Genomic DNA, 115,343 nt, shown 5'->3' on the forward strand with positions numbered 1-115,343 from the left:
TTATGGCTTAACTAACTTTAATAGTTTTAGGAGAAGGATTTTACTAAACTGGCATTTCTGTTGTTAATTTAACATATTTAGTCTGGGAGAGCCAAAATAAATTATTCGATATTCGTAGGGTGCGTTTAACTTGGTTAACGCACCATATCTATCTGATTTCACGATGCGTTACGGCGTTTTGGCTAACGCATAGATTGGATATTTTTTTATTGGAAGCCCCTAAAAGGATATTTTAAAAGCTAGGGAATGTAGTAAAAAGCTCACTAAGCCTCAACTGAAATTGTCGAAATCAGTAGCTTGCGTTTCTACACGCTTTGTTAAGTTTGCTCTGGGACTTGCGATCGCTTATGCTAAATTTAGTCTGATTTGCATTATCTTCTGTGGACAAAAACCGCGAACCGTTTATCAGTCTGGCACTTTACCACGCCTTTAAATGGTCGGTCGTCAGCCCCATGCTTCACGCTTACTTTCGGGGCCAGATTTATGGTACGGAAAATGTCCCCCCATCAGGGCCGTTGCTGGTAGTGAGTAATCATGCTAGTTACTTTGACCCACCGATTGTCTCCAACTGTGTACGTCGTCCAGTGGCGTACATGGCTAAGGAAGAATTATTTAATATCCCCATTTTGGCACAAGCGATTAAATTGTATGGTGCTTATCCGGTGAGTCGGGGAAATGCCGATCGCACTGCCATCCGTTCCGCTCTAGAATACCTCGATAACGGTTGGGCTGTCGGTGTTTTCTTGCAAGGTACCCGCACCCCAGATGGTCGAATTACAGACCCCAAAAGAGGCGCATTGCTGCTGGCGGCGAAAGCAAAAGCCCCAATCTTACCAGTAAGTGTCTGGGGTACTGAGGCGATTTTAGAAAAAGGCTCGAAAATACCTCGCGCAGTTCCCATCACTGTGAGAATTGGTAACTTGATTGATGCTCCCAGTTCCACTAATAAAGAGGAATTGGAAGCATTGACCCAAAAGTGTGCCACAGTAATTAACGAGATGCATGATTTAGGACGATAAGTTAGACAAGCTCAGATATATGCTTTCGGGAGGTAGCGATGCCTACGGGGGTAAACTACGCCACTTAACTTTTGTATCTTTAAAGTCAACTTAGTAAATGCTTTTAATCCAAAATCTAAAATCCAAAATCTAAAATTGATATGAGCGGCTTTGAAGCCAAAAATTTTTGGGAGCGATTAAATAATCTGGCGTTAGTCCGCTTTTTGCTTTTGCTTGCTTCTGGCTGGGCAATTGTACAACTTTTAGCTTACTTTGAAGCGGTCATTGTTATTTTTACATTTGCTGCAATTTTGGCCTTTTTACTCAGCTATCCTGTACAATGGCTGCGGCGTTTTTTGCTCCACAGTGTAGCCGTTGGTGTCGTTTTCCTGCTCAGTATTGTGATTATTGGCAGCCTGATAATTACCGTGGGCTTAACGGTTTTATCTCAAGGACAACAATTAATTGACAGTATAACTGGGTTTGTAAATTCTTTAATACCTCTATTAGAGCGACTAGAAGGGTTTTTGCGAAACCGTAATTTGCAGATAGATTTAAGTTTTCTTCAAGAACAATTACGAAACCAAGCTGTATCAACTCTTGTTACTAGTTTAGCTATTTTACAAGGGTTTATGAATAACTTTGTGACATTTATCTTAATTGCAGTTGTGGCGTTTTTCATGCTATTAGATGGAGACAATCTGTGGAATTTTATCATAAAAATAGTCCCAAAACAGCGCCGCAATAGATTTACAAATATAATCAGACGCTCCTTTCTCGGATTTTTTAGAGGTCAGTTATTATTAAGTGCATTTCTCACAACTACGACTTTCCTAGTTTTTTTAATATTAAAAGTGCCTTTTCCTTTGATATTATCAGTGATAGTCGGAATTGTTGATATCATTCCTGGCATAGGAGCAACATTAGGAGTAAGCGCAGTGACTCTATTTGTGTTGTCTCAAGGTGTTTGGTTAGCATTGAAAGTCTTGATAGCTTGTATTGTCCTCCAGCAGATACAAGACAACTTGATTGCGCCCAGAATTATGCAAGATGCGCTGAATCTTAATCCTGTAGTGGTATTTTTTGCTTTGCTAGTAGGCGCTAAAGTCGCAGGATTACTAGGTGTTTTTATATCTATCCCCATTGCTGGAGTAATTGTATCTTTATTTGAAATTGATGAAATGAAATCAGAAGTTTAGTTATTAATTTTTGGTCAGGAAGTACCTTTTAGTTAATAATGTAAAAAGAGCCATCTACAAATAAAGATTGGGGAATGATGTCGGATTTAAGAGCGGAATTAACAGAAATTTTGGATGAGGCAGAGTGGGAGTGGCTAATTCCTCATGTACAACGAGATGCAGTAATTTTGGTGGCACCTGAGTTAAACTTGCTGGATGTTGGAGTAGCGATCGCTAGCGATCGCATTCCATCAGTGCAACAGTGGATTGATGAGCTATTGATTACTAAACCCACGATAGTACAGGTGGGAGAATGGAATCTTGAGCGCAGTAAGCGATTTAATACTCTCATCGTCCAGCCTTACGTTTTGGTGCAGGAAATAGTCGCTGCTTAATTAGTTTCTGTAGTGCTTTCCTGGAAAGTTGGTGTTGGCTATACTTTTGCAGTTTTGACCCATATCTCAACCTGAGGAGCGCAGCAATAGGGAATGGATCGATTTCTACCGCCATATAAATAAGTGTCCAATGGACAGTCTATCACGCGGCGATCGCTAATGTTGGCTTAATTCTTCCTGTGTAGACTCTGCTAGAGAGATGTTGCCTAACTACCAATTCCCGACATTTTCCAAACTGCTAAGGTGTTGAGTTAGGGAAACTATTTTGGTATTAGATTTCAGCTTCTAGCCATTGGAGAGTTAAATGTAGCGACCTGCAATACTAATCGCTTATTTTCTTAAGCAACTATATAAAATCTCTTTCCATCTTGGTATATCAATTTCTCGAACTACAGTTATATTTGGTTCTTTATGAAGGACATCTAATTCATCAATAACTGTCATACCGCGAGTTAGATCACTTGTTATTTCTACATCTACAAAATATTTGTCTTGACGGGTTACAATCGTAGGATCAAGAGCAACTGCCATCGCTACTGGATCTGCTAGTGTTAATCCAATAGCTCCTTGTAGTTTTCTAGAAGCTTCAAAAGAAAATCGATTGCTATTCACTGCTAAAAGCGATTTATCTGTTCCGAAAGCCTCAATCATGTCGATTTCAGTAGAGGTCAATGCGGCAGTATATCGGCTGAGTTCCCAACCAACCATTTCAATTGGCATTCCACTATGAAAAACGACCTTTGCTGCTTCTGGATCTACCCAAATATTGTATTCAGCAGCAGGTGTAACATTACCAACTGTATTAGCAGATCCACCCATTACTACACAGCGAGGAACTAGGGAAGCAATTTCAGGAGCACGGCTTAATGCAATAGCAATATTTGTAAGAGGCCCCAAGGTAACGAGGGTAATTTCATCAGGATAAGTTTTTAGTAAATCTATGATTGCATCAGTTGCATGTGACATTTTGGGTTTGATATGTGAATCGGGATAGTACATATTTCCCATGCCATCTTTGCCATGAAACCATTCAGCATAATTACTTTTTCTTAGAATTGGTTTTTTACACCCAACATACACAGGTGTAGTAGCCTTACAAGTTTCTAACGTGTACAGTGCATTTTTCAAACCCTGTTGAACAGACACATTTCCATTAACAATTGTTATTGCAACAACTTGTACATCTGTCCAAGAATGGGCCATCATAATTGCTACAGCATCATCAGAAGCAGTATCTGTATCAATTAGTAGTTTACGCATAATAAGTGTAACGTCATACTTGATGCTCGATTATCCAATGAATAACTTTTTACTAGAACAACAACAAAAATTAGAGAGAATAGCAATTTTAATAGAGTTTATTCATAGCCATCCAGAGTCGAGGGAACTGAAACGGGCAATGGCAGTAAAAATGGCGCTAGAGGTTGAATCCTACTCTAAGATTAATAAACTTTTGGGGATAAATAAATCTTGTATTACAAATTGGAATAGTTTCTCAGGAAAGATAGCTTGATGTGTCAATTATTACTTGGTTATTGCCACGCACTAGCTGGCTAATTTGACTAAAGCAAAATTTTCTCCTTTAAGATTTATCCATCTAGGAGCTAGAATTGTTACGATAAATTCAGATTAGATGTTGAAACCTTGATCCAATCTGAAACCTTAGAACTATTAGAATGGCATCGCCTCTGCCAGCACCTTGCCACATTTGCGGCAACTAAGCTGGGGGCGACAGCTGCGCGTCATCTGAAAATACCCGATTCTCAGACTGAAAGCGAACAGTTGCTAGAGCAAACCAAAGAAGTCTACCAACTGGAAACTCGCCTCACCACAGGACTCTCATTTGAGGGAATTCAAGATATTGGCGATTCCCTAGAACGGGCAGAACGCGGCGGAATTTTGACAGGGGATGAACTGTTAGCGATCGCCACCACCCTCGCTGGTGTCAGAAATTTGCGCCGTGTGATTGACAATCAGGAAGATTTGCCGATACTTACTGAGTTGGTTGCCGATTTGCGGACTTATCCAGAACTAGAACAAGAAATTCACCGATGTATTGATGAACGGTCCCAGGTAACTGACCGCGCGAGTCAAAAACTGGGAGAAATTCGCACAGACTTGCGGCGATTACGCACTCAAATTACTCAAAAGCTGCAAAATATCTTACAGGCAAAAGCTGGGGCAGTTCAAGAACAGCTGATTACGCAACGGAGCGATCGCTTTGTCATCCCCGTGAAAGCACCCCAAAAAGATGCCATCCCCGGTATTGTCCACGATACCTCTACTAGCGGTGCCACCCTGTACGTAGAACCGAATTCAGTAGTGCCTCTGGGCAACCAACTGCGGCAGATCATCAGAAGAGAGCAAGCCGAAGAAGAAGCGGTTCGCCGCCTTTTGACCGAACTTGTAGCCGCAGTCAAACCAGATTTAGAGAGGTTGTTAGCGATCGCTACCACTTTGGATCTGGCAACCGCTAGATCACGGTATAGTTACTGGCTAGGAGCCAATCCGCCGCGATTTATCCAGCGTCAAGACAATGAAATCATTACCTTGCGGAAGTTACGACATCCTCTATTAGTGTGGCAACAACAGCACGAACAAGGGCAACCAGTAGTTCCTGTAGATTTGCTGATTAGTCCGCAAATTCGGGTAGTGACGATTACTGGGCCAAATACTGGCGGTAAAACTGTAACCTTAAAAACTTTGGGATTAGCAGCATTGATGGCGAAAGTGGGTTTATTTGTCCCCGCCCGCGAACCAGTAGAAATACCTTGGTTTGATCAAGTGCTAGCAGATATTGGCGATGAACAATCCTTACAACAAAGTTTATCCACATTCTCCGGTCATATCCGCCGGATTAGTCGGATTTTAGAAGCATTAGGCAGTGGGGGAGATGAGGGAGATGAGGGAGAGTCCAATGCCTCATACCCCATGCCCCATGCCCCATGCCCTATGCCCAATTCCCTAGTTTTACTCGATGAAGTCGGCGCAGGTACTGATCCAGTTGAAGGTAGCGCCTTAGCGATCGCCTTGTTGCAATATTTAGCCAACCATGCCCAGCTAACGATCGCCACCACTCACTTCGGCGAACTAAAAGCCCTGAAATACGAAGATGAGCGGTTTGAAAATGCCTCTGTAGAATTTGACGAAAGTACTCTCTCACCTACTTACCGTCTGTTGTGGGGCATCCCCGGACGTTCTAACGCCTTAACTATTGCCCTGCGCTTGGGATTAAAACCAGAAGTGGTAGAAGAGGCGAAAACCCAAGTGGGACAGGCCACAGATGAAGTTAACCAGGTGATTGCTGGCTTAGAAGCACAACGTCGTCGCCAGGAAACCAAAGCTGCGGAAGCCCAAAGTTTGTTGCAGCAAGCGGAACGTTTATACAAAGAAGTATCCGCAAAAGCCGCAAGTTTGGAGGAGAGGGAAAGCAGTTTACGGGCTTCACAGGAAGTAGCAGTCCAACAAGCGATCGCTCAGGCAAAAAGTGAAATTGCCCAAGTAATTCGCCGTTTGCAGAAAGGTACGCCCACAGCCCAAGAAGCCCAGCAAGCAACTAATGCTTTGAATCAAATTGGCCAGCAATATCAGCCAGCAACGCCAGTAAAACCAAAAGCTGGGTTTATGCCCAAAGTAGGCGATCGCCTGCGTGTTCCCAAACTCGGACAGATAGCAGAAGTGATTACCGCCCCTGATCAAGATGGGGAGTTAAGCGTTCGCTTTGGGCTAATGAAGATGACTGTGAAGTTACAAGACGTCGAATCTCTAGATGGTCAAAAACCCGAACCAGTCGTCAAACCGAAACCAGCCCCAGTAGCAGTAACGCCACCACCCCAAAGTGTCCCAGAAATTCGGACTTCCCAAAATACCATCGATTTGCGTGGTAAGCGGGTAGCTGATGCCGAATACATTTTAGATAAAGCCATTTCGGAAGCTACAGGCCCAGTCTGGATTATTCACGGATACGGCACTGGTAAACTGCGACAAGGAGTTCACGCCTTTTTGCAACAGCATTCCAGAGTGAACAACTACGAACCAGCAGAACAAGCAGACGGCGGCACCGGTGTCACCATTGCTCATATTAATTGATCGCTTCCCACCCTGGCAGTAAAAATCAAGCTCCTAACTGTATACTCAACTGCAACTAGAACAGTAAGGTATATATGATTTATCAGATCAAACCCAAAATACTGGCATTAATTGTTTTGGGGATTAATTTTCAACTAAATAATGCTCCTCTACCATCTGGGTATATTAAAGACATTGGTCAAGCCGACAATGATCATGTTACCGACGGCAAGCTGACAATTGATGCTCAAGATGGTAGGAATAGCAAGCTCAACTATATTGCGATCGCAGGGAGTAAACGTCCCTCGATCAGAACGATTAATCTTACTGATAGTCAGACAAATGTTTCACCAGATATTTCGATTACAGCAGACTTGAATCTCCCCAACAGTGGGATTGCGGTTAATACCCTTTCAGCCTCAACCATCAAGCTGATCGATAGCAGCACTAATACACAAGTCGATGCCAATTACAACACTTCGGGTGGCGGAGATGTAATTGTAGTCTCCCCAATAAATCATCTCAAGAATAATACCAAATATCTGTTAGAAATCACCGACGGGGTTAGAGACAGCAATGGTGCTAAATTCTTACCCTATAGCATCAGTTTCACAATAGGCACCAAACCCCTATCTCGAAGCAATATTACTTTTGAGCAAATCTCACTAAAGAATGTACCTGCCAAACCTTACACCACATTATCCATTGGGCCTGACAATAAACTTTATGCTGCCACCTTACTAGGTGAGATTTTGCGCTTCCCGATTAATGCTAATGGCATCCTGGGTAAGCCACAAACGATTTCCTCATTGCAGACTGCAAATGGTGGCAACCGAACTATCATTGGTATGCACTTTGATCCCTCATCAACAAATGCTAGCAACCTAATTTTATGGGTAACAAACAACTACTACTGGGATGGAACTGGTAAGGCACCGGAGTGGAGTGGTAAAATTACCCGATTGAGCGGTTCCAAGCTAGAGACAGTACAAGACTACGTGGTTGATTTACCACGTTCGAGCCGGGATCATCTAACCAACAGCATTCAGTTTAAGCCAAATGAGCCAAATGTGCTGTATGTGTCGCAGGGTAGTAATAGTAGTACGGGCGCACCAAACAAGGTCTGGAGTAATCGTCCTGAGCGGTTGTTAACTGCTGCTATATTACGAGTTGACCTGTCCAAGATCACCTCACCTCCTTTAAGCGTTAAGACAGAGGATGGAGGTACTTATAACCCCTTTGAACAGGGAGCAGCTGTAACTATCTTTGCTAGCGGTATACGTAATGCCTACGATCTGGTTTGGCACACCAATGGTCAGTTGTATGCACCAGCGAATGGTTCAGCAGCTGGTGGTAATACGCCAAAGACACCTATCCCCCTACCTGTTGCCTGCCAAAACCGGATCGATAAAGCGACTAATGGGGCTTATACTAGTCCATCTGTGCCTCTCCTTAGCAATATAAATACCCAGCGAGATTATCTGTTTCGCGTTGTTAAAAATGGTTATTATGGTCATCCAAATCCTCAGCGTTGTGAGTGGGTGTTGAACGGCGGAAATCCCACAGCTGGTACAGACCCAGATCAGATAAATGAATATCCCATTGGTACTCTACCTGACCGAAATTGGAAGGGTATTGCCTTCGATTTTGGAGAGCATTTTTCCCCGGATGGGATTATTGAATACCGCAGTAATGTTTTAGGTGGCAAGTTGCAAGGCAAACTGCTAGTGACACGCTTCAGTGCTGGTAGAGACATCATTGTACTAACACCAGGTGGCGCAAACTTGGATATTATAGATTTCCAAACGGGTATTACTGGCTTCACCGGTTTTAACCCAAGTCCATTGGATTTGGTTGAGAATCCCACTAATGGATATCTCTACGTGGCGCAACTCAGTCAAGAGACTAGCATGGGCAAAATTACACTTCTGCGTCCAGTCAAGTAATATCAGTTAATAAGCTGTTCCACATCTAGTTTACACATCTAATTTTAATGAAAGTCTTGTGGGGTGGACGGAAAAGCCATTGGGACGGAAAAGCCATTGGTGTCAATTTAACGTTAAAAGGGCGGTTAAAAACCGCGTCTACACAGGCAAAACCCACCTCCGTGGGTTATAAAAGCTTGATTTTGTCTTAGTCCACGGAGGTGGACTTTGTTTGTGTAGCCGCGAATTCTATTCGCCCTGGCTCTAAGTTGACACGCATGAGCAATGCTGTGCCCCTACCATGTGTTGCATCCAAACGAGAACTGCTATATTTCATCACCCAAAGTTAGGATGAAGCAGAAGTTACAGAATAAAAACAGTATGAAGAGCAAGATTCTACTTTTCATTGCAGCTTTTAGCTTTTTTACTAATAGCCCAGCTTGTGCTGAGTATATAGGTGCAGCAAATATCTCAGAGCAAACTGATAGGGTTTACTACATAATGGTGCAAGGTAAAAATCCAGAAACTCCAGCTAATAAAGGTGGAATACTAACATGGACAGATGTGGCTTTTGGTACTGGAATGGCCGCAGTAAGTTATAAATGTGCTGAAAAAAACGTATCAGCCGATACTTATTTTTATGTACTATACACAATAGGTAAACACAAGGGGTGGTGGCAGGTCAATTGTGATTACGCACATAAGGTAGTAAGTGAATTCGGAAAGGATTCTGATGGAGTGCTGATGTTGCTAAATCAGGAAGGACGTAAAGAGTTCTTACATCCTTTATTAATTGTTACTAAAGAGCAAGCTAAGAACTTCCAAAGACGAAGACAAAATTTTTAGGATGACAGTATCTAGGGGCGTGAGTAATATGAAAGTAGCTGAGTTGTCGTTGTAGAAAATAATAACTCTACTACTTAGACTTCTCTCTTCATCCTCTTTTTTTGGCGAGGGTATTAATTCTAAATAATTACTTAGCGATAACTGGCTGTTACCATTCTTAACATTGTTTATTTATACTATTGTACGGAGCTAGCAACGAAAGTCGGGTAAACCTTAACTGGAATTGAAAATTTTCTACTTTGTCGAAAATAAATTTTCATCTAGAGTAAGACAAAGATACCTGCTGTTTACACATAGAAAAAATCTAGCTGAAGCCTCTGGCTTATAGCTATGGGAAACCAAGCTTGACGCTTGAGAGTCTGGTTTCAAAATGGGTAACAGCAACATCCCCTATCAGCTTGATCACCTATGCTAAAAGTTATGCACTCGGCCACCAACTCAGTCACTCCGAATTCCCAGTGGGAGGATTTAATCAAGCTTCCAGCCCCAAACACAGTTCAATGGGATAATATCAAAACCCAATTAGACTTGGTGCTATTGGCGCTAGAAACCTTAACTGGGATTGGTTCAGAGGCTATGCTTTCGGCGGCAACTGATCTGAATTTAGAGTCAAGAGTGCCGGATCGCGTAGCTTTATGGCGACTGCGCCAATCAAATCCCCTACGCAAAGGTCAAGGAGGGCGAAAAAAGCTAGATGTCGAAGAAGCGCGATCGCTTGTTCTGATCATCTGCTACCTAGCCAAACAGCACCAGGAATTGATTCGCCGCGCTGTCGGTCTGTTGGAACAAATGGCAGAAAATAACCGGGAACCTCACCAGGCTGCTTTACTTGGAGATTATATTGATGCTTTTTGCAACACCTACCAAGAGCGGATGGAAGAGGACGAGCAAATCTCAACGGATTTACTAACGAACCTGGCACTAAAACTGCTTGTAGATTTACTTTTTTATAGTGCTGCTGGTGGGCATCGCCGTCTCTGGCTAGCACTTATAGACCGTTCAACAAAATTTTAAATTTTAGATTTGAAATCCCTCAACCAAAATTCGCTCATTAAAGTTTGCTAGGTAAGGATTCCCTATTGATGATGGTTAGCCCTTGGGCGATGCACTATCAGCACTGCTTCCTCCTTGCACACCAGTTTGGATAACGGAAGGAACCTGACAAAGTTCTGAGTGGAGAAATCCGCCGTTCCAACTTTTCTTTTTTTGCAAAATCCCAAATAGTCTTCCTCGCAGTTCCTGCCATGCCTCTATCAAATTCTGTCATTCGTTGCTACACACCCCCGACTTGCACCCTAGAAGTATTCGCGCAAAGCTCACCTCTGTCCCGTTGGATGGGGAAAACTGTCCTCAAGCACCTGAGCTTTGAGCTACGTTTTGATGATCCCCGACTACCAGAAGAAAACAGAGTTCCAATTCGGGGCGATCGCGATCAACTCGAAGCTTTATGTGATGCAGTCACCAGCTACGTACAGCAATTCCTCCAACAGTCTCCAGAAAGCTTTTGGGTCAGTTTCTCCGGTACCCAGGATTCAAGCACAGCACTGGATGAGCCGGAATTAAAGTCCTCAATAAAAACATTAAATTCCTTTAGTACCCAGATTTCCGGGGCAAATATCCATTTAGAACCAAGCAGTTATTTAACTCACAATTTATTTCTCGGTTCTCTCGCCAACCACTCATCTGGCCCCGTAATTAAACTCAGTCTGCTGCAACTATTTGATTTGGCAAGTGCTTTAGATGAATACTCGACTGATGTCATGGCACTCCCAACTCTCAACAGCACGAGTTCGACTCTGAGGTTCCCGACTTGGGCGCCTGTTGCCGCAGTATTAGTATTAGGTGTAGGTTTGTTACCATTTACTTGGCAATATGCTAACAACATTAGGGAAAAGCAACAGCAGACAGCCAAAACAGCAGATCCAGCAGCAGTAAAGGAGGCTTTACAACCTTCAGCCTCACTAAACTTTCCCACGCCGGAAGCCGGACTCAGCACTCCATCAGATAACTTACTAGGTTCCACTCCTCCACTGCCCACATCCAGTTTGCCTCAAGCACCTCTAACAGCCCCTAGTTCTAGTTTTTCTACACCCTCATCTCTATTTCCAAATAATGCACTGAGTATACCTCAGAAAAGGATTTCAGCCCTTCCCAGCAATCCAGCGATGCCTTCGGCGAGCTTCGCTAACGCGCCATCCAGCAAAATCCCAGGCCAGGAAATAGCCATATTACCAAATGTGGGACAGAACCTTACAGCGTCCAGTCCCCAAACTGATGATCTCCCTGTGCGGCGGAATTTGCCACCCAGACTATCTTCTAGTACGGACAGCTTACCAACTAATATCTCAGCAGTCCCCCCATCTCTTGGCACTATACCCAATAATAATGGTGGCAATACCCTTACCCAACCCTCCTCACTAAACTCACAACAGCAGCTAGAGGAAAAAATCAATTCCCTACAGCCAACTTCTGCTGGAGAGAAACCTGCTTCACAACTTCCCACCTCTAGAACTGCGGATAATAATCCGTTTATCGATCAATTAGGGGATGGAGGCAAAACCCCCACATCCACAGAAGTAGCTACAGGCACATTATTTGACACACCTCAAGTAGCAGAAGCTAGACAATACCTCACAAAGCGTTGGCAACCACCCACTGGACTAGCACAAGCTTTAGAGTACAGTTTGACAGTCAGTGTTGACGGTACAATTGAACGAATTTTTCCCCTTAATAAGGCAGCAAGAGAATTCGTTGATAGCGCTGGGATACCTGAAGTTGGTAAACCTTTTGTTTCCGCCAATACACGCGGACAAAATGTCAGAATTCGAGTTGTTCTCAGTCCTGATGGCAAGGTACAGACTTTTCCAGATAAATAATTGACAATCTCCGTGGCTAAAGCCACGGAGATTCTTGAATCTAAGATATAACTTGCTGAATCAGGCTTTCGCCAAACTGAGTAGCAGGGCTGTTTCATTGCACAACGGCAAGAAGTTTGTCGATATCATCAGAGAGAAATCTTTGAGCAGTTGTGATAGAAGCTTATACTAATTCTGTATGAAGATACGCTAAACCATAAAACTATATTTAAGTACAAGAAAGAAAAACGAACCGCAAAGGAAGCAAAGAACACAAAGAAAGAAAGAAAGAAAGAAAGAAGTTAAAAGGGTTTGGCACAGCCTCACAAATTCCAGTTGCGGCGGAAATGGAAGAAGCCTTCTAAAAACTCTTGCAAAGCAATATTGCTATTTAACTTTTGCTTACTCCACTCTCTTGCAGTTTGTTCTAGAATTTCTGAGAAACTAGGATAGACGGGAGATAGATTTGCTAAATCTTTGACTTTAATTTTTTGTGACATTGTTAAAGCAATCAAATTAATCAACTCTCCACTTTCTGCCCCCAATATCGAAGCTCCCAAAATTTCCCCGTTGCATAGCACAATTAATTTACACATACCAGTGGTTTCGTCCCGAAGTTGGGCTGCTGCCACAGTTTTAAAATACTGTCGCAAAACTAAGACTTGATCTCGACCAAATTGGCGTTTTGCCTGCGCCTCTGTTAAACCCACTTGTGCCAGCATTGGCACAGAAAACATCGCCCAAGGAATGGAGCGATAATCTACTCGTAACCTGGGGAAAAAGAGTGCATTGTTCAGCGCAATTTTTGCCTCATAATTAGCGATATTGGCAAAGTCGTAACCACCAATTACATCACCACAAGCGTAAATGCGGTGATTAGTGGTTTGCAGTTTATCATTCACCACTAAGCTACGCCGATGCCATTTCACACCTACTGTTGCCAAATTTAAAGATTCAAGATTCGGCTGATGTCCAGTCGCCACTAAAATTTCATCAGTTTCAATTGCCTTATCTCCTGCTTGAACCCACTTTTTATCCTCAATTAGCCTCACCTGAGTTACTAATTTTTTGGTGAGTACGCGCACACCTTCGATTTCCAACTGCCCCTGAAGCAGCATGGCTATCTCAGGGTCTAGATATGGGAGAATATAGGGATGCTTGACTACCAGCGTCACACTGCAACCAAACCGCGCTAAAGTTTGAGCGATTTCAATGCTTTGGGGAATTCCGCCGATAATCACCCAATTTTTGGGTAATGTGGCTCCCTTTAAGGATTGCCAAATATTAGATAGGGTTAGGTAGCCAGTGGCTTGCAATCCGTCAATCTCTGGAATTTCTGGACGCGAACCACTGGCCAGCAGATAGGCACGGGCGCGTAGTAGGCGATTATTAACGGCAAAAGTCAGTTGGGGTGAAGATTGAAATTCACCACTGCCAACGATGACATCGACTCCCCGCGCCGCTAGGATGGCTGAAGAATGCTGTTCTTTGAGATTTGAGACGACGCATTCAGCATACAGCATCGCTTCTTGCCATGCCATAGAGATGTGGCATTTTTCTGAGGTATGAGTATGTGTGGCATGAATACCAAAACTAGCAGCATCATTCAACTTTTGCGCCAGTTTACCAATTTCGGTAAGAGCATGGTGATAAGTAAACCCATAGTCTACTTTCGGTTCCACCAGGGCAACTGTAGCACGTAGTTGGGTTGCAGCAAGGGCAGCGTAGTATCCAGCAAGACTGCCGCCAATAATTACAACATCATAATCAATAGTCATTTGTCATTTGTCATTTGTCATTGGGCATTGGGCATTGGGCATGGGACATGGGGCATGGAGCATGAGGCATTTGGCATATTTATTTTCCTTGTCCCCCTGCTCCCCTGCTCCCTGCTCCCTACTCCCTCATCTCCCCTACTCCCCACTCCCCACTCCCTACTCCCCACTCAGCGCTGTTAGTAAGCGTTGGTTATCGGACTCTTCACGTACAGCAACCCGGAAAAAGCGATCGCCTAGTTCTTTAAAGCTAAGGCAATCGCGGATTAAAATCTGGTGATGCTTGAGTAATTGTTGCTGTAACTGGGAAGTAGACTCTTGGGACTCAACTAGTAAAAAGTTAGCGGCACTTGCTTGGGGTTGCAATCCGGGGATTTTAGCCAAACCCTGAAAGAGTTGGTTTCGTGCAGGTGGTAGCCATGCCCAGGTTTGCTGCTGAAACTCCGTATCTTGGAGTGCCGCAATTGCCGCCGCCGCCGCTAGCGTGTTTACGGGCCAAGGATCACGCCATAGCTGCCATTTAGCTAGGCAGTCGGGGTGTGCGATCGCATATCCTAATCGCAGTCCTGGGAGACTGTAAAATTTGGTCAGCGATCGCAATACTACTAAATTCGGATATTCCTGTACCACCGGAATCAGGCTTTGTTCCTCATTGGGCGGCACAAAATCCATAAATGCTTCATCCACCACAACCAAAGCAAATTGCTCCAAGTAGGGCAAAATAGACTCCCGCGAAAATAACTTTCCGGTTGGGTTGTGGGGATTATTCAGCAATAGTCCTTTGTCCTTTGCGAATGACCAATGACCAATGACCAATGACCAATGACCAGTGACCCTGCGGGTTCGCAGTTGCTCATGGGGGAAACCCCCAAGACCGCACTGGCTCACTAATGACAAAGGACACTCCAGCACTTTAGCCTTGTACGCTACCAAAGTTCGGTAGTAGTCGCCAAAGGCTGGAGTTATTAAAATTGTCGCGGCTAATTGAGCTAATTCCCTACCGATTAAAGTGAGTAATTCTGCGGAGCCGTTACCCGGCAGAATCCACTCAGGCGGCAGTTGATGGAAGTGACTGAGAGCTAGTCTCAGTTCACTATAATTTGGGTCTGGATAGTGCTTAAGATTACCAAGTTGGGACTTAATAGCAGCGATCGCGCTATTTGGAGGCCCCAACGGGCTGATGCTAGCAGAAAAATCCAGAATAGCATCAGGGGAACAGCCAGCCAGTGCTGCTGCCCAGGCTAAATTTCCCCCGTGTGCAGGTTGCCGCATTAAAAAAGGGTTCCCGAAGACAGAACCTATGCTTTTGGGGGTGCTACCTTTTCTCTAAACAGTTTTCCTGCCGAGAACGCAGGAACCCTCGTCGCTGGAATTTCCATCTTTTCATTTGTCTTCGGGTTGCGACCCTCGCGGGCTTTACGTTCCCGTGATTCAAATGAGCCAAATCCCACCAACGTTACCTTATCACCAGAGGAAACCGCTTCAATAATCGTTTCCAAAGCGGCAGTTAAGACTTGATCCGCTTGTTTTTTGGTAACACCAGCTTTTTCAGCTACGGCATCAACTAATTCACCCTTGTTCATATCAAACTCCTGAAGGTTTACTTGAGATTATTTACGGATGCGCCTTGACACATCTGTACTGAAATCTCGGTTCGCGGAAATACAAAAATCATCCTTTGGGAGTATTTTTACTCAAAATCGCTGTACATCCCATCGGCTCGACTTTTCAATGAATCATTCTAAGGTGTTGTAGCCTAATGTGGATAGATGAAACCATTAATTTATATAGATTTCAGGATGTTTTGTAATATTAGGGTAGTTGTTTCCCTAAAAACCACCCCAAAACTAGGAAAAAATACCTAGTAAATACCGCAGTTGCACGGGGAACAGAGGAGTGGGCAGGTGGAAGATCGTTAGTATTTGTTGGGATTAATTACTAATGTTGAAGAGTTGTTGCTGAGAATAAAGTAAATATCTCGTCCTGCCACAACGTTATAACACCAGAATTCGGGGACTGCGATCGCAGCATAAAGCCTCAGCTTGTCTATTGCAGACCTGGAATGTTCCACCTCTAAGAGGTTGTTTGAAAAGTCACAAAATATACTATAAACCCCTCTCCAAACCTCTCCCCGAAGCGGAGAGAGGCTTTGAAACCCCCATTCCCTTGTAGGGAAGGGGGGCTAGGGGGGTTAGGTTTGGGAGGCTTTGATGTTACCAAAAATACTTTTCAAACAACCTCTAACACCAAGTCTGAGGGTGGGCGATCGCTATCTCAATATTTTCTTGATCTCGAACTAACGCTTCATTTTGGATGTAGTAGCTACTATCTGGCTCTGCTCTTTGCTCTAAATCATCTCGCGTTCAAGTTAGCGAACCAGCACGTTTAATTTCCCAGCCCAACTCTTCGCACATTTAGTTGTACTCAAAGGTTTCAAATTGTTACAAAATCGATATTGGCTAGCATGGATCAGATCAAGGCGATTAGAAGTTAGCAATTGTCTTAAGAATAACTTCCCGCCTTTTAAGCTTATTTGATGTTATTAGGACTTACGCACGAGTTACGGAATAACGAACCGCTCCAGGCGCAGAGAAGCCAGTGCGTTGCGGGGGTGGAGGAGTTTGTAGCAACTGGCGCGACACCGAGAAATCAGAGTTTGAGAGATATTTTGCGTAAGTCCTAGTTATCTCTGAAAAAATAGATTATAGTCACATCAAATAATCAAGGGTAAAAAACTACATAGTCCGCGTTAACGCTAAAGTGACTTATCCTGCTAAAATCACTATTTTGCTGATATAAAATAAATTTAATTTGAGGTAAAAATGAGGCACGAAAAACTTTCCCCCGGACTACTTTTGGCATTTCAAGACTATCAAAATGAAGGAGATAAAGCTTTAGTTCATCACAAAAAATCCCTTGGGATTATTGCCCACAAAAGTCCAGTTAAACCTACTAAGAGCGTCGTTTTTATCTACTGCGACCCTGATGCAGACTTGAGTTATTTATCACAACATAATATTGAAGTTAATCAAAACTCTGGGAGTGTGCGGACGGCTTTCTTACCCTTGGATAGTTTAGATGTCTTATCTGAAGAAGATGTGATTCAGAGGATTAAGCCATCACGCAAACTTCATTTGAGGATGGACACAGCACTGGAAAAAGTCAAACTGCCGGAGTTCAAGAACCAAACCGGACTGACTGGTAAAGGAGTAATCATTGGCATTATAGACAGTGGCATTGATCCGAAACACCCCGCCTTTGCTGGACGAATTTTACACATTTGGGATCAAACACTGCCAGGCCCAGGAGTGACGGAGGGCGGCTATGGGGCGGAATTTACGGGAGCGCAACTGACAATTTCTCAGGATACTGGCGGTCATGGTACTCACGTTGCTGGAATTGCCGCCGGTGCCGATGCTAACTATGGCGGTGTCGCACCAGAAGCGGAATTAGTTGTCGTCAGGTCAGATTTACAGGATGCCCACATTGCTGATGGCGTTCGTTATATTTTCCGAGTTGCTAGAGAGTTGGGACGCCCAGCAGTGGTAAATCTCAGCTTGGGTGGACACGCTGATGCTCATGATGGTAGCGACTCCTTATCGAAAGTCATTAACGCCGAAACGGGACCTGGAAGAATTGTTTGCTGTGCTGCGGGTAACGAAGGAAACTATAACATTCATGGAGAAGCGACGATACCCAGTGGACGCACTCGTGGTATGCGCTTTAATGTTCCTTTGAATCAAGTGGGCATAGTTTGGTTAAACGGTTGGTATTCCAAAGACAGCGAATTGGAAGTGTCGCTGCAAAGTCCTAATGGTTTTGTCACCCCCTTCCAAAAAATAATTACTCAGGGTAATGCTGCACAAGATTACCAGTTACCAGATGCACGGGTGCAATTAGCGACACCAGGGCCAGATAAAGCCAACAGCGACCATAATTTCTTTGTGCAAATACGTGGTATTGACCCCTCGCCAGTAATGGGAGGTGTTTGGCAGTTGAAAGTACGCAATGCTTCTGCAACTGACACATGTTTAAATGTGTGGACACTAGATGACAGTTCCTCAGTGTTTTTCACAGGCAAAAGTGTGAAAGATGCGATAAAAATCGGTTCGCCAGGAGCCGCCAGCAGTGCAATTACAGTTGCCGCCTATACTACTAAAGCCACGTACACAGATATTGATGACCAAGTGCGAGAAATGGGCTTAGAATTGAATACTATTTCGGAATTTAGTAGTGAAGGGCCTCTACGCAATGATGGACAGAAGCCCGATGTAGCAGCACCAGGAGCAATGATTGTTTCTACGCTTTCCGCCGATGCAAATTTTGACCGCTCATCGATGATTAATTCCAAGTTTGTGGTTCAGGCTGGTACAAGTATGGCGACACCATTAGTCAGTGGGTTAGTGGCACTGATGTTGCAGCGTGATCCTCAACTTGATCCGGCTGCTGTGAAAGATTTGCTACGTAAAAATAGCGCTATTCCCGGAAAACCCGCAGGCACATTTGATCACAAATGGGGTTATGGAGTGATTAACGCCTTAAATCTGTAATTAGACTGAGAAAGATGGATATTATTTCTGTACAAGGGTAGGCAATAACAACCTATAAATTTGATAAGTTGTAGGGTGGGTGAAAATTGCCTGCCCTTTTTACCAAGTTACTGCTCATGAATTATCAAAAACTAGATGCCGCCCTGGCGACAGCGCTCAATGATACTCAAGACCCAGAGGAACCGAGTTTAGCAGTTTTCATCCATACTGAACCAATTTTAGACTCTGCTGCAACTGCTGTTTTAGCAAGTTTAGGCGTCAGTGGTGTTACCAGTGGCAAAGATATTTTCACGGCAACACTGTCAGCAAATGCGATTTACCAGTTGTCAGAGCAACCTTGGGTGAAGTATTTGAAGCGATCGCAGCAATTAGGTTTGGTTAATCAGAGCAAAAGTTTAGGTAGCTTCAGTGTTTGATCAAGAAGAATTCAGGAGTCAGAATTCAGTACGACTGGGGTTGGCTGCGCGATCGCTCCCCAACTTTTCCCGTCAATTAATACAAATGTTCTAATTTCTTGTTTGCTAGCAGTGTCATTCATCACCAGCAGCATTCTAGAAAATTCATCCCTAAGAATCATATAATCACCCTTACCAGCTGCCACATACAGTCCTAAACTGGGAGTGAGAGTTGAAAGGCAGTCGGGAGAAATTTTGTGAAAAAAGTATTATCAATCATTCTTGGCGGTGGCGCGGGTACGCGTCTTTATCCCCTAACCAAACTCCGTGCTAAACCAGCAGTACCAGTAGCGGGGAAGTACCGCTTAATCGATATCCCTGTTAGTAACTGCATAAATTCCGAAATATTCAAAATCTACGTCCTGACACAATACAACTCAGCTTCCCTGAATCGTCACATCGCCCGCACCTACAATTTTAGTGGCTTCAGCGAAGGCTTTGTGGAAGTGCTAGCCGCACAGCAAACGTTAGAAAACCCCAACTGGTTCCAAGGTACAGCCGATGCTGTGCGTCAGTATCTATGGCTGTTAGAAGAATGGAATGTAGACGAATATCTGATTCTCTCAGGGGATCACCTCTACCGCATGGATTACCGTCTGTTTATCCAGCGTCATAGAGAAACGGGTGCTGATATTACTCTCTCAGTCATCCCCATAGACGAGCGCCGCGCCTCAGATTTTGGTTTAATGAAAATTGACGATTCTGGTAGGGTTGTTGACTTTAGCGAAAAACCTAAAGGCGAAGCTTTAACTAAAATGCGCGTCGATACCAGTATCCTGGGATTGACAAAAGAACAGGCCCAATTACAGCCTTACATCGCCTCAATGGGGATTTATGTCTTTAAAAGAGATGTTTTGATCAAGTTGTTGAAAGAATCTTTAGAACGGACGGATTTTGGTAAAGAAATTATTCCTGATGCTTCTAAGGATTACAATGTTCAAGCTTATCTATTTGATGACTATTGGGAAGATATTGGAACAATTGAGGCATTTTATCATGCCAACTTAGCGCTGACTCAGCAACCCCAGCCACCCTTTAGTTTCTACGATGAAGAAGCGCCAATTTATACCCGCGCTCGTTACTTACCTCCGACTAAACTTTTAGATTGCCACATCACCGAATCAATTATCGGCGAAGGTTGTATTTTGAAGAATTGCCGCATTCAACATTCAGTTTTAGGAGTGCGATCGCGGATTGAATCTGGCTGCGTCATCGAAGAGTCTTTGCTCATGGGTGCAGATTTTTATCAAGCTTCTGTAGAACGGCAATCTAACGTAGAAAAAGGTGACATTCCCGTAGGTATTGGTACTGACTCGCTCATTCGCCGTGCGATCATCGATAAAAACGCCAGTATCGGTCACGATGTCAAAATTATCAATAAAGATAATGTGCAAGAAGCTGACCGCGAAAGTCAAGGTTTCTACATCCGCAGTGGCATCGTTGTCGTGCTGAAAAATGCTGTAATTCCTGATGGAACGATCATTTAGTCATTAGTCATTAGTCATTAGTCATTGGTTAATAGTTACAAGTAACAAAGGACAAATGACAAAGCGCAAAGTTCTGAGCGCCGGCTTCCGGCGCTCAGAACTTTGTAAGAGAGGACAAATGACTAAACTCATCTTGTTAATTGGTCTTCCAGGTAGCGGTAAGTCAACTTTGGCAAAACAATTACTGGTAGAATGTCCCCAGATGTCAGTGATTTCTACGGATGCCATCCGGGGACAATTATTCGGTTCCCAAGCCATTCAGGGACCGTGGCTGCTGATTTGGCATGAAATTGAGCGGCAATTTCAGCAAGCTATTTCTACAGGTAATACAGCAATTTTCGATGCCACCAATGCCCAACGCCGCCATCGTCGTGAAGTCATTGCTTTAGCCCGTGACTTGGGCTTTACCCACATTAGGGGAATTTGGGTGGATACGCCAGTTTGGTTGTGTTTGGCACGCAATAAAAGGCGATCGCGCCAGGTTCCTGAAGAAATTATTTTGCGGATGCACCGTCAACTCCGAGATGCCTCCCCAAGCCTGGAAGAAGGGCTAGACAGCCTGATTCGCCGATCAGAAAAATCGGAGTACGGAAATTGCGATCGCTCGGTGAGCAAGAACCACACTTGATTTTCTATATTGTTTGTTAATTTAAAATCAGATTCTTTTGCTTGGCACTATACCTGCCAAACCACAAATCTCTGATCTTAAAAAAACATAACGGGAATTTCTATAGGAGGCTGGTAGATGGCTGCAACCGACTTCAAAGACTATTACGCTATTTTGGGAGTTAGTAAGACTGCCACTCCAGAGGAAATTAAACAAGCCTTTCGGAAACTAGCCCGCAAATATCACCCTGATGTTAATCCAAACAACAAACAGGCAGAGGCACGCTTCAAAGAAGTTAGCGAAGCTTACGAAGTGATCTCAGATGCAGATAAACGCAAAAAATACGACCAATTTGGTCAATATTGGAAACAAGCTGGTGAAGGTTTTCCATCCGGCGGCGTTGGTCCCGACATGGGTAACTTTGACTTCAGCCAATACGGTAATTTTGATGAGTTCATCAATGAGTTGCTAGGACGTTTTGGTGGTGCTAGCCCTCGTGGTGGGCGACAAAGTTACTCTTACAGCACTTCTACAGGTGCGCCAAGTGGTTTTAACGGCTTTAACGATTTTGCGTTTCAAGATGCAGGTGCGGCTAATACCCAAGATAGTGAAGCTGCGATCGCTCTAACTTTTGCTGAAGCATTTAATGGTGTGCAAAAGCGCTTCAGTTTAGGTAACGAAACAATAGATGTCCGCATCCCATCTGGGGCTAGAACTGGTACTCGCCTACGCGTGCGAGGTAAAGGTCAAATTAACCCGATGACTCAACAACGAGGGGATTTATACTTAAAAGTCGAACTTCAGCCCCACTCGTTCTTCCAAATGGAAGGCGATAATCTGGTTTGCGAAGTGGCAATCACACCAGATGAAGCTACTTTGGGAGCGTCTATTGATGTACCCACACCTGATGGTTCAGTTAATGTGAAGCTGCCTGCGGGAGTGCGTTCTGGTCAATCCCTGCGTTTACGTGGCAAAGGTTGGCCTGTAGGCAAAGGTGGACGCGGCGATCAGTTGGTGAAGGTGGCGATCGTTCCACCAAAAGACCTCAGCCAACAAGAGCGGGAATATTATGAAAAAATCCGGGCTATACGTACTTATAATCCCCGTAGTCATTTGCAGCAATTCAGGCTGTAAATATTTTTGATTGTAAAGAGGTGTTAGCGGAGCGGCAGGAAGTGCAGCTTCGCCCAAATTAATTAGGATAAATTTACAAGCTAGTCGGTAAGCGTAAAGCTCAGTCACAAAGCGTGTTGAGATACAAGCGACTCGTGCGGTAATAAAGGCATTGAATCTTTCGTGACCGTTTTTTACGCCAACTATGGCAGTATAAGATAGGAGGTAAGAAAGATGCTTGTTTTTGAGTTTAAAGCTTATGGGAAATCAGCCCAGTTCGCAGCAATAGATGACGCAATTAGGACTGCAAAGTTTGTTCGCAATAGCTGTATTCGGCTATGGATGGACATTAAGGATATAGGTAAAAACGATTTGCAGAAATATTGTGCTGTACTTGCGGCTAACTTTCCATTTGCTAACGAACTCAATTCAATGGCTCGTCAAGCCTCTGCTGAACGAGCATGGTCTTCTATTTCTCGGTTTTATGAAAACTGTAACAAGGGTATTCCTGGTAAGAAAGGTTTTCCCCAGTTCCAGAAAGATTGTCGTTCTGTTGAATACAAAACGTCAGGATGGAAGCTTGCGGATAATCGTAAAACCATAACTTTTAGCGACAAAAAGGGGATTGGAAAACTAAAACTCAAAGGTACTCGTGACCTGCATTTCTACCAAATAAACCAAATAAAACGGGTAAGATTGGTAAAACGTGCGGATGGTGTGTGGCGTATTTGTATTTGTTTATCAACAGCATTACGCCAGAAAATGCCAAAGCTTTATCGAATCCCCAATTAGCTGATATTGCGCGATTTTTTGCAGATGAAACAGCTGCTGCAACAGGTTGGATTCATTTTTTAGTGATGGATTTATTCGTCGGTCGTTGGATTTATTGGGAAGGGCAGAAAACAGGTATTTTGACAGTTCACTCCCTAGCTTTGTGTTTATTTGCTGGGCCTTTAGGATTACTGTCTCATATCTTGACTGACTGGATTGCTAAGGCATTTTTCCCGAAGTTTCAGCAGAATAAAACGGCGACGGTAACAGAACAAGAAGTATCATCAACTGGCACATAGTAGTAGGGGCAGACAGATGTACGCCCCTACTCTTGTTAGGTAAATTGATAATGCATAATCAGTTTACTTCCATTCCCAATTACCTGATTTTAAAATCAACGAAAATCGGCGGGAATCCCATCCCAACAAGAGGGGTGGGAGGAATAGCTGCCCGCCGATTTAGTCATTAGTACCAATGACTAATGACTTCGATTTCCCCTCGGCTTCAAGCCGGGGGATGAGTTAATTAAGCGTTGTCGTGTCTATAGTCGGCATCTAACCAACAGCGTGGTAGAACTTCACCTGAAGGAAAAACAAGATTTTCTTTTTTAAAAGTCTCAGGTTGCTGTTCTTCTTGACCTTCTTGGTCTTTTGCGTGAACAACATTAGTATTCGGGTCAAGTAATTCCTGAATTTCAACAATTTTTACCAATTCGCCACTATCTTTGACTTGTAAAAGCATCTAAATTGCCTCAATAAGTTTGCATGAAAGTTGAAAGTAAGTCTCAAGATAAACTCACTCCCATCTCAACCGATTCATCAGGATGAGATTCCTTAATTGTTAAAGGACATTTTTACCAGATATGCATACATAAATTGTACAAGATTCATCTATGTGTATCTGTGGTTTTTACTTTTATAAAATTGACACTGTAAATTCATCCTCAATTCAGTATCTCAAATTCAAAATTGAATCAGGGAATGCTGAGGAAGAAAATTGTTTAATTCAAATAATCTTGGTTTTGGCGATTAGATTTCGCGTTGATATTTTTCTAAAATATCTACTAAAGTCACCTGACATTGCAGTGGCAGTAAATCGATCAAAGGAAGTTCACTTCTACCGCCGCCAATTTTTATTGGAATTGATCCCAAGACTTCTAAAACTCGGTCTTCATTTACAGCGTTGGAAGTAATTAAGGGATACAGTTGCTCGGCAACAAGGGTATGCAGCTTGGCATTAGATAAATAAAGATGCCATTTGGCAACGTCTATATAGACGTTTTCGCCAATTTCAGCTGCTAGGGCTTCCAGTAGTTCTGTGGTGTTAGTCTTAGCCATAAAAATAACGCTACATTCAGAAAGAGTGCGAAATCTCAGTCTTTTTTACATTATCGCTCAATTAACAGGCTGATTCTACTACCACAGGTTACAATCGCCCCAGCATCAGCAATCCGTCTTCAGGTGGATTTGGGTGGAGTTTCGGTGTAGTTAGCGATCGCACCAATATAAATTAGATGCACCAACACTATTACTATCCAACTTGCAGTGACCCACGGTAGCCACTCCCAGGTAGTGCCTTTTAAGATGTGGAAAAACCACAAGCCAGAATTTATGGTAGCAGCGATCGCTATATGCACGGCAAAATTCATCCGGTCATCGATCTTGCGGTAATCTGGGTCTTTGCGATCGGGTTTGCGAGGCCAACGAGGAGGCATAAATATTTGTTACAGATTTAAATACACCCTATTCATTCTAAGGTTTTTGGGGTAGCGGTTGCTATTAGACTCCTATAACCAGTCATCGGGGAGTGGGGATGAGGGAGATGAGGGAGATGAGGGAGATGAGGAGTCTTTAATTTTGAATTGTTATTGCTCTGGCGACGAATAATCTGCTGATTTCCCGCCACTCTTACTTATTAAACGAATTGACTCAATTTGAATCGACTTTTCTAAGGCTTTTGCCATATCGTATAAAGTCAGGGCAGCCACAGAAACGGCGGTTAAGGCTTCCATCTCTACCCCAGTTTCAGCTTTGGTTTTGACTGTGGCTTGAATTTGATAACCAGGTAGTTGCGGATTGGGTATAATCTCGACTGCGATTTTTTGCAAAGGCGAGGGATGACACAGGGGAATTAAAGTGGCTGTTTGCTTGGCTGCCATAATTCCTGCCAATCTTGCAGTTGCCAACACATCTCCTTTTGGCACATTTCCGGCTTGAATGGCAGCGAAGGTGGCTGGCAGCATCCGCACATTGGCCTCGGCTACTGCTTGGCGGATAGTGGGTGCTTTGTCAGACACATCTACCATCTGTGCCTGTCCTTGGTAATCTAGATGGGTTAAGTTGGCAAAATGAGATGGAAAATTATCTTGCGTCATTTGGTTAGAACGTGTTAATATTGATTGTCGGTGAGGGCGTGTAGCTCAGTGGACTAGAGCACGTGGCTACGGACCACGGTGTCGGGGGTTCGAATCCCTCCTCGCCCGTTTTTGAAAGTTAAGAGTTGAAAGTTAGGAGTGAAGAATTAAAGTTCCTCACTCCTAACTTTTAAATTGTTCAAGGCGTAGACATCTGGAGCTAGACCTAGTGCAAAGCGCAGGGAGTTGGATAGGTCTTTGCTCGACTGGGTGAGGAAGATGACAAGTGCAACAGAAGCGATCGCAGCACCGTAGCCAAACATATTGCGGTAGCCTACAAGTTCTGATATGGTACCCAGAATAGGAGCAGCGATCGCAATCCCCAGGTCAAGTCCAGCTACACATATAGCAAAAATTTGCCCCCGTTCTTGTGGCAGTGAGCGGTCTGTCATCATCGTGATCATCATCGAGATTAGTGTACCACCACCAGCACCTTCAGCGATCGTAGCCAGTAAGAACACGATCGCGCTATCAGCCTGCCATAGCAGTATTAACGCTACAAACGTAGCAGAAAATACCAAAGGTGATAAATAAACCACGACCAAAGCGATCGCTTGCCTTACCAGCAAACACCCTGATACCAATTCTGTATGAAGATGCGCTAAAGCATATTTAAGTACAAGAAAGAAAAACGAATCGCAAAGGACGCAAAGGACGCAAAGGACACAAAGAAAGAAAGAAAGAAAGAAAGAAAGAAAGAAAGAAGTTAAAAGGGTTTGGCGCAGCCTCACAAAGAAATGGTATTAGGAGTTAGGAGTCAAGAGTAAACCAATATTTACTCTTGACTGTTTACTCATGCCCCATGCCCCATGCCCCATGCCCCATGCCCCATGCCCAATGCCCAATGCCCCATGCCCCATGCCCAATGCCCAATGCCCATTGTTACTTTACTTAACCCTTTTTGCTACCACCTCTCGCACGCGATAGATAGGCCGTCCTTGGGATTCATGGTATGTACGCATGAGCAATTCTGCTAAAAGACCGAAGCAAAACAACTGTACTCCAGTGACTAGCAGAAGAACTGCTAAAATCAGCAAAGGGCGATTGCCAATCATTTCACCTAAAGCCAATTTGACGAAAGTTAAGTAAATTCCGATCGCTGTCCCTGAAACCATTGAAATCAAGCCTAACAGCCCAAAAACGTGCATCGGGCGGGTGAGGAATTTTTTCATAAACAGAATGGTTAACAAATCCATCAACACCCGGAATGTCCGCCAAATCCCATATTTACTGCTACCAAAGCGACGGGCGTGATGACGCACGGGCATTTCGGTAATTCTAGCTCCTTCAATGTATGCCAGGGCAGGTAAAAATCGGTGTAATTCTCCGTAGAGATTCATATCTGCCAACAGTTCTGCACGATAGGCTTTCAGCGAACAGCCATAGTCATGAATATTCACGCTAGTGGTATGGCGAATTAGCCAATTGGCAATTTTGGAAGGTAGTAACCGATTTACGGCACCATCTTGGCGTTTTTGCCGCCAACCACTCACCAAATCGTAACCCTCGTCCAGCTTTGCTAATAACATGGGGATATCAGCCGGATCATTCTGGAGGTCAGCATCTAAAGTAACGATCGCTTTACCGACTGCATAATAAAATCCAGCAGCCATCGCCGCAGTTTGTCCGTAGTTGCGACGCAAAATCACCGCCTTTAAATCAGTGCGGATTTGCGCCTGTGCTTTGAGAAATTCCCCAGAACCATCTGTAGAACCATCATCCACACAAATGATTTCATAATTTATCTGACTTGAGGATAAAATAGATGCGATCGCTTCTAGTAAAAGTGGCAAACTTTCCACCTCGTTATGTATCGGCACCACCACCGAAACATCTGGGACAATTACGGAAATCACCCCATTTTCCTCAATTACCCCTTGATAAACCTTCCCACTCCTCATAAGCCTCAGCGTCCTCAGCGTCTCTGTGGTTCGTAACCCTTGATAACTCTACCAGCACCTCGCAGCTGCTGATAGTACGACTGACTAACCGCATCTCCCTGTTCCGAGAGAATATCAATCCCAATCCCATCGCGTCCCTGTTCTTTCCCAGAACTATGGATGTAATAACCATCCGCCAAATAAAGTCCGACATGGGTGGCTTTTTGGTTAGTTCCAAAAAATACTAGATCCCCGGCTACTAATTCTGCAATAGTAATTGGTTGAGTGAATCCTTCCTGTTGATAGGCATCTCTGGGTAGCCAAATACCCACCGAAGCAAACGCCGCCTGCATCAACCCAGAACAGTCATAATTTGGCCCAACTGTACCGCCCCAAAGGTAATAATTTGATTGTTGCATCGCTTTTTGGGTAAAGGCAATAACCTCTGCTAGGAGTTTTTTAATCTCAGATTCAGAAAATGTTGCAGCCTGATAAGGTACAGTAGCAAATTGTAATGAATCAAAATCTGAAAGGGATAGCCATCCCGGATAGTCATCTTCACACAAATACACCTCAACCACTGAATTTTGATGATTTGATGTTACCCATAAATGTCGCCCAGATGCGGCTTGAGTTGCTAAACGTGTACATTCAGGAGAATCATATAAATTCAGGTCAGCTAAACATTGATACTCCCGTGATTGGGGATTTGGGATTTGGGATTTTAGATTAAAGGACATTATTAGAGAATGATTTTTTTTAATAAAGACGAACAACTCGAAAATCTTGGTAATGGCATTTTAGATGCAACTTGGGCAAAATTTCCGACCTTAGCCCGTAATCAAATTGCCCTGACTTGGGTTGTTTACGATCCACCAGTGCGAGTAAATACTGGTGGTGCGCTGACTCCCAAGGCTTTTTGGGATCACCCAGTTCGTGGTTTCACTTATCGCGGTGTGGAGCGGATTTATCCCGCCAGTGTAGTCAAACTATTTTATCTGGTGGCGGTCAACGAATGGCTAGAAAAAGGCATGAGTCAAACTTCCAAGGAGTTGGAGCGAGCCTTGCGAGATATGATTGTAGATTCCAGCAATGATGCTACTAGCTTGATTGTGGATATCCTGAGTGGTACCACATCAGGGGCAGAATTACCAATCGGGCCTTTTGAAACCTGGAAATATCAGCGTAATATTGTTAACCGCTATTACCAAACTTTAGGTTGGGAAGAAATGGAGACGATTAACGTCTGTCAAAAAACTTGGGGTGATGGGCCATACGGACGGGAGCGGGCGTTTGTGGGCGAGTTACTGGAAAATCGCAATATGCTGACAACAAATGCGATCGCTAGGTTACTGCATAGTATTGTAGGTGGAGTGGCGGTTTCAAGTGCGCGATCGCAAGCAATGATGGCTTTGCTCAAACGCAATCTCAACGATTTACCTACTGATACCGAAGAAAATCAGGTAACAGGTTTTTTAGGTGGTGGACTGACTGAAAATGCTCAAATTTGGTCAAAGGCAGGTTGGACAAGTCAAGTTCGCCATGATGCTGCGTATATTGAGATACCAAATCAGCGCCCTTATCTCTTAGTGGTATTTACTGAAGGTAAAGCCCAGGCTAAGAGTCAGGCAATTTTACCCTTTGTTTCTCAGCTAGTTGCTTCGGCGATCGCTAGTCTATGATCTACTGCGATCGCACCGCCAGAATACCTATTTCTTCCTTTGCGGTTCGTTAAACAAGTAAGTTTTACGGAGTTCAACCACTCATTAATGACTCCCGGTTCGCCCATTTTAAATTGAGTTATAGCGGTTCTCGCTTGAGTGAGATACAAGAACCCCACCCCCAACCCCCTCCCCGCTCTTCGAGAGGGGAATATGATGTACCTAATATGATTAGGAAACGCTATAGAAAAAAGATGAACCATTTAATAGGGGTTCCAGCCTGTAATACAAATGTACTCTAGTCTCAATTTGCGCGATCGCATATTTGATTACCATTGTTTGCCTAGCTTGCCGCCGTAGGCATTGCTCTCCTACCCCCGCTTAAACGATTACGAATATGAAGACTATGCAAAGATTTTTTGAAAAGATAGACATCTAAGTAAATATTTGATATTTCCTTATTGCTGGATTATTTTGATGTTTCCTATTTTCCAGATAGAAATTCAAGGGCGATGCCTACGGCGGCAAGCTACGCCGACAACGAATGCATAAAGATTTCCTGTTTTATGCTGTCTCAAGTGTTTCCTATTTTGAAAGTAGCTAGTAAGACTTATGCGTTGACAAACCAACTAAATTTTGTACAGTGCTTAAGACTTAGATAGTCCTCAATACTGGGATAAGTAATGTTTGCAAGCGAATTAAAGAGGAAATCTTTAATGAACAATTTGCGACTCATCTAAAGAGTGAATAAAGTATTCCGAAAACTTCAACTTTTGGCACATTATTTGTGCCATCAAACAGCACTAACTCGATTATTGACAACTACAGTTACTCCAAAAATCGATTCAGGTAGGAAAAACTTATGGCAATTATCATTGGAACCAACGGTAACGATACCCTACAGGGCGCTTCCGATTACTACGATAACTTCGACACCCTAACTGGTGGCGGTGGCAACGATATAATATTTTTTGACGGCGACTCAAACTACATTAATACGATCACCGATTTCGGTGGAGTAGGTAAAGGAACAAACCCAACAGCAGCAGTCATTGCCGAAGTGGATACCCTAAGTTTCCAGAACTATAGTGGCTTCACTGCCCAAAACTTGCTCCTCACCCAGAATGACACAAGTTTGGAAATCAGCTTTCAAGGGTTTGGTGATTACAAATTCATCCTGGAAAACTTTGCCCTGGAAAACCTGGATAACCTCAGCAAATCCACTGGAGCCACCGTAGATTTGGGCAATATTCTGTTTTATGGGCAAACTAGCATCACCGACAGTTTTGATGTCTTCAATGCTAACTCCACCCAAAGCACTGTGTTTAGAAAAAACACAGTTACATTCTTAAACGAACTCGACAACAATGTTAGTGGCTTTGACAATTCAAATGATGTCATCAATGGTCAGGGAGGTAATGACATTATTGAAGGTTTAAGTGGCAATGACATATTGAGGGGTGGTGCGGGCAATAATACCCTCAACGGTGGTGTTGGTAACGATACTTTGTATGCTGACTCCCCCTCAAGCAATAATCTGCTTAATGGTGGCGATGGCAATGATTTTTTCTCCACCTCTGGCGCAGACTACTACAACACCTACATACCAGACTACGACGATCGCTCTTTAGGCAACAATACCCTCAACGGTGGTGCTGGTGATGATACTTTAAATGCTAGCGGTTCATTAGGCGATAACCTCTTAGATGGGGGCGATGGCAATGATTCTGTCTCCATCTCTGGGTATGTATATAGTTGGGAGTACTCATCGTCTAACTCTCGCTCAGATGGCGATAACACCCTCAACGGTGGTGCTGGTGATGATATCTTGAGTGCTAGTGGTTCATCAGGTGATAACCTGCTTTTTGGAGGCGATGGCAATGATTTTCTAGACATCTCTGGCTTTGTTGACCAATATGGTGATTCCTACTTCAGCTCTCGCTCATCTGGCAATAACTTCCTCTCTGGGGGCGATGGCAATGATACTCTAACAGCGTCTGGTGCCACTGGTAATAACACCCTCAATGGTGGTAATGGCGATGATAGCCTCACAGGCGGTGGTGGTAAGGATAGCCTCACAGGCGGCGGTGGTAAGGATAAATTTGTTTACAAAGGCTTAAGCAACGACACGACTAATAGTGGCACAATCACCGACACTATTAATACTGGCACTCATACGATCGCCGATTTTACTGGAGTAGGTACAGGAAGAAATCCCACAGCAGCAGTCATAGCCGAAGTGGATACTCTGATATTCCAGGACAATAGTGGCTTCACAGCCAAGAATTTGCTTCTCACCCAGAATGGCACAAGTTTGGAAATCAGCTTTCAAGGGTATGGTAATACCAGATTCATCCTGGAAAACTTTGCCCTGGAAAACCTGGATAACCTCACCAAATCCACTGGAGCCACCGTAGATTTGGGCAATATTCTGTTTTATGGGCAAACTACCATCACCGACAGCTTTGATGTCTTCGATGCCAACTCCACCCAAAGCACTGTGTTTAGAAAAAACACAGTCACCTTCCTAAACGACCTATCCAACAATGTTAGTGGATTTGATAATTCAAATGATGTCATCAATGGTCAAGGGGGTGATGACATTATTGAAGGCTTAAGTGGTAATGACATTTTGAGGGGTGGGGATGGCAATAATACTCTCAACGGTGGCGATGGCAATGATACTCTCAATGGTGGCACCGGCAATAACACCCTCAATGGTGGGAATGGCGATGATTCGTTAAATTTCTACTCCCTATCTACGTTGGTGACTCAAACAGTAGATGGGGGAACAGGTAACGACACCTTGTCTTTCAGTTATAGCAGTGCTACCACGGGAATTACTTCGACTTTCAATCCTACTAATAACATTGGAGTAATTTCTACGACGGCGGACACAACAGTGTTTAGCTACAAGAATATCGAACAATTAAATATCACAGGTACAGACTACGATGATTATCTTGTGGGAAGCAATGGTAATGATACGCTCCGCTCAGGCAATGGTAACGATACAATAGATGGCGGCGCTGGTGAAGATTTCTTGGATATTAGTCTTTCAACAGGGGATAACCTTCTCAATGGAGGCAATGGCAATGATTCTTTACAGGCCTTGAGTTACATTTACGACGAATTGGGAAATTCTGTTGAGAATAGCGTATCTGGTGATAACACCCTTAACGGTGGTGTTGGTAACGATACATTGAATGTTGACGGTTCAACAGGCAATAATCTATTAGATGGGGGCGATGGTAATGATTCCCTGATAGCCTCTGGTGCCACTGGTAATAATCTATTAGATGGGGGCGATGGTAATGATTTTCTCTCTGCCCTCTCTGCCTATTCCTCCTTAGGTAATAACACCCTCAACGGTGGTGTTGGTGACGATACATTGAATGTTTACGGTTCAATTGCCAGCATAAACATATTAGATGGGGGCGATGGTAATGATTCCCTGATAGCCGATAATGACAGTGGTAATAATCTATTAGATGGGGGTGATGGTAATGATTTTCTCTTTGCCCTTTATACCTCAGGTCATAACACCCTCAACGGTGGTGTTGGTGACGATACATTGGATGTTAACAAGGGTTCAAGGGCCAACATATTAGATGGGGGTGATGGTAATGATTCCCTGATAGCCTCTGATGCCAATGGTAATAACACCCTCAAAGGTGGCAATGGTAATGATACCCTCAAAGGTGGCAACGGTAATGATTGGCTCTATGGAGAAGGTGGTACTGATACCTTTGTTTTCAATAGTTTCAATGAAGGTCTCGATCTGATAGGTGACTTCGGTGCCATTAATGAACTAATTCAGGTGTCAGCTGCTGGTTTTGGTGGCGGTTTATCAGCAGGTGTACTTAAGACAAGTCAGTTTACACTTGGAGAATCTGCAACCACTAGCACCCAGCGATTTATTTATAATTCCACTACAGGTGCATTGTTCTTTGACCAGGATGGTAGTGCAAGCGCATTTACTCAGGTACAATTTGCAGGATTATCTGCTGGGTTGTCATTAAGCAACAACAATTTTGTGGTTGTTTAAGGGTAATTCCCTGGCTGTCTAATTGGTATAGAAAGCAGTTGACACTCTCAGGTCTAAAGACACGCTCGATTCTTTAATCAACGAGCTAACTTGGCTTTTGCAGGATTACTCCAACCGAAGTAGAGGCTAATTTTCCTAAAGCTTAAAATTTTAACTGATTGACAAAAGGCACTTTATATTAATCTCTCACCGATGGTTCCAAAGCTGTGGTAACTCTAGTCGTATACGCTTGATAATGAAGGTAGGCGTTATCTTCACATAAGTTTATGTTCTTAACTTGGTTAGACAGCAATAGTTGGTTACTGGAAATCGGCGGGAAACGAATATTAATTGACCCTTGGCTAGTTGGTTCGTTAATTTTCAGCAATTTGGATTGGTTGTTTAAAGGTTCGCGATCGCAAAATCGCCCAATACCAGATAATATTGATTTGCTCCTGCTGTCTCAGGGTTTAGAAGACCATACTCACCCACCAACGCTCAAGCTGCTGGATCACAGCATCAAAGTTGTAGCTTCTCCCAATGCTGCCAAGGTAGTACAGCAGTTAGGTTACACCCAGGTAACAGTATTGGCTCATGGTGAAACTTTCACTTTAAATAATCAAGTTGAAATTAAAGCTTTCCCCGGCTCTCCAATTGGCCCCACTTTAGTGGAAAATAGTTATCTCCTCAAAGAATTGGAGAGTGGTTTAACCGTATACTACGAGCCTCACGGGTATCATTCCCCAAAAGTTAAGCAAGCTGGACCAGTTGATGTGGTGATTACACCGTTTGTTGACTTAACCCTGCCTTTGGTTGGGCCTTTTATCAAAGGAGGAAATAGCGCTTTGGAAGTGGTAAGGTGGTTAAAACCTCAAGTAATACTACCTACAGCTGCCGGAGGAGATGTGGTGTTTGAAGGATTGATCACCAAATTCCTTGAGAGTAAAGGAAGTGCTGAAGAATTTCGTTCGTTACTTGAGAAAAACAATCTTTCAACGCAGGTACTTGAGCCGAAACCAGGCGATCGCTTTGAACTACGATTAGAAAAACGAGCATTAGCAATCTAAGTTAGCTCACATCTTGCACATAGCCCTGGCGATTAGAAATCGCACGCCAGTTGCTCATGGGGGAAACCCCCAAGACCGCACTGGCTTGGCTATACAAACGAAGTCCACCTCCGTGGACTAAGAGAAAAATCAAGGGTTTTGTCTGTATAGCCGCGACTTCCAGTCGCCGGGGCTTTATCAATTATCTTGCATATACACTTCTCTAATCGGAAAAGGAATTTGAATTCCTGCTTGCTGATAGCGTTTGTGTAATTTTTTGACAAATAGATGTTTACCAATACGCTGATCAAAGTATTCACTGACGCGCATATAAAGCGTAAAATCTATACTAAAATCATTAAAAGTATGAAATCTGATATATGGTTCACTTTCTTTTAATTCCGGTGCAATTTCTTGCATGACCTCTTTGGCTACTTCTACAGTCACTTTTTCAACTTCTTCCAAATCGCTATCATAACTTACACCCACATCGATTGTTAAAGTAATTTCCTTTGCTGGTAAATGATAGTTTGTGAAAATTGCAGAAGACAACTTAGAATTGGGAACAACGACTACATTATTTGAAATTTCTTTAATTGTCGTATTGCGCCAAGTAATATCTATGACATATCCCTCATGCCCAGCATCTAATTTCAGATAGTCTCCGGTTCTAACTTGCTTAGAAATAATTAAGTAAAAACCCGAAAACAAATTTGCAAGTGTGTCTTGGAGTGCCAAACCAACTGCTAAACCACCAATACCTAAAGTTGTGATTATCGGCGTAATTTCAACACCTACCGTTTGCAATATGATTAATGTTCCCAAAACTAAAACAGTAATCTTAGCAAGGTTAGAAATTAGTGATGTGGGAACTCCTTCGGCTCTGCGAATAAATAAATTAACAAAACCGGCAGTCAATTTGGCTAAGACTAACGTCACTGAATACAGCAATGCCATCATCAGAATTTTTTGCAGTACGATCGCAATATCTGGTTTGAGGGGAGAACTCAGAATTGCCCAAAAAAAACCGCCAATGACAAACCAAATAAATGTCATGCGATGCAGGGAATAAAATATAATATCACCCCCGGCAATTCGTTTATTATTAACGAATGTTTCCAGTTTTTTGAAGATAACTTTTTCACCAATTATTCCAGCCAGGAAGCCAGCTAGAATAAACGCAATCGGCGGAATCCATTCCATCATATCAATTTTAAATTTGGAATTTTAGATTTAGGAGAGCAGCATTTTTGCTGTGATTATGGCTAAATTTTAGCTTGTTAATTATCAGATTGCTTGAGATTTTCTTTCCTTATGGACTTGCCAATTATTTACCACCCAGATTACATTGCTCCCCTACCTGAAGGGCATCGCTTCCCGATGTCTAAGTTCCGACAACTCTACGAATTGCTGTTAGCTGATGGTGTGGCTAATCAAGAACAATTTCACACCCCGGAACGTCCACCGCCAGAATTGATAGAGTTAGTCCACACTCCAAGCTATGTTCAAGCTTATTGTGAAGGAACCCTAGATGCCAAAGCACAGCGACGCATTGGTTTGCCTTGGAGTCCAGCATTAGCGAATCGTACTTGTGTAGCGGTAGGTGGTACAATACTTACTGCTAAACTGGCACTAAGTCAGGGTTTAGCCTGTAATACAGCTGGTGGAACTCATCATGCCTTTCCTAGTTATGGGTCTGGTTTTTGTATTTTCAACGATTTAGCGATCGCCTGTCGCGTTTTACAAAAACTTGGACTTGTCCAAAAAATCCTAATTGTGGATTTGGATGTTCATCAAGGAGACGGCACCGCTTTTATCTTCCAGGATGACGACAGTGTTTTTACTTTCTCCATGCATTGCGAAGTCAATTTCCCCGGTACTAAACAAAACAGCGATTTGGATGTTGCTTTGCCAGTGGGAATGGAGGATGACGCTTATTTACAAACTTTAGCGAATTACCTAGCAGATTTATTATCTAAAGTCAAGCCAGATTTAGTATTTTATGATGCTGGTGTTGACCCTCATATAGGCGATCGCTTGGGAAAATTAGCTTTAACTGATGCTGGCATTTTTCGCCGGGAAATGCAGGTTTTGAGTACTTGTATGAGTAGCGGTTATCCTGTCGCTTGCGTCATTGGCGGCGGTTATGCTGATGATATGAAATCTTTAGTTTGGCGGCATTCTCTGCTGCATCGCGCCGCTAGTGACGTTTATCAGCAGTACAAACTTTGATGCAATATGACTTCTTGCAAAAATCCTGATTTGGAACCACAGATGAATTATCTGTTTCATCTGTAATTTGATTTTCCGAAATAGCAAAACTTTGTCGGCAAAGGCAACATTGGATGAACAACGGCAAACTCAGAATCTACGAACTAGCAAAAGAATTGAATTTGGATAGCAAGAAGCTATTAGTAATTTGCGAAAAACTGAAAATTGCAGTTAAAAGTCATACCAGTACAATCTCAGAATCCGATGCAGAACGCATTCGTGTAGCGGTAAATAAACTAACAGCAAAATCCTCTAAAATTAAGACAAGCTCTGAAGATTGGGGCTATATGTTTATCTCTTCAGCAATTGATAGTTTTATCCGTCATCTTGAAGGCAAAACTGCCCTAGAAGCATATCCCGAATTTCGGGAGCGCCGCGATCGCGCCAATGAGTTAATGTTGGAATGTGTCGGGAAAAAGCCTTCTCTATTTTATGTGCGTCGCAAAGGTGCGGGGAAAGAAGCAAGAGAAGAAATTTGGGATTTAACAATCGCAACAGACAGCGATGATTTTCAGTTACCCGCAAGACTTGATAAGCTCAGAAAAACATTAGGATTTAGAGCGGCTGTACAAAAAGATGGACGCGGTGGTTTAAAAATACTGTCGGCTCAGTTGTTACAACCCTCACGGGGACACGCTGATAGTTATGCTGTTCCTTGTCGCTTACGTTTGCTACCTAATCATCAGCATCATCTCGATATTCCGCCAACGACATTGAAACGCATCGCCGCCGCGCCAGTTTGTGGCGACCATGTGCCTACAGAAGATCAGCTTAAAGCTTGGAAAGCGTTTTTGCAAATTGAAGAAAAAATCGCTAAAGCGCGTCAATTTTGCGTGCGTTATGTAAGTCATAACTATAACTTCAAAAGACGGATTAGTTTTGAAATTGATGTAGCCTCAGCCACCCTTGACGGCTTTTATCAAAATTCCCTCGACGTAGAAAACTTTTGGGAACGAGCAAGACGCACAAAAAACGAAGATTTGAAGCTTTTTGAAACTGCTCCCGTCGGCAAAAATTGGATTACCGGTCGTCAATTAGGGACTGTTGAAGATGTTGACCCCAACCGTTGTATTATCAGCCTGAGATTAGAACGCGACTTAGCTGAATATATGGCAGCAGAGCGTTATCAATTACCAGCTACCGGATTCTTATGTTTCGAGGCAGTTGGTGATATTCAGCAGATTCAGCGCAAGAAAAAAGCTTTAGATGATTTGAATAATGGTTACACCCAAAACCCCTACTTGGGTAATTTTTTATTCGATGCTTCTCAGGCTAGACAAATCAAAACAACTATCGAACTTCAATCAGAAGATTTATTATTATCTTCTGCTAATCCTGGTCAGAAAGCAGCAGTAGAAAAAGTACTTGCCGCCAAGGATCTTGTTCTGATCCAAGGGCCACCGGGTACTGGTAAAACTACCGTAATTGCGGAGATTTGCTATCAAATTGCGCTTCGCGGTGGCCGCACTCTAATTGCATCTCAAGCCAATTTAGCAGTAGATAACGCCCTAAGTCGATTAGTCCACAACCCAGTGATTCGGGCTGTACGCAAGGGGAGAGCCGAGAAAGTTGGAGAGGAGGGACAGCCATTTTTAGAAGATCAAGTGATTGGCAGATGGCTAGAAAATACAGCAAATGACTGCGGAAACAATATTACGAAACGGCTCGAAAATATCCAAATTTTCAGTCAATTACTCGCATCATCATCAAGATTTACAGCCTACTTTCAAGCCGAAGAAGAATTCAATCACCAACAAAGTAAATTCCATAAAAGTAAGGTAAAACTAGAGGGAAACTTTAAAGCGCAAGAAAAATATTACGACGAAACTGTAGGAAAACAGAATGAAGTTGAATCTTTAATTGCAGGTCTAGAAAACATTCTAAATCCTGCACAAAATCTCAACTGGGAAGCTCCAGAAGTTACAGATTTTTTGCCACTTCTTAAGCCCTACACAGAAGGTAACAGTTTAATAGAAAAATTTTTAGTAAACGTTCGTCAAGCCATCAAATATACTGATGAACTTGGATTTGTCCGTCCGGCGATTGGTGCTTTTGGTTTAGCGGTTTGGTTACGTGAAACTATAGCAACAGAAATTTCTGAATTTAAAACCGCTTTTACTTATGCTCAAAATGCAAGTGAAGCAATCTTAGAAGTTGCAGCATCAGTGGAAGTTGTTAAACAAAATTTCGCCTCGTTAAATCAGCTACAACCAGATTATCAGCAATATCTTACCAAACTGCAAAACCTACAGCAAACAATCCAGATATGGGAAAACCGCAAACGAGAAATAGATTATATTATCTCAGCAGTTAAGGAATGGAAATCTACAGCACCTTCTCATCTGTATCAAACTTTGAAAGATTGTCAGCAATCCGGTTTACCACTAACAGATAATTTAGTAGATTTACCACTAGGTTTGTTGATGTTTGCCAATACATTAAAATTAACAATTGTACCAAAGATATATAAAATTAACCTACCAGAATGGGAAGTATTAGCAAAGGCGATCGCTTATGAAATAGACGGAGGTTTTACTGATAGGCGGGGGAAACAGCATAATTTTAGCTATTTTTTACAACAAAATTTTAGTCAGATTCCAATGGTGCTATCAAAGAGCGATCGCACGCAATGGCAAGAAACCTATCAACAGTTTAACAATTATCAGCTACTCAACCCCAAACAGCGAAAATTACTAGTTGAGAATACCCAGGTTTTTTTAATTAGAATGCAACGAACTTATGGTGCATCATGGGAATGGAATAACATCGACTCTACTCTCACCCAGATTACACAAGAATTACTAGATACTATCCTTGCAAATGCACGTCAATGCGTTTTAAAGGTTAAAACGGAAACTGAACAACAGCTTCAGCATCTGCAACGACTATTAAATGATCTTCAGAAAAATGAAATCAGCCAACAGCAAATATCTATTACTCAAGCTGAGGTAGAAAAAGCAGAACAAGACGCTAATTTGCAACTGGGACGAGTTATTAATATCTTACAAGAACTTAACCAACAGCCAAATATACCTGCTCAATTACGCATTATAAGTGAAAAATATCTCGCAACACAATCGAATATTTGGGAGCAGCCCCAAGAATTCTTAAAGCAAGTGAATCATTGGGAAACTTGCATCACTCAACTTGAAACCTTAATTTCATCATTAGAACCTTTTGCTGTGTTGGGGATAATTAAAAATTCTCTACAGGAGCATTTATTAAAACTAAAACAAGAAACTGAAATTTCCTTACAGGAGCTTCAGAAATTACAAATTAATCTCCGCGAAATAGAACAGAAATCACAACCACAGCCATCACAAAACTTAATAGTAGAAAGAACTTGGTGGTTGACGGAATGGCAAACAATACCGGATAAATTTAAACCAGAAAATTTTGCTGCTGACTTATTTAATATAGAGTTATTGCGCGGTCTTCATATTCAGTTTGAATTTTGGCAAAAGCAACTCGAAAAAGAAGAAAATTATCTCAATAAATATCAGAATTTCGTTCAAGATTGGATAGGAAAATTAAGAAATCCAACTGAAGGCGACCGCGATGATTTAAGACACATTTATTTAGATAATGCCAACGTCGTCGGTATCACCTGTGTTCAAGCTGCAAATAGAGGTTTTTCGGAAGAATTCAAATCTTTTGATGTCGTCATCATTGATGAAGTTAGTAAGTGTACTCCACCAGAGTTACTAATCCCAGCATTGAAAGGCAAAAAGTTAGTGATGGTAGGCGATCATCGGCAATTACCACCTATGCTTGATACTAGCACTTTAGAAGAAGTTGCTCAAACAATTGGTAATACAAGAGAAGAACTACAATTCTTAGAAGAATCACTATTTAAAAGTCAGTTTGAATCTGCTGATGAAAGCATCAAACAAATGCTAACTACACAATATCGAATGCACCCATTTATTATGGGTGCAATCAATCAGTTTTATGATGGTAAACTAGAATCTGGTATTTTGGAGCCAGATATAAAACGCGCACATCATCTAGCAGGCGAAATTATCCAAGAATCTCAGCATCTTATCTGGGTAAAAACGCCTATCGAAAATCAGTTTTTAGAGCAAAGAAATGGAACTTCTTACTTTAATACTCCAGAAATTGATGCGATAGAACGTCTGTGTCAGCAGTTCGATAATATTTGGGCTTCTAAAGTTGCTAATGGTGAACCAAAAAAAGAAATTGCCGTAATTACATTTTATGGCGCTCAATTAAGGAAAATTGATGAGCGCCTGCAATCTGAACTTTTCCCTTCGCTAGAAATTCGTACTGGTACAGTAGACCGATTTCAAGGTATGGAAAGACCTGTTGTAATCGTTAGTATGGTTCGCAACAATAGTAAAGGAGATGTGGGATTTGCTAAGAAACCAGAACGGGTAAATGTTGCATTTTCTCGCGCTCAAGAACTACTGATAATTGTGGGTTGTCATAATTTATTTACTCATCAATCAGGTAAGGTCGGAAGTATGTATTCGGAAGTTTCAAATATTGTCAGTCTTCATGGAGGTTTCGTTGATGTTTCTCGAATCATTTGAAAAGTGGTTTTGTTGTTAATTAAAGGCTTAGGTGAGAAACAGCAAATATAAAAAGATGAGAAAAAAATAATTTTTAAGCTCCTATAAAGAAGTTACAATTAACAAACTGCCCTCCAAAACTGATTATTTCTCATTTAGAAACAGACTGGAGACTTTTATGACCCCAGCAGCGATCGCTACACCCACAAAAGAATCACCCCTTTTGTTTGAAGGACTGACTTGGAGAGAATTCAAAGCAGTTGAGCAGTTATTAGACCGTCCAGGATATCGCCTGTCTTTTCTGGATGGTGTTTTGGAGATCCGAAGAATGCCTGGAGAACCCCACGAAACTGTTAAAAAGAGAATTGCCGCATTGTTAGAACTTTACCTGCTCATGGCAGGGTTTGACTTTACTCCAAAATCCGGGCTGTGCGAAAGGGAAACGCCGAAAGAGTTGGGGTACAAGGACAGCCATTTCTAGAAGATCGAGTGATTGGCACATGGTTAGAAAATACTGCTACTGACTGCGAAAAAAATCTTGCCCAACGCCTCGATAATGTAAGAGTTTTACAGCAATTGTTGGCAGCATCACAACGATTCACAACATACCTGAAAGTAGAAGAGGTATTTAAGGGAGAGCAGAATTTATTACAGACACGTAAAGCAAATTTAGAGTCAGCTTGTACGACCCAAAAAAATGAATACAATCAAGCTACATCTCAACTGGGTGAGGTCGAATCTCTGAAAACTGCTTTGGAGGAGTTGCTGAATCAAGCACCTTCAATAGATTGGCAAGATCCAGCACTTCTTAATTTGTGGGCTGGTCTGAACAAATACACATCTACAGACGCTTCCTTGCGAAACTTTGCTGCAAATCTTCAGTTAGCAATTAATTTGGCTTCTGAACTTGGTATGGTTAAACCAAATCACGGCTTATTTGGTTTAGCTGGTTGGTTGCAGAACACTGTAGCTTCTTGGATTACTGAAGTTCGCACAGCATTAGCCTACGCTAGTAATATAGCTATAGCAATGACCGAAGCGGAGTTAGCTGCACAAAGTTACACACAAAATTCAGAATTTCTTGCTCGCCTAAAATCAAATCACCAACAATTGCTTGCAAACCAGCAAAGTTTGCACCAAAGAATTAGGAATTTACATAACCGTGAATCTGAGGTCAGTTTAGCAATCAATGACCTTGATATATGGCTATCTACAGCTAATTTAGATATTGTAAATGTATTGATACAGTGCTTACAAAATCGTCAAGACTTTACAGTTGACTTAATCTCATTACCTTCAAGATTACGAAGCATGACGATCGCAGATCAATATCTACCCTGGCAACAAAGTCTTGATCGGTGTCGGGTAAAAGTTAATAAGTTAATTCAGAAATACCATGAACGGGATAGCGTATGGAGTCGGATTATTGAGATAAACAATTTACTCGTGCGGGGGCGAAATCTACTAGGTAATCACTCAATCAATAAAGCTGCTATTTCCCAAGTCAGCTTTAGTAAAGCGCTAGATCCTATGGAATCCCTTATAAACCTGAAGCAACTAGCACAACATAGCATTGATAACATTGAGAAACCACTAGGGGTCTGGGGTCGGATTATTGAATGGGTGCTTGCGGTTGCTCTCAAGCAGAAAAGTTTGGATTTTATAGCTCAAAAGTTACGTCCATATAGCCGCCGTTATGGTGCGGCGGTAACTCTTAAGGCTATTAAAAGACAAGCCCAGATTATACGTCAAAGAGTTCAACCTGTTGAGAGTGAATCGGCTATCTCTCAAATTACCGCAGAACTGGTCAACGGCATAGTTACGAGTGCGCGTAGATGGCTAAAGCAACTACAGACTGAAACAGAAAATGAGCAAAACAAGCTTGAGGTTCAATTAAATGAAGAGATGAGGTTGGCGGTTAATGAGCAGCAAAAAATATCTGCTAATCAAGAGCAGCTAGAAACTTCTTGTAGTGGGGCTGACTTAAAACTTAAAAGAGCGATCGCACTCTTACAAGAACTTTTCCCCTTCCCATACTTACCCAGTGAATTAAGGCTTTTAGTGCAACAATACCTCGATAATCCTTCAAATATTCTGACTGAGACACCACGATTTACAGCAAAAATACGCCACTGGGTAAATTGTACAAAACAACTTGATACTTTGATTTCTTGAATCGATCCTTTTGCTACACTTTCTACTAGCAAAGACTTGCTCATAGTTCGCATTACTAGCTTGCAGAAAACAACAGAAACCTACAAAAGCCAATTTATAGAAACTCAAAGTCAAATAGAGAAAATTGTTGAGCATTTACGGCAGCAATTAGAATATATATCAACTGAGCGAACTTGGTGGCAGTCAATTTGGGAAGCAATTCCTGGTAAATTCAAGCCTGAAGTTGATTCGACAGACTTGTTTAATTTGGACTTTTTACGCACTATCAAGGCAAAGTTTGAATATTGGCAACAGCAACTCCAAACTGAAGAATTTTATCTTAATCGATATCAGCACTTTGTTCAAGATTGGATAGGAAAATTAAGACAGCCAACGGAAAGCGGTCGCAACGATTTAAGGCGGATTTATCTAAATAATGCCAACGTCGTTGGTATCACCTGTGTTCAAGCTGCAAATAGAAGTTTTTCTGAAGAATTCAAATACTTTGATGTTGTCATTATTGATGAAGTTAGTAAATGTACTCCTCCAGAGTTATTAATCCCTGCCTTAAAAGGTAAAAAGTTAATCATGGTTGGCGACCATCGACAATTACCACCCATGCTTGACACGAAGACTTTAGAGGAAGTTTCTCAAGAGATTGGCAGCACAAATACAGAATTACAATTATTGCAAGAATCACTCTTTAAAATTCAGTTTGAAAGTGCTAAGGATAGCATCAAACAAATGTTAAATATTCAATATCGAATGCACCCCATAATTATGGGAGCAATCAATCAGTTTTATGATGGTAAACTAGAATGTGGTATTTTGGAGCCGGATATAAAACGCGCACATAATTTAGCAGGCGAAATCATCAAAGAATCTCACCATCTTATTTGGGTAAAAACGCCTGGAGGTAATGAGTTTCAAGAAGAAACGACAGGAACTTCATTTTTTAATATTCCAGAAATTAATGCGATTGAATATCTATGTAAGCAATTTGAGAGTACTTGGGCTTCTAGAGTTGCTAATGGTGAACCAAAAAAAGAAATAGCCGTGATTACTTTTTATGGCGCTCAACTCAGAAAAATTGATGAACGCCTGCAATCTAAAGATTTCCCCTCGCTGCAAATCACCACTGGTACTGTAGACCAATTTCAAGGTATGGAACGACCTGTTGTAATTGTGAGTATGGTTCGCAATAATAGTAGAGGAGATGTGGGATTTGCCAAGAAACCAGAACGAGTTAACGTTGCTTTTTCCCGCGCTCAAGAACTACTAGTAATTGTGGGTTGTCATTCGCTATTTACTCAGCAGCGTGGACAAGTCGGGAGTATGTACTCCAATGTTTCAAACATCGTGCGTCTACATGGAGGTTTCGTTGATGTTTCTCGCCTCTTCTCTTAAACCGATTGATGACAATCTCAAAAAACTGGTAGACGAAATAGAAGCACAAAGTCCTAGCTTATCAGTTTTAGCAGCGCGTCAATTCCGCTATAGTTTGCGTCAAACTCCTGTAGAAATAAATATCAAGGAACCGCGCCAGTTTAACGTACTCGAAGAATTTATCATCCGCGCTGCTATTGAATTTCAACCTCCGCCAACAGAAGATGAATTAGCGTCTGTACTTGGGCTTGATTCTATATTTATTAAAACTACTACTACAACTCTTCGTTCCTTACAAACTCTATCACCAACATCGCCACTAACAGTTACTCCTGAAGGTCGCTCATTTTATGAGAAAGGGTCTGTACCACAGCCGCCATATCCTATACAGCTTAATGCTATTACAGACCCTTTAAGCGACAAAATCACCTTTCAATCTGAACCCTTAAATGAGACTGTGATAAATTTGCCAGATTTGGAAGATTTTATAACTATTGATAATACAATTGCTGATATTGCTTCCTTACCGCTTGAGGAAATACAAAAAAGTATTCAAGCTTCAGGTTTAGCGCTTCATCTGCCAGAAGAGGGAAAAATTATCACTTCCTATAAGGTAATAGCTTCGACTGAAAAAATTTGGAAAAAGATATCGCTTTTCATTATCTTCGATGCACTTGAAGATAAATTGAATATTCAAATAAGAAATGGAAAGCAAATTTTAGAGTCAGCATCAAATTGGTTAGAAGTGCTACACGCTGAAAGGAAAATATCTTTGCAAGCATTATGTAAATTGTCAACCGAAACCATCAATTTTGAACGTGAAGCCATTCTCAAGCAAAAAAATACTGAAATAGAAGCTAGACTCGAAAATCTTCGCAAAAAGGCGCTAGAAAATGCTACAAAAGCTGATAAAAAACTAGATAATTCTACGGTGGTAGGTGAAGCTATACAGTTACGCGATGGACAAATTAGCCAAGCTTTTTCAGAAGTTTTAAATTCGGCTAAACGTCAGATTCTAATCTATTCTCCTTGGGTGAATCAGGCAGTTGTAAATGAAAAATTTATAACTCTGTTACAGAAATTAGCTAATCGCGGAGTTTGGATTTTAATTGGACATGGAATTTCGCGGCGAGAAGAAGATGAAGATAAACCAATTCCACCAGAAGTAGAGAAAAAACTTCGAGCGATAAAAACCCCTGATGGTTTACCATCTGTACAGGTTTTTTGGTTGGGAGATTCCCATGTTAAAGAAGTAATAGTTGATCAGGAAATCCATCTTTGTGGATCTCATAACTGGTTATCCTATCGCGGCGACTATCTACCACGAGGCGAGTCAGTTTATAAAGTTACAATTTTGCATCAAGTTCAGGAAGCTTATGAATTTCTCGCTAATCGCTTCCAAAATCACGCTCAAAAATTATGGCGAAATGCTCTAGAAAATCACGATTATAAACTAGCTGTAGAGTCTTTATGTGTGTGGGGTGCGCTAGGTATGGAGGATATTGCACTCAAAGAGATACAGCAAAACAATTGGCTGGAACTTCTGCCTGTGTGGTTGAATGTAGCACTTCAGGGGTTAAAGTCCAAGAATATACAAGCTGATTCAGCAAGTTTTAAAACGGCACTTTTGTTGCTGAGTCAAGTTTCTATTGAAGAGGCTTTTGTTGAGTCATTACAGCAGGGATGGCGTAAAGTTATCCGCGCGATCGCAATTAACAATCCTCAAACTGCTTTAAACTTACTTAGTGATGATGTATGGGTGCAGTTTTTACGTCTCAATATTGCCCAAGAGAGTGATTCACCCAATGATTTTATTCTGTCCCGTGAATAACACATATTAGGATATTTTTCATACTTCAATAGTAATGATTTTTCGGAAGACAGCCCAGAAATCTGTTGTCCTGATTTCGCGTGAGTTGGCAATTAAATGATTCTTAACCTTTGATTGACTTAAAGATAGATACAGAAATTCGTCTTATTCGATACAATTTATAGGCAGAGAGAGCCGAGGAGAACAAGGTGGTTTTATTAAAAGGCTTTGAGATAGAGATATACACTGGCACGCCTCAAGGTGAAATCGTCGGTCTCTCCGACAAAATTGTTGCAGATTTGGATGGGTTTATGCGGGAGCCAGATAGCCGCAACGTCGAATACATAACCCAACCATCCCCTAATTACGATAATTTATTGTGTGCCTTGCTGCGTCCCCGGCGAGAGTTGCGAAACTACCTCGATCGCTTGGGCAATTATACCCTGATACCGGGGAGTACTCTTTCTTTGGGTGGTGGCGATCGCTTTCTGCGTTCCGATCCAGCAAACTCTTATCATGACTACATTGAGAACACCTACGGGACGAAAGTAGTCACCGCCAGCGTACATATCAATGTCGGCATCAGCGACCCAGAAGTATTAATGCGGGCGTGTCGGGTGATTCGTATGGAAGCACCTCTATTTCTCGCCCTCAGCGCCTCATCTCCCTTCCTGGATGGCAAAGCTACTGGCTATCACTCCACCCGTTGGGGACTCTTTCCGCAAACGCCTAGTCATGTACCGTTATTTGCCAGCCACGCCGATCATATTCAGTGGGTGGAAGATCAACTGGCTGCTGGAACAATGCAAAATATACGACATTTATGGGCATCAGTGCGACCAAATGGCGATCGCCGCCCCTACGACTTGAATCGCCTAGAATTGCGAATATGCGATTTAGTCACAGATCCCATTGCCTTGCTAGCGATTAGTGCCTTATTAGAAGCGCGTTTGTTGCAAATAATCGAAAATCCCAGCATTGATCCGTTAACCCAAAGTACCTTCTCTGCTGAAGAACTTGTCACTCTGACTGCTGACAACGAAGCTGCTGCTGCTGTTAGTAGTCTTGATGCTAAATTGAGGCATTGGCAAGATGGCAGAAGTATCCTAGCGAGAGATTGGATTTCCCAAATGTACCAAGATGTTTGGGCGATCGCTAAACAACAAGGCTTTAGCTGTTTCCTTTCCCCTTTGCAAAAAATCCTCCGCGAAGGCAATGAAGCTCAACAGTGGTTGCAATTACACGCAGTCGGTTTTGACAGCCAGCGCGTCATCACTCAGGCTATTGTCGCCACCCAAGAGCGCGAAATCGAACTCGAAGACAAATTGTGTTCGTCTCTACTGGCTTAACTGAAGACGCAGGCGCATTGGACATTGGGCATTGGGCATTGGGCATTGGGCATTGGGCATGGGTATTGGGCATGGGTTATTCCCCTTATCTCCCTCATCCTCCTCATCCTCCACTCCCCACTCCCCACTCCCCACTCCCCACTCTTTCTACATAAAACTTAATATTTCGTGATTTTAACCAAATATCCTCTCAGGTATTCCTCTGGGAGGATTTGTGCTTCGTTTTAAAAATCTAATGGATAGAGGACGCTTGATTATTATTAATAAAAGCTATGAATCGCCTCTACCTTTTGGTAGATTTAACATTGACAATAATTTGTTTTATACAATACGTAAATTATACGGACAATGCCTCAGGTAGTTTTAGTTAACCCACAAATCCCCCCTAATACAGGTAATATTGCCCGTACTTGTGCAGCTACGGGTACAGAGTTACATTTGGTGGGGCCTTTGGGATTTGAAATTAGCGATCGCTACCTCAAAAGAGCCGGCTTGGATTACTGGCCTTATGTCAAACTACACTATCACGAATCGCTAGAAGCTTTTAAAACCGTACATCAGGAGCGTGGAGGCAGATGGTTGGGTTATACGGTTGGTGGAAATTGTAATTATGTCAGCTTTCAGTTTCAACCTGATGATTGGCTGCTGTTTGGTAGTGAAACCACGGGCTTACCACCAGCAATTTTGTCAGATTGCGATGCTACCCTGTATATTCCCATGAGCCAACCGGGGGTTCGCAGCTTGAATCTGTCAGTGAGTGTGGCAATTGGCTTATTTGAAACCCGTCGTCAGTTAGGCTATTTACAATAGTTGTTTACCTCCAAAATCATAAGTAAATATACTTATAATATCTTCAAAAATCTACTATACAAGTTATTTGTGGAGAGAAAAAATTTATTTTTACTGGAATAAATTGTCAAAAAAAATACATATAATTAGATTTATCACCAAATTGTAGTGGAAGATACTTACAAGCATAGGAAGGTTGTTATAAGAAATCTGTATATAAAACTTGGGATATTCCCAAATTTGAATGATAGATTTTGATGAAATTGAAACATCCTAAATGGGGGAACAAAAGCACTAAAATCCTTTCATGTTATACATTTGAGCTATTCTGGCTCAATGAACGCCAGAAAGCAGCCCAAAAGTAGCCAATGCTTCATACGGTTGTTTTTTAGGGAATAATCAACTTAAAGTCTCCTGTTGAGAAGACGGATTGGGTAGAAATATCTTGAAGATATCTACAGCAGGGGATATAACTTTTCCAGAAGTCGCAGCAATTTAATTCTTAACAGCGACTATGGACTTGGCAAACTATTTGCCCAGTCGCCGCGATTGACGCAAGACAAGCGCGGACAATGGTAAAGAGTAAAACGTCCTAAGTGGTGTTAGGAGTGGTTCGGACAAGTAAACACAGCAAACTTTAAATTTTGCTAAAACAGGTGAACTTGTCTAAATCAGAGAAGCAGGTTAATCTTGCGTAAGCATCTCTGGTGAATGTGATCTTGATCTATCGTTCGTTGTGATCTAAATCATTGACTAGTATCCAACTGAAAAATCGAGATCAGTTAAGCGCTAGTGATCATAGGAGGTCGTCTTTGAAACGAGCATTGAAAAAGAGAGTAAAAGCTGTGTTGAACAATAACCCTAGCGATGATGGTGCCCCGGTAAAACTGGTAAATATGATGAATCCAAAAGTTAACCGCCGGGTGCGAACAAAAGCCGCGATGATTGGCTTGGCAATCTCTATGGGAGCAACCAGCCTTTTGGTGACTCGACAAAGCGATCAAGCCCAAGCAGCAGTGCCTGTAGGCAGCCAAAAGGCAACCTCAACGATTCCTGCTGTTCCTGACACTGAGGTGAAATTCGCCTCCACAAAGCTGGAGTCCCAAGCAGTCTCATCAGCGAGCGTGCCGGAAAATCCTGTGATCGTGGAACCAACCGCAGTCTCACAAGTGCCTGGGCTTGAAGCTAAATGGCAAGTTGCGGCAAATGGAATGTCTTTGCAAGTTCCGGCATCAAACACATTTTCTCAAGCAACACCAGGTTATAAAAATTCTACCTACCTGAAGCCCAAAGTGGCACAGGGATTGAACAATACCTTAGCCGAAACCAGTTTCCCAACAGTCAATAATCTGTCTGACTATAGTGCTGATGGTGTTGGTAGTATAAATGCATCACTAACTGCCCAGCCACAAACAGTGGCAACATCTGGCGCAGCCAACAGTGAAATAAATGCACAACTTAAGGCGCAACAAGAGTTCGCACTGAATCGCTTACAAGAAAAATCGAATCGTTTAAGAAAGAGTCTGGCGCAGTTGCGGTCTGGGGAGACTAAAAATTTATCACAAGCTGATATGGGGTTGGTGCAGCCGACGACTGTGGTTGAGAAGACTCTATTAGCCCAGTCGAACACTTCTGAGGATGCCAGCAAAGCGAACCTGATATCGAGGTTAAAACAGAAGACACAGACGACTGCACTTGTACCAGCCAAACCAACAGTTATTGCGTCCTCGACTCATACAGCCTACCAAGTTAAGCCTGGAGATACACTAGCAGCGATCGCCAGCAGATACAAAACTTCAGTATCACAACTAGTTAAGGCAAATAACCTCAATAATCCAAATGAACTGAAAATTAGTCAAAAACTGATTATTCCTACTGCTCAAGTTGAGGCAACTGTAGCAAGTAACCCCACTTTTGTAGAGTCCAGCAATACTCCTCATGTTGCCACCTCCCATAATGTCAACATTGGTAGTGCCAACTCATATCTACCTACTTCACAATCACCAACTATTGCTGACAACAGTAGCGTTGCCGCCCCTACACCGGTAATTCTTCAGATTCAGGCAAATAGTGCGACCTACGACCAAACAGCCCCCACTGCTGTTACTTCTCATGGTGTCGGTGGTGACATTCCAGTGCCACAAGCTTTTGTAGAAATGCAACAGCCTAAAACACCAACAAATAGGATAGCAAGGGTAAACAATAACAATAATGACCGTTTGCGGGGCTTACAAGCGGAAATCCAAAGATTACAGCAGAAATATCGCGCTCAACAGTCTGGGAACTTAATTGTGCCAGCAGCAGCTAGCGAAACTAATAATGCTGCGATGCTCACTCCTACTTCTAGCCCCAATAATTTCACTGTACCCAAGTCTGTAGTTCGACCGAATAGTGTAGCGATACAAATTCCAGTTCCTACACCGATTAGAAACTATAGCTTTCAACCAATTAAGTCTCAATACCATGCTACTATGCCGGCTAACGAGCCAGTAAACCCAGATTTCTTACCCAATCTAGGCTCTGCTAGTCAGTGGACTCCCTCGGACAATCCATCTGGCAATCCATCTGGCACAAGGGTTAAAACGCCTGCTGGAAGAGTAAATGCCTCTGACTCCTTAGGAAAGATGCGGGGAAGTACAGTTTCTCCACAGATGCGGATACCACCTTTGGCAGCAGTGGATCAATATCTGCCCAGACAAATTGACGAAACTATACCCCCTCCATCTAGCTCATCTATAGCTTACACATGGCCGGCGAAGGGTACTCTCACCTCTGGTTATGGTTGGCGCTGGGGTAGATTGCACAAGGGAATTGACGTTGCTAACTCCACAGGCACGCCAGTTGTTGCCTCAGCAGAGGGTACGATAGAAAAAGCTGGCTGGAACAATGGCGGTTACGGCAACCTTGTCGATATTCGTCATCCCGATGGCAGCATGACTCGCTATGGTCATAACAGCAAGATTCTGGTGCGACCTGGTCAGCTAGTGCATCAAGGAGAAACAATTGCTTTAATGGGTAGCACCGGTCACAGCACTGGGCCACACAGCCACTTTGAAATTCATCCATCAGGCAAGGGTGCTGTTAACCCAATAGCCTTCCTACCAAATCGCTTGTAATTATTGACTGTCTGTAACTAAATCATTGGCTTGTTAGTTGAGGGAGTTCACCTCCCTCTTTTGCTTTCTATGACCTCAACAGGGATGGAAGTTTTAACAAAATTGCAAAAGGGGCTAGTCTTAAGCAAGTTTGTATGCTATATTAGTTAATGATTTGGAAAAACATGGCTCAGTAGCTCAGTTGGTTAGAGCACGGGACTCATAAGCCTGGGGTCGTTGGTTCAACTCCGACCTGAGCCACTTTAAAAGTTATAAGTAATGAGCGATGAGTGGAGTTAAGATAGAGTAACTTTGACTGCTCTGTAAGAGACAATTTTGGCCTCTAATACTCAGGACTGAGCGCTAAATGTTTGATGAGTTTGTAGCCAGTTGAGTAAATCAGCGATGTCTACGACGGGCTACGCCAACGCACTAAAATCTAACAAAGCCTCACCCAGTGTTTCCAATTGTTCTAGAGAAAGACCCTGAATCTGTTCTCGAACCTGTTGTGGTAAATCTCCTACCCGTTTTTGTAGCAGTCGTAGTACAAGTGTTTGTGCTTGTTCCTGTTGTCCTTCCTCTTTCCCTCGCTCGTAGCCAATGCGCTCGCCTGTGGTAATGTAACTCATGGTACGCTCCTGCTCGAATTCTTTAAACTCCTGCCAAAATTCTGCTTCTAATCCTTTTGGTAAAATCATAACCCAATCGATAAAACGATAGAGGCTACGAATATCCCTTTCTTGCAGTCCTTGTTCATACAATCGCCGAATTAAACTAAATTTCCACGTTTTCCTTTCTCCCAGATGTTTAGTAGTTTCCTGGGTTTTCAAATGTGCCATTACCACCGTCGCAAAGGGATTATCGCTCTTTTCTAACTCTGTCCATCGATTTTGATAATCGAGCAGTTTGACGGTTCCAAATCTAAAATGCAGACCACAATCGGGATAATTATAACTGTATTGATTTGGTCTCCAAGTCGAGTCAGCATCGCACAAAATTGCTAGGCTAATGGCTGGTTTAGCAAATTTGTCAAAAATTCGCAGGTTGTAGGAAAACATCCTTTGAGCAAAATTATCTTCCGATTTTGCCTGAATTTCGACATGAATCAACAGCCAAATTTCCTCTCCTTGAATTTGCCAGACTTTGACCAATTTATCTGCATATCTTCTACCAAGTTCTGCTTCGCGGACTATTTGTTGAAATTCCTTATCAAGAAACTCGTGGGGACGTTCCCAATTAATTAGTGCTGCTGTTTGCGGAAAGAAAAATTGCATTGCTTGGGGGAAGTAAGCTTCTAGGATTTCTTTCCACGGGGAATCATTATCGGCTCTTTCTCGTTTCTCGCTCATGAGTTGATTGGTAGATTCATGTTCAGGGTAATAAGATGTGAGCAGCCGATATTTTTCAGCAGGTTAGAAGTTCCTCGGTCAAGAAAATTATATACAAAAGTCAGCAAACATAGATTTTGGGATCAAAACCACCTTTTGGGGATAATTAACCGCCATTTTTAGATAGACTCAGCACTATTTAATGTGGCGGATGACTTCGGCAACTGACCAAGCTTGAGCGATCGCACCTCTGGGTGTATGAGGTGAATCGCCATCAAAAATCTCAGAAATAGAACCAAGACAAGCGTCAAATAGGAAGTGATCTCGCAGAGGTTGCCAATCAAAAGGCAGCGATCGCTGTGGATAAAAACGTTGCCAAGCCCGAATATATGGGCCAATTAGCCAAGCCCAAACAGTGCCTTGGTGATAAGCGCGATCGCGTTGCTCTTGGTTGCCCTGGTATTTCCCTTTATATTCGGGATCTCCGGGATCGAGACTGCGAAGACCATAGGGGGTCAGCAAGCTGGCAGTTGCCAAATCTAATATCTGACACCCTTGTTGTTCAGAAAACCCACAATGGTGCAGCGATAGCGCCAAAACAGCATTGGGACGAATTTGAAAATTCCGGCGATCGTCCGGCTCAATAGTATCGTACAGATAACCCAGCTGAGGATTCCAGAACTTTTGCAGCGAGGTTTTTACGTGTTGTGCTTGTTGAGCATAACGCTGTGCTTGCTTAGTGAGACGCACTGGCTCACCATACTCAAGCTGGCTCAATCGTTCTGCCCACTGACTCAGCCAACATAAAGCAGAATACCACAGCGCATTGATTTCCACTGGCTTACCGTAACGGGGAGTCACGGGGTGTGACCCAATTACCACATCCATCCAGGTGAGGGCTACACCACGAGCATCCCAACTAACTAGCCCATCAGTAGCATCGACCTGGATGTTGAAATGTGTACCACCGACAAATGCTTTGTAGATTTGCTGTATTACAGGGAATTGCTCTGCCAAAAAATTCCAGTCTTGGGTAGCTTCTAAATAAAGTCCTAAAGTTTCAATCCACCACAACGCCGCATCAATACTGTTATAAATTGGTTCGCCATTGACATCAGGGAATGCATTAGGAATCAAACCATAGCGACAATAATGCCCAAAAGTTCGCAATACTCCTTTTGCCAGATCAAAGCGCTGTGGAACTAGTGCCAACCCCGGTAAGGCGATTAATGTGTCACGTCCCCAGTCATTAAACCAGTGATAACCAGCAATGACTGTGGGGCCTGCAATTGAGGCTCGATAGACAATAAACTGATCGCTTGCTTTGAGTAGTTGTTGGCTGAGTGGGGAGTGGGCAGGAGGCAGAAGTTCTTTAATTTTGAATTTTGAATTTTGAATTTTGAATTGATTTCTGCCCCTCTCTCCCCATCCAAAAATCTGTGAGAGCCGGTCTTGCTCTGCCTCCACAGCTTCTGCAAAGGTTTTGTCCGTGAGAACACTTAGCGTTAAGTCGGGAAAACCTACTTGTGCTTCTAGAGTCACTGCATCTCCTGGTTGGAGTGTAACTATCAAGTAACCAGGACTGTAGAGGTCTTCCTTGTCGCCTAATCCCCGTTTCGTCTCCTCAGGCAATCCATAATGCCAATACCAAACTGCATCTGGTTGATAATTTCCTTGTGTCCAGCGCAAGTGCCAAGGTATACCGAAGCGCCCAGAATTGATTGCTTGCAGACAGACTTGCTGTTGTCCTAGCATTTGCGAGAACTGTAATTTTGGGCCAGCAGTCTGCTGATGGTGAAAGTCACGTTCTGCGATCAACAGTCGCAGCCGTAAAATCGCGGTATGACTTCCCTCGTAACGATAGTGGATTAAAATCCGATGGCAAAATTGGCCAGGGGCATTGGGCATGGGGCATGGGGCATGGGGCATGGGGCATGGGGCATTGCTTATCTCCCCTTGTTCCCCTTGTCCCCATTCGCTACTCTCTTCCCAACCATAGGGCATCACTAATTGTCTAGTTAACTGCCAGTTATCTTGACCCCAAGTCCATTTTGGAACTGGGCTAATATCAAAAGAACGTAGCAGTTCGTAGCCTGTCGGCTCAATCTGACCGTTACCCCAAAAGTTTGTGCCCAGTGCCACAACGCTCCCTAATACTTCCAAGCTAGCTTCTAGGTGCGAAAACAGCAGAGTCCGACCAGAAGGCGGGTTTGTCGCTGTAAACAGCCAACCATGATAAGTGCGCGTGCGGACATCAGAAACTGTACCACTGGCAAAACTTCCTAAGCCATTGGTAAGTACCCATTCTCTTGTATCTAAATCAAGCATTTGCTACTCAAAATCGTTATGAGTATGATATAGTCGTAACAGATTGTAATTAAACTGTGAGAGCGTGGATGGGTGAGTTTTACTTGACCCGAATTCCAACGCTACTAAACCGATAAAGGAGAATTAGGTTAATGTCCCTTACTTACGGAACCGAAGCAAGCCTCCGCGTTGGTCAACAAGCTCCCGATTTCACAGCAACGGCTGTGGTAGATCAAGAATTTAAGACAATCAAACTTTCCGATTATCGCGGTAAGTATGTCATCCTGTTTTTCTACCCACTAGACTTTACCTTTGTTTGTCCCACTGAAATCACAGCATTTAGCGATCGCCACGAAGAATTCAATAAAATTAATACGGAAATCCTTGGGGCTTCCGTTGATAGTGAATTCTCCCACCTCGCTTGGATTCAAACAGATCGTAAATCTGGTGGCGTTGGCGACCTGAATTATCCTCTAGTCTCCGACATCAAGAAAGAGATTAGCGCCGCTTACAACGTTCTTGACCCAGCAGCAGGCATTGCCTTGCGTGGTCTGTTCATCATTGATAAAGATGGTATCATACAGCACGCCACTATCAACAACCTAGCTTTTGGTCGCAGCGTTGATGAAACCCTGCGGACATTACAAGCAATTCAGTATGTTCAGTCTCACCCCGACGAAGTTTGCCCAGCTGGTTGGCAACCTGGGGACAAGACAATGAATCCTGACCCAGTGAAGTCTAAAGTCTACTTCTCTGCCGTCTAAATTTCGCTAGCTAGCAAACTCTAATCCATCCTGTTGGAGTTGAGAGCAAAATCAATGAAAACCACAGATAAACAGAGATACACATTAAACAGTGTTAACCTCCGTATCTATCTGTGGTTTTCTTATAAAATAGTATTTAAATAATCCAGTTTGAACAATTATTCCGACAGATTAAGCGCCCAAAAGCTTATCCAATAACTCTTTGACAATCCAAAATCCGAAATCCAAAATCCAAAATTGTATTATGCTGACTTCAACGGATTTTAGTGGCTTATTAAATGAGCGATTCTTCCGCAATTTTTTACCAGTTCCGGCTAGCAACAAACTCAGGTTGGGAGTGGCAACACCAGACTTTCAACTGCCAGATATTACCAACGGAACTTTAGTAAAATTGTCTGATTATAAAGGTAAGCAACCAGTGTTACTCGCCTTGACTCGGATCTTTACCGAAAAGCAATATTGTCCATTTTGTTTTCCTCACATCAAAGCTTTGAATGAAAACTACGAACAATTTAAAAATCGCGGTGTAGAAGTTTTAATGATTACTAGTACTGATGAACGGCAGAGTCAAATAGTTGTGAAGGATTTAGGTTTAAAAATGCCGTTGCTTAGTGATCCAAGTTGTCGCATATTTCGTACCTATCAAGTAGGACAAGCACTGGGAGCGCCTTTACCAGCACAGTTCGTATTAGATAAAGAAGGAAAACTTCGCTACTGGCATTTATTTTCTTTTCTGGATCACAATGCCAGTGTTGAGACATTGTTAGGACAATTCAATTGAGTATAAGAGGATATTTGAGAAGTCTAATTTATTACTAGCCCTGGCGAATATAATTCGCGGCTATACAGACAAAACCTAACTCCGTGGGTTGAAAACCCTTGATTTGGTGTTATTCCACGGAGGTGGACTTAGTTTGTGTAGTAGCGAATTATATTCTTCCAATACTTTTCAAACATCCTCTAAGCTCGACTTTATCCAAAATTAAGAACTGGTTTTCTTTATCTGGCAAAAACCCTGGCTTTTTGGCAAATACTTTTTCCACGTCACAGATTATCGATGAAGTGAAAAAAGTAAAACTACTGTCCCACAAAGGTTACAGCGATAGCTTGAGCGTTGCGAAAAAAATGGATAAAGTCGAGCTAAGGTGTAAGATTGGCAATGTCCGCCCTACTTATAAAGCTACAAGTTGTGATTCGATTTCTGAAGACTTCAAATCACGACCAATGAAAACTAAGCGAGTTTGTCTGGCCTCTTCTGGTTTCCAGGGGCGATCGTAAAATTTATCAAATCGGGTTCCCACGCCTTGCATCACTAGGCGCATGGATTTATTTGGCACTGCCACAAAGCCTTTAATGCGGTAAATTTCTTGTTCTTGTGCCAATGTTTCCAACTGCTGTTGCAGCTTTTCTGGGTCAAAGGCACGATCCAAAATTAAATTAGCTGAGGTAATTTCTTCGTCGTGATTGTGATCTTCTTCGGTATCGTGATGACTAGGACGAGAATCTAAGTTATCTTCGACTGCGGCTTGGAATCCTAATAATATAGATGCGTCTAGTTGGTCAGGTAGGCGTAGCCCCCCGGAGGCATTGCTCTCGACAATCTTCACCACTCTGGGCAACTCTTGCTTAATTAATTCCTGAACTCTGGCTTTTGTCTCGGCGTCTACCAAGTCAATTTTATTCAACACCACCAAGTCTGCACAAGCAAGTTGATCTTCAAACAGTTCTTGTAAGGGTGTTTCATGTTCTAGACTATCATCTGCTTGCCGTTGGGCTGCGATCGCCTCTGGATCACTAGCAAATGTCCCCGCCGCTACCGCAGCACAATCTACCACAGTAATTACAGCATCCACAGTGGCGGCGTTGCGAATTTCCTGCCAGCGAAAAGCCTTAATCAGTGGTTTAGGTAAAGCTAAACCAGAGGTTTCAATCAAAATGCAGTCGATGCTATCCCGCCGCTTGATTAACTCTTGCATCATCGGGTAAAATTCTTCCTGCACGGTGCAGCATAAGCAGCCGTTAGTTAATTCAAAGATATTAGTGTCGCCCTCACCATCTTCCGGGCAAACTTGACAGGATTTTAACAATTCGCCATCAATACCGAGTTCGCCAAATTCGTTGACTATAACGGCAATGCGGCGTCCTTGGTTGTTTTGTAGCAGGTGGCGAATTAGGCTGGTTTTTCCACTACCTAAGAAGCCTGTAATCACTGTGACAGGAATTTTTGTAGCCATATTTTTGCCGGATTTACTCAGTATGGTAAGTTTTATCGGTTACAAACTTAAATACTGAGATTAAGCTTGGTTTGAAGATTGACTTAGTTATTTTACAGCTATTTTCAGGTAAATAGACTCGCGGCGTAGGGGCACAGCAATAGCCTATTTGTTACAGCAATTTAATACGGTACTATAAGGGTTTGAAGCCCTTAAATTTCAGGGACTTCAATTGATATAGTTTAAAACCTGCCGATCGCTTGGGTTGAAAGCGGCTTAATAAGTCCTTAGCGTGACTTTCAGAATCACTGTTCATCTCGCCCCATGATCCACAGCCTACAATGTTTTTGACCCCAATTAGTCAGAATTTGCTTGACCGAGGTTAGTGAATGGCGACTGTGGAGGAGAGAGGACGGACAAAATTTAACCTATCTCTGATGAGATGGGTTAGGAAGATAGGTGATGCTGAATTATGCCTACATTGCATCCACCAATTCCAAACGTATCCGTTTACCAACCACTCTGGCAGCACGAGCAATGGTGTCTAAGGATACAGATGAGTTATTGGGGTCTAACAGCCGATCAAGAGATGATCTGCTAGTTTTCATCTCTTTTGCCATTGCTGCCTTATTCAACTTTTTTTCTTCCATTGCTTTGCTAATCTGCCATGCAATAACACGTTTAGCAGCAATCAGATTAATTTCTTCAAGTGTCCCTTCTTCTTCAAGAAGGTCATCAAGAGACGAACCAACATATGGATTTTTGTTCATCTTTGCGCCTCCACTTTTTGCTTGCGTTCTAAGGCTAACTCCAATTCTTTTTGTGGAGTTTTCTGAGTTTTTTTGATAACCCCATTGAGAAGAATCATTTTTTAGTCATAAATGCAAAACAACACACGAGCTTTTCGACCTTGAGGTAAATTTGTACGTACCTCAAATAGCCCTTTACCCATTGGACGGCAAGTTGGCATCCCAATTGTCCATCCAATCTCTACTGTTTTAATATCGGCACCAATTAATTTTCGATCTTCTTTGTCTAAGTCCTTTAACCAATCACGAACAGGTTCTGTACCATTTTCGTTTTGATAGAACTGTGCAGGAATTCGTTTTTCTTCCATTTATATCAAATTTCTCTAAAAATACATAAACCTGCAAAAGCACATATTGTAGCTTTACAGAGCTATGTTTAATTAGATAAATTTGACATCACATTACTCTTGTACCTTTTTTGGTACTAATAGTCAACAGTAGACATAAGTTACTTTTCACCCATTTACTCTAAGGGCGATCGCCCCAATCCCCCAATCCTCAACACCCAATGCGGTCAAGCCAGGGTCAATGGAGTCAACAGTGGGGGAGTAGGAGCCTTAAAATAATTGAGGGGCAATCTCCCCATGCTTGCTTTCACAAATCAAAAGCAGTCACAAGGCTATTGCCCCTAAATATTTTGAGCGTTTTTAGCGTCGGCTAGCAAGAACCGTAGGCATCACTCTTTCCCCAGAAACACCTATGAATTATCCTTCATCAGGCTATCTGGACTTATGACTCCACACACCAAACTCCGCAATCTCAACACAGTTACTCAGCAGTGGCGAGTTCAGTACTACCGCGTGTACGACGCCGTGTGAGGCTGTTGAAAAGCATTACACCGATCGCCTTAATTAAATTGCCTTCTAATTCTTGGAACATCTTCATGTTCGTGCCAAAGGCGGCGTTAGCTTCATCAACTATGCGATCGGTTGTAGCATCGTCAAGGGGTAATTCATCCAAAGTTTGACGATATTTAGCTTTGAATGCCTTCTCATCAGGAATCTCTGGAAACTCATAAAAGGCTGTTCCTTGCCCATCAGACAAATTCATTGCTGTAACAGCAATATTTTTGAGAATTTGTCCCCCGGATAAGTCACCCAGGTAACGGGTGTAAGAATGGGCGATTAACAGTTCTGGTTCTGTTTGAGATATTTCTCGGATGCGCTTTACATAAGCTTCACCTGCGGGAGATAGTTTGATTTGCTCTTTCCAGTTGGCACCAAAGTAATAACTCAGGTCTTGCTCTAAGGTATACTTGCGGTTTAACTGGGGAAAGTTAATTTTAGAAACTATTGGGTGCTGGCGATGCTTTTCCATTTCCTCTTCCATCGCTGAGTAGACGAAGTAGAAGTTAGCAACTAGTTTCCGGTAAGAGTTTTTCTCGACTACTCCTTTTAAAAAGCACTTGACAAAACCTACATTTTCTGCCATCGTGTGGGCTTTTTTAGTGCCTACACGTAATTTGGCTGCTAAATTGCTGCTCATGCTAAATTTCTCAACTTTAAAAACTCAACTGCCGAAGTTTTGATTCACTAACGGCTAAAAAAGCCATTAAAACGTTACCTTAAAACTATTTGATGAGAATTTATATTAAAATTTTTTAAGCTGTAATGATTTTGTAATTTTTTACACACCAACAGGGCTAAGGAAATAGAACTTTAGATTTCAGTGTTTTGATTTTTTGTTGTTATTAGCTGAATTTTGCTTTCATTCTCAGCTTTGATGAAAAACACTTGTGATTAAATAAGGATAATATTTATTACAGTTTGTTCTTTGTTAGTAGCATTGCAAAGTGGATAAAAATCAAGACTGAAGTTGAGAGTATAAAAGGAATAATTAGCTAAAATGTGGAGACTTTACTGAATAATGTAAAAACTAATATTGACTTTATGCAAATTTTACAATTAAAGAGGCGAAACTTGCGTAATAATACTTAAGTTTCGCCTGCTCTAGAATGAATTTCTAAAGAGAAAAAGCATGTCAAAATTGCTGAATAAAATCTTAAGTGCTATTTTTCGGTGTGATTATGTGGAGTGTTTAAAGATATGGTTTCATCTATAACTCGGACATCGGGCATTGCTGGGGGTTCTGCTTCCGAAGTTGAGGGATTGGGCAAAGGGATTGAGAGCAGTTTTGCACTGAATTTAATCCCACTACCAGCAAATCCCTTATTTGGCACAGATGGGATTCGCGGACGAGTCGGAGAATTACTGAGTGCGCCCCTAGCATTACAAGTTGGTTTTTGGACGGGGATTGTTTTACGTAACCATGCGACTCAAGTTGGGCCAGTCATTCTCGGACAGGACTCTAGAAACTCCAGCGATATGTTGGCAATGGCTTTGAGTGCAGGGTTAACAGCAGCAGGATTAGAGGTCTGGTATTTGGGATTATGTCCCACTCCTGGCGTTGCCTATCTCACCAGCATCAGTGAAGCCATCGGCGGAGTGATGATTTCTGCCAGCCACAATCCCCCAGAAGACAATGGGATTAAGATTTTTAGTGCCGATGGTGGCAAGTTACCGCAAATATTGCAGGCAGAAATAGAAGCGGGAATGCGTGGCAAGATATCACCTATTGCTAGAGTCAGTAATTGCGGACGGCATTACTCACGTTTGGAGTTAGTGGAGAATTATAGCTCGGCGTTAAAAAAACCCTTGAATAGTGCCCTAAATCTTCAGGGAATGAAGATTGTTTTAGACTTGGCGTGGGGAGCAGCCGTCGGGTTAGCACCATCAGTATTTACAGAAATGGGAGCAGAGGTAATCTGCTTGCATAACGAAGCAGATGGCGATCGCATTAATGTTAACTGCGGTTCCACGCACCTAGATATTCTGGCAGCAACAGTACAAGAACACAACGCCGACATCGGCTTTGCTTTCGATGGCGATGCCGATCGCGTCTTAGGAGTAGACAATACAGGAAGGCAAGTTAACGGCGATTACATTCTCTACCTGTGGGGACGCCACTTACAACAAAAGCAACAACTGCCAGACAACCTGATTGTATCTACTGTCATGGCCAACTTAGGCTTTGAGAAAGCTTGGCAGCAACAGGGTGGAAATTTAATTCGCACCGCAGTTGGCGACCAATACGTGCAAGCCGAAATGTTGCGGACTGGGGCAATGCTAGGCGGCGAACAATCAGGTCATATTCTTTGCCGTCATTATGCTGTGACTGGAGATGGCTTGTTAACAGCATTACATATAGCAGCTTTGGTGAAAGAGGCGGGTGTTTCCCTGAGTGAATTAGTAGATCAAAGCTTCCAGACCTATCCGCAATTGTTGCGGAACGTGCGAGTTATCGATCGCGATCGCCGTTTGGGATGGGAAGATTGCCAACCTCTGCAACAAGCGATCGCTCTTGCGGAAGTTGCAATGGGTGATTCTGGCAGAATTTTAGTTCGCGCCTCTGGTACAGAACCAGTGATCAGGGTTATGGTGGAAGCTGCCAATGCTGAACTTACTAACTACTGGACAAATGAATTAGTTTCCCAAGTCCAGCAACACATAGCAGTCTAAGTTACGTTTATTGTAAACCTCTTTTATAACCGACATTCCGCACTTAGTTTTGTAATATGCCAATATTACAAATATTGACAGACTAGTACCGCAAGGCGGAAGGCGGAAGTCAAAAGTCAAAAGTTTTGTATATCAAGACTTTTGCTTGTTTAAAATGGTAGCTTGATTTACGCAGCGCTGTACTAAGTAAGTGGGTCAAATTAAATATAAAACCTCACCTTGCCTCCCGCTTCCCTCTCCGAACTCACGGAGAGGGATTGAGGGTGAGGTTTGATCTTATGTTTAATTACGCCTACCTACTTAGTAGTTGAATAGCGATATCTACGACGGGCTACGCCTACGCCAAAAGCCTAGACTATAACAGTGTTAATACTTGATTTTATAAATAATTTTTGTAATATTTATCGAAGTATTTAGATTACAAGTTGAAGTTAAAAATGTGGGTTATAACAAGGAAAGAGTACTCTGTGTATTCTTTGGTTATCTTCTATAAGGTAATAAAATGCTTGTTTTTGTTATCCCACTTAAAAATCCGCAAGTTTCCAATTCCTGGGAGCGTGTCACCCAATCATTTGAAAGATGCATCAAATCAATTTGCAATTTGCTGTATATATTAAAAGAAGAAATTTCTATTCAATGTGCGGCACATCCAATATTATCCGATATGACTTAAATTTCTTACCAGAAAACGCAGAATATAATCGCGGCTATGGATACTACAAATATTATATAGACCACGGTAAAGTCAGAGGCGTATTAGAAAACAAAGCTAAACCTATTGAACCATTACCATTTCCTGGGGCAGTTTACATTGTAGAAACAGGAGAAAATCTTTTTTATGGTTCAATGAAGTTAAACTTCAGCATTTTTAATCGAAAATCCTTAACTCAATCACTTAAGGATGAATTCGGCTTGTACACGCTATAGCCATTCCAATCTATTTGTATGTAAGCTATAGATGTTTTTTAAGGCTGATAGGCTACAGCGCCACTATGCCGAAATCCAAGTCAAAATATCAAAAATCAAAAAAACAGGCTAAAAAAGAAACTCCTACTCTTAGCCTTAAAGAACAGTCAGCCCAAAAGCGCAAAGCAGCCCAAGCACGTAAAGAATTCACTAGCTTACTTACCATTGCTACCTTTGGCGGTATCTTCGTTGGCATTGTGCTTTTTTTTGTAGCTGGAATTAAAGCAGCAGTCCCTGGTGTCTTGGGGATAATTATTATATCCCTTTCCTACAAATACCCGCGCCAAGCACTATATGCCTTCATCATTTACGTACCTATTGGGGGTACTATCACTTACTACTTGGGCAATAGTCCCATACTCCAATTAGCTAAAGATGCTTTTTACGTTCCAGCCCTAATTGGACTTTGGCAGACTTGCCGGAAACAGGGGCTACCCCTAATTATTCCCCAAGGCATTAAAATCCCACTTTATATTGTTTTGGGTTGCAGTCTGCTAACACTGTTGTTTATCAATGGTGGACAGCAGTTTAATCCGCCTAGTGTGGGACTATTAGAAAAAGGAGAGAAAGAAATACCATTAGGCATGGGAATTCTGGGACTAAAAGTCTTTTTAGGCTATGTCCCCCTGATTGGTTGTGCTTACTATTTAATTCGCGATAAGCGGGATTTTCTATTTTTATCACGCCTCCAGATTGTTCTCATACTAATTTGCTGTGTGCTGGGATTTATTCAATACTTGTTACTACTAACTGGTGTATGTCAAGGCACTAGAGGTCTTGAAGGAAATGCCCTATTTGTCACATCACTAGAAGCCCGGTGTTATTTTGGTGGAGCGCTCTTATATAGTCCCGATGAAGGGGTTATTCGCCTACCAGGGACATTTGTAGCTCCTTGGCAGTGGGCATGGTTCTTAATTTCTAGCACCTTTTTTACCTTTGCCACCGGCTTCACCGATCCCTCCCCAATATGGCGGCTGGTTGGTTTAGGTTCTTTAGTGGCAGTCTTTATCAATGCTCTAATCTCTGGACAGAGAATCGCCTTAGCTTTAGTACCAATCTGCTTCGGGATTTTGCTATTGCTCACCGGACAAATTGGCAACCTGAAACGATTTATCCCCATAGGGGTGGGACTTGCCTTGATTTTAGGAATTGCGATAGTGAGTAACCCTGTTCTCGTGCAAGAGAGAACCGAGAGTTTTACTGGTCGCTGGGAGGCTTCACCACCTCAAGATTTCATCGTCCAGCAATTTGAAGAGAATTGGAAAAACGTAGACGGGCCATTGGGAAGTGGCTTAGGTCGAGCAACCAACTCTGCCCGTGCATTGGGTAGAACTAAGCTTGTGGAAACCTACTACCCCAAAGTACTTTTTGAAGTTGGAATTATTGGAGTACTAGCATTTCTGGGTTTGGTAACAAGTTTAACAATTATTGGCTTTAAAACCTATCGCTCCATAAAGAACCGTAATTTCCGCAGTTACGGAGCAGCTTTGTGGGTGTTTATATTGTTTATTAGCTATAACACCTACTACTATCCTCTAGATGTTGATCCAGTTGCTGTCTATTATTGGTTTTTTGCAGGAGTTCTTTTTAAATTGCCAGAACTAGATAAACAAGAGAGAAAAAATGCTGAATCTCAACCACAAATTGCAAATAAACGATTAAAAACAAAATTTAATTTTAAGTAGGATAAAAATGGTGAAAGTTATTATAGGTGGTCAACAACATCTCAGCGTTCCTAATCTTCCTCGTAATTCTGAACATACCCTCATTCGTTCTAAAACTTTTCTCACAGGCAAATATCCTATAGAAAAAGTTTGGTATCCTTTAGGAAGTTTTATGCCTTGGCGACCTGTATGGGGCGGATACGAGGTAATTCATACTTTTAATAGAATTATCTGTACTAATAAACCTTGGTTTGTCACTTTTGAAGATCATCGATTTTTGTATAGAGATCCGCAAACCAAACTAGAAGAATTAACTTATAAATTTCTCAATAATCGTTTGGCATTAGAAAACTGCAAAAAAATTATTGCCATATCTGATTATGCTCGATTGCGATTCATGAACTGGGTAGAAGAATGGGATGTAGCATCAAAAATAATCGGTAAAGTAGATGTTATACATCCAAATTTTCCTGTCAGGGTTAAGCAGCATAAGTCTTATCAAAATCAGCAAAATCTTCAACTTACTTTTATCGGCAACCACATTGCCAGAAAAGGCGGAGTTGTAGCTTTAAGACTAGCCAAGAAAGCAGCAAAGTTAGGTTTGCCTATTACTATACATATAGTATCTGAACTATGGTGTGGTTTCGGCGTACCTACTGATTTTCCTGATGCTAATAGATATGCAGAAGATTTAAAGTTACTCGATTTAAATAATGTCGTTTTCCATAACATAATTCCTAATGCAAAAGTTATTGAATTACTATCGCAAAGTCATTTTCAACTGATGCCATCATTAATGGATACCTATGGTTATAGCATTATTGAAGGTTTCTCTGTTGCGACTCCGGCAATTACAACCAATGTATGTGCTTTGCCAGAAATTGTTCGTCATGGTGAAAATGGGTATGTTTTAGAATTACCACTGGACAAACTCAGACATTGGGGTAATTGGCTAAATGGTGAAAAAACTAAAACTGAAGAATATTGGGAAATTGTCAATCATACCTACGATGATTTAGCAGAGCAGGCATTACAACAAGTACAAGAATTTTTAGATCGAAGTGATAAACAAGAACATTACGAGTCTCTCAGTGCTGGAGCTTTAGCACAAGTGATCAATGTCCACGACGCTGAAAAACAAAATGAGTTATTCGATAATCTCTACGCAGCAGCGGCAAGGTTATACTGAAGTTTAGGACGTATTAAAAATTCAAATTACCTTTAGATAAAGTAGTATAAAAACTTATGGCTAATTACCCTTTAATTTCTGTAGTTATACCGACCTATGGGCGAGAGGAACCTCTACGCGATAGCATTGTGGATGTTCTAAAACAGGACTATCCAAATTTTGAAGTTTTAGTTGTAGACCAAACCTCAAAACACCAACCAGAAATTCAAGCCTACCTGGAAGAGATGGCAAAGGCAGGTAAAATTAAATGGTTACGCTTAGATTGGGCAAGTTTGCCAGGGGCGCGGAATTATGCTGTGCGGCGGTCATCTGGTGAAATAATATTATTTATTGATGATGATGTTCAGCTAACCCCAGGATTGTTAGCAGCCCATGCGAAAAATTATTTGCAAAATCCAGAGGTGGGGGCTGTGGCTGGACGGGTATTTGACAGAATGAAATTGGACGATTCTGGGGGAGATTTAGAGATTGAATATCTGCCCCCCCAGGCAATGGACCCAGGAATTGCTTGGTATTATATTGATTTAGTACATACCATCAAACCTCAGCAAGTACTGACAGCGAGGGGTTGTAATATGTCTTTTCGCCGCGAAATTTTTACTAAGTACGGACTGAGGTTTGATGAGAGGTTTGGCGGTAGTGCAGTGCGGGAAGAGTCAGACTTTTGTTTGCGGGTGCGACAAACGGGGTATAAAATTTGGTACGACCCAGAAGCCCATTTGGTGCATTTAGGCGAAGAAACAGGGGGTTGTCATGATATTAGTATGCGATCGCTAAAATATCAACTCACCTTCTACCACAACCATTTTTTACTGGGGCTGAAAAACCTCACTCCGACTCAAGCTTTACGCCTATTCGCCCGTTTATTTGACTGTCACGTTCTGGGACGCCCACCTTGCCATAAAAGCGGTTCCCCCATCAAAATTGCCACTCGCGCTATTTTCTACATTTTGGGTTTTTTCAAAGCCTTGGGTACTGTCATTCAAGCAATATGGAACGATGGTCAAATTTACAGTCGATTTGATCCAAAAGTTTAGTGATTGGGCATAGGGCATTGGGCATTGGGCATTGGGCATTGGGCATGGGGCATTGGGCATTGGGCAAAAACTCTCTAAAACTCTTATTTCTTTGCGTCCTTTGCGACGGCAGTCGCTACAACGGGGGGAACCCCCGCAACGCGCTGCCTCTCCTTTGCGGTTCGTTTTTTCCTAATTTTGCGTAAGTACTGGTTATTTAAAAAAAATGGCAAATGACAAATAACAAATAACAATGAAAATCTTAGTTGCTAGTCACACTTATATCGTAGACCTCAACTGTGAAAAATTACGCGCTTTATCTCAACTAGAACCGGGAATTGAAGTGACAGTTGTAGTCCCAAAGCGCTGGAAACCAGGTGGCGTGCAAAACAGAATTATTGAAACTGAATACCGCGATGAAGGTACATTTAAAATAGTTCCGGTTTCTAATTTCAGCCAAAATCATCAAGGACTTCTGACATTTGGTACTGATTTGATATCTTTGTTAAAACAATTTCGTCCCCAAATCATCCAGGTAGAACAAGGGTCTAGAGCATTGGCTTATACTCAGATGATTGCTTTGAATAAACTCTTGGGACTCAAGGCAAAAAATGTATTTTTTACTTGGTGGAATCTACCATACAGCCTGAAACTACCAATTTATTTGTTAGAAAAATATAACCTCAACCACAGCCACGGTATTATTTCTGGCAATCAGGATGGAGCAGAAGTTTTGCGAGAACGAGGATATCAAGGGGCAATTAAAGTTATGCCACAACTGGGCGTAGATGAAAGTCTATTTATTCCCAAAGCCCAACCAGAACTAGCAGCTAAATTGTGCATTGAAAAAGGAGATTTTGTGGTAGGTTTCGTTGGGCGTTTTGTGCAAGAAAAGGGTTTATTAACACTTTTACAAGCCTTAATAACTTTGAAAAATAAACCTTGGAAGTTACTTCTGCTGGGACGGGGAGAGTTGCAAAGTGAATTAATCAAAATAACGACAGAAAACAATATTAAAGAACGGTTGATTTTGGTAGAAAGTGTACCTCATGACGAGGTTGCAAATTATATCAATTTAATGAGTACTTTGGTACTGCCTTCAGAAAAAACTTACAAGTTTAAAACCTTAACTTCTGTTGGCTGGAAAGAACAATTTGGTCATGTGCTAATTGAGGCAATGGCTTGCCAAGTACCTGTAATTGGTTCTGATTCTGGTGAAATTCCCTATGTAATTGGCGATGCTGGTTTAGTATTTCCTGAAGGTGATGCTCAAGCCCTTGCTAATTGCTTAGTTCAATTAATGGATAAACCCTCTTTTGCTCATACTCTTGGTGAAATGGGTTATCAGAAAGCAATGATTAAATATACAAATAAAGCTTTAGCTAAACAGCAATTAGAGTTTTATCAAGAATTGGTTAATAGTCATTAGTCATTAGTCATTAGGGAATAACAAAATAAAAATGACAAATAAATGAAAATATTACAAATTGTCCCCTCAATTTCTTTGATTTACGGTGGTCCCAGTCAAATGGTACTAGGGCTAGCTCCAGCGTTGGTAAAAGAGGGAGTGGAAGTTACAATTCTCACAACTGATAGTAATGGCGATAATGGTCAAATACCTCTAGATGTTCCTTTAAATCGCCCAATTAAACAAGATGGCTATGAAATAATTTACTTTCGTTGTGCCCCATTTCGTCGCTACAAATTTTCCCTAGATTTATTAAACTGGCTAAAACTTCATGCTCACGAGTTTGACATAGCACATATTCATGCTCTATTCTCCCCGATAATTAGTGCTGCTGCTATTGTCTGTCGTCAGCAAAAGCTACCTTATATTTTCCGTCCTTTGGGTACTCTTGATCCGGCTGATTTACGCAAAAAAAAGCAATTAAAACAGCTTTATGTCGCAATTATAGAACGTCAAAATTTAGCTGGTGCGGCAGCAATTCATTTTACCAGCGATCAAGAAGCTAAAATATCAGAACGATTTGGAGTATCTACGCCAGATTTGGTAATTCCCTTGGGTGTAATCCCCCGTCAATCCCCGATTAAAAATGTATGTAGTCAGTTACAAATACCAGAGGATGTACCGTTGGTGCTGTTTATGTCACGAATTGACCCGAAAAAGGGGTTAAATTTGTTAATTCCGGCGCTAGAGAAGCTGTTAGCGCTTGGTTATAAGTTTCATTTTGTCTTAGCTGGAACAAATCCCCAAGATCCAGATTACGAAAAAAAGATCATATCCCAAATTCAAAATTCACCACTGCGATCGCACACGACAATTACGGGCTTTGTCACTGGTGAACTAAAAGTTAGTTTACTACAAGCTGCTGATTTATTTGTCTTGCCTTCCTATTACGAAAATTTTGGGATTGCTGTTGCTGAGGCAATGGTAGCAGCAACACCAGTGGTAATTTCTGACCAAGTGCATATTTGTCAACAGGTGCGTGATAGCGAGTCGGGTTGGGTAGGCGCAACAGATGTGCAAGCGCTGGTAGAGTTACTGCAAGAAGCTTTGCAAAATCCCGCAGAACGCCAACGACGGGGATTAAACGCCCAAAAATATGCCTTGGAAAATTTTAGCTGGGATGCGATCGCTAGGCAAACAATCCAAGCCTACCAGCAAATTCTGACGAACAAATTAATTTAACCCAATCCAGACAATAGCAGTTTTTGCCAAATAGGTGCAGCCAATTCACAAAAGACCTAGAAAGTATCTCTCTTCAAGCTTTCAGGTACTTTTACCCTGAGTCTCAAAGACAACTGTTCCTTTCTTTTCCCCACGTTCCCATGCGCCCCACGGTACACTGTTTCTTAAAGTTGTTGTCTTTTTTAGGAGATCATAGATACAATCGTCGCTCAATGCCTTATGTCCTCACCCTATTCAGGGATGGTGTATTACGACGGCTTTAATAAAAAGCTACTACCTCACTAACCAGTCTTGAAGTTTTCCCTGATTTTATGTTTGTCAATACCTTCATCAGACGTCCAGTCCTGACGACGGTCTGCACGTTCATCATTTTGCTGCTGGGAAGCATCTGTATTCCGATCCTGCCGATTTCTCAGCTACCAGACCTCGCCCCCGTGCAAATCACCGTTAGCTCCACCAATATTGGTGCAGATGCTCAAACAACAGAAAGCACTGTCACCAACATTATTGAGCGACAAATTAATGGTGTTAAAGATGTATCTTATATATCTTCTAATACGGGTAATGATGGTTCCAGCAACATAACTGTCTCCTTCCCAACTCAAGTCAATAGCGATATTGCTCAAGTAAACGTTCAAAATAAAGAAGGACTTGCTTCACCTCAATTGCCAGATACCGTTCAACGAACAGGTGTGACCGTTCAAACGGCATCAAGCAGTCTCCTGCTCGTCTATGGGTTTTACTCAGAAAATAATGAGTATGACAACCTTTTTATCAGTAACTATGTCGATCTGTTTATTCTCGATCAGATCAAACGGCTTCCTGGTGTGGGACAAGCCACCATTTTTGGGGAACGCAAATATGCCATGCGTCTTTGGCTTGATCCCAACAAGCTTGCCCAACATCAACTAACTCCTCAAGATGTGACAACTGCCCTGCAAGAACAAAATATTCAGGTGGGTGCAGGGGCAATTGGTAAGGAACCAGCACCAGATAATCAAAGTTTTGAATTTGCTTTACGGGCAACTAGTCGATTTAAAGATGCGGCTGAATTTGAGGATATGGTACTGAAGGTGAGTCAAGGTGGCACTAATGGCACTACTAATAACACCACTAATAGTACCAGCACCACTAATACCAGCACTAATAGCACCCTAGTTAAGGTCAGAGATATCGGTCGAGTTGAACTGGGAGCAGAGAGCTATCTCGCTGATGCCAAATTCACCTTACCAGGAAATGATCCCAAGCCAGCCGTGGGTTTGGGGATATATCAACTTCCGGGTAGTAATGCCCTGAATGTTGCCCATGCTGTTGAAGACCAGATCAAAATACTAGAGAAGAGTTTTCCACCTGGACTAAAAGGACAGGTGGCATTTGATACCACTCCATTTGTAGAAATTTCCCTCGAAGAAGTTCTGCACACTCTGGTTGAAGCGATTATCTTGGTAGTCTTGGTAATTTTTGTCTTTTTGCAAGACTGGCGTACCACGATCATTCCCACTGTGGCGATCCCTGTTTCTCTGGTTGGGACGTGTGCAGCTCTGTTGGTTTTAGGATTTCAGATTAATACACTGACCTTATTTGGTTTCGTCCTCGCGATCGGTCTTGTTGTCGATGATGCGATTATTGTGGTGGAGGCAGTTGCAGTCAAACTGGAGCAGGGCTTGAAGCCCCTTGATGCAGCTATGGAAGCCATGAAAGAGTTGACTGGGGCAGTCATTGCCACTTCACTTGTACTCATGGCGGTATTCCTTCCAGTTACATTCATTCCGGGCACTACTGGGATTGTCTACAAACAATTTGGGTTAACCGTTGCTTGCTCTATTGCCATTTCCACCTTCAATGCTTTAACTTTCTCTCCGAGTATGGCAGCCATCCTGATGCGCCCTGCTCAGACTGCATGGGGCCCTTTGGGGTGGTTTTTTGGGCTGTTTAATCGGGGATTTAGCTGGTTTACGCGTCGCTATGTCGGGTTTGTTAGCTACCTTACCCATGTCAAGCCGATTGTAATTGGGGTTTTTATTAGTGGTTTAGTAGCAACGGTTTTGATGTACAAAGTAGTGCCTACTGGATTTATTCCAGAGGAAGATCAGGGTTACTTCTTTGTAGTTGTCCAAGGGCCTGACGGGGTTTCTTTGAAATACACCGAATCTGTGATGAATCGGGTTGTTAAGGAAGTAACATCGCTTCCCGAAGTTCAAGCTAGTTTTATGATCAGTGGTTTTGGTTTCGATGGCAATGCTTCTAATTTAGGCATTGCCTTTGCTAACCTGAAACCCTGGAAAGAGAGAGCTAAAGAATCTCAGTCTGTCTATGGAATACTTCAGAGGATGAACAAAAAGCTCTCTACAATTACAGATGCGAGAGCGATCGCTGTGAATGCTCCGCCAGTTAGAGGATTAAGTACTACGGGTGGTTTTGAGTTTATCATTCAAGACAAAACCGGAAGTGCGCCGATTCAAACCCTGGTTGATGCTGCTCAAAAGTTTATTGGGGCGGCGAATAAAAACCCTGCTCTCCAAGGAGTCTTCACTCAATTTACCGCAGATACTCCTCAGTTTGACATCGAGGTAAATCGTAACCAAGCCAAATCTCTCAACGTCGAACTTAACGACATCTTTGGGGCGTTGCAAAGTTACTTGGGGTCGCAATATGTAAATGACTTTGTGCAGGGACAGCGACAGTATCGAGTATATGTCCAAGCAGATGGGGTTTTCCGCTCTAATCCAGATGATATTGGTAAGCTGTATGTTCGCTCTGCAAGTGGGGCGATGATTCCGTTGAGCAATTTGGTGAAAGTTACTCCCTTTGTGGGGCCGAAAACCATTTCCCATTATAACTTGTACAGGTCTATCAAAGTCCAGGGCGCTCCTGCTCCTGGTGCTAGTTCTGGACAGGCAATTCAAGCGATGGAGAAACTAGCAGCAGAAGTCTTACCCAAGGGGTTTGGTTATGAATGGACAGGGACTTATCTCCAGGAGAAGACATCTGGGGGATCTACGGGGTTAATTTTTGGCTTCGCGTTGGTTATTGTCTTTCTGGTGCTGGCGGCTCAGTATGAAAGCTACATTGACCCGATCATTATTTTGCTGACAGTTCCCCTGGCAGTTTTGGGAGCGATGACGGCGATTTGGCTACGTTCCAATATTTTCATGGCAGGTAGCCTCTTCCCGAAAGTGGTGGATGATATCTATTGCCAGGTAGGTTTGGTGACTTTGATTGGTCTAGCCGCAAAGAACGCAATTTTAGTTGTAGAATTTGCCAATCAACTGCATGAGCAGGGCATGAGCTACACGCGGGCGGCGGTGAAAGCGGGGCAAGAACGTCTGCGACCGATCTTAATGACTTCGTTTGCAGCGCTGTTAGGATTTTTGCCCTTGGTGATCTCTCAAGGGGCTGGAGCCAGCAGCCGTTGGTCTTTAGGAACAGCGCTCTTTGGGGGGCTGATTCTTTCAACGTTCTTGAGTTTGTTCTTAGTGCCAATTCTGTACATCTTAGTTAAGACTCTGGCTCAAAGTATATTATCTCGGAAGGGATCGGGTGGCTCAAAGCCTCCAGATTCTCCTAATGGAACTTTGGGATCTGAACATCGGGTTTTACCTGCTGGCTCAACTCAGCTAGAGACACAACTTCGATCTCAGGAGGATGGGATCTAGCTGACTTTTGCCGTTAAGTTTCTATTTTGGCTCTGCCGCAAGTTAAGAGGCAGAGCTTCTTATTAGGCGTTCCCAGTCTCCGACTGGGAATGAGATAAACGGTACTTTCAAGAATATAGCGGTTCTCGGTTGAGTGAAATACAAGAACCCCACCCCCCAACCCCCTCCCCGCTCTTCGAGAGGGGGCTATGACGTATTTCATGTGATTAGGAAACGCTATAGGATGCGATCGCTAAAATAGCAGACATCGCACCTGTAAACCGTTATAGAATTTTGAGTAAGAATTAGATTGTAAAACCGTATGCCAGACTCGCTCTCCGTGGCGCTATCGGTTTAATTGCGAATTACGAATTACGAATTACGAATTATTGTTGAGCTATTGCCATGACAACTAAACAAGCCATCTTTGACGCAATTGAACAACTGCCACAGCACCTAAAAGACGTATTGCAGTATGTTCAAAAGCTTGCACGTACTCTAAAATCACCAACATCTAACCCACCCACCCAAAGCAGCGATCGCCTTGCAAACTTTATCAGTGCAGTATCTTACGGCTCCCTGGCTGCTAACTTAGACGACGAACTTTATGAGGGCTAAACTTTTTATTGATACATGGGGCTGGCTGACGCTTCATGACAGAAGTGAACGCTTTTAATAAGCGATGTGCAACTTTCTCTCAAACCTAACCCCCAACCCCTTCCCTACAAGGGAAGGGGAGCAAGATTCAAAGCCTCTCTCCTTTTAGGAGAGAGGTTTGGAGAGAGGTCAAAATATTAAGTCGCACATCGCGTTTTAATAAAAAGTGCAAAAATGAGCCTTTGAACCTCAATAATGACCTTCTGAAGCTCGATGTTAACCTTCTGAGGCTCGAAGTTGACCTTCTGAGGCTCGAAGTTGACCTTCTGAGGCTCGAAGTTGACCTTCTGAGGCTCGATGTTAACCTTCTGAAGCTCGATGTTAACCTTCTGAGGCTCAATGTTGACCTTCTGAGGCTCAATGTTGACCTTCTGAGGCTCAATGTTGACCTTCTGAGGCTCGAAGTTGACCTTCTGAGGCTCGAAGTTGACCTTCTGAGGCTCAACTAACAAATATATCTAACCATTCCTAAATTTACAGGGGTCAGCGTGTAGTAAAATTTGCTCACCTCTGTAAAGTGCAACATGGCTTTAGACTTCTCCGGTCAAAATCTTCGAGGACGCAACTTCAAAGGTAGACAAGACCTTGCGGGTGCAAACTTTAGCTATGCCGACATCCGAGGGGCAAACTTCACTAACGCTAATTTAACAGGGGCAAACTTCAGCTATGCCAAAGCTGGACTGCAACGCCGGTGGGCAATTTTCCTAGTCCTTGTCTCGTGGGTGTTGTCAGGATTTTCAGGACTTACATGGGTTGTCAACGGCTATATCGTGTCAAAAATATTTGATCCTTACACCTTAGATCATAAGATAGGTCGGTGTACTATCCTAATAGTATTAATTCCCTTTTCTTTGGTTACAGTTGGACTAGGAGTAGTATCTGGTTTAGGAGCATTAGCCTTAGCCTTAGCCTTAGCCTTGGCCTTCATCGTTGTCGGATCTTTCACTGGAGTCTTTTATGAAGCCTTCACCGACGCCTTCACTGGAGTTTCTAGTGGAGCCTTCGCTGGAGGCGCAGCCTTCCTGCTAGCTGGAGCCTTGGTCGTAGCCTTTGCCCTAGCTGGAGTCTTGTCCCTAGTTTTGTCCGCAGCCTTCGCCCTCGCCTTGACTGTCGCCCTCGCCTTCGTCGGAGCCGGAGCCGGAGCCGGAGCCGGAGCCGCAGCCGTCGCCGCAGCAGGAATGTTACTGAGCATTTACATCGCTTGGCGAGCCATGAAAGGAGACGAAAAGCACTCCTTAGTTCGTAATATCGCGATCGCCTTTGCTGCAATAGGAGGTACAAGTTTTCGTGGCGCTGACTTAACCAATGCTGATTTCACCCAAGCCACACTCAAAAGTACAGATTTACGAAACACTATCCTTATCTGTAGCCGTTGGCATCAAGCCAAAATGCTTGACCGTGTTCGTCCTGGTTCAACTTATCTTCAAAACTCACAAATACGTCAACTGCTAGTTACAGGACAGGGACAAGACACAAACTTTGACCGTGAAAACCTGCGAGGTATCAACTTAAAAGCAGCAAACTTAGCAGATACCAGCTTTATCGGCGCTGATCTCAGTGAAGCTAATTTGCAAGATGCCGATTTGTCAAGAGCAAAGCTGAAGCAAACGCAACTAGACGCAACCGATTTAACAGGTGCAACTCTCACCGGCGCGTACATTGAAGATTGGGGCATTACCAGAGAAACTAAACTGCATGGTGTGAGGTGTGAATATGTCTTCATGCGCTTACCCACCAAAGAAGACCCCGATCCTCTCCGCAAACCTGATAATAAACGAGAGGTATTTGAGGACGGAGATTTTGCCGACTTTATCAAGCCAATTTTTGACACCCTCGACCTTTATCATAATCAAGGCGTTGTCCCCCGCGCTGTTGCGATCGCCTTTAAAACCCTCGCCGAAAACCATCCCGAAGCTGAGTTAGAAATCGTGGCAATGGAGAAACGCGGCGATGATAAAATCTTACTCAGAGCCAAAACCGCCGCAGGTAGTGATAAATCTCAACTGAGTGCAGAATATTTTGATGATTATAATCAAGTCAAAGCTTTATCGCAGAGTCAGCAATTATTGCTTGTAGAAAAAGATAAGCGCATTATTAGTTTAGAAAATATGGTAGATACTGCTCTCAAGCAGCCGAAATTTTATACTCAAGGAGATACCATTATGTCTGATATCAGTGGCATCAGTATTCAAGGCAGCAGTAATGTTAGCGGTATCGCTGGCGGTGGTTCGGTTGCCAACCTGGGAACCATTAGCGGTAATGTGAGTATTGCCCTCAATGAGTTACCTGATTCACCAGATGCCGAGAAACCAGGAATTAAAGAATTGTTGACGCAGTTGCATGAGGCAATTTCACAGTCCTCAGATTTGCCTGAAACAGACAAAGCTGATGCATTGTTACAGGTAGAAGCTTTAGCAGAAGCAGCTAAAAATCCTCAAGAATCGACCAAGCAAAAGACTGCAAAAAATGCAATCATCATGTTGAAAGGGCTATTTTCTGGTTTACCTGCGATCGCTTCCCTGGTTGAAGCGACTAATAAATTATTGCCTGCAATTTCTAAATTATTCGGTTTAGGATAATTTATCGCTGTTCTCGTTGAGATGCAACACATCGTAGTTAAATCGGCGGTTAGAAACCGCGCGCCAGGTGCTTCAAGTCGGCGGAGCCGCCCAACGCACTGGCTTATCTACACAAGGCTTTACCCACCTTTCCTTGCGGAACGCTACCCGAACGTGGGTTTCAAACCCTCAATTTTTCCTTAGTCCGCACAGGCGGACGAGAGTTTGTGTAGCCGCGTTCGCGTCAGCGTGCCGGAGGCTCTATTCCATTCGCCCTGGCTCAATTTGACTAAGCCGTTAATACCTGTTGCGCTGTCAGTTTTAACTCAGGGAAAGTCGGAGAACAGATTTGCTGGTTCCCTGTAAATACTGTTTGGTTATAACGTCCCTGATCCAACAAGCAGACTGTTACCTTTGCTTCCAGAGGATCAACAATCCAGTATTCAGGAATAGAGAAGGCTGCATACTCAAGTGGTTTCTTTTCGTAATCTCGCTTCACAGACTCAGCGCTAACCACTTCTACTGTTAACAGTGGTGGTAACTCAAGCACAGCTGATTTACCCTGAATAGATTGTCGCTGTTCTTCAGTCATCACAATTAAATCAGGTAGGCGGGATTTTTTGACGGAGGTACGAACGCCAGTACCACTAGGGCGAACCTGCCAGTCTAACCCTAGTCGTTGGATTTCCAGATAGAAGCGGATCAACAAGAAAGTAATGATCGCTTCATGCAAATCTGAGGCTGGAGGCATTTCTAGCAGTACCCCATCCTCAAGTTCATAGCGCTTGTCAGTTCCGTCATCGTAGGTGAGATATTGCTCAAAAGTATACAGACGTTCTACAGGTTTTGTCGTGGACATACTCTTGTAATTCGTAATTCGTAATTAGCTCTCAGAAGATAGTCGTGTAAAGCTCGTTGGGTTTACTGGGGTGACTTCAGAAGCGTAGCGGTTAAAGTCCCTAACGTTGAAAGTTAAGATATGGGTTAGCCTGTTTACTAACATTGAGGCTACAAGCCTAGCATCATGGACATTTACCCCCATTACCCCATACTGTAAAATTAATCGCTTCCACTCTGGATAAATCTCAGGTATATCTGGTAGTACCAAGAACAAACCTTCTAAACGCTCCAGTTCCGTCCTAGCTTCAGCTATGGTTAAGCCTAAGCCGTTCCTAAGAGCAGGTCGTGTTGCACTTCGCCAAAACTCTATGAGGTTTTGCGAGGTAATAAAAAGCTCTAACTCTGCTCCTCGTAAAGTTGAAATTGCGTTTAGTGTATCTGCATACATTGGGTGGTGTGGCTGTACGCTTAGTAGCAATAAGTTGGTATCGACAAGATAAGTCACTTAAATATCTTCGGACTCCTCATCATCGTATATTCCTGCCCGACTTAAAGCATACTCTGATAGTAAGGGTGTATCTCGCCTATGGCTCTCTGCCCATTCCCGAAAAGCTGTTATCCACTCAAGAGCCGTTGCAGTTTTGTAAAATGGTTGCTCCTGTTTTGATTTCATCAACTGCTCAAGCAATGCATCTAAATGTGGCTTAACCACTTCAGCAGGGAGCTTAGTTACGTTTGCTAAGACCTGCACAACGCCTTCTAACTCTTCTCTGTCATTCTCTGGGGGTAATGGTAGTATTTGATTATTATTGTTGACCACGCTCGTAGCTCTCCATAAATAATATCGTATCTACTTTCTTCATTCTCAGGTAGTTTGGGAATGTAGAGTTGAGTTTTTCCCAAATGTCTTTAACTGAAGAAATTCTTTCCCAATTACCCGGCGATGTATTAGCAGGATTACGGCAAAGCGATCGCATCTTAACATCTCTGCGCGAAAACACCGCACCTATCCCAACGTTAGTTAAAGAAAGTCAACTGTCTTTAGGTGTTGCAGACTTCGATGTAATTATCTGCGGTGGCACCTTGGGCATTTTAATTGGTTGCGCTTTAGCGGTGAAGGGGCTGCGGGTGGCGTTGCTGGAACGGGGAATTTTGCGGGGGAGGGAACAAGAATGGAATATTTCTCGTAAAGAATTAGATGTGTTTGTGGAATTGAATTTGCTAACAGAGGAGGAATTAGCAAGTGCGATCGCCACTCAATATAACCCAGCACGAGTTAGTTTTGATGGCGGTACAGAAGTTTGGGTAGAGGATGTTTTGAATATCGGCGTAGATCCAGTTTATCTACTGGCTACTTTAAAAACCCGATTTCTCGCCACTGGTGGAAAGTTGTTAGAAAACACACCCTTTACTGAAGCGGTAGTTCATCCAGATGGAGTGATGGTAAATAACCAATTCAAAACTCGGTTATTAATCGATGCGATGGGACATTTTTCACCCATCACGCAACAAGCACGCCAAGGCAAAAAACCAGACGCTTTGTGCTTAGTTGTAGGAAGTTGCGCTCAAGGTTTTCCCGAAAATAACTCAGGCGATTTAATATTATCATTCACATCTTTGCAAAATCAATGTCAGTATTTCTGGGAAGCCTTCCCAGCCAGGGATGGCAGAACCACTTACTTGTTTACCTACATGGATGCACATCCCCAACGCTTGAGTTTAGAAGCTCTATTTGAGGAATATCTGCGTCTCTTACCAGAATATCAGGGAGTGGAATTGAGCAAGCTGAAATTTCAGCGATCGCTATTTGGTTTCTTTCCCACCTATCGCCAAAGTCCGCTAAAAACCCCTTGGAATCGCATTTTAACAGTGGGAGATAGCAGTGGTAGTCAATCTCCCTTGAGTTTTGGTGGTTTTGGGGCAATGGTGCGTCACCTGAAGCGTTTAACTTATGGCATTTACGAAGCGCTGGAAACAGAACAATTATCTACAAAAGCGATTGCACTGCTGCAACCCTATCAGCCAAGTTTGACTGTTACTTGGTTGTTTCAAAGGGCGATGAGTGTTGGTGTAAATCAGAAAATTGCGCCCGATCAAATTAACCAACTACTCTCGGCGGTATTTCAGGAAATGGAACAGTTGGGTACACCAGTGCTAAAACCATTTTTACAGGATATAGTGCAGTTTTCGGCACTAACGCAAACACTGTTAAAAACTGGTTTATTTCATCCGGTATTAGTTGCCAAGATAATTCCGCAAGTCGGTTTAGGAAGTTTGTTAGATTGGATGTTGCATTACGGGAACTTAGGTGTATATACTGCCTTGTTTTGGTTGAGTCCAATGTTAGAAATATGGATTAAGAATCAACCAAATGAACAACAATATTATTGGCATCGTTTGATTGATGCCTGGAAGTATGGTTCTGGCGGTGATTACTTAGATGAAACTTGAATAATATCTGGATGAGGATAACATGATTGAGCGGAAATCTTTAGGAATAAAATACTTTGCAGTGCTGATTGGATTCCTGCGCGATCGCCCAATTTTTCTAGAGGAAGTTCGCCAAGGTATAAGATTACCAACTAAAATCATTTCTTTGCTGGTTTGTAGTTCTTTATTTCTTGCGGCTTATGGCGGAATTATTGGTGCATACCATAGCTGGATGCAAGCCATATCTTCCGCCATTAAACTCCCAGCCCTTTATTTAATCACACTCCTGATTTGTATCCCGACGTTGTTCTTTGCTAACATTATTTTTGGTTCAAAGCGGACTTTTGGACAGCATTTAGCATTAGTATTAACTGCGGTTTCAGTCACGAGCGTACTTTTATTTAGCTTTGCACCAATCACACTCTTTTTCTTGATTACCACCAATAATTACCAATTTTTAATTCTGTTAAATGTCTTTATCTTTGCATTGACTGGATTTATTGGTGTTTCGTCTTTATATCACGCCACGAGTTTAGTTTTAGAACAAGATAATGAAGGTAGTAAGACACGCCAGAAGATTTTACAATTTTGGCTATTCCTTTACGCTTTCGTAGGCAGTCAGTTAGGGTGGACTCTCAGACCGTTTTTTGGCACACCTGATTCTGTCTTTCAACTGTTCCGCGAAAGAGAAGGTAATTTTTATCTGAGTGTGATTCAAGCTATTAGCTACCTCTTGGGAATCCGTTAATTAGTCATTAGTAATTCAACAAAATATACAAAATATAAATTTATGCTGAAAAAACAAAATCACGGAATTCAACAACTTGGTGTTTTAGTTAATTTATTGCGCGATCGCCAAGCTTTCTTAGAAGAAATTCGTCACGGAGTCAGATTACAAAATAAAATTAGTTCTCTATTCGTAACTAGTTCCATTTTCTTTGCCATCTATGGCGCAATTATCGGTGCATCTCACAGTTTGGCACAGGCATTATCCGGTGCTATTAAACTTCCGGCATTTTATTTATTAACACTGATTATCTGTTTTCCAACTTTGTTCTTTTTTAATGTTTTGTTTGGTTCCCGGAGCAGTATTCAACAGCATTTCGTTGTCTTGCTCACATCTGTATCAGTGATTAGCGTACTTTTATTTAGCTTGGCACCCGTTACGCTATTTTTTCTGATCACTACACCCGATTCTTATCAATTTTTTAAACTGTTGAATGTGTTAATTTTTGGCATTACAGGAATCTTTGGCGTTAAATTCCTGTATGAAGGAATGCAATTACTTTCTCAACAAGATGAAGTTGGCAAAAAAACCCGCACGACTATTTTAAGATCGTGGTTATTGCTTTATGCCTTTGTTGGTATGCAGTTAGGATGGTTTCTCAGACCGTTTTTTGGTGCCCATGACTCTAAATTTGAATTGTTTCGGGCGGTGAAAGGCAACTTCTATCTGGATATTGTAACGGCGATTTCCGAAATTTTGGGTTTGCGTTAATCTAAGATTTATACGTATTTTATGTCACCCTACAACAGAAAAAACTCTCTACTAAACCTATGAAAAAACGAGTAACACTCACCTTCCCAAAACGCGCCGTGCAAATGCCAGTAACTTACGTACTGGCCAAAGAGTTCAACGTCGCCGCTAATATTATCCGCGCCCAAGTTGCCCCAAATCAAATTGGCAAACTGGTAGTAGAACTATCGGGAGATATCGATCAATTAGATGCGGCGATTGAGTGGATGCGATCGCGCCATGTTAACGTTTCTCATACATTAGGCGAAATTGCGATCGACGAGGATGTGTGTGTCCACTGTGGCTTGTGTACTGGCGTTTGTCCTACCGAAGCTCTTACCCTTCACCCAGAGACATACAAGTTAACATTCACGCGATCGCGCTGTATCGTCTGCGAACAGTGTATCCCTAGCTGTCCCGTACAGGCAATCTCTACTAATCTTTAATGCAATAAAGTCTTTGTTCAGAACGTTAAGGAGATGGGAACTATAGCTATTGACACTCTCAGCACTAAAGTGACTGAGATTCTTGGTTCAACGAGACCACTTAAACTAGATACCTTGCGTTATCTAGCCCAGAGGTGGGACTCTCCACGCCAGGTGCAACAAGAGTGGCTCGCCGCCCAACGCACTGGCTCCCAAGCGTTAACTTTCCGAGTGCCCCTCGGTAGTTGCATTGCTGCAAATCCTGTTTTATTTGAAACAAATCGTTTCAAAATTCTGAGTCGTCTAGCTCCTATGAATCTTTTACCTACTGCTAGGAGGAAACTAGAACAATGCAGTAGAACCGCATAGATAAGCCACTGCGTTGCGGGGGTTCCCCCCTTTGTAGCAAGTGGCGTTCAGTTGTCAAGGTACAGAGTCTGCGTTTAGGCAGCAATTGGGTTTTTAGACAGGTTAATTACCCTTCCTCTTAAAACCATTGTAGCAAAAACGTAAGCGACCTATTGTCGCACGAGTCGCTTATATCTCAGCCCTAAAGGGACTGAGTTTTACGCTTACCGAGTGTTTCTATAAGCTTAATTACAGTATCCCACTCAGCATTGCCAATCATGTCCCATTCTGCTGATGCCACTTTGGGCGAATCTGCTTACCCTCGCTTGACTAGAAGCCTAAGTGCTGTTGAAAGTTGGGGCTTTGGTTTGACAGCTCATATTTCCTGGACAGCATTGGTTCCAGCAATTCATGCTGCTCTTGGTTCCCAAGCTATTTTTGTCTGGATACCTGCGGTAATTTTCGGAATGCTACTTAACTATCAAGTAAAACGCTTGGGTATGCATTTTATGAACGTGGCTGGAGGAACACCTAACTATGCTACCAAGCTGCTGCAAAACTACCCCGGACTAGCTCGCTATGCAGCAATTGGATACCTCCTCAACTGGGTTTCCTACTTAGCAGTGAATACGATTGTACTCAGAGATTTAATTAAGGTGAATTTGGAGGCGTTAGGTATTGCCTGTCCAGACATATTTCTGGATATTAGCTTTACATTGTTGCCCTTTATCGTGGCGTTTAGTGGGACTCGCGCCCTGAGTATTTTACATTTGTTTTTTGTAATTCCAGCCTTTGGACTGCTAATGATCTTTTGTGTGCAAGGTCTGGGCTGGTTAGCATTCTCTGCTGATAGTCCGGGGTTTTTTCCTAGCAATTGGTCATCTTTGGGCTTCGTAGATTGGGCAAAGTGGTTCTTTTTCGTCACCTATGCAACTTACAGCTGTGAAACGGCTTCTTCCTTTGTCGCCGATAGCCGCAACCCCACCCAGACGCTGCGCTTTCTAGATGTTGCGGCTTGGATGATGCCACCCATCTTTTTGGGGGGGTCTTGGGTAGTGATGCGGTTAGCAACAGATTCAAATCTCAAAGACAATGCTTTTATGAATCTTGTGGCGGCTTCCCAGCCATTTTGGGGAAAATCAGCTGCAATAAGTGTTTCCTTTTTGCTAGTAGCTTCTTGTCTACTAGGTTCGGCAACGGTCGTTTCTAATTGCCCGCGAATTTTGTATCAGCTAGCCTTAGATAAGCACATTTCACCAGTATTTTCCGTTGTATCACGCCGGGGTGTGTTTATCCCAGCATTGACCTTGACACTAGTGTTGTGCTTGGTGTATCTGATTTGGGGAGATGTAGCGCGAATCGTGGCTGTTGGTAACATTGGTTGGTTTGTCTCCTTTATGTTATTCCATTTGGGGCTTTGGCTCCGGCGCGATCGCCCGGAAGTTTTGTTCCCTCGCATATCTTTAGGGATTCTGCTGTTAGAAGTTGTGGTGCTGATAGTGGGCGGACTTGCCTGGGGTTGGCTCAACTTGCTAATTGGGCTATTATTTCCCATTGGTGTGATGGGAATAGATGCAGTAATTCGCCGCGTGGCCTTCCCTCCATTCCATCGCAGTTGGTGGATGCGGCGATATCGCACGCGCCCTGTGGTAATTATCAAGGACTCAGTAATTCTTCAGGTGATCATCCTGATTTTTTTACTGTGCAGCGCAGTGGGAGTTGGCTGGTTATTTGGTGTCAAACTTGATCAAGTTGGAACTGCGGCGGGCGAAAATCTATTTGTGGTGCTGCTAATGAGTGTGGCATTTGTGGGAGTAGCGATCGCTTGTTGGACAAGTTTACCGCAAGTGATGGCGATCGCAGAAGCGCGAGAAGCCGCCGAACACCTGTTTACTGTCGCTCAGGATGGTATTTTAGTTGTGGATGATCGAGGCATTATCCAGCAGGCTAATCCAGCCACAGAATCTTTCTTTGGTGTCAACCCATCTGAGTTGCTGGGAAATCACCTCAACAAATGGCTACCGGCATTAGTCTACTATCCAGACCAGTGGACAAAGCGCAGCGAACAAGCTCTACTCCGCAACGGGAAAAACAGAACCCTGGAAGTTTCCATCTCAGACCGACCTCATCAGGATTTTCAGGAGTATGTCGTCATTCTCCACGACATTACCCAGCGCAAACAAGCAGAAGAGATATTGCGACACTCAGAAGCAGAATTGCGCCAAGAGGCAAAGCAGCTAGCATCTCAACTAGTGCAGAGTGAAAAAATGTCGGGCTTAGGGCAATTAGTAGCAGGTGTAGCGCACGAAATCAACAACCCAGTTAACTTTATCTCTGGCAATATCACTTTTGCGAATCAATATATCCAAGATTTACTTAGTTTGTTGCAATTATATCAGCAAAACTATCCTAATCCAGTCATCGAAATTCAAGAAAAAACAAAAGCCATCGACTTAAATTTCCTGATAGCAGACTTGCCAAACTTGCTAACTTCTATGACAGTTGGTGCTGAAAGAATCACAGAAATCGTCTTATCTCTACGAAACTTTTCTCGCTTAGATGAAGCAGAGATGAAAGCTGTGAATATCCATGAGGGTATCGATAGTACGTTGATGATTCTGGAACATCGCCTCAAGCCTAAATCTGACTATCTAGCAATTGAGGTTATCAAAGAGTACGGCGACCTACCATTAGTAGAATGTTATGCCGGACAACTGAATCAGGTATTTATGAATCTTCTAGCAAATGCGATCGATGCAATTGAAGAGTCATTAGTCATTAGTCATCCGTCATTTGTACAAGACAAAGAGAGAGGTCTGAGCGAAGGCTTACTACCATCAGAACTTCTCATCAGGGAGACGCACAAGGGACAGGAACAAATGACTAATGACAGAGGAAAAATTCGGATTCATACTAAACTCACCAGCGAAAAGCAGGTAGTTATTTGCATTGCTGATAATGGTTTAGGCATTCCAGAAAATGTACAACAACAGTTGTTTGAACCATTCTTTACTACTAAACCAGTTGGGAAAGGTACGGGGTTAGGTTTATCTATTAGTTATCAGATTATCACTCAAAAACATCAGGGAAAATTACAATGTATTTCGGCTCCTGGACAAGGTACAGAATTTGTAATTATAATTCCGCTAAACCAACAAACTACGTAAATTATCACGACCAAACTGGTGTAGGTTGGGGAGCCACTGCGCCCTTGCGTTTTCCCGACTTGTCCCTTGCGCGTCTCCCCTTGGGAGAAGTATGTGGCGTTTGAGGAACGAAACCCAACATTATCAACCATTTGTTGGGTTTCGCTATTGCTCAACCCAAGCGTAATAAAATGGAATGCACAACAGCAAAAATGGCAGTGGACAATTTAAGATTTATACAGAAATAACTTACACAACGAGCAGCACAATATTCGAGGTATTATTAAAGCAGAGGACTACAAACTGACAATCATGCATGACTCTGCCAGTCAATCTAAAACTTTACGCGAAGCATGGGAGGAAGGTTTACAGCAGGGATTAATCCAAGTTGCACTCAATATACTGCACGAAGGTATTGATTTAACTTTAGTAGCAAAATTAACCGGATTGCCACTTGAAATAGTTAATAATTTGCTAGCTAGCAATGCAGATGATTCTCAAATACTAGTGAAAGATTTTCAGGAATTAAGTGAGTCATCGCTGAACAAAATTTGGCTTAATCCAGAGGAAGATGAAGCTTGGAAGTATCTATAGAAAACCTTGTAAAAGGTGATGTTATCTCAATACCTTTCCCATTTTCTGATGCCTCAGCTACTAAAAGACGACCTACTTTAGTAATTGCAGAATCAGATAGTAACAATATGATCGTTTGTCCTATCACCAGCAAACCAGGCAGAGACTATGAAATTAAGTTAGAAGACCAAGACTTCCTGGTAAACTAAATTTAAGTCCTTGCTACATTCGGCCTAATATTATTGCCACGGTTGATAAAAGTAATGTTATTCGATATATAGGAAAACTGAAGAACGAAAAAATCAATGAAGTCATTGCTGCAATTATTGAAATCCTTCAAAAGCCTCCCGAACCTCCGCCACCAGCATCAAGAGCTTTAGAACGAGGTAAAAGCCCAAAATTATAAAGTTTTTAGGTTGGGTGATAGTCTTAACTCTATCGAATAATCTACACCTGTGGCTAAAATATTCCACATCGGAAGTAGAAATACTCCAAATCCCATTGTTATGCTACCTGTATAGCGTTGAGGACACAGAGTAATGTTGAAGGTTTTTGCTGACCGGGGTGGTACATTCACAGATATTGTTGCTGTTACTAATAATCAAGCAATTATAGACAAACTATCAAGACATCCTGAACGTTTTTTAATTGTGACTTTGCCTAATCAGCAATGGATTATAGTCTACAAACTACTTTCAGAAAATCCCGAACAATATCAAGATGCAGCCATCCAAGGTATACGGGATATCATGGGTATTTCTAACAACGAACCCATTCCTCCTGAAGCGATAGAAGTAGTAAAAATGGGGACAACAGTAGCAACAAATGCGCTGTTAGAAAGGAAAGGCGATCGCGTCGTCCTTCTGATTACCAAAGGCTTTAAAGATGCGTTGCGAATTGGCTACCAAAACCGTCCTAACATCTTTGCCCGTCAGATCATTTTACCAACCATGCTTTATGAGCAGGTGATTGAGATTGATGAACGTTATGATGCTCATGGAAATGAATTAATCCCTGTGAATATTGAACTAGCTAAAAGTGACTTACAAGCAGTTTATCACACAGGAATTCGGAGTTGTGCTATTGTTTTTATGCACAGCGATCGCTATCCCAACCACGAACAACAAATAGCCCAACTCGCGCAACAAATCGGCTTTACTCAAATATCCGTATCCCATCAAGTTAGTCCCTTAATGAAATTGGTCAGCCGAGGAGATACAACAGTAGTCGATGCTTATTTAACTCCGATTCTACGTCGCTATGTCAACCAAATAGCGAGTCAGTTAGAGAATAGGGAAAATAACCACTCCCCACTCCCTACTCTCCACTCCCCCATTAAATTAATGTTCATGAAATCTGATGGAGGTTTAGTCGCAGCCCAACAATTTCAAGGCAAAGATAGTATTTTGAGTGGCCCGGCTGGCGGGATTGTCGGTGCAGTCCAAACTAGTAAAAGAGCAGGTTTTGAGTTAGTTATTACCTTTGATATGGGAGGGACAAGTACAGATGTCGCCCACTTTAAAGGAGAGTATGAACGACAACTAGATTCGGAAATTGCTGGGGCGCGGATGCGAGTTCCCGTATTAGCAATTAATACCATTGCTGCTGGCGGTGGTTCAATTCTCTTTTTTGATGGTTCTAGTTATCGTGTCGGCCCTAAATCTGCTGGATCAAATCCTGGGCCTGCTTGTTACCGACGCGGGGGACCATTAGCGGTTACTGATGCCAATGTGATGTTAGGCAAAATTCACCCACAATATTTTCCCTCAGTTTTTGGAATTGATGGCAATTTACCTTTAGATAAAGATACTATCATTCAGCAATTTACACAATTAGCCGAAGACATTCAAGCCGCTACATTAAATTATTGTACTCCCGAACAAGTCGCGGCTGGATTTATGGCGATCGCAGTGGAAAATATGGCGAATGCAATTAAAAAAATCAGCCTGCAACGGGGTTATGATGTCAGCCAATATGTGCTTTGTTGTTTTGGTGGCGCAGGCGGGCAAGTTGCTTGTTTAATTGCCGATACTTTGGGAATGAAAAAGATATTTCTACATCCTTATGCTGGTGTTCTTTCTGCTTATGGAATGGGATTAGCTGATGTGCGGGCAATTAGAGATGTAGGAGTAGAACAGCCTCTGATTCAAACATTAATTCCTAAATTACACGAGTTAATGGAATATTTAGAAACTCAAGCTAGAAGTGAAATAGATGAAGTGCGTAGTCAAGTAGAAATAATCCAAAAAGTTAACTTAAAATATGAGGGGACTAACTCTACATTGACCGTTAATTTTACTCATGAAGTAGCAGTGATGCGGCAAGAGTTTGAGGTTGAACATAAATCCCGTTATGGTTTCATTCAATTAGAGAAAACCTTAATTGTTGAATCAGCGTCAGTGGAAGTTATTCAGAAGATGGAGACTCCCGAAGAACCTTTAATTAGTCGTACTCGCCCTTTAGATGAAGCCCCTGCATCTGTTGAGACAGTAAGAATGTTTAGTACTGACAGATGGCATGATACCCCTGTTTATCGGCGGGAAGATTTACAACCAGAAGATAGTATTAATGGGCCGGCGATCGTTGTCGAAAAAATTAGCACAATCGTCGTGGAACCTAACTGGGAAGCAAAATTAACTGAACGTAATCATTTAATTTTGCAACGTCTTAGGGATTAAGTAAAGATATCAGAGGTGGAGCCTAACAATTCAAATTTCCAAACTTAGGACTCCACCACCCTTTTTGCGTACTGAAATAAGCCACATCTTTATGTTTGGTATCTTGACGCGATCGCGGGTCACAACATCGCAACATTTTCTTACTCTCCCCATCTTTGATATAACTGTAGTCCTCTAAAGCTTTCTTACATACTGGGCAGGGATATGCCGTCGTTTTCACCGGAGGCTTTTGTTGATTCTCAGCCTGGACTGCTTTAGTTCGTGGTGGCTCCCAAGTTTTGTTAAAGTCGCTCCAAAATAGCACGACATTTTCACAGCCTTTTGTGCATTTGAGGAAATATTTCTTTTTGACCTTACTGCTGGGAATTTTGGCGAGAAAATTTTTGCATTCAGGGCATCGAGTCTTGGAAGTTTCATATTGGCGCTCGCTGATCACATTAGCTTTACCTGTTGAGGAACTCGCAACTACAGTTTTAGCTTTGGAGAGCGCTGGTACAAAGTAATTCTGATTCCAACTAGTTAAATAATCCTGCCAAGAGTTTTTTCCTTCAGAAATTGCATCAAGAGCATCCTCCATTTTCGCTGTGAATTCCGCCTCTAATAAATCCGGTAATGCTTTGAGCAAAAATGCATCAACTTCTAACCCTAACGCCGTCGGTTGCAGATGGTCTTTTTTCAACTCCACATAATTGCGTTTTTTTAAGGTAGCAACAGTAGGAGCATAAGTACTTGGGCGACCAATTCCTTTACGTTCCATCAGTTGCACTAATTTAGGTTCACTATAACGGGGTGGTGGCTGCGTCTGCTTCTGCTCATGTCCAGCATTCTCCAGTTTCAGCGCTTGTCCCTGTTCTAATGAAGGTAAAATACTATCCTTGCTGAGATTGTTCCAGTACCGAGCATAACCGTAAAATTCAATCACTTGCCCTCTGGCTGACCACAGTAGGGAACCAGACTGAGTAATCACCAAAGTTTTACGCAATTGGGCAGCACAACATTGAGAAGCAATTGACCGTTTCCAAATCATCACATACAGATTAAACTCATCATCAGGAAGTTCAGAACGCAACTGAACTGAGGGACGAAATACATCAGTTGGACGAATCGCCTCATGTGCTTCTTGAGCCGACTTGCTACTACGATGCTTGGCGACTTGCTGCGGTACATTCTGCGGATCATTTTGCTCTAACCATTTACGGGCGCTGGCACAAAATTCTGGACTCAACATTACTGAGTCTGTTCGCATATATGTAATTAGCCCTGCCTCATAAAGCTTTTGGGCAACAATCATGGTTTTGTCAGGAGCAAATCTCAGCTTTGAACCGGCTGCTTGCTGAAGGCTGGAAGTTGTAAATGCTGGAGGTGGCTGGCGGTTAACGATTTTTCCTTCAAAATGAATCACCTGATGAGGATGCCGCAGTGCTTCTTCAACTAAACGTGTAGCTTCTGCTTCCGAAAGAACGCGCTTAGACTCCGGTGTTTCTGTACTATTACCTACCTTCGCGTCATCGTTAGTTTCAGTTTCTTGGTCTGCTGCATCTTTCGCAGAATCGACCGTCCCTTTATAAAAAGCCCGGAATCCTTCAGCATAATCTACCCAGACACTCCAGTAATCTTGGGGGACAAACGCCAGAATTTCGTTTTCTCGCTGACAAATCAGGTGCAACGTCGCGCTTTGAACTCTGCCAACACTCTTAGCGCCATTATTCAATGCCCAAACTAAAGGGCTACCCTTGTAACCCACCAGCTTATCTAGGCAATCTCGGCATAGCCCAGCACCGATTAAATTTTGGTCTAGCTTTCTGGGATTAGCGATCGCACTCTGCACCGCCGATGCTGTAATCTCACTATAAATTACTCGTTTCGGTTCTCTTAGACCCAGCGTTTCTTTGAGGTGCCAAGCGATGGTTTCGCCTTCCCGGTCTGGGTCAGTTGCTAAGACAACTTCATCAACCTGCCTCACCGCAGACTTGAGTTTCTGGATTGTTTCTTTTGCTCGTTGGTCACGCGGGACGTAATTGCATCGTACATTACTGCCGTCCATGACGAAGCCCAAGGAATCGTCCCCTTCATTGCTGAGTTCTCGGATGTGGCCACAACTGGCGAGAACTTTCCAATCTGCACCCAGAATTTGACTGAGTTTTTTGACTTTTCCCGGAGATTCCACCACAAGCAGGCGTTTGATCATAGCAACTGCGTTCTCGATTTTGAGCAATAAACTGGCAATTGCAATGAGCGATCGCCTATTCTCGTGATCTGGATTTTCTAGAATACTGTACCAAAAAGCTTTGAAAATTGCTCAACTCAGTTTAGAGGTAAATCATCCTAGCGCGATGTTTGATTGTGCGATCGCTGTTACAACTGGCGCAACTATTATGATTTTAGCCTCAACAACCTAGTTAAATAGGGGAAAATCTGTAGCAACATCCCGCAGGGTATGTCTGCTACCCTCCGGGAACGCCTAAAAGCGAATCGACGACCAAAACTTTCTAAGAAAGAGGACAGAAAAGAATGCAACTCTGTGTTTCGTGTGCTTTCCAGAGTAAAAATAGAAGTTACAATCAAAGTCATGAAGCCAATGCTTATAGGACTAAATGAATATGCGAATTAAGGAAATTTCTGTCAGTGGCTTATTTGGAATTTTTGACCATGTGATTCCATTAAATATAGATGAACGGATCACGATCATTCATGGCCCAAATGGTTTGGGTAAAACAGCGATATTAAGAATTTTGAATAATTTTTTTAACACTCGATACGCAGAATTGAGAACTATCCCGTTTAGAAAATTTAGAGTTAAATTTGATGATCATACTAGTGTTGAAATAATTAAAGATTACGAGAATGTAGAAGACTCAGAAACTCAAAATATTGTTTTCCAGTTTTATAAACCTGATTCAACGCCAGCTTCTTTTTCTTTAAAGCGAGTAAATATTCGTTCTGATAGAAACATTTTCATTAGTTCTGCTTCTGAGGATGTAATACCAGTAAGAGAACAAACATATCCTGTAACAACTCTTTCTTTTGAAGACTATGTAGAGATTTTAGATAATTTTTCGCACTCAAACTTGAAGTCACAAGAAGAACCTGATTGGCTAGAAAAATTGAAAAGCAATATTCATATTCACCTCATTGAATCACAACGTTTGCTTAATTTTGTTCCTAACAGTTCTTCCAGACGGTCTGCTGAAACACCTTCAATGTTGTCAACTGTGTCTGCCTATTCTGATGAACTTGCTAAACTGATGCAAGATAAATTTAAGGAATACGGTACAACATCTCAATCTCTTGACAGAACTTTTCCCAGAAGAGTGCTTAAGCAACAATCATCCGCAGATTTAACAGATGAACAACTTCGCGATCAACTAAACGAACTTGAAGCGACTCGCTCTCACCTCATAGAAGTAGGTCTTTTGGATAAAGATGAAGATGCAGAATTTCAAATCCAGCCTCAAGATATAGATGAAAGCACCAAAAATGCTTTATCGGTATATGTTCAAGATGTAGAAAAAAAGTTGAGCGTTTTTGCTGAAATAGCAACTAAAATTGATTTATTAAGAAAAATTATTAATAATAAGTTTGCCTATTCCTACAAAGAGATACACTTTAGTAAAGAGAAGGGATTCGTTGTCACAACAAGTTATGACTCCTCATTATCTAATTCCAAAACTCTTTTGCCAACAGATTTGTCATCTGGCGAACAACATGAGTTAGTTCTTCTCTATGAACTACTATTTAAAGTTCAACCTAACTCTCTAGTCTTAATTGATGAACCTGAATTATCTCTTCATGTTGGTTGGCAAGTTCAGTTTTTAAAGGATTTGCAAGACATTACACAGCTTGCAGATTTAAATATACTAATGGCTACTCATTCACCAGATATTATTCAAGATCGCTGGGATTTGACGGTTGAACTGAAAGGGCTACAGAAGTGAGAGATTTTTTGACAGTTGACCGTGATGCTAACCAAATACGATTACGACGAAGCACATATACTGGGACTTTTTTATTAGTGGAAGGAAGTTCTGATAAAACTTTCTATAAGCGATTTGTTGACCAATTGGTTTGTGAGTTAGTCGAAACATCAGGAAAACCCTCTAGTAAGCAGCGTGCTATTGAAATTTTAAAAATTTTGGAACAATCCAATTTTCAGGGAGTTTTAGCGATTGTTGATGCAGATTTTGATCGCCTTGAAACTTTGTTATACACCAGTCCTAATCTACTTCGCACCGACAGCCATGACCTTGAAACTATGCTGATTAACTCACCAGCATTTAACAAAGTACTCGCTGAGTTTGGTTCTGAAGAGAAAATTGGCAAGTTTACAGGACTTACGCAACTGGCACAAATAGCGGGCGGGGCTACACCCCGCCACGCAAAAATTTAAATCAAACCAAGCACATAGGAATACTTGGGCGTTTTAGTTGCTGAATTAAATAATTAGACAGCAAATTATGCTTGATTTGATAAACAGTTTGGCCAGTTTGATAGGCTAAATTCTTTAATCTAATCCAAACCAACATTGCACAAGCAATATGATTTCTTTGAAGCCTAGCTTGACGACATTGACAATATTCAATGCCAGTTAGTTGTTTAATCTCTCGGTGAAACTCCTCGATTTTCCAACGAATTTTACACACCTCTTGTACAACATCCGTGGAACTTTGAGATAAATCGTTAGTGGCGATATAATCCGTTCTGTTGGTAGAAACAGCAACCCGGAATAGTTTCACTTTTTTCTGAGCGGGAAACCCTTTAATTTTTATGATTTTACCACATTCTAACTCTTCAGGACTCCATTCTAATAATTCAATACGTTTATATTTTTCTTTGGCAAATGTATCATCAACTAACCGATTATTTTTTAAAGGGCAATAATAAATTTTGTCTAGACTATCAATATATAGCATTAAACTGTGTACCGCATACCATGTGTCCATCAAAACCGTATCAAACGGTAAAAGCTTATGATACACAAGGTTTTGCAGCATATCTTTCACATGGTCTATCTTGGTTTTACCATCCACGTCTGGATTAAAAATGCGGTAATCTATTACCCAAAATCTTTGAACTTTAGGATTCACATATACACAACTTACTACACCAATTCCTTTGAGTACGCCATGTTCGTTACCACTATATTGTCTTCTGACTATTTCTATTTCTTCAGAATACCTTTTATCTAAAACGCTATCATCAAATATTATGTAACCATTGTCATCAGACTCAACTACCTCTTTTACGTTATCCCATAATAAACGAGGTGCTAACTTTTGGGTTTTCAAATAATAGTTAATTGCATCATGGCTAATACTCTCTAAATGCTCTGCCAAATTGGTAATTGTATAATTAATTTGACTACTTAATAAGTATTGGCAGTAATTAAGCTTAGTAAATCTCATTACCTTAAGCAACATTTATCTAATACAACCTCTACCTATTTTCTCATAAATATTTCAATAGTGTTTCCTTTTGCAGCGACTTCTTATGCGTTGACTAAGCTTTCGGAATCGGATTCCATTAATACTCATGTACTATCAACTAGCGTAGGCGTAGCCCGTCGCAGGCATCGCCCTGTGCCTGTTGCCTCACTCATATAGTACAAAAGCACTATATTTTAGCGATCGCCTGTGCCAGTTGCGTAAGTCCTGGTTTAATCGAGACGTAAAATTAGTATTACTTGAAAATGGAATATCGGTAGGTTATTTGCTTTGGATCTCTAAGTGTGAAGGATTAAACCTAACCTTTGATGATATTACATTTAGCAAGTTCATTGATGAGCAAACTCTGCAAATTGATGAACTAAAGCTGATTCAGGAGATTAAAAATAAATCCCAAGCCTACTCTTTGAAAGACGAAGATTTGCGACAACAGCTAAATAGTAAGAAAAGCAATAACCATGATCCTTGGCAAATCTGCTGTGGTCATCATTTGGTGGAAATTCTGTCGTTTGGTTTACGCAAAGTGCTTGGCTCTAATAAAGCTGCTGATGTTGAACCGAACAGTCTTGAGCGTAGTTTGCGGCTTGCTTATGAAGAAATTTACTTTCGCCAGACACAACTCTACTTGGACATTCGTAAATGGGAAAGCAATAATCAGCCATTTAGGGTTTTGCGGAATGACACATAAATCAATACAGTTCAGTTAAGCATTTCTTTATTTTCTTCCTTCTCTTCTTTCTCTTCCTTTGCGTTCTTTGCGTCCTTTGCGGTTCGTTAAAAAAATTGAATTTGACAAAGAGTTAAGCCTTAACTGAGCTATACTGCTGCATCAGACTCCGCTTTGTATAGGTTTGAATAGGTATTTGCGATCGCTTAATCTTAAATAGAAGGGTAAAAAACCCGGCTTCTTTATCAAAACCGGGTTTTTAAGTAATTGTTAATTTATTTCTGGGCAGTACAACAGGGGAATACCCTAATGAGGTACAGCCACTTGTGCATCGGCTACCTGAGCATTGTCAGCAACAATTTTGCGGAATAAATCGCCTTCAATAGTCTCCTGTTCTGCTAGCAAATCTACTAAACGCTCCAAAACTATGCGGTTTTCTTCCAACAGTTCTTTGGACTTGATATAACAAGTATTGACAATTTCGCGTACTTGTGAATCAATCTTGGCAGCAATTTCTTCAGAATAGTCTGATTTATTCATCCAGTCCCGTCCCAAAAAGACCTCTGAACTCTGGTTTTCCAAGGATAATGGGCCTAATTCTGACATCCCGAAACGTGTCACCATCTGCCGCGCCATCCCTGTCACATGTTGCAGGTCATTGCCTGCACCTGTGGTCACTTCTGGCTTACCAAAAACGATTTCCTCGGCGGCGCGACCACCCAAAGTTGCAGTAATCCTGGCTTTGAGTTGGGAACGGGAAATTAACCCCTGTTCTTCGTTGGGAGTAAACCAAGTTAATCCCAGTGCTTGTCCGCGTGGGATGAGTGTAACTTTCTGCACAGGGTCATGCTCTTTGAGTAATGTGCCCACTAAAGCATGGCCAACTTCATGATAGGCAATCAAGCGCTTACTCTTGCTGTCTACCAAGGCGGTACCTTCCATACCTGCAACGACTCGATCTATAGCAGCATCAACTTCTAAAATGGTGACAGCATCTTTGCGCCTCCGAGCGGTGAGAATGGCGGCTTCGTTGAGTAAGTTGGCTAAGTCTGCGCCAGTAAAACCAGGAGTGCGGCGAGCGATCGCTTCTAATGATACGCTAGGATCAATTTTCTTATTCCGGGCGTGGACTTGCAAAATTTCTTGTCGCCCTTTAAGATCCGGTGGATCGACCATCACTTGTCTGTCAAAGCGTCCCGGTCTGAGCAACGCTGAATCTAAGACATCTGGGCGGTTCGTGGCAGCAATAATAATGATGCCTGTGTTACCTTCAAAACCATCCATTTCGGTGAGCAGTTGGTTGAGGGTTTGTTCGCGCTCGTCGTTACCGCCACCAATACCAGCGCCCCGTTGTCTACCTACTGCGTCAATTTCATCGATAAATATGAGACAAGGAGCATTATCTTTGGCTTTTTTGAAGAGGTCACGCACACGAGATGCACCCACACCAACGAACATTTCCACGAATTCTGAACCGGAAATACTGAAGAATGGTACACCTGCTTCACCGGCGATCGCTTTTGCTAGTAAAGTTTTACCAGTACCAGGAGGGCCAATTAGCAGCACTCCTTTGGGAATACGTGCGCCTACAGCAGTAAATCTTTCTGGCTGTTTGAGGAAAGTAACAACTTCTTCAAGTTCTTCTTTAGCTTCTTCCACCCCGGCGACATCTTCAAATTTGACTCCAGTTTTTGCCTCCATTTGGAAGCGAGCTTTGGATTTGCCGAAATTCATCGCTTGGCTAGAAGCATTAGTAGAGCGACGGAGGAACAATACCATTAAAGCCAGCAGGGGCAAAATCCACATGAGATTGATCAACAGCCCAACAGCAGCTCGACTGTTAGCAGAGGAAACTTCGCCAAAATCAACATTCTTATCTTTGAGTATGTTAATCAACTCTGTGTTTTGTGCCAGAAGTCTCACCTGTTGCGGTGGTGTATCATCTTTTTGTCCCTTGAGATAAACCCTTGCTAACTGTTCGGTTTCGTCCAGCTCTAGTTTTTGGATTTCTCCCGCCTTCGCTTTCTTGAGCAAGTCGCCATAAGTTAAAGCGGTACTCTCTGCTTTTTGTGCCAAGACGGGAGTACTCCCGAAAATTCCTGGCAACATAATCAAACTAGCTGCGATCGCACCAACCCAAGCAACACGCTTTGATGACTGCCTATTTCTCAATGCTTTTTTTCCCAAATTTGTCATAATAACTACCCTTTGTCTGCTGGCACAAGTTGAGCTATGGTTTTATGCCTATTCTTCTAGCAAAAATTGTCATAACTGGAAATTACACTTTTCATATCTAGTCTAACTTCCACACAAAACCATTCCCATGTTTCTTCCGGCGATCGCATGAAGTTGAGCAACCTGGATAATTATTCTGGCTCCTTTTTTCAAAAATTTTCCGGTAGGTAGATTTTTATTTGACACATTCGGACACAAATCGCTAAGATAAACATAGTCATAACGATTCCGCTTTTTAAATAAATCTGGTGATAGTAGCTAGCTAATAGTTTGTGGGTTAATTATGGTAAGAATTGTTGGCATTGGTGGTAGTTTAAGACCCAACTCCTATACCCAGCTTGCTTTACAAGTAGCAGTGCAAAGGGTTGAAGCTGTGGGTGCAGAGGTAGAAATTCTCGATTTACGGCAGTTGCAGCTACCGTTCTGCACTGGTGCAAAGGAGTATCCAGAGTATCCAGATGTTCAGAGGTTGCAAGATACAGTCAGTCGCGCCGATGGATTAATTTTAGCGACACCTGAGTATCATGGTAGCCTTAGTGGTGTGCTGAAAAATGCCTTAGATTTGATGAGTTTTGACCAACTGTCGGATAAAGTGACAGGACTAATCAGCGTATTGGGTGGTCAGTCTAATAGTAATGCTTTAAATGACCTACGACTAATTGTCAGATGGGTGCATGGTTGGGTGATTCCCGAACAAATTGCGATCGGACAAGCTTGGGGTGCTTTCAGTCCTGAAGGCAAGCTCTTAGATGAGAAACTTTCTCAGAGATTTGATCAATTTGCTCAGAGTTTAGTTGATAATACTCGCAAGCTGCGGGGCGTAAATTAGTTGTAGGGTGGGCAAAGCTTTGCTCATCCTACAAAACTTAGGAATTTCCAACAAATAAACTATCCAATCTTGTGGGGGGGGCATCTTGCCCGCCTTAGCTTACGGGCGGGTGAGACACCCACCCCACAAGAAATTATTGGATGTTTTTTGATTTGTCAGTCCCTTAATGGTGGTGATGGTGGTGATGGTGATCACCTGCTAGTTGGGGATTAACTGCCAAAGTTTGGTCTGACAACAGCTGTGCAATATGAGCATCAGCCCATTGCGCTACCATCGCTAAAAATTGCGGATGGTCGTTGACGCAAGCCATTTGCACGTAGTTCGTGCCAGGATGCTGTTTTTCTAAAGTATGGATGATATGGTGTACATCCAATAAAGTTTCGTGGTTTTCTGTAGCAAAGCCAATTGGCATAAATATCACTACTTTCGCACCCAATTGAATCAGGTTATTTGCCGCTTGCTCTGCATTTGGCTGTGTCCAATCAATTAAAGGTGTATCGTGATTTAGCCAACCCACTGAGATTAAGGGATAACGATTAATCAACTTATCCCGAACCAAATCATACATCGCTTCACTTTCGGCAATCCCAGAAGTAAATCCTTTGGCTTTATGTGGACAGCCGTGGTTCATTAAGACAATGCCGATTTGAGAAGGTAGATAAGCTGCGGCTAACTCAGCAATTTTCTCCTCAACCAGATGAGCCATTAAATCGATGTAGGCTGGTTCGTTGAAGAAAGAAGGAATGTAGCGCTGTCCTTTAACCCAGTGTTCTTCACCATCAGTTAACTCAACCAGAGCGTTGTTAACTTGCTCGATCGCAATCCCACTAGTAAAGATAGAATCAACAACCAGCAGTGGGTAAATTAGCAGCTTATCGAAGCCTTGGTTTTTGATTTCTGCCAAGACTTGATTCGGTAGGAAAGGGGCGCAGAAGTTGAAAGCCTTGAAAACTTGGACATTATTGCCCCATTTTTCTTGTAAATGCTTCTCAATACCAGCACGTTGCTGTTCAAAGATGGCATTGTGTGGAGAGATAAAATCGTGGTGTGTATGTCCCCACTCATGGCGGTCAAATAGCGCCAAAAGCTTTGCCAGGGGGGGATAAATCCAGGTTGGTACTGGAGCAAATTTTGCTGTCAGTAGATTTAAAGCCTGTTCGTTATAGTTGGCGAAATCTTCGTAGCTTTCGACTTCGCCGTAGCCCATGAGCAGTACGGCTACACGGTCTTTACCTGATAATTCCTCGTGAGTATGTTGTACTTTTTCCGGCGTGGCAACCACAATGAGTTCCTCAATATAACCAAAGTGCAGAGAGATATGAAGTTAGGGAATAGTTGAACATCCCCCCTACTAGTAACATATTATCCCATCCAGGGGGATAGGATAGGTGGAAAAATCAAAATAATACATCAAAAGACAGAGTGCGGTTATTACTGCATATAGGCTGAACAGCTAATAGACCGTTGTAGTAGGTTTAAGTTATGAATAATTGTGAAAGCTGCTAAGACGATAGACGAATGAGTATAATTATTTGCCCTGGAATCCATGAACCAGAATTAACTGAAAGCTTTAGAGTAGGATTGTTAGATGTAATTTCTCATAGCGCGATCGCTCCTAATTACGCAAATATACTGATTTATCCGGGCAAAGATTTGTTAGTTTTATCAGCATTTCACATCTTGCAGTTTTTGCGCGTTAGCGTAGCCGATCGGCTAAAATCACCACTTATATTCATTAGCTTTAGTGCTGGCGTAGTCGGGGCAATAAAAGCAGCGTATTTGTGGCAACTTTTGGGTGGTCGTGTCAAAGCTTTTATTGCTATAGATGGATGGGGAGTACCACTACAGGGTAATTTTCCTATTCATCGGATGAGCCATGATTATTTCACCCATTGGAGTTCTTGCTTGCTAGGTAGTGGGCAAAATAACTTTTATGCACAGCCAGCAGTTGATCATTTGTCAATGTGGAAATCTCCCCAAACTGTACAAGGCTGCTGGGTAGATTCGTCTATTGGTATTTTTCCACCCAAAGGTCGTCTGAAAGCAGATGAGTTTTTGCTTATGCTGTTAAAGCACTATGACGCAATTAATCCGGACAATGGAGTAAGTAAACAGGAGTTAGGAGTGAGGAGTGGGGAGTGGGGAAGATGAGGGAGATGAGGGAGATGAGGGAGATGAGGGAGATGGGGGAGATAAACCAATGCCCAATGCTCAATGCCCAATGCCCAATGCCCCATGCCCCATGCCCCATGCCCAATGCCCAATGCCCAATGCCCCATCTACCCAAAATATCTAATGTTTCCAACTGAACCTGCTGCTGTTAATAACGGGTTTGGCGCACTGCTAAAAAACCGTGGTTTTATGCTTTTGTGGATTGGGCAACTGCTGTCCCAATTAGCAGATAAGGTTTTCTTCGTTTTGCTGATTGCTCTACTGGAGACATACCCACCGTTTCCTGGGTTGGCACAAAACTCGATGTACTCAACTTTGATGCTGGCGTTTACAATACCAGCAATTTTGTTCGGCTCTGCCGGTGGGATCTTTGTTGACCGCTTGCCAAAAAAGCTGATTATGGTTGGCTCAGATGTCGTGCGGGGAATATTAACGCTGTGTCTTCCCTTGTTACCACGAGAGTTCGTGATTTTGTTAATCCTGACTTTTGCTATTTCCACCGTGACGCAGTTTTTTGCACCAGCTGAACAAGCAGCGATTCCCTTATTGGTGAAGCGAGAGAATTTGTTGGCAGCCAATGCGCTGTTTACCAGCACGATGATGGGAGCTTTAATTGTTGGCTTTGCTATAGGAGAGCCAATTTTGAGTTTGGCGAAAAGCTTGATGGGAGAAGAATACGGTCAAGAGCTTGTGGTTGGTGGATTATATTTATTATCGGGTGCGATTATGCAGCCGATTAAGTTTAAAGAACCCAAACGACCGAAGGAAAATCGGGCATCAAATAACCCTTGGGCTGAATTCACCGAGAGCCTACGCTATCTCAAGAAAAACCCTTTGATATTGAACGCCATGCTGCAACTGACAACTTTATATTGTGTGTTTGCAGCCTTAACAGTGCTGACGATTCGATTAGCCGCGGATTTTGGTCTAAAAGAAAAACAGTTTGGCTTTTTCTTGGCAGCAGCAGGGGTGGGTATGGTATTTGGTGCGGCGATTTTAGGTCACTGGGGTGAGAAATTTCATCACAAGCCCCTACCTCTAGTTGGATTTTTGATCATTGCACTAGTTTTAGGGGTGTTTACTTTTACGCACAACTTGTTGCTGGCGCTAGGATTATGTGCATTTTTGGGTGTAGGTGCTGCCTTAATTGGTGTACCCATGCAAACTTTAATTCAACAGCAAACACCGCCTACTATGCACGGTAAAGTATTTGGCTTTCAAAATCATGCCGTCAACATCGCTCTGGCCTTACCTCTGGCGATTACTGGGCCATTAACTGATGCTCTGGGCTTGCGAATAGTGCTTGTAGCAATGAGTCTTGTGGTTGCAGTTGTCGGTGTTTGGGCTTGGCAAAATACCCGCAAAGTCTTGCAAGATGTCATTTAATTAATGTAGGCTAATAATCTAGCTTTATATTTAATAATATAAAAATTTATCCGATTTTGATTGAACTTTTCAATTAAAATGAAGTATTAACTACAGCATTCAGCATTAATTTTAGCTATAGTCAGAGGTTTGACCGTGCGTTCACAAAGTGTCTCCGTAGGAGATTCGCCTGACCAAATAACTCTCCCACAAATCGAGATTCACAAACAGTCTCGTACTTCTAGCCCGCCAGTCGTGCCCAAACGTGCATCTGGCGGTTTTGCTCTGCTTGACAGCCTTCATCGCCACGGCGTTGATTATATTTTTGGCTATCCTGGTGGGGCAATTCTCCCAATTTACGACGACCTGTATAAGGTGCAAGAAGCAACTGGTGGTATGAAGCACATTCTCGTGAGACACGAGCAAGGTGCAGCCCACGCTGCTGATGGTTACGCCCGTGCCACAGGGAAAGTAGGAGTATGCTTTGGCACTTCTGGCCCAGGAGCAACTAACTTAGTGACAGGCATCGCCACAGCCTACATGGATTCGATCCCGATGGTTGTGGTTACGGGACAAGTAGCACGTCCATCGATTGGTACAGATGCGTTTCAGGAAACTGATATTTACGGAATTACCCTACCAATCGTCAAGCACTCCTATGTAGTGCGTGACCCCAAAGATATGGCGCGAATTGTCGCCGAAGCCTTCCACATCGCTAGCACTGGGCGTCCAGGGCCAGTTTTGATAGATGTTCCCAAGGATGTAGCTTTAGAAGAATTTGACTATGTGCCTGTGAAACCAGGTTCAGTAAAATTGCGCGGTTATCGTCCTACAGTCAAGGGAAATCCCCGGCAGATTAATGCGGCAATTCAGTTGATTACTGAAAGTCGCCGTCCGCTATTGTATGTCGGTGGTGGCGCGATCGCAGCTGGTGCCCATGAAGAAGTTAAAGAACTAGCTGAATTATTCGATATCCCTGTCACCACAACCTTAATGGGGATCGGTGCATTTGATGAACATCATCCCTTAGCTTTGGGAATGTTGGGGATGCACGGCACTGCTTACGCTAACTTTGCCGTTAGTGATTGTGACTTGCTAATTTGCGTTGGCGCGAGATTTGACGATCGCGTTACAGGCAAGTTAGACGAATTCGCCTCCCGCGCCAAAGTAATTCACATCGACATCGATCCGGCAGAAGTCGGCAAAAATCGCGTTCCCGAAGTGCCCATCGTCGGCGATGTGCGGAACGTGTTAGTAGACTTGTTGCGTCGATGCAAAGAAACAGGGGTCAAGGCTACACCGAATCAAAACCAAGAGTGGTTAAATTTAGTTAACCGTTGGCGCGAAGACTATCCTCTAATAGTGCCGCATCATCCCGACAGCATTTCACCCCAAGAAGTGATCGTAGAAGTCAGTCGCCAAGCACCCCACGCTTTCTACACCACAGATGTCGGACAACATCAAATGTGGGCAGCACAATTCCTGAAGAACGGCCCAAGGCGCTGGATTTCTAGTGCTGGTTTGGGAACGATGGGTTTTGGCTTACCTGCGGCAATGGGCGCAAAAGTGGCGTTTCCTGATGAAGAAGTCATCTGCATCAGTGGCGATGCCAGTTTCCAAATGTGTTTGCAGGAACTTGGCACAATAGCACAATATGGAATAAATGTCAAGACATTAATTATCAATAACGGCTGGCAAGGGATGGTGCGCCAGTGGCAGCAAGCCTTCTATGGTGAGCGTTACTCATGCTCAGATATGGAAGTAGGGATGCCAGATATTGAGTTATTAGCAAAAGCCTATGGGATTAAAGGCATGGTAATTAGCGATCGCAGTGAATTGAAAGATGCGATCGCCGAAATGCTGGCACATAACGGCCCAGTCATCGTGAATGTCCACGTCACCAGAGACGAAAACTGCTATCCAATGGTAATCCCTGGCAAGAGCAACGCTCAAATGGTCGGCTTGCAGAAGCAACCACCGAAAGCCGCAGTAGAAGCAGTATATTGTAGCCACTGTAGTGCAAAAAATGCTCCTACCCACAACTTCTGCGCTGAGTGTGGGACGAAGCTGTAACGCTTTCTGATAATTGTGACTACAGAGGTAGGGGAGCAGAGAGAAGGGGAGAAAGATGCTGGTATTTCCCCTAATTTCTGCCCCCTTTCCTCTTGCGTAAGCATAACTTAATCTTCCTGATTAGGTTGAGGTAAAAATATATTTCCTAAGTAATTCACTAAATCGCTTTGACTGTTGAAATCCAACAGTGCCTCAGCTAAGTCTTCTAGTTGAGTAATGGATAATGTGCGAATCTGCTGTTCTATCTCTGGTTCAATTGCACTAAACCGACGAGCTTAAATAAAGGATATCGCGGACTCTTCCACAAGGGCGTAGGCGTAGCCCGTCGTAGACATCGCCACTATAAAATTCAGATGGATTAAACGTAGGTTGGGTTGAGGCAATGCATTACCCAACAACATGATCCATGTTGGGTTTGCTTACGTTAACCCAATTTACATTTAATGCAGAAATTTAGGCTTGACACGGCACTAGATTTATCAAAGAAGTGGATTATTGCAGCAAAAGAGTTGTGCCGTTACCGTTAGTTGACGCATTCACAATTGCAGCTTGAGCAGGTTGAGTAGCAAGAACCGCTACAAGTGGAGCAACTTTTGAACTAGATTGTTTACTTCTTTTTCGATTAGATCCGCCAGCTTTGGAATACTCTATACTGTTTCTGCCGTAGACAGTTGCCACTCCACTTAGCATTCGTTCAGATATTTCGGAGAGGGCTTTATCCATCTGGGTTATTGTTTTACGCGATTCTTCAAGATTGGACACAAGCGTGTTATGAGCTTCTAACGTTGCACGGGTAGTGTTGATGAGGTGGTTGTAGGCTTCAATGGTTAATCCATGTCCTAAATCCAGATTTTCATCAACGGATTTAAGCAAGGCGAGACGAAGTTGGGCTTTGTCAACAGCAGCAGAAGCACGAGTTCTTAAAGACATGAGATATCCTTTTTTTTATAATTCCTTTTTCAAGATAGTGGAGTATCCTTTTGCCTGAGATGGGTAGTTTTGTGGATTTATTTCATTAAAAGTTCAACGAAATAATTACGAGTTTGTCTGTATTTTTACTCATTTTTCCTATCGATTTGTTGTTTGAGAATAAGTGCAATCAGCAACAATAATCGCTAAATCAACAAATGCGAACGCTAAATCAACAAATGCGAACGCCAAATCAACAAATGCGAACGCTAAATCAACAAATGCGAACGCTAAATCAACAAATGCGAACGCTAAATCAACAAATGCGAACGCCAAATCGAGAAATGCGATCGCTAAATCAACAAATGCGAACGCCAAATCGAGAAATGCGATCGCTAAATCAACAAATGCGATCGCCAAAATAACATTAGAAAGGGGAAACCAGAACATCTAATTCCCTCCCCTTTATAAGGGGAGGGTTAGGGTGGGGTAAAAGAATATTTGATACATCAATCATAACTTTTCAAACTAGGCTGCGGTGGCATACACAACTACTAAAAACCTCGATCGCTCAAGGCAACTTAACTGTTTTTATACGGAGAAAATATATTATGTGCGTATTTTTCATGAAAATAAATATTCATCCCAATGTATTTTTCCGCATTCTTTTGGGAATCCTAAATTTAGGAAGCTTTCTAAACCGCAAGGTATTACTTCCTGAAATATCACGTAACCTTTAAAGGATAATTATGTCTAAACGCAAGTTGCCCAAAGGCCGTAGCGCTAATTCAGTTGCTCTAGAACCAGAAGTTGCGATCGCAGTTATAGGACTCTTTTCCGCAGCTGCTGATGGTGAAGGTATAACCATAGAAGAACAATACGGTTTGAGTGAAATGTTGGGTGCCGTTTCCCAATTTGAAGATTTCTCTGATGAAGACTATGAAGAGTTGACCCAGAAAGTCGTCAGCTTACTAGAAGAAGAAGAAGCTGAAGTTTTAATCAAGCAGGCGATCGAATCCTTACCGGATAAAGATTATCGAGAAGCTGCATACATCACCGCTATCTTAGTGGTAGGGATTGATGAGGAAGTCCCCGAAGCAGAACAGGATTATATCTCTGAGCTTCAGGAAGCCTTGAAAATTTCAGACAAGCGAGCGCAAGAACTCATAGACGAAATATTCGGGGCAGAGGAGGAAGAAGAGGAAGACGAGGAAGACGAGGAAGACGAGGAAGATGAGGAAGAGGAAGAAGAAGAAGAGGAAAAACAAAAAGGAAAAGGAAAGCGTTAATTTCGTTCCGTCGAACTAAGGTTAAAAAAATGCCACACCAAGGTATTATCATCAAGTAGTTTTAAGAACTATCTGATGACCAGGAAAATTTCTCTTGGCTTGATGCTGCTGTTTGTAGGTACTCAAATTGGTGTTACCCAGCCAGCAGCTAAAGCACAAATCCCAGTTGCACCAACAACCACCACCAAATCAATTTGTTCTACCCAACTGGGAATAGCTATAGATGCTGTAATCAATCGTCCCTTATTTAGTCGGGGGCGCTGGGGAATTTTGGTGCAACCCCTTTCAACCGGGCAAACTCTTTACAGTCGGGATGCTCAGAAATATTTTACTCCCGCGTCTAACCTGAAGTTGCTGACAACAGCAGCTGCATTGCAACAGTTAGGTGCTAATTTTCGGATTCGCACCTCAATTTATCAGAATGGCAATGGTGTTTTACGTGTTGTTGGTAGGGGAGATCCCAGCTTAAGTGATACTCAACTGCAAACATTAGCACAGCAGCTAAAACAGAAAGGTATCACTCAAATTCAGCGCTTGATAGTTGATGATAGTTATATTCAAGGGGATATTGTCAACCCCACCTGGCAATGGGAAGATGTGCAGTCAGACTATGGCGCACCAGTCAGCAGCTTTATTCTAAATCAAAATATTTTTAGCTTAAAACTTGTACCGCAGGCTGTAGGTAAATCTTTACAAGTGCTGTGGATTGATGCTGGCGAGGCAAAACAATGGCGGATAATTAATCAGTCAGTAACCGTTGCCCAAAATCAACCAAGCTATGTCAACGTTACCCGCGAATTATCAGGAACAGTATTACGAATTAAAGGACAACTGACAACGAATTCTGAACCGTCTTTAATAGATTTACCTGTAGTTGACCCTGATTATTACTTCTTACGACGCTTCCGTACTACTTTGGCAACAGAAAAAATTACCTTGGGACAAACATTAGTAGAAAGTGGTGGTGTTAATCAACAGGAAATAGCATTTGTAGAGTCGCCACCTTTATCTGAATTATTAATGGAAACTCTTCAAAATAGTAATAATCTCTATGCTGAAGCACTTCTGAGAGCATTAGCTGTGAAAAAACCCAGAGTGAAAAATCAGACTAGCGCTGATGTCGGTTTGGAAGTTGTCAAAGCGAGTTTAACTAAATTGGGAGTTGATCCAGCAAATTATATTTTAGTTGATGGTTCGGGTTTATCACGTCGTGACTTAGTGACACCAGAAGCTTTTGTACAAACTTTGCGAGGAATAGCAAGAACACCAACAGGATATTTGTATCGTGCATCTTTACCCGTGGCGGGTAAAAGTGGAACCTTGAAAGGCCGCTTTCAAGATACACCTGCTGAGGGCATTGTCCAAGCAAAAACAGGTACGTTAACGGGTGTGGTTTCTCTATCTGGATATCTGAATGCGCCTAAATATGAGCCGTTGGTTTTTAGTATTATCGTGAATCAATCGGAACAACCTACAACAGTTGTGCGGCAGGCTATTGATGAAATTGTTGTGTTGTTAACACAGTTGCAGCATTGTTAAGAAGAATTCAGGAGTCAGAATTCTGAATTCAGAATACCCCATAAATAAATTTAGTTGCTCTGTCCCTTTTTAGTTTGTATTCTGACTAAGTAGAGCAGCTTAAACAACAGGTTTATTAATTCGGAGTCCCATGATTACTAAGTCCCGTTCAAGGCTGTCAATTTCGGCAACTTTAGGTAAATGTCCCCAGGGTTGAAAACCAAATGTTTCAAAAAGTTTTAAACTGGGTTGATTGTGGGCAAAAATGAAGCATAGTAGGGTCTTTAAACCCAAACTAGGACTTTCACTAATTGCTTGTGCTAATATTTGGCGTCCCAAACCACACCGATGAAACTGAGGGGCTATGTAAATACTAATTTCCGCAGTCGTACTATAGGCAGGCCGCCCATAAAAGGATTGGAAACTCAGCCATCCAGCAATTACTCCCTCTACTTCAATTACCCAAATTGGGCGTTGTGAAGGCGATCGCTCCTTAAACCAAGAAAGGCGACTTTCCAGAGATACTGGCTCTAAATCAGCAGTTGCCATGCAACTAGGAATTGCAGCGTTGTAAATTGCCACAATTGCAGGCAAGTCAGTTTCAGTCGCATGGCGAATAGTCATTGCTGGCGTCTTGGAGAAAATCTTGAGAAAATATTCAAAAATAATACAGCGTAACAGAAGCCGTAACACTATCTCACTAGAATAGTTTTGGCTCCCGTCGCGCCACTTGGATAGCAGCCGCAGTCCCTCCGGTTCCCCCGCCGACAACTAAGACATCATCTGTGTATATCTGATTAACCATCTCTTAACCTCGCTGGAGTTTCAACATATTCTCCTCAGTTAGTTTGGCATCAGACAAGATAATTTCTTTTTTCGGATATTTCGTTTATGTAGTGTGTATTATTAAGATAGTGAATAAGATTGCCAGTGTAAATTGCATTGCTAACGACAAACCCTACAACACAGTAAAAGACAAATATGATGTTAAGACAGAATATGTCTTTAGATTCTGTAATCTCTCCACAGCTAGAGACTGAATCTATTAAAGAACTGGAGCGCATACTGAGCGTTAAAGATTTTCAGGCGAAACTGGTAGGAGCAAACGGAGAAAAAATTACCATTCCTGAGCCGATTTATCAAGTGCTGCTTCAAGTTGTTCACGCAATGGCATCAGGTAAGGCTATATCTATAATTCCTCAACAACAGGAATTGACGACACAACAAGCGGCCGAATATCTTAACGTATCACGTCCATACCTGATCAAGTTATTAGAACAAGGTGAAATTGCTTACATTAAGGTGGGTTCACACCGACGGGTTCGTTTTGATGATTTAATGAAATATAAACAACAAAGGGATACTGAGCGGAGTAAATTCTTAGATCAGTTAATTGCTGAAAGCCAAGAGATGGGCTTTTACGAGTAAAGGTCTTAAAAGTATTGACATGGAAAAGGTTTCTGCTCTGTTAGACTCCTGTGTGTTGTTTCCCTTTTACCTGCGTGATACTCTTTTGTGCGCGGCTGATGCTGGTTTATATTTGCCGTTTTGGTCGCAGGAAATACTTGATGGTGCAACTCGTAACCTGGTGAGTACAGGGAAGATGACAGATGGGGAAATAATAAGACTCAAGGGGAATCTGAAAAAATACTTTCCTGAAGCAATGGTGGAAGTACCTAATGAGATGTCTGAATGGATGACAAATCATCAAGGCGATCGTCATGTACTTGCTGCTGCCGTGAAAACTGGGGCTGATGTAATTGTTACTTCAAATCTCAAACATTTTGAGGAAAAAGACCTCGCTCCTTGGAATATACAAGCACAATCACCAGATGAATTTTTGAGTGAACTTTATAACCTCTACCCAGACAAAATAGTTAAAGTATTGCAGCAGCAATCTAGAAGGCTCAAAAATCCACCAATGACTGTTCTCGATTTACTTGATTTGTTGAGCAAAAAAAATGGAGCAAATTTAGCGAACTTTACCAATCTACTTAGATGTCACAAATAAAGATATTAAAGCTTTCCAAGATGTTGACCAAAGCTTGAGAAGAACTATAGCAATCCTGAATCATTCGTAAGAAACAAGATTCCTGACTTCTATACGAAGTTGAGGATCTGCGCCTTGCAATTCTCACAGCACAACATGCGCCTTGCAATTCTCACAGCACAACATAAATTTTATAGATGATAGCTTAAGGTTGACTGCTAATGTTACATCTAGTATCGGTGAGCGGGGAAAAACCAACGTGAAAGCACAGGTATTTAGAGGCGTCAATCAACTGTCTTACGAAGAAATCCCAGTTCCAACCCTAGAACCAGATGAAGTGCTGGTACAGGTGCGGGTTGTGGGATTGTGTCAGTCAGATATTAAAAAAATTCGTTATCCACTGTATGAACCACCGCGCATTTTTGGACATGAAACTGCCGGCACGATCGCAGCATTAGGTAATAATGTCAAAGGTTGGCAAGTTGGACAACGGGTAGCGGTGATGCACCACATCCCTTGTATGCGTTGCGCCTACTGCCTAAATGATAATTTCTCCATGTGCGATGTCTACAAAAATATCTCCACAACCGCAGGTTTTAACGCCAGTGGCGGCGGTTTTGCTGATTATGTCAAAGTTCCCGGACATATTGTCCAAAACGGTGGACTAATTCCTATCCCTGATAATATCAGTTTTGAAGAAGCGAGTTTTGTAGAACCGACTAACTGCTGCTTGAAAGCGGTGAAAAAAGCACAAATTGCTCCAGGACAAACTGTGTTAGTTACTGGTGCTGGGCCAATTGGGTTAATGTTCATGATGTTGGTGAAGTATTTCGGAGCAAAAGCGATCGCTACCGATTTACTACCCTCTAGAATTGAAAAAGCCTTGAGTGTCGGTGCAGAGGCGGCTTTTGATGCTCGTGACGCCGATTTAACCGCCAAAATCCATGCCCTAACTGGTGGGCTGGGTGTTGATGTTACCCTGCTAGCTGTTCCTAGTGAGAAAGCTTTCTTTCAAGCACTTGATAGTACCCGCAAAGGTGGCAAAATCTTGTTTTTCGCGGAATTCCCTGATGAGGTGGAAATTGCCATCAACCCTAATATCCTCTATCGCCGGGAAATTGACTTGATCGGCAGTTATAGCTCATCTTATCGGCTTCAGAATCTATCAGCTGATATTGTATTTAATCACCAGATTGACGTGAAAGCGTTAATTAGCGATCGCTATCCATTAAAAGATTTATCAGCAGCTGTGGAAATTGCGATCGCACCCACGCCGGATACTTATAAAATCTTGATTTATCCGTAAAAGGGGGATGAGGGGGATGAGGGAGATGAGGGAGATGAGGGAGATGAGGGAGATGAGGGAGATGAGCGAGTGTTAAAACTAGAAGTCTGAAGCTCAGAGGTTCAGCGACCGAGTTCAGAGGTTCAACGACCAAGTTCAGAAGTTCCGCGACCGAGTTCAGAGGTTCAGCGACCAAGTTCAGAAGTTCCGCGACCGAGTTCAGAGGTTCAACGACCAAGTTCAGAAGTTCAGCGACCGAGTTCAGAGGTTCAGCGACTGAGTTCAGAGGTTCAACGACCGAGTTCAGAGGTTCAACGACCGAGTTCAGAGGTTCATCCTCATCTTTCCCATGTTCCCTACCTGCCCATATATGTCCTATACTCTACTTTCCGTCGCCTTACTAGCTTTCTACGTCGCCTGGAATCTCGGAGCAAACGATGTTGCTAATGCAATGGGAACCTCTGTAGGTTCCAAAGCTGTTACTCTCAAACAAGCACTAATTATTGCTGGGGTATTAGAGTTTACGGGTGCTGTATTGTTTGGGCATGAGGTAACAGAAACCCTAGCAACGAAAATTGCTAATCCCGCCTTATTCGCTGCTACACCCCAAATATTCGTTGCTGGAATGGTAACGGTACTAATATCGTGCGGTGTGTGGTTGCAAATTGCCACATCACGGGGTTTACCAGTCTCATCTTCTCATGCGGTTGTTGGTGCGATCGCTGGATTTAGTTGGGTAGCTTTGGGAGTAGATGCAATTGATTGGTCATCAATTAAATTAATCACCATTGGCTGGATTTTAACGCCGTTAATTAGTGGTGCGATCGCTGCTTTATTCTACAGTCAAATCAAGCACTGGATTTTGGATCAACCCAATCAAGTAGTGCAGTTACAAGAATGGATTCCCTGGTTGAGTACTCTACTACTAGGTGTATTCGGCGTGATTGTATTACCATCGCTGACTGAACCACTAACCAATTTTGTGATTGAGCAAGTTGGTTTTACAATCCCTGCTTACGACATTCCACTGTTAACCGGTGCAATAGCAGCAGTTGGACTCACAATCATTAGTTGGCGACAGTTAGGGAAGATGGGGGGAGATGAGGGAGATGAGGGAGATGAGGGAGATGAGGGAGAACTACTCCCCACTCCCGACTCCCGACTCCCCATTCCCGTAGAAAGATTATTCGCCCGATTCCAGCTGCTAAGTGCTTGCTTTGTAGCCTTTGCTCATGGTTCTAATGATGTGGGAAATGCGATCGCTCCTTTAGCTGCGATCGTTTACATCAATCGCACTGGTAGCGTACCTACAGATAGTATCACTATCCCCATTTGGATTTTAATCCTTGGTGGTGCTGGGATTGTTGGTGGTTTAGCTGTCTGGGGTAAAAAAGTTATCGCCACCATTGGCGAAAACATTATTGCCTTGCAACCTAGTAGTGGATTTTGTGCCGAACTTGCGACTGCTACCACCATCCTCATCGCCTCCCGGCTAGGTTTACCAGTCTCCACCTCTCACGCCCTTGTCGGTGGTGTAGTTGGTATTGGACTAGTGCAAAATATCAAGTCGATTAAGTTCCAAACACTAAAAGGCATTACCGCCGCATGGCTAATTACAATCCCCGTCAGTGCTGCCCTTAGCGCTGCCATCTTTAGCATCGCCCGGATTTTATTCCTCTAAGAATTATTAATATTTTCCTAACTTTTTCCTCTACTGCATCTATTCAAAGTAAAACCTAGACTGCAATAACGCCAAAAAAGCGTGTTTTTGCAGAATTGCTGCTCATTCATTAGAATGTTGTGCAGGGGATAGCGTAACTTTGAATTTCCACAGAAAGATACTTTAATCTCTATTTAGAGATGTAAACTGTCACACAAGTTACATTCCACACGAATTTACAGCTAGTTTCGCAAGTCAGACAATTGTGTGGCGATGTCTGGCGAAAACTCGGTTTGCACCTACGCGCACCCATCTGCAAGTTTTTGACAATTACTATATGGTAGCAAAACAATAAATAGTTATTTGGAGTGAGATTTCTTTAAAAGTAAAAATCTCATTGGCAAATAATTGATGAAAATTAAAACTGACCAAAAACAAAAAAGTCTCAGTTCAAGCTACTTCCAGTTGTGGCGATAAATCCAAAATCGTTCGATGGTTCCTGAGCTTTGTCGTACCCTTCCCTACGGGACGCCAAGGGCGAACGGGATCTTGCTACGCGTAGCGTCCCGCTTTTTAAGGACTGAGCGAACGCGAACAGCGTCTCGTAGAGAAGTCGGAGTCCAAAATCGAATGCTCAAATACTTGTCAATGTTGAAGAGAAGACCGTTTAGTAAGCAGTAGAACAAATTTGATGCTTTGCTAAGGTGTGTCTAGTATGACAGAATTACGTTGAAATGCGGAAGTGCTGTTAAAATTTTTAATTTATCTGACAAAATACAAGAAATTACTATGAGCGCCAAGTGTACCGGAAGCAGCTTTATCGTCAAGGTGTTAGAGGTTAGAAGCTAATGGGGCGATTCGAGAAGCAACCAGAAAACCCGCGAGTTAGAGGCGAGCTATCTAGAGCAGCAGAAAATGCTCTTTGGGCTGTAGTTGAAGACTTAGAAAATCTTCAGCAGAATGTCCTCAGAGCATTGCAGGAAGATGTAAAGCGGCTTCAGTCCGAAAAAAATCGGTTATCTGATGAAATTCAAAGCTTGGTAGAGGAAAAAGAGCATTTACAACAAGTGCGCCAAATCACTGAGCAGCAAGTGTTAATTCGTCAACTGGCAGAAGTTCTAGCAAAGCATATATCTTCACAACTGCAATCCTCTCTGGCAACTTTAGCTAACCAAGCCAGCGAGGGCAAATCTTACGAACAAGCTGCGCTAAAATCCGCTGAAGTCAGCAGCAGTGTAGTAGGTGAAATCAATGAAAAAGTCGAACACATGTTTGACAGCCTGGATGACACCGTTACTGTTACTTTTAACTCGCTGCAACAGGAACTCAAAAATTATCAAAGTAATCTTTCCCAGCAGTTGTCACGGATGTATAGCCAGCAGCAGCAAGGGGAAACGATTTTGGCGGAGTTTGTTAATCGCCTGCATGGAGAACTAGAAAAAACTATAGAAGAAACTTCACGCAAACCAGCAACAGCAAGTACACGTACTGTTTTGCAGTTTACGGAGCCGGAAAAAAACATTTCTTTTGAGACATCCCCGCCACAATCTGGCGAAGTAGCAAGAAATTCCCCTGAGCCAATTTCACTGATCCCGAATAAATCTTCACCAAGGGAAACGACATCAGAGCCAACCATTGTTAGAGAAAACGCCGCGAATCCAATTTCTGCCCCCAGCAAGGACTTGTCCCAAAGGGAAACGATATCAGAGCCAACCATTGTTAGAGAAAACGCCGGGAACCCAATTTCTGTCCCCAGCCAAGACTTGTCCCAAAGGGAAACGACATCAGAGCCGCCGGCTGTAGTTCCGCCACCAAAAGACAATGCCACCGAACCAATTTCTGTCCTCAATCAGGACTTGCCAGAAAAGGAAACGACATCAGAGCCTCCGACTGCATCTGTACTACAGCCACGAGCAATGCCACCTTCACGAAGGAGAAACGCTGCTGAACCAATTTCTGCCCTCCGCAGGAACGGATTACAGAGCAAAGCTAAATCCTCATCGGCGACTGCCCTAGAGCCGCAGCCGGAAGCAAAACGCCCACAATCCCGATCGCCTAATTCCTCTGGCTTATCGCCGCTTCAAATTGGTTTCTTGTTGATTGTTTTATCGGCAGTCGTATCGTCACTTTACAACGTCGCCATCAAGGTGATTTTCCACGAAGGTTCCCAGATTTTTGGAGTATTAGAGGTAGAGCGCCTGCTGCCGCCGACTTTGGGCAATACTCTGTTAATTTTGACCCTACGATTTATGGTGGTAGTTCCACTGATGTTACTGTTATCTCCGATACTGCATCCCCAATTGTGGCAAGACTTGGAAAACTTGGCTAATTCAGTCCGAGGAAATCCCACAGGTGCTAATGCAGCTACCAAGCAGATTTTGCTGTTGTCGATTGTGAGTGGGGGCTTTTTGTTTTTGTCTCAGGTGCTAATATACATTGCGATCGCTCAAGTCCCGACTGGAATGGCGATCACACTGTTCTTTGTCTATCCAATGGTTAGTGGTCTATTATCGTGGTTTCTGTTTCGCGATCGCCCGACCATATTCCGCATCAGTGCGATCGCCGCAATTTGCTGCGGTGAATTGTTGGTTTTAGCGGGTTCTCCCAGCATCAGTATGGGTAATATTTCAATGGGAAGCAGCACCGCCATTCTTGCAGGCGTGGCTTTTGCTGCCTACATAATTCTGACGCGGGTTTGTGCTAGCAAACTGCATCCGGTGACTTTTACTTTAATAAACTTCGCTACCATGCTGTTGTTGAGCTTTATCTGCTTGATGCTACCTTTACCAAGCAGTTGGAACTTGGTACTTGACCCCTCTAAGATACTGGAACTAGTTTTAAGTGCATTTATTTTGGGTGTGCTGACTCTTGCGGGCTATTTGCTCAACAATATTGGTATCAGTAAACTAGGTGCCTCGCGATCGGCGATCATCGGTGGTAGCATTCCAGTTTTAACCGTGATTTTCGCTGGGCTAATCATTCAAGAAAATTTGGATATTGTGCAAATTCTGGGAGTATTGTTAGTAACCTTTGGCGCGGCTGCTTTCAGCTTGGAAACAATGCGAAATCAGGTTAAACCCTCTAATCCCACGAATTAAATGGCGAGTTCAATCAGTTTAGTTGTGATGAGAGCTACTTTACCCGAGTACCGTGAGTTTAAGTCCCCCGGTTCAATAACCGGTAAGTTTTGGGTCGGGGTCTGTCTTGCTTGCGTTGCTCAAGAGGGAAGACCCCAAGACCGCAA

98 protein-coding genes, 2 tRNA genes and 6 pseudogenes are annotated in these 115,343 nt (G+C 42.6%); 69 read left to right on the forward strand and 37 right to left on the reverse strand.

The features are described 5' to 3' along the window. The first annotated feature begins 380 nt into the window (after window positions 1–380). From V7L05_RS02260 to V7L05_RS02270, 3 genes are all read left to right on the forward strand, one after another. The gene (locus tag V7L05_RS02260) at window positions 381–1,019 is read left to right on the forward strand and encodes a lysophospholipid acyltransferase family protein (protein WP_335161418.1); all 639 of its coding nucleotides are present in this window, start codon (window positions 381–383) and stop codon (window positions 1,017–1,019) included. A gap of 140 nt (window positions 1,020–1,159) precedes the next feature. Further along, the gene (locus V7L05_RS02265) at window positions 1,160–2,197 is read left to right on the forward strand and encodes an AI-2E family transporter (protein WP_335161420.1); all 1,038 of its coding nucleotides are present in this window, start codon (window positions 1,160–1,162) and stop codon (window positions 2,195–2,197) included. Window positions 2,198–2,274: 77 nt separating this feature from the next. Beyond that, window positions 2,275–2,571, forward strand: coding sequence for a DUF2288 domain-containing protein (locus tag V7L05_RS02270; RefSeq protein ID WP_335161828.1), 297 nt, complete (start codon window positions 2,275–2,277; stop codon window positions 2,569–2,571). Between the two features lie 330 nt (window positions 2,572–2,901). Here the strand turns inward: V7L05_RS02270 and V7L05_RS02275 are convergent, their stop codons facing one another. Then, on the reverse strand, window positions 2,902–3,831 hold the full coding sequence (locus V7L05_RS02275) for a nucleoside hydrolase (RefSeq protein WP_335161422.1): 930 nt from the start codon (window positions 3,829–3,831) through the stop codon (window positions 2,902–2,904). Between the two features lie 37 nt (window positions 3,832–3,868). Between V7L05_RS02275 and V7L05_RS02280 the strand changes: the two genes are divergently transcribed. The 6 genes from V7L05_RS02280 (at window position 3,869) to V7L05_RS02305 (ending at window position 12,286) form a co-directional block, all read left to right on the forward strand. Continuing rightward, window positions 3,869–4,084, forward strand: a complete 216-nt coding sequence (locus V7L05_RS02280; RefSeq protein WP_335161424.1) for a helix-turn-helix domain-containing protein — start codon at window positions 3,869–3,871, stop codon at window positions 4,082–4,084. 131 nt (window positions 4,085–4,215) lie between these two features. Then, window positions 4,216–6,660: an endonuclease MutS2 gene (locus V7L05_RS02285; RefSeq protein ID WP_335161426.1), complete on the forward strand. Its 2,445-nt coding sequence runs from the start codon at window positions 4,216–4,218 to the stop codon at window positions 6,658–6,660. Window positions 6,661–6,734: 74 nt separating this feature from the next. Then, entirely contained in the window at window positions 6,735–8,585 is a 1,851-nt protein-coding gene (locus tag V7L05_RS02290; protein WP_335161428.1) for an Ig-like domain-containing protein, read from the forward strand. A gap of 360 nt (window positions 8,586–8,945) precedes the next feature. Then, window positions 8,946–9,410: a hypothetical protein gene (locus tag V7L05_RS02295; protein WP_335161430.1), complete on the forward strand. Its 465-nt coding sequence runs from the start codon at window positions 8,946–8,948 to the stop codon at window positions 9,408–9,410. Window positions 9,411–9,818: 408 nt separating this feature from the next. Next, complete coding sequence (locus V7L05_RS02300; RefSeq protein WP_335161432.1) at window positions 9,819–10,424, forward strand: DUF3038 domain-containing protein; 606 nt, start codon at window positions 9,819–9,821, stop codon at window positions 10,422–10,424. Between the two features lie 230 nt (window positions 10,425–10,654). Further along, window positions 10,655–12,286 carry a DUF4335 domain-containing protein gene (locus tag V7L05_RS02305; protein WP_335161434.1) on the forward strand — a complete coding sequence of 544 codons (1,632 nt, stop codon included), beginning with the start codon at window positions 10,655–10,657 and terminating at the stop codon, window positions 12,284–12,286. Window positions 12,287–12,588: 302 nt separating this feature from the next. On the opposite strand, the gene V7L05_RS02310 is transcribed toward V7L05_RS02305, so the two are convergent. The 6 genes and pseudogenes from V7L05_RS02310 to V7L05_RS02335 all read right to left on the reverse strand — a co-directional run. After that, window positions 12,589–14,043 (reverse strand): dihydrolipoyl dehydrogenase family protein, encoded by a 1,455-nt coding sequence (locus V7L05_RS02310; protein ID WP_335161436.1) that lies wholly within the window; start codon window positions 14,041–14,043, stop codon window positions 12,589–12,591. Window positions 14,044–14,060: 17 nt separating this feature from the next. Then, complete coding sequence (locus tag V7L05_RS02315; RefSeq protein ID WP_335161438.1) at window positions 14,061–14,189, reverse strand: histidine kinase; 129 nt, start codon at window positions 14,187–14,189, stop codon at window positions 14,061–14,063. Between the two features lie 10 nt (window positions 14,190–14,199). Further along, window positions 14,200–15,312, reverse strand: a complete 1,113-nt coding sequence (gene cobD / locus V7L05_RS02320; RefSeq protein ID WP_335161440.1) for a threonine-phosphate decarboxylase CobD — start codon at window positions 15,310–15,312, stop codon at window positions 14,200–14,202. 26 nt (window positions 15,313–15,338) lie between these two features. Then, complete coding sequence (locus V7L05_RS02325) at window positions 15,339–15,623, reverse strand: HU family DNA-binding protein (protein WP_292753636.1); 285 nt, start codon at window positions 15,621–15,623, stop codon at window positions 15,339–15,341. 332 nt (window positions 15,624–15,955) lie between these two features. Continuing rightward, entirely contained in the window at window positions 15,956–16,111 is a 156-nt protein-coding gene (locus V7L05_RS02330) for a hypothetical protein (RefSeq protein WP_335161442.1), read from the reverse strand. A gap of 164 nt (window positions 16,112–16,275) precedes the next feature. Beyond that, window positions 16,276–16,454 (reverse strand): annotated as a pseudogene (locus V7L05_RS02335) (Uma2 family endonuclease); the annotation flags it as partial. A gap of 408 nt (window positions 16,455–16,862) precedes the next feature. On the opposite strand from V7L05_RS02335, the gene V7L05_RS02340 reads away from it, so the two are divergent. Both V7L05_RS02340 and V7L05_RS02345 read left to right on the forward strand, forming a co-directional pair. Continuing rightward, a complete protein-coding gene (locus V7L05_RS02340; RefSeq protein WP_335161444.1) occupies window positions 16,863–18,590 on the forward strand; it encodes a S8 family serine peptidase in 1,728 nt (575 codons plus the stop codon). A gap of 116 nt (window positions 18,591–18,706) precedes the next feature. Next, the gene (locus tag V7L05_RS02345; RefSeq protein ID WP_335161446.1) at window positions 18,707–19,006 is read left to right on the forward strand and encodes a hypothetical protein; all 300 of its coding nucleotides are present in this window, start codon (window positions 18,707–18,709) and stop codon (window positions 19,004–19,006) included. A gap of 11 nt (window positions 19,007–19,017) precedes the next feature. Here the strand turns inward: V7L05_RS02345 and V7L05_RS02350 are convergent, their stop codons facing one another. After that, window positions 19,018–19,167 carry a hypothetical protein gene (locus V7L05_RS02350; RefSeq protein ID WP_335161448.1) on the reverse strand — a complete coding sequence of 50 codons (150 nt, stop codon included), beginning with the start codon at window positions 19,165–19,167 and terminating at the stop codon, window positions 19,018–19,020. A gap of 75 nt (window positions 19,168–19,242) precedes the next feature. Here V7L05_RS02350 and V7L05_RS02355 point away from each other — a divergent pair, with 75 nt between their 5' ends. The 5 genes and pseudogenes from V7L05_RS02355 (at window position 19,243) to V7L05_RS02375 (ending at window position 23,322) form a co-directional block, all read left to right on the forward strand. Then, complete coding sequence (locus V7L05_RS02355) at window positions 19,243–20,532, forward strand: glucose-1-phosphate adenylyltransferase (protein ID WP_334951075.1); 1,290 nt, start codon at window positions 19,243–19,245, stop codon at window positions 20,530–20,532. A 118-nt stretch (window positions 20,533–20,650) separates the two neighbouring features. After that, complete coding sequence (locus tag V7L05_RS02360; RefSeq protein ID WP_335161450.1) at window positions 20,651–21,160, forward strand: AAA family ATPase; 510 nt, start codon at window positions 20,651–20,653, stop codon at window positions 21,158–21,160. 117 nt (window positions 21,161–21,277) lie between these two features. Beyond that, on the forward strand, window positions 21,278–22,273 hold the full coding sequence (locus V7L05_RS02365) for a DnaJ C-terminal domain-containing protein (RefSeq protein ID WP_335161452.1): 996 nt from the start codon (window positions 21,278–21,280) through the stop codon (window positions 22,271–22,273). Window positions 22,274–22,486: 213 nt separating this feature from the next. Further along, window positions 22,487–22,975: pseudogene (locus V7L05_RS02370) on the forward strand (RNA-guided endonuclease TnpB family protein); the annotation flags it as partial. Then, window positions 22,948–23,322 carry an ABA4-like family protein gene (locus tag V7L05_RS02375; RefSeq protein WP_335161830.1) on the forward strand — a complete coding sequence of 125 codons (375 nt, stop codon included), beginning with the start codon at window positions 22,948–22,950 and terminating at the stop codon, window positions 23,320–23,322. The pseudogene V7L05_RS02370 and the gene V7L05_RS02375, both read left to right, overlap by 28 nt. 226 nt (window positions 23,323–23,548) lie before the next feature. On the opposite strand, the gene V7L05_RS02380 is transcribed toward V7L05_RS02375, so the two are convergent. From V7L05_RS02380 to moaC, 4 genes are all read right to left on the reverse strand, one after another. Next, window positions 23,549–23,764 (reverse strand): acetyltransferase, encoded by a 216-nt coding sequence (locus V7L05_RS02380; protein WP_334951034.1) that lies wholly within the window; start codon window positions 23,762–23,764, stop codon window positions 23,549–23,551. Window positions 23,765–24,051: 287 nt separating this feature from the next. Beyond that, window positions 24,052–24,360: a DUF3181 family protein gene (locus tag V7L05_RS02385; protein ID WP_334951036.1), complete on the reverse strand. Its 309-nt coding sequence runs from the start codon at window positions 24,358–24,360 to the stop codon at window positions 24,052–24,054. Between the two features lie 119 nt (window positions 24,361–24,479). After that, complete coding sequence (locus V7L05_RS02390) at window positions 24,480–24,737, reverse strand: hypothetical protein (protein WP_335161455.1); 258 nt, start codon at window positions 24,735–24,737, stop codon at window positions 24,480–24,482. A gap of 150 nt (window positions 24,738–24,887) precedes the next feature. Beyond that, window positions 24,888–25,397, reverse strand: coding sequence for a cyclic pyranopterin monophosphate synthase MoaC (gene moaC / locus V7L05_RS02395; protein ID WP_335161457.1), 510 nt, complete (start codon window positions 25,395–25,397; stop codon window positions 24,888–24,890). A 34-nt stretch (window positions 25,398–25,431) separates the two neighbouring features. On the opposite strand from moaC, the gene V7L05_RS02400 reads away from it, so the two are divergent. Further along, a tRNA-Arg gene (locus tag V7L05_RS02400) sits at window positions 25,432–25,505 on the forward strand. Between the two features lie 38 nt (window positions 25,506–25,543). Here the strand turns inward: V7L05_RS02400 and V7L05_RS02405 are convergent. From V7L05_RS02405 to V7L05_RS02415, 3 genes and pseudogenes are all read right to left on the reverse strand, one after another. Beyond that, window positions 25,544–26,015: pseudogene (locus V7L05_RS02405) on the reverse strand (MFS transporter); the annotation flags it as partial. Between the two features lie 308 nt (window positions 26,016–26,323). Then, complete coding sequence (locus V7L05_RS02410; RefSeq protein ID WP_335161459.1) at window positions 26,324–27,337, reverse strand: glycosyltransferase family 2 protein; 1,014 nt, start codon at window positions 27,335–27,337, stop codon at window positions 26,324–26,326. Between the two features lie 14 nt (window positions 27,338–27,351). Then, entirely contained in the window at window positions 27,352–28,056 is a 705-nt protein-coding gene (locus V7L05_RS02415) for a C40 family peptidase (protein ID WP_335161461.1), read from the reverse strand. A gap of 9 nt (window positions 28,057–28,065) precedes the next feature. On the opposite strand from V7L05_RS02415, the gene V7L05_RS02420 reads away from it, so the two are divergent. Continuing rightward, window positions 28,066–28,998 carry a serine hydrolase gene (locus V7L05_RS02420; protein WP_335161464.1) on the forward strand — a complete coding sequence of 311 codons (933 nt, stop codon included), beginning with the start codon at window positions 28,066–28,068 and terminating at the stop codon, window positions 28,996–28,998. Here the strand turns inward: V7L05_RS02420 and V7L05_RS02425 are convergent. Continuing rightward, window positions 28,965–29,156, reverse strand: coding sequence for a hypothetical protein (locus tag V7L05_RS02425; RefSeq protein ID WP_335161466.1), 192 nt, complete (start codon window positions 29,154–29,156; stop codon window positions 28,965–28,967). The genes V7L05_RS02420 and V7L05_RS02425 overlap by 34 nt on opposite strands. A gap of 683 nt (window positions 29,157–29,839) precedes the next feature. Between V7L05_RS02425 and V7L05_RS02430 the strand changes: the two genes are divergently transcribed. Beyond that, window positions 29,840–33,025 (forward strand): beta strand repeat-containing protein, encoded by a 3,186-nt coding sequence (locus tag V7L05_RS02430; protein ID WP_335161468.1) that lies wholly within the window; start codon window positions 29,840–29,842, stop codon window positions 33,023–33,025. Window positions 33,026–33,291: 266 nt separating this feature from the next. Next, window positions 33,292–34,071, forward strand: coding sequence for an MBL fold metallo-hydrolase (locus V7L05_RS02435; protein WP_335161470.1), 780 nt, complete (start codon window positions 33,292–33,294; stop codon window positions 34,069–34,071). Between the two features lie 177 nt (window positions 34,072–34,248). Here V7L05_RS02435 and V7L05_RS02440 read toward each other — a convergent pair whose 3' ends face one another. Further along, window positions 34,249–35,256, reverse strand: coding sequence for a mechanosensitive ion channel family protein (locus tag V7L05_RS02440; protein WP_335161472.1), 1,008 nt, complete (start codon window positions 35,254–35,256; stop codon window positions 34,249–34,251). 108 nt (window positions 35,257–35,364) lie between these two features. Here V7L05_RS02440 and V7L05_RS02445 point away from each other — a divergent pair, with 108 nt between their 5' ends. From V7L05_RS02445 to gshA, 7 genes are all read left to right on the forward strand, one after another. Further along, complete coding sequence (locus V7L05_RS02445; RefSeq protein ID WP_335161474.1) at window positions 35,365–36,282, forward strand: histone deacetylase family protein; 918 nt, start codon at window positions 35,365–35,367, stop codon at window positions 36,280–36,282. Between the two features lie 113 nt (window positions 36,283–36,395). Then, on the forward strand, window positions 36,396–40,874 hold the full coding sequence (locus V7L05_RS02450) for a translation initiation factor IF-2 N-terminal domain-containing protein (protein WP_335161476.1): 4,479 nt from the start codon (window positions 36,396–36,398) through the stop codon (window positions 40,872–40,874). Between the two features lie 157 nt (window positions 40,875–41,031). Further along, entirely contained in the window at window positions 41,032–41,334 is a 303-nt protein-coding gene (locus tag V7L05_RS02455) for a hypothetical protein (protein WP_335161478.1), read from the forward strand. Beyond that, window positions 41,283–43,028, forward strand: coding sequence for a hypothetical protein (locus V7L05_RS02460; protein ID WP_335161480.1), 1,746 nt, complete (start codon window positions 41,283–41,285; stop codon window positions 43,026–43,028). The genes V7L05_RS02455 and V7L05_RS02460 overlap by 52 nt, the downstream gene beginning before the upstream one ends. Window positions 43,029–43,064: 36 nt before the next feature. After that, on the forward strand, window positions 43,065–44,414 hold the full coding sequence (locus V7L05_RS02465) for a DEAD/DEAH box helicase (protein ID WP_335161482.1): 1,350 nt from the start codon (window positions 43,065–43,067) through the stop codon (window positions 44,412–44,414). Continuing rightward, the gene (locus tag V7L05_RS02470; protein ID WP_335161484.1) at window positions 44,392–46,224 is read left to right on the forward strand and encodes a hypothetical protein; all 1,833 of its coding nucleotides are present in this window, start codon (window positions 44,392–44,394) and stop codon (window positions 46,222–46,224) included. The genes V7L05_RS02465 and V7L05_RS02470 overlap by 23 nt, the downstream gene beginning before the upstream one ends. 188 nt (window positions 46,225–46,412) lie before the next feature. Then, window positions 46,413–47,552, forward strand: a complete 1,140-nt coding sequence (gene gshA, locus V7L05_RS02475) for a glutamate--cysteine ligase (protein WP_335161486.1) — start codon at window positions 46,413–46,415, stop codon at window positions 47,550–47,552. Here the strand turns inward: gshA and V7L05_RS02480 are convergent. Further along, window positions 47,541–47,687, reverse strand: a complete 147-nt coding sequence (locus tag V7L05_RS02480; protein ID WP_335161488.1) for a hypothetical protein — start codon at window positions 47,685–47,687, stop codon at window positions 47,541–47,543. The two genes, gshA and V7L05_RS02480, sit on opposite strands and share 12 nt — an antisense overlap. Before the next feature lie 213 nt (window positions 47,688–47,900). Here V7L05_RS02480 and V7L05_RS02485 point away from each other — a divergent pair, with 213 nt between their 5' ends. The 3 genes from V7L05_RS02485 to V7L05_RS02495 all read left to right on the forward strand — a co-directional run bounded on the left by V7L05_RS02485 (window position 47,901) and on the right by V7L05_RS02495 (window position 51,697). Next, window positions 47,901–48,362: a tRNA (cytidine(34)-2'-O)-methyltransferase gene (locus V7L05_RS02485; protein ID WP_335161490.1), complete on the forward strand. Its 462-nt coding sequence runs from the start codon at window positions 47,901–47,903 to the stop codon at window positions 48,360–48,362. A 791-nt stretch (window positions 48,363–49,153) separates the two neighbouring features. Further along, the gene (locus V7L05_RS02490; RefSeq protein WP_335161492.1) at window positions 49,154–51,457 is read left to right on the forward strand and encodes a peptidoglycan DD-metalloendopeptidase family protein; all 2,304 of its coding nucleotides are present in this window, start codon (window positions 49,154–49,156) and stop codon (window positions 51,455–51,457) included. Window positions 51,458–51,623: 166 nt separating this feature from the next. After that, window positions 51,624–51,697: transfer RNA gene (locus V7L05_RS02495), tRNA-Met, on the forward strand. 158 nt (window positions 51,698–51,855) lie between these two features. Here the strand turns inward: V7L05_RS02495 and V7L05_RS02500 are convergent. Both V7L05_RS02500 and V7L05_RS02505 read right to left on the reverse strand, forming a co-directional pair. After that, the gene (locus V7L05_RS02500; RefSeq protein WP_335161494.1) at window positions 51,856–52,785 is read right to left on the reverse strand and encodes a DUF4351 domain-containing protein; all 930 of its coding nucleotides are present in this window, start codon (window positions 52,783–52,785) and stop codon (window positions 51,856–51,858) included. A 174-nt stretch (window positions 52,786–52,959) separates the two neighbouring features. Further along, a complete protein-coding gene (locus V7L05_RS02505) occupies window positions 52,960–55,092 on the reverse strand; it encodes an amylo-alpha-1,6-glucosidase (protein ID WP_335161496.1) in 2,133 nt (710 codons plus the stop codon). Between the two features lie 131 nt (window positions 55,093–55,223). Here V7L05_RS02505 and V7L05_RS02510 point away from each other — a divergent pair, with 131 nt between their 5' ends. Further along, entirely contained in the window at window positions 55,224–55,835 is a 612-nt protein-coding gene (locus V7L05_RS02510; RefSeq protein WP_335161498.1) for a peroxiredoxin, read from the forward strand. 244 nt (window positions 55,836–56,079) lie between these two features. Further along, window positions 56,080–56,616 carry a peroxiredoxin family protein gene (locus tag V7L05_RS02515; protein WP_335161500.1) on the forward strand — a complete coding sequence of 179 codons (537 nt, stop codon included), beginning with the start codon at window positions 56,080–56,082 and terminating at the stop codon, window positions 56,614–56,616. A 391-nt stretch (window positions 56,617–57,007) separates the two neighbouring features. On the opposite strand, the gene cobW is transcribed toward V7L05_RS02515, so the two are convergent. The 4 genes and pseudogenes from cobW to V7L05_RS02535 all read right to left on the reverse strand — a co-directional run bounded on the left by cobW (window position 57,008) and on the right by V7L05_RS02535 (window position 60,342). Continuing rightward, window positions 57,008–58,069, reverse strand: coding sequence for a cobalamin biosynthesis protein CobW (gene cobW / locus V7L05_RS02520; protein WP_335161502.1), 1,062 nt, complete (start codon window positions 58,067–58,069; stop codon window positions 57,008–57,010). Window positions 58,070–58,524: 455 nt separating this feature from the next. Beyond that, window positions 58,525–58,818, reverse strand: coding sequence for a helix-turn-helix domain-containing protein (locus tag V7L05_RS02525; protein ID WP_335161504.1), 294 nt, complete (start codon window positions 58,816–58,818; stop codon window positions 58,525–58,527). Continuing rightward, window positions 58,815–59,165: pseudogene (locus V7L05_RS02530) on the reverse strand (type II toxin-antitoxin system RelE/ParE family toxin). The gene V7L05_RS02525 and the pseudogene V7L05_RS02530 overlap by 4 nt, the downstream one beginning before the upstream one ends. 460 nt (window positions 59,166–59,625) lie before the next feature. Beyond that, window positions 59,626–60,342 carry a biliverdin-producing heme oxygenase gene (locus tag V7L05_RS02535; protein ID WP_335161506.1) on the reverse strand — a complete coding sequence of 239 codons (717 nt, stop codon included), beginning with the start codon at window positions 60,340–60,342 and terminating at the stop codon, window positions 59,626–59,628. A 560-nt stretch (window positions 60,343–60,902) separates the two neighbouring features. Between V7L05_RS02535 and glmM the strand changes: the two genes are divergently transcribed. From glmM to hpsN, 5 genes are all read left to right on the forward strand, one after another. After that, the gene (gene glmM, locus V7L05_RS02540) at window positions 60,903–62,375 is read left to right on the forward strand and encodes a phosphoglucosamine mutase (RefSeq protein ID WP_335161508.1); all 1,473 of its coding nucleotides are present in this window, start codon (window positions 60,903–60,905) and stop codon (window positions 62,373–62,375) included. A gap of 636 nt (window positions 62,376–63,011) precedes the next feature. Continuing rightward, entirely contained in the window at window positions 63,012–63,302 is a 291-nt protein-coding gene (locus V7L05_RS02545) for a hypothetical protein (RefSeq protein ID WP_335161510.1), read from the forward strand. A gap of 65 nt (window positions 63,303–63,367) precedes the next feature. Continuing rightward, window positions 63,368–65,026, forward strand: a complete 1,659-nt coding sequence (gene hpsL, locus V7L05_RS02550; RefSeq protein ID WP_335161512.1) for a hormogonium polysaccharide biosynthesis protein HpsL — start codon at window positions 63,368–63,370, stop codon at window positions 65,024–65,026. 7 nt (window positions 65,027–65,033) lie between these two features. Beyond that, window positions 65,034–66,194 (forward strand): glycosyltransferase family 4 protein, encoded by a 1,161-nt coding sequence (locus tag V7L05_RS02555; RefSeq protein WP_335161514.1) that lies wholly within the window; start codon window positions 65,034–65,036, stop codon window positions 66,192–66,194. Between the two features lie 56 nt (window positions 66,195–66,250). Then, entirely contained in the window at window positions 66,251–67,231 is a 981-nt protein-coding gene (hpsN, locus tag V7L05_RS02560; protein ID WP_335161516.1) for a hormogonium polysaccharide biosynthesis glycosyltransferase HpsN, read from the forward strand. Here the strand turns inward: hpsN and V7L05_RS02565 are convergent. Then, window positions 67,173–67,298, reverse strand: coding sequence for a hypothetical protein (locus V7L05_RS02565; protein ID WP_335161518.1), 126 nt, complete (start codon window positions 67,296–67,298; stop codon window positions 67,173–67,175). The genes hpsN and V7L05_RS02565 overlap by 59 nt on opposite strands. Window positions 67,299–67,463: 165 nt before the next feature. Here V7L05_RS02565 and hpsO point away from each other — a divergent pair, with 165 nt between their 5' ends. The 6 genes from hpsO to V7L05_RS02595 all read left to right on the forward strand — a co-directional run bounded on the left by hpsO (window position 67,464) and on the right by V7L05_RS02595 (window position 76,731). After that, a complete protein-coding gene (gene hpsO / locus V7L05_RS02570; RefSeq protein WP_335161520.1) occupies window positions 67,464–68,639 on the forward strand; it encodes a hormogonium polysaccharide biosynthesis glycosyltransferase HpsO in 1,176 nt (391 codons plus the stop codon). Between the two features lie 42 nt (window positions 68,640–68,681). After that, window positions 68,682–69,860, forward strand: a complete 1,179-nt coding sequence (hpsP, locus tag V7L05_RS02575) for a hormogonium polysaccharide biosynthesis glycosyltransferase HpsP (RefSeq protein WP_335161522.1) — start codon at window positions 68,682–68,684, stop codon at window positions 69,858–69,860. Between the two features lie 311 nt (window positions 69,861–70,171). Continuing rightward, window positions 70,172–73,516, forward strand: a complete 3,345-nt coding sequence (locus V7L05_RS02580) for an efflux RND transporter permease subunit (RefSeq protein ID WP_335161524.1) — start codon at window positions 70,172–70,174, stop codon at window positions 73,514–73,516. 384 nt (window positions 73,517–73,900) lie between these two features. Next, window positions 73,901–74,113, forward strand: a complete 213-nt coding sequence (locus V7L05_RS02585) for a hypothetical protein (RefSeq protein WP_335161526.1) — start codon at window positions 73,901–73,903, stop codon at window positions 74,111–74,113. 221 nt (window positions 74,114–74,334) lie between these two features. Beyond that, window positions 74,335–74,601 carry a hypothetical protein gene (locus tag V7L05_RS02590; protein WP_335161528.1) on the forward strand — a complete coding sequence of 89 codons (267 nt, stop codon included), beginning with the start codon at window positions 74,335–74,337 and terminating at the stop codon, window positions 74,599–74,601. Window positions 74,602–74,676: 75 nt separating this feature from the next. Further along, a complete protein-coding gene (locus V7L05_RS02595) occupies window positions 74,677–76,731 on the forward strand; it encodes a pentapeptide repeat-containing protein (RefSeq protein ID WP_335161530.1) in 2,055 nt (684 codons plus the stop codon). 268 nt (window positions 76,732–76,999) lie between these two features. Here V7L05_RS02595 and V7L05_RS02600 read toward each other — a convergent pair whose 3' ends face one another. From V7L05_RS02600 to V7L05_RS02610, 3 genes are read right to left on the reverse strand one after another with little or no spacing between them, the layout of a single operon-like run. Then, window positions 77,000–77,569: a Uma2 family endonuclease gene (locus V7L05_RS02600; protein WP_335161532.1), complete on the reverse strand. Its 570-nt coding sequence runs from the start codon at window positions 77,567–77,569 to the stop codon at window positions 77,000–77,002. A 24-nt stretch (window positions 77,570–77,593) separates the two neighbouring features. Continuing rightward, complete coding sequence (locus V7L05_RS02605; protein ID WP_335161534.1) at window positions 77,594–78,055, reverse strand: type II toxin-antitoxin system VapC family toxin; 462 nt, start codon at window positions 78,053–78,055, stop codon at window positions 77,594–77,596. Next, the gene (locus V7L05_RS02610; protein WP_335161536.1) at window positions 78,056–78,370 is read right to left on the reverse strand and encodes a hypothetical protein; all 315 of its coding nucleotides are present in this window, start codon (window positions 78,368–78,370) and stop codon (window positions 78,056–78,058) included. It lies immediately after the preceding gene. A gap of 83 nt (window positions 78,371–78,453) precedes the next feature. Here V7L05_RS02610 and V7L05_RS02615 point away from each other — a divergent pair, with 83 nt between their 5' ends. The 10 genes from V7L05_RS02615 to V7L05_RS02660 all read left to right on the forward strand — a co-directional run bounded on the left by V7L05_RS02615 (window position 78,454) and on the right by V7L05_RS02660 (window position 88,666). Next, window positions 78,454–80,001, forward strand: coding sequence for an FAD-binding oxidoreductase (locus V7L05_RS02615; protein ID WP_335161538.1), 1,548 nt, complete (start codon window positions 78,454–78,456; stop codon window positions 79,999–80,001). A 22-nt stretch (window positions 80,002–80,023) separates the two neighbouring features. Next, window positions 80,024–80,728: an actin-binding WH2 domain-containing protein gene (locus V7L05_RS02620; RefSeq protein WP_335161540.1), complete on the forward strand. Its 705-nt coding sequence runs from the start codon at window positions 80,024–80,026 to the stop codon at window positions 80,726–80,728. Between the two features lie 42 nt (window positions 80,729–80,770). After that, complete coding sequence (locus tag V7L05_RS02625) at window positions 80,771–81,478, forward strand: actin-binding WH2 domain-containing protein (protein ID WP_335161542.1); 708 nt, start codon at window positions 80,771–80,773, stop codon at window positions 81,476–81,478. Between the two features lie 59 nt (window positions 81,479–81,537). Continuing rightward, complete coding sequence (locus tag V7L05_RS02630) at window positions 81,538–81,942, forward strand: NIL domain-containing protein (RefSeq protein WP_335161544.1); 405 nt, start codon at window positions 81,538–81,540, stop codon at window positions 81,940–81,942. 33 nt (window positions 81,943–81,975) lie between these two features. Further along, entirely contained in the window at window positions 81,976–82,290 is a 315-nt protein-coding gene (locus V7L05_RS02635; RefSeq protein WP_335161546.1) for a hypothetical protein, read from the forward strand. A 257-nt stretch (window positions 82,291–82,547) separates the two neighbouring features. Beyond that, the gene (locus V7L05_RS02640; protein WP_335161548.1) at window positions 82,548–85,436 is read left to right on the forward strand and encodes an ATP-binding protein; all 2,889 of its coding nucleotides are present in this window, start codon (window positions 82,548–82,550) and stop codon (window positions 85,434–85,436) included. Between the two features lie 291 nt (window positions 85,437–85,727). Then, window positions 85,728–86,009 (forward strand): hypothetical protein, encoded by a 282-nt coding sequence (locus V7L05_RS02645; protein ID WP_335161550.1) that lies wholly within the window; start codon window positions 85,728–85,730, stop codon window positions 86,007–86,009. Continuing rightward, the gene (locus V7L05_RS02650) at window positions 85,994–86,197 is read left to right on the forward strand and encodes a type II toxin-antitoxin system PemK/MazF family toxin (protein ID WP_335161552.1); all 204 of its coding nucleotides are present in this window, start codon (window positions 85,994–85,996) and stop codon (window positions 86,195–86,197) included. Before V7L05_RS02645 ends, V7L05_RS02650 begins: the two co-directional genes overlap by 16 nt. A 59-nt stretch (window positions 86,198–86,256) precedes the next feature. Further along, entirely contained in the window at window positions 86,257–86,394 is a 138-nt protein-coding gene (locus V7L05_RS02655) for a hypothetical protein (protein ID WP_335161832.1), read from the forward strand. A 133-nt stretch (window positions 86,395–86,527) separates the two neighbouring features. Next, window positions 86,528–88,666: a hydantoinase/oxoprolinase family protein gene (locus V7L05_RS02660; protein ID WP_335161554.1), complete on the forward strand. Its 2,139-nt coding sequence runs from the start codon at window positions 86,528–86,530 to the stop codon at window positions 88,664–88,666. Between the two features lie 22 nt (window positions 88,667–88,688). Here V7L05_RS02660 and topA read toward each other — a convergent pair whose 3' ends face one another. Further along, window positions 88,689–90,854 (reverse strand): type I DNA topoisomerase, encoded by a 2,166-nt coding sequence (gene topA / locus V7L05_RS02665; RefSeq protein ID WP_335161556.1) that lies wholly within the window; start codon window positions 90,852–90,854, stop codon window positions 88,689–88,691. A gap of 412 nt (window positions 90,855–91,266) precedes the next feature. Between topA and V7L05_RS02670 the strand changes: the two genes are divergently transcribed. Together V7L05_RS02670 and V7L05_RS02675 are read left to right on the forward strand one after the other, a co-directional pair. Continuing rightward, on the forward strand, window positions 91,267–92,601 hold the full coding sequence (locus V7L05_RS02670) for an AAA family ATPase (protein ID WP_335161558.1): 1,335 nt from the start codon (window positions 91,267–91,269) through the stop codon (window positions 92,599–92,601). 8 nt (window positions 92,602–92,609) lie between these two features. Beyond that, complete coding sequence (locus V7L05_RS02675; RefSeq protein ID WP_335161560.1) at window positions 92,610–93,053, forward strand: DUF4435 domain-containing protein; 444 nt, start codon at window positions 92,610–92,612, stop codon at window positions 93,051–93,053. Window position 93,054: 1 nt separating this feature from the next. On the opposite strand, the gene V7L05_RS02680 is transcribed toward V7L05_RS02675, so the two are convergent. Further along, window positions 93,055–94,068 (reverse strand): IS701 family transposase, encoded by a 1,014-nt coding sequence (locus V7L05_RS02680; RefSeq protein WP_335161834.1) that lies wholly within the window; start codon window positions 94,066–94,068, stop codon window positions 93,055–93,057. A gap of 181 nt (window positions 94,069–94,249) precedes the next feature. On the opposite strand from V7L05_RS02680, the gene V7L05_RS02685 reads away from it, so the two are divergent. After that, entirely contained in the window at window positions 94,250–94,795 is a 546-nt protein-coding gene (locus V7L05_RS02685; RefSeq protein ID WP_335161562.1) for a DUF4435 domain-containing protein, read from the forward strand. Between the two features lie 285 nt (window positions 94,796–95,080). Here V7L05_RS02685 and ftsH read toward each other — a convergent pair whose 3' ends face one another. Both ftsH and V7L05_RS02695 read right to left on the reverse strand, forming a co-directional pair. Continuing rightward, entirely contained in the window at window positions 95,081–96,970 is a 1,890-nt protein-coding gene (gene ftsH, locus V7L05_RS02690; RefSeq protein ID WP_335161564.1) for an ATP-dependent zinc metalloprotease FtsH, read from the reverse strand. 102 nt (window positions 96,971–97,072) lie between these two features. Next, entirely contained in the window at window positions 97,073–97,195 is a 123-nt protein-coding gene (locus tag V7L05_RS02695) for a hypothetical protein (protein WP_335161566.1), read from the reverse strand. A gap of 97 nt (window positions 97,196–97,292) precedes the next feature. Here V7L05_RS02695 and V7L05_RS02700 point away from each other — a divergent pair, with 97 nt between their 5' ends. Next, complete coding sequence (locus V7L05_RS02700) at window positions 97,293–97,838, forward strand: NADPH-dependent FMN reductase (RefSeq protein ID WP_335161568.1); 546 nt, start codon at window positions 97,293–97,295, stop codon at window positions 97,836–97,838. A 163-nt stretch (window positions 97,839–98,001) separates the two neighbouring features. On the opposite strand, the gene V7L05_RS02705 is transcribed toward V7L05_RS02700, so the two are convergent. Further along, window positions 98,002–99,120 carry a ferrochelatase gene (locus V7L05_RS02705; protein ID WP_335161570.1) on the reverse strand — a complete coding sequence of 373 codons (1,119 nt, stop codon included), beginning with the start codon at window positions 99,118–99,120 and terminating at the stop codon, window positions 98,002–98,004. 236 nt (window positions 99,121–99,356) lie between these two features. Between V7L05_RS02705 and V7L05_RS02710 the strand changes: the two genes are divergently transcribed. From V7L05_RS02710 to ilvB, 4 genes are all read left to right on the forward strand, one after another. Beyond that, entirely contained in the window at window positions 99,357–99,989 is a 633-nt protein-coding gene (locus V7L05_RS02710; RefSeq protein WP_335161572.1) for a hypothetical protein, read from the forward strand. Next, window positions 99,970–100,134, forward strand: a complete 165-nt coding sequence (locus tag V7L05_RS02715; RefSeq protein WP_335161574.1) for a histidine kinase — start codon at window positions 99,970–99,972, stop codon at window positions 100,132–100,134. The genes V7L05_RS02710 and V7L05_RS02715 overlap by 20 nt, the downstream gene beginning before the upstream one ends. Next, window positions 100,134–101,396, forward strand: a complete 1,263-nt coding sequence (locus tag V7L05_RS02720) for an MFS transporter (RefSeq protein WP_335161836.1) — start codon at window positions 100,134–100,136, stop codon at window positions 101,394–101,396. Before V7L05_RS02715 ends, V7L05_RS02720 begins: the two co-directional genes overlap by 1 nt. 135 nt (window positions 101,397–101,531) lie before the next feature. After that, a complete protein-coding gene (gene ilvB / locus V7L05_RS02725) occupies window positions 101,532–103,448 on the forward strand; it encodes a biosynthetic-type acetolactate synthase large subunit (RefSeq protein WP_335161576.1) in 1,917 nt (638 codons plus the stop codon). A 107-nt stretch (window positions 103,449–103,555) separates the two neighbouring features. Here the strand turns inward: ilvB and V7L05_RS02730 are convergent. Together V7L05_RS02730 and V7L05_RS02735 are read right to left on the reverse strand one after the other, a co-directional pair. Next, window positions 103,556–103,708: pseudogene (locus V7L05_RS02730) on the reverse strand (DUF4351 domain-containing protein); the annotation flags it as partial. A 232-nt stretch (window positions 103,709–103,940) separates the two neighbouring features. Continuing rightward, window positions 103,941–104,378 carry a hypothetical protein gene (locus tag V7L05_RS02735; RefSeq protein WP_335161578.1) on the reverse strand — a complete coding sequence of 146 codons (438 nt, stop codon included), beginning with the start codon at window positions 104,376–104,378 and terminating at the stop codon, window positions 103,941–103,943. Between the two features lie 197 nt (window positions 104,379–104,575). On the opposite strand from V7L05_RS02735, the gene V7L05_RS02740 reads away from it, so the two are divergent. From V7L05_RS02740 to dacB, 3 genes are all read left to right on the forward strand, one after another. Beyond that, the gene (locus V7L05_RS02740; RefSeq protein WP_335161580.1) at window positions 104,576–104,782 is read left to right on the forward strand and encodes a hypothetical protein; all 207 of its coding nucleotides are present in this window, start codon (window positions 104,576–104,578) and stop codon (window positions 104,780–104,782) included. Window positions 104,783–105,106: 324 nt separating this feature from the next. Beyond that, on the forward strand, window positions 105,107–105,646 hold the full coding sequence (locus V7L05_RS02745) for a tellurite resistance TerB family protein (protein ID WP_335161582.1): 540 nt from the start codon (window positions 105,107–105,109) through the stop codon (window positions 105,644–105,646). 75 nt (window positions 105,647–105,721) lie between these two features. Continuing rightward, entirely contained in the window at window positions 105,722–107,185 is a 1,464-nt protein-coding gene (gene dacB, locus V7L05_RS02750) for a D-alanyl-D-alanine carboxypeptidase/D-alanyl-D-alanine endopeptidase (protein ID WP_335161584.1), read from the forward strand. Between the two features lie 99 nt (window positions 107,186–107,284). On the opposite strand, the gene V7L05_RS02755 is transcribed toward dacB, so the two are convergent. Together V7L05_RS02755 and V7L05_RS02760 are read right to left on the reverse strand one after the other, a co-directional pair. Beyond that, the gene (locus V7L05_RS02755) at window positions 107,285–107,788 is read right to left on the reverse strand and encodes a GNAT family N-acetyltransferase (protein ID WP_335161586.1); all 504 of its coding nucleotides are present in this window, start codon (window positions 107,786–107,788) and stop codon (window positions 107,285–107,287) included. A 74-nt stretch (window positions 107,789–107,862) separates the two neighbouring features. After that, a pseudogene (locus tag V7L05_RS02760) lies at window positions 107,863–107,969 on the reverse strand (FAD-dependent oxidoreductase); the annotation flags it as partial. 194 nt (window positions 107,970–108,163) lie between these two features. Between V7L05_RS02760 and V7L05_RS02765 the strand changes: the two are divergent. The 5 genes from V7L05_RS02765 to V7L05_RS02785 all read left to right on the forward strand — a co-directional run bounded on the left by V7L05_RS02765 (window position 108,164) and on the right by V7L05_RS02785 (window position 115,197). Continuing rightward, window positions 108,164–108,592: a helix-turn-helix domain-containing protein gene (locus V7L05_RS02765; RefSeq protein WP_335161590.1), complete on the forward strand. Its 429-nt coding sequence runs from the start codon at window positions 108,164–108,166 to the stop codon at window positions 108,590–108,592. A gap of 19 nt (window positions 108,593–108,611) precedes the next feature. Next, window positions 108,612–109,175, forward strand: a complete 564-nt coding sequence (locus V7L05_RS02770; protein ID WP_335161592.1) for a PIN domain-containing protein — start codon at window positions 108,612–108,614, stop codon at window positions 109,173–109,175. Between the two features lie 238 nt (window positions 109,176–109,413). Next, window positions 109,414–110,460: a zinc-dependent dehydrogenase gene (locus V7L05_RS02775; protein WP_335161838.1), complete on the forward strand. Its 1,047-nt coding sequence runs from the start codon at window positions 109,414–109,416 to the stop codon at window positions 110,458–110,460. 349 nt (window positions 110,461–110,809) lie between these two features. Next, window positions 110,810–112,120 (forward strand): inorganic phosphate transporter, encoded by a 1,311-nt coding sequence (locus V7L05_RS02780; protein ID WP_335161594.1) that lies wholly within the window; start codon window positions 110,810–110,812, stop codon window positions 112,118–112,120. 827 nt (window positions 112,121–112,947) lie between these two features. Continuing rightward, window positions 112,948–115,197: an EamA family transporter gene (locus tag V7L05_RS02785; RefSeq protein WP_335161595.1), complete on the forward strand. Its 2,250-nt coding sequence runs from the start codon at window positions 112,948–112,950 to the stop codon at window positions 115,195–115,197. Window positions 115,198–115,343: the final 146 nt, after the last annotated feature.

Origin of the sequence: Nostoc sp., from assembly GCF_036917755.1 — a bacterium.
Taxonomy (GTDB): Bacteria; Cyanobacteriota; Cyanobacteriia; order Cyanobacteriales; family Nostocaceae; genus Nostoc.

Excerpts from the sequence above, each read along its gene's own strand:
- glmM (WP_335161508.1), top strand. The coding sequence starts at position 60,903 with ATGGTTTCATCTATAACTCGGACATCGGGCATTGCTGGGGGTTCTGCT.
- hpsP (WP_335161522.1), top strand. The coding sequence starts at position 68,682 with ATGAAAATATTACAAATTGTCCCCTCAATTTCTTTGATTTACGGTGGT.
- dacB (WP_335161584.1), top strand. The coding sequence starts at position 105,722 with ATGACCAGGAAAATTTCTCTTGGCTTGATGCTGCTGTTTGTAGGTACT.
- V7L05_RS02545 (WP_335161510.1), top strand. The coding sequence starts at position 63,012 with ATGTGCGGCACATCCAATATTATCCGATATGACTTAAATTTCTTACCA.
- V7L05_RS02295 (WP_335161430.1), top strand. The coding sequence starts at position 8,946 with ATGAAGAGCAAGATTCTACTTTTCATTGCAGCTTTTAGCTTTTTTACT.
- hpsN (WP_335161516.1), top strand. The coding sequence starts at position 66,251 with ATGGCTAATTACCCTTTAATTTCTGTAGTTATACCGACCTATGGGCGA.
- V7L05_RS02770 (WP_335161592.1), top strand. The coding sequence starts at position 108,612 with ATGGAAAAGGTTTCTGCTCTGTTAGACTCCTGTGTGTTGTTTCCCTTT.
- V7L05_RS02265 (WP_335161420.1), top strand. The coding sequence starts at position 1,160 with ATGAGCGGCTTTGAAGCCAAAAATTTTTGGGAGCGATTAAATAATCTG.
- topA (WP_335161556.1), bottom strand. The coding sequence starts at position 90,854 with ATGATCAAACGCCTGCTTGTGGTGGAATCTCCGGGAAAAGTCAAAAAA.
- V7L05_RS02505 (WP_335161496.1), bottom strand. The coding sequence starts at position 55,092 with ATGCTTGATTTAGATACAAGAGAATGGGTACTTACCAATGGCTTAGGA.
- V7L05_RS02580 (WP_335161524.1), top strand. The coding sequence starts at position 70,172 with ATGTTTGTCAATACCTTCATCAGACGTCCAGTCCTGACGACGGTCTGC.
- V7L05_RS02755 (WP_335161586.1), bottom strand. The coding sequence starts at position 107,788 with ATGACTATTCGCCATGCGACTGAAACTGACTTGCCTGCAATTGTGGCA.
- V7L05_RS02585 (WP_335161526.1), top strand. The coding sequence starts at position 73,901 with ATGACAACTAAACAAGCCATCTTTGACGCAATTGAACAACTGCCACAG.
- V7L05_RS02365 (WP_335161452.1), top strand. The coding sequence starts at position 21,278 with ATGGCTGCAACCGACTTCAAAGACTATTACGCTATTTTGGGAGTTAGT.
- V7L05_RS02300 (WP_335161432.1), top strand. The coding sequence starts at position 9,819 with ATGCTAAAAGTTATGCACTCGGCCACCAACTCAGTCACTCCGAATTCC.
- V7L05_RS02275 (WP_335161422.1), bottom strand. The coding sequence starts at position 3,831 with ATGCGTAAACTACTAATTGATACAGATACTGCTTCTGATGATGCTGTA.
- V7L05_RS02280 (WP_335161424.1), top strand. The coding sequence starts at position 3,869 with ATGAATAACTTTTTACTAGAACAACAACAAAAATTAGAGAGAATAGCA.
- V7L05_RS02710 (WP_335161572.1), top strand. The coding sequence starts at position 99,357 with ATGAGTATAATTATTTGCCCTGGAATCCATGAACCAGAATTAACTGAA.
- V7L05_RS02270 (WP_335161828.1), top strand. The coding sequence starts at position 2,275 with ATGTCGGATTTAAGAGCGGAATTAACAGAAATTTTGGATGAGGCAGAG.
- V7L05_RS02555 (WP_335161514.1), top strand. The coding sequence starts at position 65,034 with ATGGTGAAAGTTATTATAGGTGGTCAACAACATCTCAGCGTTCCTAAT.
- V7L05_RS02525 (WP_335161504.1), bottom strand. The coding sequence starts at position 58,818 with ATGAACAAAAATCCATATGTTGGTTCGTCTCTTGATGACCTTCTTGAA.
- V7L05_RS02535 (WP_335161506.1), bottom strand. The coding sequence starts at position 60,342 with ATGAGCAGCAATTTAGCAGCCAAATTACGTGTAGGCACTAAAAAAGCC.
- V7L05_RS02345 (WP_335161446.1), top strand. The coding sequence starts at position 18,707 with ATGAATTATCAAAAACTAGATGCCGCCCTGGCGACAGCGCTCAATGAT.
- V7L05_RS02350 (WP_335161448.1), bottom strand. The coding sequence starts at position 19,167 with ATGATTCTTAGGGATGAATTTTCTAGAATGCTGCTGGTGATGAATGAC.
- V7L05_RS02700 (WP_335161568.1), top strand. The coding sequence starts at position 97,293 with ATGGTAAGAATTGTTGGCATTGGTGGTAGTTTAAGACCCAACTCCTAT.
- V7L05_RS02455 (WP_335161478.1), top strand. The coding sequence starts at position 41,032 with ATGACCCCAGCAGCGATCGCTACACCCACAAAAGAATCACCCCTTTTG.
- hpsO (WP_335161520.1), top strand. The coding sequence starts at position 67,464 with ATGAAAATCTTAGTTGCTAGTCACACTTATATCGTAGACCTCAACTGT.
- V7L05_RS02305 (WP_335161434.1), top strand. The coding sequence starts at position 10,655 with ATGCCTCTATCAAATTCTGTCATTCGTTGCTACACACCCCCGACTTGC.
- V7L05_RS02615 (WP_335161538.1), top strand. The coding sequence starts at position 78,454 with ATGTCTTTAACTGAAGAAATTCTTTCCCAATTACCCGGCGATGTATTA.
- V7L05_RS02735 (WP_335161578.1), bottom strand. The coding sequence starts at position 104,378 with ATGTCTTTAAGAACTCGTGCTTCTGCTGCTGTTGACAAAGCCCAACTT.
- V7L05_RS02410 (WP_335161459.1), bottom strand. The coding sequence starts at position 27,337 with ATGAGGAGTGGGAAGGTTTATCAAGGGGTAATTGAGGAAAATGGGGTG.
- V7L05_RS02620 (WP_335161540.1), top strand. The coding sequence starts at position 80,024 with ATGATTGAGCGGAAATCTTTAGGAATAAAATACTTTGCAGTGCTGATT.
- V7L05_RS02680 (WP_335161834.1), bottom strand. The coding sequence starts at position 94,068 with ATGAGATTTACTAAGCTTAATTACTGCCAATACTTATTAAGTAGTCAA.
- V7L05_RS02780 (WP_335161594.1), top strand. The coding sequence starts at position 110,810 with ATGTCCTATACTCTACTTTCCGTCGCCTTACTAGCTTTCTACGTCGCC.
- V7L05_RS02670 (WP_335161558.1), top strand. The coding sequence starts at position 91,267 with ATGCGAATTAAGGAAATTTCTGTCAGTGGCTTATTTGGAATTTTTGAC.
- V7L05_RS02765 (WP_335161590.1), top strand. The coding sequence starts at position 108,164 with ATGTCTTTAGATTCTGTAATCTCTCCACAGCTAGAGACTGAATCTATT.
- V7L05_RS02385 (WP_334951036.1), bottom strand. The coding sequence starts at position 24,360 with ATGGCTAAGACTAACACCACAGAACTACTGGAAGCCCTAGCAGCTGAA.
- V7L05_RS02380 (WP_334951034.1), bottom strand. The coding sequence starts at position 23,764 with ATGCTTTTACAAGTCAAAGATAGTGGCGAATTGGTAAAAATTGTTGAA.
- V7L05_RS02415 (WP_335161461.1), bottom strand. The coding sequence starts at position 28,056 with ATGTCCTTTAATCTAAAATCCCAAATCCCAAATCCCCAATCACGGGAG.
- V7L05_RS02390 (WP_335161455.1), bottom strand. The coding sequence starts at position 24,737 with ATGCCTCCTCGTTGGCCTCGCAAACCCGATCGCAAAGACCCAGATTAC.
- V7L05_RS02435 (WP_335161470.1), top strand. The coding sequence starts at position 33,292 with ATGTTCTTAACTTGGTTAGACAGCAATAGTTGGTTACTGGAAATCGGC.
- V7L05_RS02420 (WP_335161464.1), top strand. The coding sequence starts at position 28,066 with ATGATTTTTTTTAATAAAGACGAACAACTCGAAAATCTTGGTAATGGC.
- V7L05_RS02515 (WP_335161500.1), top strand. The coding sequence starts at position 56,080 with ATGCTGACTTCAACGGATTTTAGTGGCTTATTAAATGAGCGATTCTTC.
- V7L05_RS02740 (WP_335161580.1), top strand. The coding sequence starts at position 104,576 with ATGCGAACGCTAAATCAACAAATGCGAACGCCAAATCAACAAATGCGA.
- V7L05_RS02720 (WP_335161836.1), top strand. The coding sequence starts at position 100,134 with ATGTTTCCAACTGAACCTGCTGCTGTTAATAACGGGTTTGGCGCACTG.
- V7L05_RS02510 (WP_335161498.1), top strand. The coding sequence starts at position 55,224 with ATGTCCCTTACTTACGGAACCGAAGCAAGCCTCCGCGTTGGTCAACAA.
- V7L05_RS02450 (WP_335161476.1), top strand. The coding sequence starts at position 36,396 with ATGAACAACGGCAAACTCAGAATCTACGAACTAGCAAAAGAATTGAAT.
- V7L05_RS02600 (WP_335161532.1), bottom strand. The coding sequence starts at position 77,569 with ATGTCCACGACAAAACCTGTAGAACGTCTGTATACTTTTGAGCAATAT.
- V7L05_RS02500 (WP_335161494.1), bottom strand. The coding sequence starts at position 52,785 with ATGAGCGAGAAACGAGAAAGAGCCGATAATGATTCCCCGTGGAAAGAA.
- moaC (WP_335161457.1), bottom strand. The coding sequence starts at position 25,397 with ATGACGCAAGATAATTTTCCATCTCATTTTGCCAACTTAACCCATCTA.
- V7L05_RS02470 (WP_335161484.1), top strand. The coding sequence starts at position 44,392 with ATGTTTCTCGCCTCTTCTCTTAAACCGATTGATGACAATCTCAAAAAA.
- V7L05_RS02645 (WP_335161550.1), top strand. The coding sequence starts at position 85,728 with ATGCATGACTCTGCCAGTCAATCTAAAACTTTACGCGAAGCATGGGAG.
- ftsH (WP_335161564.1), bottom strand. The coding sequence starts at position 96,970 with ATGACAAATTTGGGAAAAAAAGCATTGAGAAATAGGCAGTCATCAAAG.
- V7L05_RS02310 (WP_335161436.1), bottom strand. The coding sequence starts at position 14,043 with ATGACTATTGATTATGATGTTGTAATTATTGGCGGCAGTCTTGCTGGA.
- V7L05_RS02745 (WP_335161582.1), top strand. The coding sequence starts at position 105,107 with ATGTCTAAACGCAAGTTGCCCAAAGGCCGTAGCGCTAATTCAGTTGCT.
- V7L05_RS02445 (WP_335161474.1), top strand. The coding sequence starts at position 35,365 with ATGGACTTGCCAATTATTTACCACCCAGATTACATTGCTCCCCTACCT.
- hpsL (WP_335161512.1), top strand. The coding sequence starts at position 63,368 with ATGCCGAAATCCAAGTCAAAATATCAAAAATCAAAAAAACAGGCTAAA.
- V7L05_RS02360 (WP_335161450.1), top strand. The coding sequence starts at position 20,651 with ATGACTAAACTCATCTTGTTAATTGGTCTTCCAGGTAGCGGTAAGTCA.
- cobD (WP_335161440.1), bottom strand. The coding sequence starts at position 15,312 with ATGCGGCAACCTGCACACGGGGGAAATTTAGCCTGGGCAGCAGCACTG.
- V7L05_RS02785 (WP_335161595.1), top strand. The coding sequence starts at position 112,948 with ATGGGGCGATTCGAGAAGCAACCAGAAAACCCGCGAGTTAGAGGCGAG.
- V7L05_RS02440 (WP_335161472.1), bottom strand. The coding sequence starts at position 35,256 with ATGATGGAATGGATTCCGCCGATTGCGTTTATTCTAGCTGGCTTCCTG.
- V7L05_RS02625 (WP_335161542.1), top strand. The coding sequence starts at position 80,771 with ATGCTGAAAAAACAAAATCACGGAATTCAACAACTTGGTGTTTTAGTT.
- V7L05_RS02485 (WP_335161490.1), top strand. The coding sequence starts at position 47,901 with ATGCCTCAGGTAGTTTTAGTTAACCCACAAATCCCCCCTAATACAGGT.
- V7L05_RS02430 (WP_335161468.1), top strand. The coding sequence starts at position 29,840 with ATGGCAATTATCATTGGAACCAACGGTAACGATACCCTACAGGGCGCT.
- V7L05_RS02290 (WP_335161428.1), top strand. The coding sequence starts at position 6,735 with ATGATTTATCAGATCAAACCCAAAATACTGGCATTAATTGTTTTGGGG.
- V7L05_RS02325 (WP_292753636.1), bottom strand. The coding sequence starts at position 15,623 with ATGAACAAGGGTGAATTAGTTGATGCCGTAGCTGAAAAAGCTGGTGTT.
- V7L05_RS02640 (WP_335161548.1), top strand. The coding sequence starts at position 82,548 with ATGTCCCATTCTGCTGATGCCACTTTGGGCGAATCTGCTTACCCTCGC.
- V7L05_RS02340 (WP_335161444.1), top strand. The coding sequence starts at position 16,863 with ATGAGGCACGAAAAACTTTCCCCCGGACTACTTTTGGCATTTCAAGAC.
- V7L05_RS02635 (WP_335161546.1), top strand. The coding sequence starts at position 81,976 with ATGGGAACTATAGCTATTGACACTCTCAGCACTAAAGTGACTGAGATT.
- V7L05_RS02595 (WP_335161530.1), top strand. The coding sequence starts at position 74,677 with ATGGCTTTAGACTTCTCCGGTCAAAATCTTCGAGGACGCAACTTCAAA.
- V7L05_RS02630 (WP_335161544.1), top strand. The coding sequence starts at position 81,538 with ATGAAAAAACGAGTAACACTCACCTTCCCAAAACGCGCCGTGCAAATG.
- V7L05_RS02660 (WP_335161554.1), top strand. The coding sequence starts at position 86,528 with ATGTTGAAGGTTTTTGCTGACCGGGGTGGTACATTCACAGATATTGTT.
- cobW (WP_335161502.1), bottom strand. The coding sequence starts at position 58,069 with ATGGCTACAAAAATTCCTGTCACAGTGATTACAGGCTTCTTAGGTAGT.